We start from the raw sequence: 111,921 nt of genomic DNA, 5'->3' as shown, positions 1-111,921 counted from the left end.
CAGCCGCCAGTTCGGCGTCGGTAGCGTCCGGGCGATGGGGCCAGAGCAGGGCGTGATTGGTTGGCATCGCTTCGCCGTAGACGAAGGCCTGGGCGATATGCCGTCGTTGCGTGAGTTCGGCCTCGACCCATTCGGGATTGACGTTGCGTCCGAAACTGGTGACGAACTGATGCTTCTTGCGCCCGTTGAGGTAGAGGAAACCCTCGGGGTCGAACTCACCGAGATCGCCGCTGGGCCACCATTCATCAACGTGTGGCGCCTCGCCCAGATAGCCGAGCAGGGGCGAGCCTTTAATCAGCACTTCGCCGTCGTCCGCCAGGCGTATTTCCACATGGGGCAGGGGCCGGCCGACACTGCCGGGGCGGCGTGCACCGGGACGATTGAGGCACACCACCGACGCACACTCCGACAACCCGTAGCCTTCGTAGACCGGCAAGCCTGCGCGTTGCGCGCGGTGCAACAGCTCTTCGGACACCCGCGCACCGCCGACCGCTGCAAAGCGCAGGGTGTGCGGGTTGAAGGCTTTTTGCTCGGCGGCGCTGACCAGCATCAGCAGCAGTTGCGGCACCAGAATCACGCTTTCGGGCGCACGGCTGGCCAGGCAACCGAGCAGCTTCGGCACATCAACGCCGCTGGCGCCCTGGATGCCCAGGGTCTTTTGGCTCGGCACACTCAGCGTCGCACCGGCATACAACGCGGCGTAACAGCCGATGTTTTCCAGCAGGATCGCCAGGGGCAAGAGCGCCAGATGGTGCTGCGGGTCGGTCGGTTTACTGGCCTGATCCAGTTCGCGGGCGACCTTAATGATGCTCTCGGCACTGAGGCACACGCCTTTGGGGGTGCCGGTGGTGCCTGATGTGAAGGTCAGCTTGGCGGTGCCTGCGTGCATCGGGCTTGGGCGGCTGAAGGTCCGGCGCCAGAACTCCCCGTTTTGCTCATACCCGGCGGCCTGCAGCTCGGCTTCCAGTTCCGGTTCGGCAATCACCCGTTCGGCCTGGCTTTGCTCCAGGCAATGCTTGCGTTGCGCGGGGCTGAAAAACGGCGGCAGCGTCAGGCAGGTCAAGCCTTCGAACAGCGCGGCCAGGTCCCAGAGCATCGCTTCGGTGCCATTGTCCAGTGCCAGCGCGACGACCTTGACGTGTTGGTCACGCAGGCGCTGCTGGCGGTAGACCACTTCAGCGTAGAGCGTGGCGTAGTCCACTTTCAGTTGATCGCCCCACAAGGCGATGGCGTGTCCCTTGCGTTCGGCATGGCTGCGCAAGGTTTGTTTGAAGCGCTCGACTTCAAGCGACATGGCTGGAATCCTCGATGGACGACGGCAAACCCAGGCGATTGAACATCCCGATGTTGCGCAAATGAATGAACCCGGCGCGGATGTTGCCGACATGGACCCAGGGTTTGCTTTCGTAGTAGCTGCCCCAGTTGTTGCTGTCGTCACCCAGCCGCGCTGGGTCGGCGGCGCAGAGGGTGACCGGTTTCAGCCCGAGGCGATGAAAGCTGTTCACCAGGCCGATATTGCCGGTGAAGGCCACCCATTCCAGGCCACCCATGGCCAGCAGGTAGGTGATGGCGATGATGCTCAGGCGTGCGCTGCCGGTATCGCTGGCGGCCAGGTTGCCCACCTCGACGATGCCGGCGCGGTCCACCGGGCGGTCCGCAGCGGCGCTGATCAATGGATCGATGGACTCGTCCAGGTAACGTTCCAGAAACAGCGGCTCGTCATCTGCCCGTCGCACTCCGGCCACCGCGCAGAGCTCCCCGTCCGCTTTACTCATGCCGAACAGCTCCGGCATGAAATGGCGGATATCGGCCCCGTGGGCCTTGCGAAAACGCTGCTGGATATAGGCCTCGAAAACAGCGCGCTGAGGCTCATCCGGCAACGCTCTGGCCAGACTCATCGGCGGGGTTTCGGCTTGGCCGAAACGCAGTGGCAAAGGGATGTTCCAGTCGAAGTCAGGCATTGAATGGCGCCTCCCGGGATTAGTTTGGGAGGAGTATCAGAGGCATTTCTTAACGAAGTCTGAAGGTGGCGAAAGGATGTCACCCGGGCACCTTCAGATTGCCTTAAGGCTGGGCGGGCAGGGTGACGCCGGTCGAACCAGGCTGCGCGAATGAATCGCCGGCCATTCTGAATTCATGAGGCCCGTTATGACCCGCGATTCAATCGCTCATCGCTATGGAAAACTGTCGATCACCCTGCATTGGCTGATGCTTGCGCTGTTTGTCGGTGTTTACGCCTGCATCGAAATCAAAGGGCTGCTGCCCCGTGGGAGCTTGGGGAAAAGCCTGTTCCTGGGGTTACATGGGCTGTTCGGCGCCAGCATTTTCGTGTTGGTCTGGGTTCGATTGCTCGGGCGCCTGACCCCGCGTCCACCGATTACCCCGGCGTTGCCCATCTGGCAGGCCGGCGTTTCGCACCTGATGCACCTGGCGCTCTATGTCTTGATGATTGTCACGCCAGTGTTGGGCTGGTTGACCCTGGCCGTCGCCGGCAAACCGATGCCGTATTTCGGTTTTGCGTTGTTCTCGCCGGTGGTGATTGATCCGGACCTGGCCAAGCAGATCAAGTATTGGCATGAACTGCTGGGCAGCACCGGGTACTGGTTGATCGGCTTGCACGCGGCGGCGGGGTTGTTTCATCACTATTGGGTGCGGGATAACACCTTGGTGCGCATGTTGCCGGGGCGCGGTACAGAGCGTCAGCGCTGATCGTCCGGCTCCGAGGGTTTCACCTGCCAGATCTGGATCTCTTGTAGGAGCGAAGCTTGCTCGCGAAGGCGTCGTACCTGACACACCGCGTTATCGTTCTTCGCGAGCAAGCCTCGCTCCTACGGGGATCGTGTTTCAGGGGAGGATTTCGAACGAGGTGCTGGCCAGGCGTTCGCCGTTGACCATGATGTGCACGGCGTGTGCGCCCGCGTAGTGCCGGCGCGTGGTGAGTTCCTTGATTTGCTGCCCACGACTGACCAATTCGCTGGCGTGGCCGGGCAGGGTCAGTGCTTTGAGCTTGAACACCTTCGCCGAAGTCCCGCCATTGGCTTTGACGTAATCAATCGCATAATCAATCACCAACCGCTGACTCTCCGCCACTGTGGATTTCACGCTAAACGAAAGCGTGATTTTCTCCCCCAATCGAATCACCGCCGGCTCAACCTTCACATCGATCATCTCAACCTCAGGCTTCCCACCCGCCCCAATCACCGCCAACGCCCGCTGATTCCCCTGTTTGATCAAACTGCGCAACGCATGCTTGGCAATCCACGCCGTGTGCTTGTTCTCCAGCGACCAGCCCTCGATCAAGTCCAGCACCCAGTCGGGGTGGTCCTTGGTGATGTCATTGAGGTGGTTGGCCACGGATTTGCGCACATACAGGCTTTCATCCGCCTTGAGGTTATCGAGTATCGCCGCCGCCAACCTAGGGTCAGCCTGAATCGGTTCCAGGCGAAACGACCACGGCAATCGCGGCCGGCTGCCTTCACTGGCCAGACGCCGCACGTGTTCGTTTTCATCCCGCGACCACACCTGCATCAGCGCCAGCGAGCGCTCAAGATCACTGCGCAGAAAATGCCGGATCGCGAATTCAGAAGAGCCGAATGAGGTGAAAAACTTAAGCGCTTCCATCGACTGTTCAAAGTCATGCGCGCCGTACATCGCGACGTAATGCGGCAGGGAGATGCTGACAAAACCACTGTTCAGCCGAGGGGCGAGGGCGCGCAGCACTTCAAGAGACTCTTCATACCCAAGCGGCAACACCGCATGCAGGCACTCGCTGACCCGTGCCATGCGCTGCATGATCGACAGGTCAGCCAGGCCTTCATTGGCCATTTTCAGGAAGGCTTTGGCGTTGAATGCCGGGTAGACCGCCGTCATTTCGGTCGCGATGTGCTTGAGGCGCTCGGCGTTGAAGATTTCCTTCAGCGCCGGGGCAGGGGTTTCAGCGGCGGTCATGAGCGAATCCGTGGAGAAGGGCGGCTCAGGTTATCGGGGTAGCGATGAACGCCTCAAGCTTTTCCGCCTGCGCGGTGAATTGAGCAATGTGCGGGAAGCGTGTGGCATCGACCTGATCCGGGACTACGAGGTTGGTGAAACTCCAAGCGACCGCGACGGTAATGCCGTCCTGGGCAATCTCGGAACCACCCGGCAGCGGTTGCTTCGACAGCTCCCGCTCCAGCGCCGAATAGGCCGCAGCGAGTTGCCCTTCAACCCGCTCGACCCACGGCTGATACTGAATATCCGCCGGCCGCAGATTACGTTCGTAGTAAAGCTGTACTGACTTCTCGCACGCCGCCAGTGCCAGCCCAATCACCCGCAATGAGCGCAAGCGCTGCTTCAGATCACTCGGCATCAAACTCTTCGAAGGCCCGGCCAGTGCTTCGAGGTAGTCAATGATCAACGTCGAATCCATCAACACTTCGCCATCATCCAGCACCAGCGTCGGCGCCTTGACCACCGGGTTGATCTGCTGGAATTGCTCGAAATGCCGGAACACCGACACCGATTCATGTTCCAGGTCGATGCCCAACAACCGGGCGGAAATAGCCGCCCGACGCACATAGGGCGAATCCAGCATGCCGATCAGTTTCATCTGCGTTCCCCTGTAGGAGCAAAGCTTGCTCGCGATGCGGACAACCTTAGTCAGAGGTTCAGCGACCTGCAAACGCTCTCGCGCTAATCCTCAAACCCCACCTGTTCATGAATCTCATCCACCTTCAATTCCAACCGATACGCCACCGCAATAAACAACGCCTGACACAAGCACAAAGTCGCACTCAACGAACGGAATGCAAACGAACTCCCTTCATTGACCAGCAACACCGTGCTCGCCCGCTTGGCCAGCGGCGAAAGGTTGCTGTCAGTGATGATCAAGGTTTTCGCCTGATGATGCTGTGCGATGCGCAGGCAATGCTGGGTTTCCTTGCCATACGGCGTGAAGCTGATGGCAATCACCAAATCATTGGCGCGCACGCTGCGCATCTGCTCGCGGTAGCTGCCACCGAGCCCGGACACCAAGTGAATACGCTTGTTGGTGTGTTGCAGGTTGTAGACCAGATAGTCGGCCACCGCGAACGAGCGGCGCACGCCGACCACGTAGATGTTGTCGGCATTCACCACCAGATCCACGGCCTTATCGAAGGCCACATCGTCGAGCTCCATGCCCAGGCGTTCGATGCCCGACAGCGTGGCGTCGATGCATTCCCGCGCGAGGTCGCCGCCGCTGGCCTTCTGCGACTTGTTGGCGATCATGCTGCGGATGCGCTGCTGGTAGTTCTGCACCGGCGTGGTTTTGTGCGTATACGCCTCGCGGAACAACGCCTGCATTTCGCTGAAACCGCTGAAACCAAAGCGCTGGGAAAACCGCACGATGGCCGACGGGTGCACTTCGCATTCCCGGGCGATGTCGCTGATGCGGTCGACCATGATCCGGTCGCTCTGCTGGCTCATGTAGCTGGCGATGCGTTTGAGCTGGCGCGGCAGGCTTTCGTATTCGTTGGTGATCAGCTGCAGCAAACGCTCGGCATTGATCGGTGGGCTCTCAAGGTCGCTCTCGGGCGGGCTCTCGGTCGTGGCCGGCTGATCGGTGCGGGACATAAAGGATCCTTCTGGCTTGTTCTTATAGGAATGACGAATCGGTCATCCCCTGACAATAGGTTGGCTGTGCGCAGTCTACAGGGTAGGCCGGAATAAAATCTTGAGCATGCCGTCGGCATACACGCTGCTGAAACGATGCACTGCGCTCTGGAACGCTTGTACCGGAGTTTATTGGAAAAAATATTCCACGTAAAAAATATATAGAATAAATATTGATTATTCGGTCCCGGTCGTTTTAGTCTGCATCCACCAAGAGTGTTCGGCACGGCCATCGTCCCGAACGCAGGCTGATAAAAATAACAGGAGCCAGCATGGGCCAGACTCGTTTTGCCAGTGGGCGTCAATTGGATCTGATTTGCCTGGGGCGCCTTGGCGTCGACCTCTATGCGCAGCAAGTCGGGGCGCGGTTGGAAGATGTTTCAAGCTTCGCCAAATACCTCGGTGGATCCTCCGCCAACATCGCGTTCGGCACCGCACGCCTGGGCCTCAAGTCGGCGATGCTGAGCCGGGTAGGGGACGACCACATGGGCCGTTTCCTGCTCGAATCCCTGGCCCGCGAAGGCTGTGATGTCAGCGGCATCAAGGTCGATGCGGAACGCCTGACCGCCATGGTCCTGCTGGGCCTCAAGGACCGCGAAACCTTTCCCTTGGTCTTCTATCGCGAGAACTGCGCCGACATGGCGCTGCGGGCCGAAGACATCAACGAAGCCTTTATCGCCTCCAGCAAAGCCTTGCTGATCACCGGCACCCATTTCTCCACCGACGGCGTGTACAAGGCGAGCATCCAGGCCCTGGACTATGCCGAGAAGCACAACGTCAAACGCATTCTGGACATCGACTACCGCCCGGTACTGTGGGGCCTGGCGGGTAAGGCGGACGGTGAAACCCGTTTCGTCGCCGACCAGAACGTCAGCCAGCACGTGCAGAAAATCCTCCCGCGTTTTGACCTGATCGTCGGCACTGAAGAAGAGTTTTTGATTGCCGGCGGCTCTGAGGATTTGCTCACTGCACTGCGTAACGTTCGACGTTTGAGTGACGCGACGTTGGTGGTCAAGCTCGGCCCGCAGGGTTGCACGGTGATTCACGGGGTGATTCCGGTACGTCTTGAAGACGGCGCGATTTACCCCGGCGTGCGGGTTGAAGTACTTAACGTCTTGGGCGCTGGCGATGCCTTTATGTCGGGTTTCCTCGCCGGTTGGCTGGAGGACGCCAGCGACGAGCGTTGCTGCCAGTTGGCCAATGCCTGCGGCGGGCTGGTGGTGTCGCGCCACGCCTGCGCCCCGGCCATGCCGACCCGCGCCGAACTCGACTATCTGTTCAACAGCCCGGTGCCGATCACCCGGCCGGATCAGGACGTCACGCTGCAACGCCTGCATCAAGTCAGCGTGCCGCGCAAACAGTGGAAGCAACTGTTCATCTTCGCCTTCGACCATCGCGGGCAACTGGTGGAACTGGCGCACAAGGGCGCGCGTGACCTGAGCGCGATCTGCGAACTCAAGCAACTCTTTATAAAGGCAGTGGAACGGGTCGAAGCGGATTTGCGCACTCAAGGCATTGAGGCGGATGTCGGGCTGCTGGCCGATCAACGCTTCGGCCAGGACTCGCTGAACGCCGCCACCGGTCGTGGCTGGTGGGTGGCGCGGCCAGTGGAAGTGCAGGGTTCGCGGCCATTGGCCTTCGAACACGGACGCTCCATCGGCAGCAACCTGATTGCCTGGCCGCAAGAACAAATCATCAAGTGCCTGGTGCAATTCCACCCCGACGACGAGCCGTTACTGCGTCTGGAGCAGGAAGCGCAGATCAAGGGTTTGTACCAGGCATCTCAGGTCAGCGGCCACGAATTGCTGCTGGAAATCATCCCGCCCAAAGATCACCCGTCGGCGCACCCGGACGTGCTGTATCGGGCGCTGAAACGCCTCTACAACCTGGGCATCTACCCGGCGTGGTGGAAGATCGAAGCGCAGAGTGCCGAGGAATGGAAGCAGCTGGATGAGTTGATTCAGGCGCGTGATCCGTACTGCCGTGGCGTCGTTCTGTTGGGCCTGAATGCCCCGGCGGCGGCGTTGGCCGAAGGCTTTCAACAGGCCAGCCAGAGCCAGACCTGCCGCGGGTTTGCCGTAGGCCGGACGATCTTCCAGGAACCGAGCCGGGCGTGGATGGCCGGGGAGATTGACGATGAAACGCTGATCCGCCAGGTGCAGGGCACGTTTGTCGAGTTGATTGACGCCTGGCGCACGGCCCGGGCCTGAACACAATCATGAGGCCGACCGGGCCCGTTGTGGCGAGGGGGCTTGCCCCCGTTGGAGCGCGAAGCGGTCCCAAAATAGCGAGTGCTCCGCACTCGAACGGGGGCAAGCCCCCTCGCCACAAAAGCTCAGCCAGTCACAATTAATCGGTTGAACATTTTAGAAAAAACAATAAAAGGTGCAGCCATGCCCGCTATTCGAATTGGCATCAACCCGATCTCCTGGAGCAACGATGACCTGCCGTCCCTCGGTGGCGAGACGCCGCTGAGCACCGCGTTGAGCGAAGGCAAGGAAATCGGCTACGAAGGTTTCGAACTCAACGGTAAATTCCCCAAGGATGCCAAAGGCGTCGGTGACGTGCTGCGGCCTTACGACCTGGCGCTGGTCTCCGGCTGGTACTCCAGCCGTCTGGCCCGCCGCTCCGTGGCCGAGGAAATCGACGCCATCGGCAGCCATGTCGAGCTGCTGGCGAAGAACGGCGCCAAAGTGCTGGTGTACGGCGAAGTCGCTGACTCGATTCAAGGCCAGCGCATTCCACTGGTGGAACGCCCGCGTTTCCACACCGAGCAAGCGTGGCAGGAATACGCCGACAAACTCACCGAACTGGCGCGTTTTACCCTGTCCCAAGGCGTACGCCTGGCGTATCACCACCACATGGGCGCCTACGTCGAATCCCCGGCGGACATCGACAAGTTGATGGCGCTGACCGGCAGCGAAGTCGGCCTGTTGTTCGATTCGGGCCACTGCTACATGGGTGGCGGCGAACCGTTGCAGGTGCTGCGCAAACACATCGAGCGCATCTGCCACGTACATTTCAAGGACGTGCGCAAACCGGTGGTGCAACTGGCGCGCAACAACCTGTGGAGCTTCCCGGACTGCATCATCAACGGCACCTTCACCGTGCCGGGGGATGGCGATATCGATTTTGGCGCCATGCTCGACGTGCTGTTGGCCGCCGATTACCACGGCTGGTTGGTGGTTGAAGCCGAGCAGGACCCGGCGGTCGCACCGAGCTACATCTACGCCAAGAAAGGCTTCGACACCTTGCGTACGTTGCTCGATGAGAGGATTGGATTATGAGCCTGCTGGTCAAAAGCAATGCCCGTGGCCGGACCATGGTCGAGCTGCGCAAAGGGGAGTTGGAATACGTCGGTTTCGCCGCGTATCGCTTGAGCCTCGGCGAAACCTTGCCGGTGGCTGCGGGCGATAAGGAACTGTGCCTGGTGCTGCTCAGCGGTCGCGTCAGCCTCAAGGGCGAAGCGCCGGGGCAGGGCGCGTTCGATTGGGACAACATTGGCGAGCGCCAATCGGTGTTCGAAGACAAATCTCCGTTCGCCGCGTACCTGCCGCCCGGCAGCCAGGCCCAAGTCACCGCCCTCAGCGACGTGCAAATCGCCGTGTGCGCTGCGCCCGGTTCGGCCGCCAACAACCTCGGCCCACGCCTGATCAAACCCGAGTCAATGAAGCGCAGTGTGCGCGGCAAGGGCGCCAACACGCGCTACGTCTGCGACATCCTGCCGGACACCGAGCCCGCCCATTCGCTATTGGTGGTGGAAGTGCGCACGCCGTCCGGGCATTCGTCGAGCTACCCGCCGCACAAGCACGACACCGACGACCTGCCGCACCAAAGCTTTCTCGAAGAAACCTATTACCACCAGATCAACCCGCCCCAGGGCTTCGTGTTCCAGCGGGTCTACACCGATGACCGCAGCATCGATCAGGCCATGGCCGTGGAAAACAGCGACTTGGTGGTGGTGCCCAAGGGGTACCACCCGGTCAGCGTGCCGTACGGCTACGAGTCGTATTACCTGAACGTGATGGCCGGGCCGAAACGCGTCTGGCAGTTCCACAACGATCCGCAGCATAGCTGGCTCCTGGATCTCTAATTCCAACACTTGCACGGAGAACAAGAACAATGAGCAACGCCCCGGTCATCGGCCATTACATCAGCGGCCAAGTGCAGGACAGCGGCAGCGAACGCTTCAGCAACGTGTTCAACCCAGCCACCGGTGCGGTGCAGGCGCGGGTCGGATTGGCCAGCGAGAAGACCGTCGACGAAGCCGTGGCCTCGGCCCTGAAAGCCTTCCCGGCGTGGTCCGAGCAATCCTCCCTGCGTCGCTCCCGGGTGATGTTCAAGTTCAAGGAACTGCTCGACCGCCACCACGATGAGCTGGCCGAAATCATCAGTCGCGAACACGGCAAAGTGTTCTCCGACGCCAAGGGTGAAGTGACTCGCGGCATCGAGATCGTCGAGTACGCCTGCGGTGCGCCGAACCTGCTAAAAACCGAATTCAGCGACAACATCGGCGGCGGCATCGACAACTGGAACCTGCGTCAGCCTCTGGGCGTGTGTGCCGGGGTCACGCCGTTCAACTTCCCGGTGATGGTGCCGCTGTGGATGATCCCGCTGGCACTGGTCACCGGTAACTGCTTCATCCTCAAGCCCTCCGAGCGCGATCCATCGGCCAGTTTGCTCATGGCCCGTTTGCTCACCGAAGCCGGGTTGCCGGACGGTGTGTTCAACGTGGTCCAGGGCGACAAAGTGGCGGTGGACGCGTTGCTGCAACACCCGGACATCGAGGCGATTTCTTTTGTCGGTTCGACGCCGATTGCCGAGTACATCCACCAGCAAGGCACCGCTCGCGGCAAGCGAGTGCAGGCGCTGGGCGGGGCGAAGAACCACATGATCGTCATGCCTGATGCCGATCTGGATCAAGCCGCCGACGCGCTGATCGGCGCCGCTTACGGCTCGGCCGGCGAGCGCTGCATGGCGATTTCGATTGCCGTGGCGGTGGGGGATGTCGGCGATCAGTTGATTGCCAAGTTGCTGCCGCGTATCGACCAACTGAAAGTCGGTAACGGCCTGCAGGGCGACAGCGACATGGGGCCGCTGGTCACTGCCGAGCACAAGGCCAAGGTCGAAGGCTTTATCGGCGAAGGCGTGGCCCAGGGCGCGCAACTGATCGTTGATGGCCGCAACTTCAAGGTGCCGGGGGCCGAGAACGGTTTCTTCGTCGGCGCGACGCTGTTCGATAACGTCACGACCGAGATGAGCATCTACCAGCAAGAAATCTTCGGGCCGGTGCTGGGCATCGTTCGCGTCCCGGATTTCGCCAGCGCCGTGGCCTTGATCAACGCCCACGAGTTCGGCAACGGCGTGTCGTGCTTCACCAGTGACGGCGGCATCGCCCGCGCATTTGCCCGCACCATCAAGGTCGGCATGGTCGGCATCAACGTGCCGATCCCGGTGCCGATGGCCTGGCACTCGTTCGGCGGCTGGAAGCGCTCGCTGTTTGGCGACCACCATGCCTACGGCGAAGAAGGCATTCGTTTCTACAGCCGCTACAAAAGCGTGATGCAGCGCTGGCCCGACAGCATCGCCAAGGGTCCTGAATTCAGCATGCCAACCGCCAAATAATTCACCTGCGGAGAACAACAATAATGAGCAAGCCCCTGCGTTTCGCCCTGAACCGTATGGTCGCCCCCCGTTTGTCCCTGCCGGCGTTCATTGAGCTGGCGGTGACCCTCAAGGCCGACGCCATCGAGATCCGCAACGACCTCAAAGGCGTCGAAATCGAAGACGACACCGCGCCTGAAACGGTGCGTGAGTTGTGCGCGGCCAAAGGCATCACCGTGCTGTCGATCAACGCGTTGTATCCGTTTGATGTGTGGAATGACGAGCGCCGTGTGCAGGCCTTGAAGCTTGCCGCGTATGCCCGGGATTGCGGTGCCCAAGGGCTGGTGATGTGCCCGTTGAATGATCGCGCCGATCCGCGCAATGAAGCCGAACGGGTTTCGGGTTTGCGTACGGCGTTGACTGAACTGGCGCCGATCCTGCGCGATCACGGCATTCTCGGGTTCATTGAACCGCTGGGGTTTGAAGAGTGCTCGCTGCGACGTAAACGTCCGGCGGTGGACGCGATCAAGGCCATCGGTGGGCTGGATGTGTTCCGGCTGGTGCACGACACCTTTCACCATCACCTCGCCAGCGAGCAGGCGTTTTTCCCTGAACTGACCGGGCTGGTGCATATCTCCGGGGTCGAGGATGCCGAAGCGCCGCTCAACAGCATCCGCGACGGCCATCGGGTACTGGTGGGCGAGGGCGACATTCTCGGCAATGCGGCGCAGATCGAGACGTTGCTCGCCAGCGGTTACGAGGGCTACCTGTCGTTCGAACCCTTTGCTGACAGCGTGCATGGCCTGGCGGATATCGAACAGGCGATCGGCGCGAGCATGAGCCACCTGCAAAAATCTTTGGCCTGAAAGGGGCGCACATGACCACTACAAGACTGACCATGGCCCAGGCCCTGGTGAAATTCCTCGATAACCAGTACATCGAGGTCGATGGGGTCCAGAGCAAATTCGTCGCCGGGATCTTCACCATTTTCGGCCACGGCAACGTGCTCGGTCTGGGCCAGGCCCTGGAGCAGGACAGCGGCGACCTGATCGTGCATCAGGGCCGCAACGAACAAGGCATGGCCCACGCCGCCATCGGGTTCGCCAAGCAACACCTGCGGCGCAAGATCTACGCCTGCTCCTCATCGGTCGGCCCCGGCGCCGCGAACATGATCACCGCTGCGGCCACCGCCACCGCCAACCGCATTCCATTGCTCCTGCTGCCCGGCGATGTCTACGCCTGCCGCCAACCGGACCCGGTGCTGCAGCAGATCGAGCAGTTCCACGACCTGAGCATCAGCACCAACGATGCCTTCAAGGCCGTGAGCAAATACTGGGACCGCATCAACCGTCCCGAGCAACTGATGACCGCGGCGATCCACGCCATGCGCGTGCTCACCGACCCCGCCGAAACCGGCGCGGTGACCCTGGCCTTGCCGCAAGACGTGCAAGCCGAGGCCTACGACTACCCGGATTATTTCCTGCAAAAACGCGTGCACCGCATCGAGCGGCGTCCGGCTACTGAAGCGATGATTGGCGATGCGCTGGCGCTGTTCAAAGGCAAGCGCAAGCCGCTGATTATTTGTGGCGGCGGGGTGCGTTACTCCGGAGCCAATGCGGCGTTGCAGGCGTTTGCCGAACGCTTCGACATTCCCTTCGCGGAAACCCAGGCCGGCAAGAGTGCGGTGGTGTCCAGCCATCCGCTGAACGTCGGCGGCATTGGCGAAACCGGTTGCCTGGCGGCGAATCTGCTGGCCAAGGACGCTGATTTGATCATTGGCATCGGCACCCGCTACAGCGACTTCACCACCGCGTCGAAATCCTTGTTCCAGCATCCGGACGTGCAATTTCTCAACCTCAATATCAGCCCCTGCGATGCGCTGAAACTCGACGGCGTGCAACTGCTGGCCGACGCAAAAACCGGTCTGCTGGCCCTGGCCGATGCATTGGGCGACTACCGCTCGAGCTGGGGCGATCAACCGCGCCAGGCCAAGGCGCAACTGGACGAAGAAGTCGACCGTATCTATCAGGTCGACTACCAGGCCAAGGATTTCGTCCCGGAAATCAACGACCACATGGACCCGGCCGTGCTGCGCGAATTCATCGAACTGACCGGTTCCTGCCTGACCCAGAGCCGCGTGCTCGGGGTGCTCAACGAAACCCTGGCCGACGACGCGGTGATCGTCGCCGCCGCCGGCAGCCTGCCCGGCGACTTGCAACGCAGTTGGCGCAGCAAGGGCGTGAACACTTACCACGTCGAGTACGGCTATTCCTGCATGGGCTACGAAGTGAACGCTGCACTGGGTGTGAAACTCGCCGAGCCGGATCGCGAGGTCTATGCGCTGGTCGGCGATGGCTCCTACATGATGCTGCACTCGGAACTGGCGACCTCGATTCAGGAGCGGCGCAAGATCAACGTGGTGCTGCTGGACAACATGACCTTCGGCTGCATCAACAACCTGCAAATGGAACACGGCATGGACAGCTTCGGCACCGAGTTCCGCTTCCGTAATCCGGAAACCGGCAAGCTCGATGGCGGCTTCGTGCCGGTGGATTTCGCCATGAGCGCGGCGGCTTATGGCTGCAAGACTTACAAAGTGAACACCGTTGCAGAGCTGCAAGCAGCGTTGGCGGATGCGCGGTTGCAGACGGTCTCGACGCTGATCGATATCAAGGTTTTGCCCAAGACCATGATTCACAAATACCTGTCGTGGTGGCGAGTCGGCGTGGCGCAGGTTTCCACCAGTGCGCGTACCGATGCCGTGGCCAAGACCCTGAATGAACGACTGGCGAAGGCTCGTCAGTACTGATTGCCCCTGAAACCAACAACAATTTTTCGCAGGAGTTTTTTATGTCTTTGAAGCTTGGAGTGATTGGCACCGGGGCCATCGGCCAGGACCATATCCGTCGTTGTAGCCAGACCTTGCTCAATAGTCAGGTGGTTGCCGTCACCGACATCAACTTGCAGCAAGCGGCGAAAGTCGTGTCCGACCTGAAGCTGACCGCCGAGGTCTACCCCGATGGTCACGCGCTGATCAAAGCGCCGGAAGTCGAGGCGATCCTCGTCACCTCCTGGGGCCCGAGCCACGAAGAGTTTGTGCTGGCGGCCATTGCCGCGGGCAAACCGGTGTTCTGCGAAAAGCCCCTGGCGGTCACTGCTGAAGGCTGCCGCAAGATCGTCGAGGCCGAAGTGGCCCACGGCAAACGCCTGGTGCAGGTCGGTTTCATGCGCCCGTACGACGAAGGTTATCGCGCCCTCAAAGCAGTGATCGACAGCGGCCAGATCGGCGAACCGCTGATGCTGCACTGCGCCCACCGCAACCCGACCGTGGGCGAAAACTACAAGACCGACATGGCCATCACCGACACCCTGATCCATGAACTGGACGTGCTGCGCTGGTTGCTCGACGACGACTACGTTTCGGTGCAAGTGGTGTTTCCACGCAAATCCAGCAAAGCCCTCGCGCATTTGAAAGACCCGCAAATCGTCCTGCTGGAAACGGCCAAGGGCACGCGGATCGACGTGGAGGTTTTCGTCAATTGCCAGTACGGCTACGACATCCAGTGCGAAGTGGTGGGGGAGACCGGCATTGCCAAGTTGCCGGAGCCGCAACAGGTGCAATTGCGCAGTGGCGCGAAATTGTCGAATGCGATTCTGATGGACTGGAAGGATCGGTTTATTGCCGCGTATGACGTTGAACTTCAGGCCTTCATTGATGGTGTTCGCGCAGGCCAGGTGGGCGGTCCATCAGCATGGGACGGCTTCGCCGCCGCCGTCGCGGCAGACGCGTGCATCGAAGCCCAGAACAACGGCCAGATCGTCAAAGTCAGCCTGCCAGACCGCCCACACTTCTACGGCTAACCGCTGATCGTTCCCACGCTCTGCGTGGGAATGAATCCCGGGACGCTCCGCGTCCCAAGAGCGGACGCAGAGCGTCCATGGCGGCATTCCCACGCAGAGCGTGGGAACGATCAAGAAGGAGTTGAATCATGCGTATCGGACTTGTCGGTTACGGCCATGGCGGCCGGTTTTTCCATGCTCCGCTGCTCAGCAGCCTGCCGGGCGCCACGTTCGTGGGCGTGGTCACCCGTTCCCCGGAGCGCCGCCAGTTGCTGGCCACCGAACACCCCAACGTGCCGGCCTTCGACAGCATCGGCCAACTGGTGGAAGCCGGGATCGACGTGCTGGTGGTGTCCACGCCGCTCAAGGGTCGCCCGGCGCTGGTGCTCGATGGCATCGAGCACGGCGTGGCGGTGGTCAGCGACAAACCGTTCGCCGCCGATGCGCAACAGGCGCAGACCCTGATCACCATGGCCGAGCGCCAGGGCGTGCGGCTCAGCGTCTACCAGAACCGGCGTTGGGATTCGGACTTCCTCACGGTGCGCAAACTCATCGAGTCCGGCGCGCTGGGGCAGGTCACTCGCTTCGAATCGCGGATCGAACGCTACTCGCCGCACGCGGTGAACAACGGCAGCGGCGGCGGTTTCCTGCGCGACCTCGGCAGCCACTTGGTGGATCAGGCGTTGTTGCTGTTCGGCCCGGTCACCAAGGTCTACGCCGAATTGGAGTACCTGGAAAAAGGCCAGGCCTTCGACAACGGCTTCTTTATGTCCCTGACCCACGCCAGCGGTGTGATTTCACACTTGGGCGGCAGTTGCCTGCAAAACACCCCCGGCCCCCGCTTTCGAGTCACCGGCACCCAGGGCTGCTACAGCGTCGATGGGCTGGACGGGCAGGAGGCCCTGGCGCTTGCCGGGCTCTCACCAAAATCCGAAGGTGAACGCTGGGGCGTCGAGGAACACCGGAACTGGGGCTGGTTCGAACAAGGCGAGGTGCGCGAGCGCGTTCCCTCCGAACGTGGCTGCTGGAACCAGTTCTATTTACAGCTACAAACCGCGTTACAGAGCGGTGGCCCACTGCCGGTCGAGGCCCGTGATGCACTGGCGACCACCCGTGTTCTGGACGCTGCACGCTTGAGTGCCGAGCGCCGGCAAGTGGTGGATTTGGGCCTGTTCGACCACCGTGGAATAAAATCAGAATAAAATTCTAAAATGAGTTGATATAGAAATTATATTCCAATAGAGTCATTTCCAGCGACCTGCCTCGCGCCACGTTTCACTGTTATCTGCTCACTGAAATCGTCACGCCATATCCATAAAACCAACAAGAATGTGGAGAAAGACTTTTCATGAAGACCCAGATCCGTTTCACCGCCCTTGCTCTCTCCCTGATGTTCACCAGCGGCGCTGCTTTGGCCGATATGAAGATCGGCGTGAGCATGTCCCAGTTCGACGACACCTGGCTGACCTACCTGCGCGAATCCATGGACAAGAAAGCCAAGTCCTACCCCGACGGCGTGCAGCTGCAATTCGAAGATGCCCGCAGCGACGTGGTCAAGCAGCTCAGCCAGGTCGAAAGCTTCATCAGCCAGAAAGTCGATGCCATCGTGGTCAACCCGGTGGACACCGCCGCCACCCGAAAAATCACCGAAGCCGCCGTCAAGGCTGGCATTCCGCTGGTCTACGTCAACCGCCGCCCGGATGACCTGAAACTGCCTAAAGGCGTGGTCACCGTGGCGTCCAATGACATGGAGGCCGGCGAGATGCAGATGCAATACCTGGCCGACAAAATGGGCGGCAAGGGTGACATCGTGATTCTGCTCGGCGACCTGGCCAACAATTCCACCACCAACCGCACCAAAGGCGTCAAAGAGGTGCTGGCCAAGTACCCGAACATCAAGGTCGAGCAAGAGCAAACCGGTATCTGGCTGCGTGACAAGGGCATGACCCTGGTCAACGACTGGCTGACCCAGGGCCGCAAGTTTGACGCGGTGGTGGCCAACAACGACGAAATGGCGATTGGCGCCGCGATGGCCCTGAATCAGGCCGGGGTCGACAAAGGCACGGTGCTGATCGCCGGGGTCGACGGTACGCCGGATGGCTTGAACGCGATCAAGAAAGGCAACATGACGGTCTCGGTGTTCCAGGACGCGAAAGGTCAGGCCGACGGTTCCATCGACACCGCCGTGAAAATGGCCAAGAACGAACCCGTGGAACAGAACGTCTGGGTGCCGTACCGCCTGATCACCCCGCAAAACGTCGACACCTTCAAATAGCTCGTCCGCTCAATAACAACAATAAGCACGCAAGGTGGCCACCGCGACCTTGCTGATGGAGTACCTGATCATGTTCGCTTCAGCGACTGCTTCGAGCGCCACCCCGTTGGCGGGGATCCAGCCAACCGCAACACCTGTCGATGAGCCGTACCTGCTGGAGATCATCAACGTCAGCAAGGGTTTTCCCGGTGTGATTGCCTTGTCCGATGTGCAGCTGCGGGTGCGCCCCGGCTCGGTACTGGCCCTGATGGGCGAGAACGGCGCGGGCAAATCGACCCTGATGAAAATCATCGCCGGCATCTACCAGCCGGACGCCGGCGAACTGCGCCTTCGCGGGCAGAAAGTGGTGTTCGAAACACCTCTGGCGGCACTCCAGGCCGGGATCGCGATGATCCACCAGGAACTCAACCTGATGCCGCACATGAGCATCGCCGAGAACATCTGGATCGGCCGCGAGCAGCTCAATGGCCTGCACATGGTCGATCACCGGGAAATGCACCGCTGCACCGCCGCGCTGCTGGAACGTCTGCGCATCAACCTCGATCCGGAAGAGCAGGTCGGCAACCTGAGCATCGCCGAACGGCAGATGGTCGAGATCGCCAAAGCCGTGTCCTACGACTCCGACATCCTGATCATGGACGAACCGACCTCGGCCATCACCGACAAGGAAGTCGCGCACCTGTTCTCGATCATTGCCGACCTGAAAAGCCAGGGCAAAGGCATCATCTACATCACCCATAAAATGAACGAAGTGTTCGCCATCGCCGATGAAGTGGCGGTGTTCCGCGACGGCGCCTACATCGGCCTGCAACGGGCCGACAGCATGGACGGCGACAGCCTGATTTCGATGATGGTCGGGCGCGAGTTGAGCCAGTTGTTCCCGGTGCGCGAGAAGCCGATTGGCGATCTGCTGCTGTCGGTGCGCGACCTGAAACTGGACGGCATTTTCAAAGGCGTGTCCTTCGACCTGCATGCCGGGGAGATCCTTGGGCTCGCCGGGTTGATGGGCTCCGGGCGGACCAACGTTGCCGAAGCGATTTTCGGCATCACGCCCAGCGACGGCGGCGAGATTCGCCTCGATGGCCAGGTGGTGCGCATCACCGATCCGCACATGGCCATCGAGAAGGGCTTTGCGCTATTGACCGAGGATCGCAAGCTCAGCGGCCTGTTCCCGTGCCTGTCGGTGCTGGAAAACATGGAAATGGCCGTGCTGCCGCATTACGCCGGCCACGGTTTCATCCAGCAAAAAGCCCTGCGGGTGCTGTGCGAAGACATGTGCAAGAAGCTGCGGGTCAAGACCCCGTCGCTTGAGCAGTGCATCGACACCTTGTCCGGCGGCAACCAGCAGAAAGCCCTGCTCGCGCGCTGGCTGATGACCAATCCACGGATCCTGATTCTCGACGAGCCGACCCGTGGCATCGATGTCGGCGCCAAGGCCGAAATCTATCGGCTGATCTCCTACCTCGCCAGCGAAGGCATGGCGGTGATCATGATTTCCTCGGAGCTGCCGGAAGTGCTCGGCATGAGCGACCGGGTGATGGTCATGCACGAGGGCGACCTGATGGGCACCCTCGACCGCAGCGAAGCGACCCAGGAACGGGTGATGCAATTGGCCTCGGGTATGTCCGCGGTTCACTAATTGATGCCGGCGCTGGCTGCGGTCAGCGCGGGCGACGCGATAGAAGGGTGATGGGTTATGAACGCGATACTGGAAAACAAGCCAGCAACGGCACCGACCAAGAGTCGTCGGCGCTTTCCGACCGAGTTGAGCATCTTCCTGGTGCTGATCGGGATCGGCCTGGTGTTTGAGGTGTTTGGCTGGATCGTGCGCGACCAGAGCTTCCTGATGAACTCCCAGCGCCTGGTGCTGATGATCCTGCAAGTGTCGATCATTGGTCTGCTGGCCATCGGCGTGACCCAGGTGATCATCACCACCGGTATCGACCTGTCCTCGGGTTCAGTGCTGGCGCTGTCGGCGATGATTGCCGCCAGCCTGGCCCAGACCTCGGATTTCGCCCGGGCGGTGTTTCCATCCCTGACTGACTTGCCTGTGTGGATCCCGGTGATTGCCGGGCTCGGGGTCGGGCTGCTGGCGGGGGCGATCAACGGCAGCATCATTGCGGTTACCGGGATCCCCCCGTTCATTGCCACCCTCGGCATGATGGTCTCGGCCCGTGGTCTGGCGCGCTACTACACCGAAGGCCAACCGGTGAGCATGCTGTCCGATTCCTACACCGCCATCGGCCACGGCGCGATGCCGGTGATCATCTTCCTGGTGGTGGCGGTGATCTTCCACATCGCCCTGCGCTACACCAAGTACGGCAAATACACCTACGCCATCGGCGGCAACATGCAGGCGGCGCGCACCTCCGGGATCAACGTCAAACGGCATCTGGTGATCGTCTACAGCATCGCCGGGTTGCTCGCAGGCCTGGCCGGCGTGGTGGCCTCGGCCCGTGCCGCGACCGGGCAGGCCGGGATGGGCATGTCCTATGAACTGGATGCGATTGCCGCCGCCGTGATCGGCGGCACCAGCCTGGCGGGTGGCGTCGGGCGCATTACCGGCACTGTGATCGGCGCGCTGATCCTCGGCGTCATGGCCAGCGGCTTTACCTTTGTCGGGGTCGATGCGTATATCCAGGACATCATCAAGGGCTTGATTATTGTGGTGGCGGTGGTCATCGACCAGTACCGCAACAAGCGCAAACTCAAGCGCTGAAGTCGAAACAACTCGCAAAATGCGCCACGCCTGACCCGCGTGGCGCTGCCGTTTGTCTTCTATATACAGCCGCTGGACTGAATTTCTTGCTATAAACGCACTCCGATAACCACCACAACGACTGCCATAGAGCACTTTCCGGGTGTTGTCGGACAAATTCGCTGTCTTTTCAGTTGCTGAGGCCTCAAGTCGGCCTTAGACTGCCGCCCCTCGTAAATTGAGTGCCGGGTGGCGCTTGGAATAAATGGCGCCTTTGCGACGGACGAACGAGGTTCGGCGCAACGCTCCCTAATTCGCCTTAATGCACGTTTTTTTATAGAGATATCAATGACAAAGGACAAGTTGCTGGCCATGCCGGCGGATGACTACATGAATGCCGAGCAACATGCTTTTTTCTCCGAGCTGTTGCAGAACATGAAAGTCGAAACCCACGAGCGCATCGAACAGAACCGCATCGCCATCGAAAGCCTGGACACCCCGGCTGACCCGGCCGACGCGGCTTCCGTTGAAGAAGAGCGCACCTGGCTGGTCAATGCGATCGATCGCGACCAGCGCATGCTGCCTCAGTTGGAACAAGCTCTGGAACGCATCAAAGAAGACAGCTTCGGCTGGTGCGATGACAGCGGCGAGGCCATCGGCCTCAAACGCCTGCTGATCAGCCCGACCACCAAGTACTGCATCGAAGCTCAAGAGCGTCACGAACAGATCGACAAGCACCAGCGTCAGGCCTGATTCCGTAGCGCCCCCATCGCGGGCAAGCCTCGCTCCTGTAGGAGCAAGGCTTGCCCGCGATGCTTTTTGCCGTCCGCAAAACCCCTGCACTTCTATTGACCTGCTGCAAGATCCACGACTAACGGACCATAGATAATGGCTCATTAGTGGCGTTTAATGCAGTCACAACAAATAGAAGACGCATGGGGTGACGAAGATGACGAGAGACGGATCTCTGGTTGGGGCAATACCTGCGCCCGTGCCAGCGGCGAAGAACCTTTGGCTGACGCCGACCTTGCAAAGCATCGCCCTGGTGCTGTTGCTCTGCGGCATGTCCCTGGGCGGCGCCTCGCTTTATATCGGCCTGCCCGTGGCCGTGCTGATTGTCTGGTTGCCGCGCTTGCGCTCGCGCGCGATTCCCGATTCAACCCCTGCGGACAACGCCAGCGCCATCGCCGAGCTGACCCGCGACCTTTCCTACACCACCAGTCACAACGCGCTGTCCGCCGCTGGCGTGGCCTTTTCGGTCAAGCAACTGGCGGAGAAGGTGCAATCGCAACTCGACGCGGCCAAGCGGATCGTCAGCAACGCCCAAGTGATGATCAGCACCGAGCAGGCAACGTCGACCCTCAGCCGCGAAGCCTTGAGCGCGGCCAGCGAGGCCCATCAAAGCAGTGCCGCCGGGCGCACCGAACTGATCGAGTCGATTGCGCGCATGCACCAGCTCAGTCAGCGCGCCAGTAACAGCCGTGAGCTGATCGAAGCCTTGAGCTTGCGCAGTGACGATATTCAGCGGGTCACGATGGTGATTCAATCCATCGCCAGCCAGACCAACCTGTTGGCACTCAATGCCGCCATCGAAGCCGCCCGGGCCGGGGAACACGGTCGCGGGTTTGCGGTGGTGGCCGATGAAGTTCGTGGCCTGGCCGCGCGCACGGCGACGGCAACGGGTGAAGTCGGGGAGATGGTCGCCGACATCCACCAGCGCACCGCGCAAGTGGTGGAACAGATCCGCCAGCTTTCCAGTGATCTGGACATTGGCGTCGCACAGGTGGAACACACCGGCCAGCATCTGGAAAACATCGCCCGCCTGGCGGCCGGCGTGGAAAATCAGGTCGGAGAAATCGCCCGGGGCGCGGAAACCAACCGCGAGCAACTGGACAGTCTGTTCCATGCCATCGAACAGATGCGCAGCGACCTGGCGATCAGTGACCAGCAAACCCAACGTCTGGCCCAGGCTGCCGTGCAGATGGAAGGCCAGGCCGAAACCATCAGCGAACGCCTGGCCGAAGTCGGGCTGGACGACTACCACCAACGGATTTATGACCTGGCCCGTGAAGGGGCGAGCCAGATTGCTGCGCGCTTCGAAGCGGATATCGATCAGGGCCGCGTCAGCCTCGACGACCTGTTCGATCGCAATTACCAGGCGATTCCCAACACCAGCCCGGCCAAGTTCCAGACCCGTTTCGACCGTTACACCGATCAGGTGCTGCCGCCGATCCAGGAGCCATTGCTACCGCGGCATGAGGGCTTGGTGTTTGCCATCGCTTGTACGCAGCAGGGCTATGTGCCGACTCATAACACCGTGTTCAGTCAGCCATTGACCGGGGATGCGCAGGTTGACGCCATGCAGAACCGCACCAAGCGCAAGTTTGCCGATCGCACGGGTATTCGTTGCGGTAGCCATCAGCAACCGGTGTTGTTGCAGACCTACACCCGCGACACCGGCGAGTTGATGCACGATTTGTCGGTGCCGATCACGGTCAAGGGCCGGCATTGGGGTGGATTGCGGTTGGGCTATAAACCGGAACAACCGCGCTAACTCATAGTGGTGGCCTGGAGGACTTTTGTGGCGAGGGGGGCTTGTCGGAATGCCGCATTACCCCGTTCGGCTGCGAAGCAGTCGTTGATCCAGGCAACTCGGTTTACCCGACAGATTGCAGGGGGGCGCTTCGCGACCCAACGGGGGCGAGCCCCCTCGCCACAGGCAAGCCCTCTTGCCACAAGCAAGCCTCCTCGCCACAGGAAAGGAACTCGAGACTTGCGGGCTAGTGAACCTGGTGCATGCGCAAGTTCAAGTCATCCACCACCCGCGCCCAATCCGCGTCTTCACGCAGTTGTTCTTTCAGGAACCCGGCTTGTTGCGGGGTCCAGAACTCGGCGTCAATCAGTTTCTTGTCGTCGGGAAGCGGTGAGTGGCTGGCGATGAAGTCGTCGATGGCCTTTTCGCTGGAGTCCAGGCCGAGCTGGTCGAACAAACCTTTCAAGTCGTGGGTCGGTGAATCCATGTTCATCTCCTTGCGGGTCGCGTCGAGTGCGAGATCTGAGGGGCGGCTTCACTGCATCTGAGGGGGCCGCGCGTCAGGAGTTCGATTGCGATGGTTCAAAGCAGGGGAGAGCATAGACGGCAATGCGGGATCAGGCTTTCAGGGCGCCGTCATCGACCGCCAGCTTCAGGGCCTTGGCGGCGTCCTGGGCGGCGATGGCCGCGACATCGGAGGTTTTGAACCAGCGATCCTTCTCGACCTGGTGGTAGGTCACGGTGGTCAAGGGTGGTTTGGCGCGCATGACAATGACAGCCTGGAATTCGCCTTCGACCTCTCTGGCTTCGCCCCGGATAAAAAATTCGCCGATATCAAATTCCGTCACGTAGCTGCCTTCCCTTGGAAATGTTCTGGTGTATTGAACGCCGTCCGCCGAGGGGCCGGAATTCATGGGGCGTGCAGTATGGCAGTAGTTGTCGGCCGACGGCTGAGTTAAGTCGTCGGCGTGACGAAACGTCATTGGCGATAAATACAATGATCGACGTCAGGTGTGCGCCGCCAGTGCGCGGGCGAGGGCGCAGGCGTCGTTATGGTCAGTGCGGAAACCTCTTACACGACCGGTGGAAGTTTCCTTGATATGGAAGAAAGACTTGCCGGCCGGTACAACCTGAAAGCGCGGCAGGGCAAGCGCCTGATCGGGCAGGGCATAGGCTTGAAACACCGTCGAATGCAGGGAGGCAGGGCTGTTTGCGTGAAGTGTGGAGTGATTTGTAAAGTGGGTCATCGTGCACATAAGAAGTCCTTTTCGTGTGTTAACCGACGTGTGTCCGTTGTTTTGAGTAGTCTCGACGAGCATCGCTGCTCTAGAATCGCCATCACTGGTTGGCGATTGGCATCCATCTAAAGCAATTTTTTACCGGCGATATGTCGGAAAAGTGCTTTTCTTAGTGAGAATTTTCCCTAAAGTCAGTAGTCCGCTTTTTCTGGCCGCGAGAAGGGCTTTTTCCTTCAACGTTTGGCGAACGTCTGGGGGGACGGCGCGGGTGACAATCCAGTAATCTCACTTACCTCGCGATGGATGAGCGCTCAGCTCAGCTCAGGATTTCAACCCGGCTCATTCGGCAACCCTTCGCCATGGCCATTTTTTCTGCTGTGCGTTTTTCCTGCGTACAGCATCATTTTCAGATGTGGGGATGTTTCCTTGGCAGTAAGTAATCTTGATATGCACGCATTGTTCGTTCTGGGTGATTTGCGGGCAAAGTTGGTTAAGCAGTTTCAGTCCCGTTTTGTCTATGTCACCGAACAGAATGCCGAAGGCATCTACATTGCCGAAATCGATACCGAAGCCTCGCTTGTTGTGGACGACAAGCCCGGCCTGAAACTCAAGGTCGGCGATCATTTCAGCGCGTCAGTATTGCCCAGTCGCGAAGGCGGCAAGCTGGACATCAAGTTCCGCGAAATCAAACTGACGGTCTACGGCCTGGGCGATTACGCGTTTGTCACCACCGCCGACGGCCACGGCATCGTGTTCAAGGAAGGGCATAGCGTGGTGATGGTGTTCGCCGCCCACCAGCAGTTGCAGGAAGGCCTGACCAAAACCCTCAAGGCAGTCACCGCCAAGGCCGCGAAGTGGCGCAAAGGTGAACTGATCACCTTCAAGGCCAGCGAGTAATGCCCCTGACCCGCGCCGATTTCCATGTGCAGAACCTCGCCAGTGCACAGGTCGAGGCCCAGCGCCTGTTCGACCAGAAGGCGATTCTGCAAGGCGGTTGGCTGACCTGGGTGGCGTCACAGATCTACACCTTGCGCCCGGCGGAGTACGCCAGCATGGTGCGAAGGGAGCTTGCGCGCTTGCAGCAACCTTCTGAAAAGTAATCCCTGTACCTTGCAGCCTCTAAAAAGCAGGAACCTCTACTACAGTCAGTGGACTGAGTATTCAGAGGCTTGCGGTCTTGTCTGTCAGGCCATCCTGCTATTGCTGTGAAAGCACGAGGTGCAAAAGCATGAAAGGACTTCGACGGTTGTTGGCCGCTACCCTGGCCACGTTTGGCTTGTTGGCCGGGCCGACCCCGGTATTCGCCGCCCAGGCGCCGATTCACTTTGCCGACCTGAACTGGGAAAGCGGCAGTCTGATCACCGATATCCTGCGGATCATTGTCGAGAAAGGCTATGGCCTGCCGACCGACACGTTGCCAGGGACTACCATCACCCTGGAGACCGCGCTGGCCAACAATGACATCCAGGTCATTGGCGAAGAGTGGGCCGGGCGCAGTCCGGTGTGGGTCAAGGCCGAGGCCGAAGGCAAGGTCGTGAGCCTGGGCGATACGGTCAAGGGCGCCACCGAAGGCTGGTGGGTGCCGGAATACGTGATCAAGGGCGACCCCGCCAAAGGCATCAAGCCCCTGGCGCCGGACTTGCGCAGTGTCAGCGACCTGCCGCGCTACAAGGACGTCTTCAGAGACCCGGAAAGTCCGGGTAAAGGCCGCTTCCTCAACAGCCCCATCGGCTGGACTTCGGAAGTGGTCAACAAGCAGAAACTCACGGCCTATGGCTTGAGCGACAGTTATGTGAACTTCCGTAGCGGCTCCGGCGCGGCGCTGGATGCGGAGATTGCTTCGTCGATCCGCCGTGGCAAACCGGTGCTGTTCTACTACTGGTCACCGACACCGTTGCTCGGGAAGTTCAAGCTGATCCAGCTGGAAGAGCCGCCGTTCGACGCCGAGGCCTGGAAAACCCTGACCGACGCCGACAACCCGAATCCGAAACCGACCCGCTCCCTGGCGTCCAAGCTGTCGATTGGCGTGTCCACGCCGTTCCAGAAGCAATATCCGCAGATCGCGGCGTTCTTCACCAAGGTCGATTTGCCGATCGAGCCGTTGAACAAGGCCCTGGCGGAAATGAGTGAGAAGCACACGGCGCCGCGCCAGGCGGCCGAGGCTTTCATGAAGGCGCACCCGGACGTGTGGCAGGCGTGGGTGCCGAAGGATGTGGCGGATAAGGTCAGCGCCTCGCTGAATTGAGCGCATACCCTGTAGGCGCATGGCTTGCCCGCGATGGCGATCTCACGGACGTCATCGCGGGCAAGCCTTGCTCCTACAGCAGATGTGTTTAGAACCTTGTTTGTACAGCCAATTCGAAAGTACGCGGCGTGCCCAGGTAATACGCCGGCGAAACATGCGCAAACTCGGCATACACCTCGTTGGTCAGGTTGCGCACCCGGCCGGTGACGGTGGTGTGTTGGTCAACCTTGTAGCTCAAGAAACTGCCAAACAACGTGTATGACGGCACCGTCATGGTGTTGGCGTTGTCGGCAAACACCGACGCCACATACCGCGCATCGACGCCTCCCTGCCATTGCGGCGCAAAGTCATAGGTCAGCCACAGGTTGCCGACCCGGTCCGGCACGTTGGTCGGCGTGTTGCCCTTGCGCGAAACCACCACGCCCGCCGCATTCTTCTCGGTGAACTCGTCGTATTGTGCATCGACCCAGGCGAAGTTGCCTTCGGCCAGTAACTTGTCGGTGATCCTGAAAGACGTCGCCAGTTCGATGCCTTTCGACGTCTGTTGACCCACCGGAATGCTCAACGTCGGATCCAGCGGATCGGTCACCGCGAAATCCTTGCGCTCGATGGTGTACGCCGCCAGCGTCGCCGAGCCGCGACCGTCCAGGTAATCGAACTTGCTGCCGACTTCCCATTGCTTGCCGGTGGACACATCAAAGTCCTGGGTGCCATTGGGTTGTTCGGCGGCGGTGCTGTATTGCACGTAGACGTTGGCTGAAGGTATGAACTGGTAGGTCAGGCCAACCCGCCCGGTGACCGGCTCCCACCTTTGCTTGAGGTGCCGAGGATTGGCGGCGGTTACCGCCCGGTGGTTGGTCACGTCGAGGTCGATGTCGTCGTAACGCAGGCCGGTCAGCAGCGCCAGTTTGTCCGTCAGCGCCAAACGGTTCTCGACGAACAGCGCCTTGGTGGTGACCTCGTTGGTCTTATCGCTGATCAACTTCGGATTGGTGCCAGGGATGTCGTAGAAATGCCCCGGCTGGAAGTTGTTCGGATCGACGCTGCTGGGGCCTTTGACGTTCAGCGGCGAGTTGGTGGTCTGGTTGACCTTGTACTCGAAACCGCCAGACCAGGTGGTGTCCAGCCCCAGCAATGTGTTGTCGTGGCGCAACTCGAACTGGTTGCCGTTCTGCTCGCCCTGATGCCGCACCTGATAGGCCGTGGAGCGGTTCACCGCGCTGTTGTCGGCGTTGTACTGGTAGGTTTCCAGGTTGCGGTAGTCGCGCTGGCTGTCGAGGTGGTACAGGGTGTTGCGCAGGGTGGTGCTGTCGTTGATCCGGTAGTCGATGATTGAGCGCACCCAGATTGTGCGTTGCTCATAGCGGCCATCCTCGACGTTGTAGTTATTGAAGCGGTTGTGTTTGTCGATCTTCAACTCGCCAGCCTTGGGGTTGAGCACAGGCGTGCCCCAATAAGGACTGTCCTCGTGTTCGTCCTGGTACTCCAGGGCCAAGGTGTGGGACAGATTGGGCGTCAAATCGCTGAGCAACGAGAACGCCACGCTCCAGGCATCGCGCTCCTGACGGTCGATGTAGCCGTTGCTGGTGTTGTGGCTGACGTCGAGTCGCGCATAGTGCTGCACGTCCGCCCCAGCCTCGCTGAGGGCGTGGTTGAGGCCGAATGCGGTCTCGGTGGTGTCGTAACTGCCGTAGCTGACCCGGCCTTCGACGGCTTGCTCCTCGCGAGTCGCCAGTTTGGTCACGTAGTTCAGCGAACCGCCCACGGAGCCGGCGCCATTGATCAATGACGATGGGCCGCCGATCAGTTCGACCCGATCATAAATCCACGCGTCCACCGGGCGCGCCAGGCCGCCCGATACGTTGATGCCATTGAACATCTGGGTGATCTGGCTGCTGGTGAAACCGCGATAGGACACGAAACCGCCGAACCCCGGCGGTGCGCTGGCGTTGACACCGGGCAAGGTGTTGGCGGCGTCCTGGAAGTTCTGCGCGCCGTGGCGCTCGATGTCATTGCGGTTGGCGATGGCCACCGAGGCCGGCGTGTCCCGCACACTCAAGCCCAGGCGTGAGGCCATGCCGCTGGATTGATCGAGGCTCAGGCCCGGTTCGTTGCCGGCTTCACCGTCAATGGTGATCGGCGCCAGGTCGATGGTGGATTGCGCCCAGGTGTTAGCGGACAGGCAGCCGAACAGGCTCGCCAAAAGAGGAAGATGTTTCATCGATGAATCCCGAATGCTTGACTAGGAAACAGCGCACAGGCAAACGCCACGCGTTAGCGCAGTGGGCTGATCGGTAAAGGCAAAAAACTCAGGCGAAAGGCGGGGCGCGGGGATTGGCCGAAGGCCAGGTGTAGCGGGCGGGGAGGTCAAGGCTGGCAACCACGGCCAGCGGCGGACTGTGCTGTTGCGGCAGGATCGCCAGGGTCAGGCTGGAATTGAGCGCCGGGCCCATGCCGCCGGTGGAACACAGAGGGCAGCCAAACGCCTTGGACAGGGTCGGCAGCTTGTCTTCGGAGGTGTTCGATGAGACCGGGGCCCGGGTGGCCGGATCGACGGCGCAGAACTGGCCGCCGAGGCCATTGAGCTGCATCCCGACCATCTGCCCGTGACCGATACTGCAGGCGAACACGTTGAACAGGACGCAGCAATAAAGCATCCAGGCTATCAACGTGCGATCGGTTCGGGCGAATTTCATGGAGCGGCACTTTACCACCACCGATGAAATTTACCCTTACAAAAATGCTCGATGAAGTTCATCCTGCTGCGACATTTCACGCTGGATGTCTGAATATGAGCCTAATGGTCGCGCAATGGATTGCTGCAATCTTCCTGTTGATCAGTCTGATTCATCTGTACTGGGCGGCAGGTGGCAAGTTGGGAAGCGAGGCGGCGGTGCCGCGCGTGCCCGGGGAGGGCGGAGGGGAATCAACGCCCGCGTTCAAGCCTTCGGGCTTTACCACGTTGCTGGTGGCGGTAGGTTTGCTGCTGATTGCGATGCTGGTGTGTTTGCGGGTCGGCCTGTATTTGCCGACGGTGCAGCATTGGTCGCTGCAATGGGTGATCAGCGCGGTTGCGATGCTGATGTTTGCCCGGGCGATTGGTGATTCGAACCTGATGGGGTTCTTCAAGCAGGTCAAGGGTTCCACGTTTGCCCGGCTCGATACCTGGGCGTATTCGCCGTTGTGTGTGGTGTTGGGGGCGGGGTTGCTCGCCGTGGCCTGGATTTAAAGGCTTCGCGGGCAAGCCGAGCTCCTACGGGTCATGTGTTGAATCACCGACCCCAACCTGTAGGAGCGAGGCTTGCCCGCGAAGAGGCCCGCCCAACCACCAAAAATAGTTGACCTAACCCTGACTTTCGGTCCGCCGACTACTCACCTCCGCCGGCACATCATCCCCGGCCATGCGCTTGCGAAACAACGCCGCCCGCGCCAGCAGCAGCGTGGTCACCGGCACCGTGATCGCCAACAGAATCGGTATCAGCCAGGCATGCAACACCGGCGCGGACTTGAGCGCCGAAAAGTAGATGATCGACGCCAACGCCACGCACCACGCGCCCAGCGTGGAGGCCAGGGCCGGCGGGTGCATGCGCTGGAAGTAATCCTTCATGCGCATCAACCCGACCGCACCGATCAGCGCAAACAGACTGCTGAGCAGCAACAGGATCGCCACCGGAATCTCGATCCACAATGACAGTTCGCCGGTCATTCGATCACCTCGCCACGCAGCAGGAATTTGGCCAGGGCAAACGAGCCGACGAAGCCGAACAGGGCGATCAGCAGCGCTGCCTCAAAGTAAGTGTCACTGGCATAGCGAATGCCCAGGGTCAGCATCATCAGCATGGCGATGATGTACAGATAATCCAGCGCGAGCACCCGATCCTGGGCCGATGGGCCTTTGAACAGGCGGATCAGGGTCAGCACCATCGCCAGGGAAAAGATGAACAGGCTCAGCAGGATCGCGTTCGACAGCAGGGCGCTCATTCGAAGATCTCCATCAAGGGTCGCTCGTAGGTCGTCTTGAAGTGCTCGATAAACGACGCTTCGTCGTCCAGATCGAACACGTGCAGCAACAAAATGCTGCGGTCCAACGCCAGTTCCGACCAGACCGTGCCCGGCACCACCGTGCAGATCATCGACAGCGCGGCCAGGCCATTGGCGTCACGCAAGTCCATCGGCACCTTGATGAACGCCGAGCGCGGTGACCGACGACCAGCGTTGAGCACACCCCAGGCCACCGCAAGATTGGACACCACCACATCGCGGCCGACCACGAAGAACAGCCGCACAATCACCCCAGGCCGCCGAATACGAATCGGTAATGGTCGAAGCTTGCGCATCATCAACGGCGCACAGAACCCGAGCATCGCGCCCAACAGCAGGTTGCCGGGGCTCAGCGACAGGTTCAGCAGCAGCCACAACAGCCACAGTGCCAGGGACAACCACGGTGCCGGAAACAGGCGCTTCATGGTTGGACCTCCGCCATCGCAGCCTTGGCTTCAGGGCTGGGGACCGCGCGGGTGGCGAGCACCGCCATCACGTACTGCTGCGGGTTGTTCAAGGCGTCCGCCGCCGCCTGGGTGTAGCGCAGCAGCGGTTCGGCCTTGAAGGTCAGGGCAATGCTCAGCCCCAGCAGGGCGATGATCGGCACGCATTCAAAATGTCGCAGCAGCGGCGATGGCCGTTCTTCCGGGGTCCAGAAACGCTGGATGCCCAGGCGCGAGAAGGCAATCAGCGAGGCCAGCCCGGACAGGATCAGCAGCGCCAGCAAGCCCCACGCCGCGTTTGAGATCGGCACGTCGCCGCTGTGGCCGATGCCCAACGGATTGAGCAGCGCGCTGAGCAAGCCCAGCTTGCCGATAAACCCGGAGAGCGGCGGCATGCCGATGATCAGCAGCGAGCAGGCGATGAAACTCAAACCGAGGAAGGCCATGGTCCAGGGGATCACCTGGCCGACCACGGCTTTCTGTTCGTCGTCGAGGTTGATGCCTTTGGGTGGTTGCAGGGATTCCATTGGCCGTGGCAGCAGGTCGCCGTCGTCGTACAGCGGCATCTCATTGACCGAACGGGATCGCTCGATCAACTCGGCCAACAGGAACAGCGCACTCAGCGCCAGCGTCGAGCTGACCAGATAGAACAACGCCGCGCCAATCAGGTTCGGCTGGGCGAAACCGATGGCCGACAGCAGAATCCCCGCCGACACCAGAATGCTCAGGCTGGCCATGCGCTCCAGGCGTTGCGCCGCCAGGATCGCCACGGCTGCGCAGACGATGGTCGCCATGCCGCCGTAGATCAGCCAGTCACCGCCAAAGTACGCGGACGCCCCGGCCTGGCCGGAGAACAGCAGCGTCCATAGCCGCAGCAAGGTGTAGACGCCGACCTTGGTCATGATCGCGAACATCGCCGCCACCGGCGCACTGGCCGCGGAATAGGCCGGTACCAGCCAGAAGTTCAGCGGCCACATCCCGGCCTTCGCCAGGAACGCCACCGCCAGAATCGCCGCGCCGGCATGCAACAGGCCGCGATCGGCTTCCGGTACCAGCGGGATTTTCAGCGCCAGGTCGGCCATGTTCAGGGTGCCAGTGACGCCATAAATCAGCGCCGCGCCAATCAGGAACAGCGACGAGGCCAGCAGGTTGATCGAGATGTAATGCAAACCCGAAGACACCCGCGCCCGACCCGAGCCGTGCAACATCAGGCCGTAAGACGCGGCCAGCAGCACTTCGAAGAACACGAACAGGTTGAACAGGTCTGCGGTGAGGAAGGCGCCGTAGAGGCCCATCATCTGAATCTGGAACAACGCGTGGAAGCTTGAACCGGCGCCGTCCCAACGGGCCATGGCAAACAGCAGAGCGCTGACACCGATGATGCCGGTCAGCACCAGCATCATGGCCGACAGGCGATCCACCACCAGCACGATGCCGAACGGCGCCTGCCAGTTGCCCGGCAAGTACACGCCAATGGAACCGGGCACGCCGGTGCTTTGCGTCCATTGCAGCAGCATCACGGAAATGCCCAGCCCGATCAGGCTGGAGCACAGGTTGATCTTGGCTTTCAGCGGGCGGTGTTTCTCGCCAAGCATCAACATGATCGCGGCGGTCAGCAGCGGCAGCAGAATCGGCGCGGCGATCAGGTGCGTCATCGCATTCATTCTTTAGGCTCCCGGCCATCCACATGGTCGGTGCCGGTCAGGCCCCGGGAGGCCAGCAGCACCACCAGGAACAACGCGGTCATGGCGAAGCTGATGACGATGGCGGTCAACACCAGGGCTTGGGGCAGCGGGTCGGTGTAGTGCAGCAAATCCTGGGGCACGCCGTCCTTGATGATCGGCTCCTTGCCGATAAACAGGCTGCCCATGCTGAAGATGAACAGGTTGACGCCGTAGGACAGCAGGCACAGGCCCATGACCACCTGGAACGTCCGTGGCCGCAGGATCAGCCAGACGCCGGATGCCGCGAGGACGCCGATGGCGATTGCGATGACTTCTTCCATCAGACGGCTCCTTTGGCGGCAACGGATCTCGGCAGGCCAGCGGCTTTTGGCTGCGCTGCAGTCTTGTGGCCCCGTACCGATTGGTGGGCGATGGCGGTGAGCATCAACAGGGTCGAACCGACCACCACGGCGTAGACGCCGATGTCGAAGAACAGCGCACTGGCGATGTGAATGTCGCCCAGCACTGGCAGTGCAAAATGCCAGGTGTGCGTGGTCAGGAACGGATACCCGGCTGCCATCGCTCCCAGCCCGGTGACCGTGGCGAACAGCAGCCCGGTGCCCATCCAGCGCAGCGGTCGCAGGCTCATTTGCGCCTCGACCCACTGCGTGCCGGCGACCATGTATTGCAGGATGAACGCCACCGACATCACCAGCCCGGCGACAAACCCGCCGCCCGGCTGGTTGTGGCCGCGCATGAACAGGTAGAACGACACCACCACGGCAATCGGCAGCAACAGGCGCACCAGCACCGCCGGCACCATCATGAAACCGAGGGCGGTGTCGCTGGCCTGGCGCGGGTTGACCAGATCGGTGACCACGTCCGGCGCGAGCAAACGCTGCTGGGCCGGCAATTGCAGGCTTTCTTTCGGTGGACGGAAACGCCGGAGCAGGGCGAACACGGTCAGCGCCACCGCCACCAGCACGGTGATTTCACCGAGGGTGTCGAAGCCACGGAAGTCCACGAGCATGACATTGACCACGTTGCTGCCGCCGCCCTCGGGCAGGGCCCGACTGAGGTAGAACGAGGAAATGTCGTTCGGCGTCTGGCGCGTGAGCATCGCGTAGGCCAGCAACGCCATGCCGCCGCCGACCACGCTCGACAGCAGCAAGTCACGGATACGCCGGATGCGTGCCTTGCGTAGCGTACTCGGCAACGGCGAGACCTCTTCGATCCGCCGTGGCAACCAGCGCAGGCCCAGCAGGATCAGGACCGTGGTCACCACTTCGACCACCAGTTGCGTCAGCGCCAGGTCCGGCGCGGAGAACCAGACGAAGGTCACGCAGGTCATCAGCCCGCACACGCTGACCATGGTCAGGGCGGCGAGACGGTGATACTTGGCCTGCCACGCGGCGCCGAGGGCACAGGCGATCGCCAGCAGCCAGAGGAGCACGAACACGATCGACCCCGGAATCTTCGGCCGGTCGCCCCAGCTCAGGCTGCTGTGGAGCATCGGGATCAGCCCGGCCAGCACGGCGGCGAGCACCATCAGGAACAACTGGGTTTGCAGGCGCTGGGTGCTGATCCGCCGTTCCAGGCGTCGGGCCAGGCGCATCATCACCACCAGGCAGCGCTCGAACAGGCGCTTGCCGTTGAAGCGACCAATCAGCGGCGGGTATTTGAAGCGGCCGCGCTTGAGCTGATTGCGCAGCAGCAGGTAGAGCACGATGCCGCCGGACATGGCGATCAGGCTCATGATCATCGGTGCGTTCCAGCCGTGCCAGATCGCCAGGCTGTATTCCGGCAGCGTACCGCCGACCACGGGCAGAGCCGCCGCCGCGAGCAGCGGACCGACCACTTGTGCCGGGAAAATCCCGACGATCAGGCAGGTGAACACCAGCAGTTCCACTGGCGCGCGCATCCAGCGTGGCGGTTCGTGCGGGGTGTGCGGCAGGTCGGTGGCGGGCGGGCCGAAGAACACGTCGACGGTGAAACGCAGGGAGTAGGCAACGCTGAACGTACCGGCGATGGTCGCCACGATCGGCAAGGCCATCTCGACCCAGGCCGTAGCGTTGATGAAGACAGTTTCGGCGAAGAACATCTCTTTGGAAAGGAAGCCGTTGAGCAACGGCACACCGGCCATCGAGGCGCTGGCGACCATCGCCAGGGTGGCGGTGAACGGGATCAGCTTGATCAGGCCGCTGAGTTTGCGGATGTCCCGGGTGCCACTTTCGTGGTCGATGATCCCGGCGGCCATGAACAGCGAGGCCTTGAAGGTGGCGTGGTTGAGAATGTGGAACACCGCGGCCACGGCGGCCAGCGGACTGTTCAGGCCCAGCAGCAAGGTGATCAGGCCCAGATGGCTGATGGTCGAGTAGGCCAGCAGGCCCTTGAGGTCGTTCTGGAACATCGCGCAATACGCGCCGAGCAGCAAGGTGCAAGCCCCAGCCCCGCCGACGATGTAGAACCATTCTTCACTGCCGGACAGCGACGGCCACAGCCGTGCCAGCAGAAACACCCCGGCCTTGACCATGGTCGCCGAGTGCAAGTAAGCCGAAACCGGAGTCGGCGCCGCCATCGCGTGGGGCAGCCAGAAGTGGAAGGGGAATTGCGCGCTTTTGCTCAAGGCGCCGATCAGGATCAGGGGCAGCAGGATAGGGTAGAGGGCATGTGCGCGAATCAGATCGCCGGCGGCCAGGACCTTATCCAGGTCATAGCTGCCGACCACATGGCCAAGCAGCATGACCCCCGCCAGCAGGCACAACCCCCCGGCACCGGTGACCATCAGCGCCATATAGGCGCCGCGTCGGGCATCGGCGCGGTGGTGCCAATAGCCAATCAACAGGAACGAAAAGAGGCTGGTCAGCTCCCAGAAAAATACGATCTGGATCAGGTTGCCGGAGATCACCAGCCCGAGCATGGCGCCCATGAACGCCAGGAAAAACGCGAAGAACCGCGGCACCGGATCGTCCGGCGACATGTAGTAGCGGGCGTACAGCGACACCAGCGTGCCGATGCCCAGCACCAGCAGCGAGAACAGCCAGGCAAACCCGTCCATGCGCAGGACGAAGTTCAAGCCCAGGCTCGGCAGCCAGAAAAACTCCTCGCGGATCACGCCGCCATGGGCGATTTGCGGGTAAAGGAGGGCGACCTGGATGGTGCCGACCAAGGCAACCAAACCAGCCAACAGCGATTCGGTGTTACGCGCGTTATGTGGCAGCAAAGCCGCGACACAGCTGCCGATAAAAGGCAGAAGCAGTAGAACTATCAGGGACATAGGCTTCTAATCTGCGGAAGTTTGTGATGCATCATACGTGCCGGAAACCGGATCACCAAACGGCAACCTGTGGCAGGATCCTACAAGGTAGGCCGGAACGGCCGGTTTTACAGCATTCAGGAACCAGGTTCGATTCCCCGCTCAGGTTCACTGCAAACCTTTTGGCTACGAATTTATGAGCCCTGACCTGTCAAGTCTGACAGTAGACAGGCTGTGGCTTGCGCTAGTTGAATGGGTTGACTGCCTGTGTATCCAGACGGGCTTATGACAGGAGAATCAACATGTCGAATGAGGAAAAATTCAGAGAATCGTCGGTAGAACCGGTAGAACCATTAGAGGTGATACCTATCGATGAAAAACTTATCCCTCCGTCTATTGATGATAGTTATCTAGAGAAGGGCAATCTTCCGATCAAGTACGTCAAAGAGGGTTATGTATATTCTATTAAGCCTTCAGAACGCGCCGTCGGGCAGGAAGTGCGCCCTTATGTCCACTATGTGACGCATGGTACTTTTTTTGGTTTAAGCGCAGTCATTACCGAGGTAAACCTGGAGGCTACACTGCAATTCAGACGGGGCGGTTTTCTGGCCCCAATCCCAAATGAAAGAGTCGAGCTTTACTTCGTTGTCAAACATCCGGATGGCTCGAAAACTCAGTCGAAAAGTCACGTCTACACCATTGTCGCCTGACAGTTGACAAGTTCCAGCGACGGGCAGGTTTTCAGCCCTGGCTTTCCCGTTGCAATACCTCCTCGGTGTCCGGTTTGCCCCGCGTCTTCAATTCACTGACGATCACCGCCGCCACAATCAACCCCGCCCCCAGCAACGCAATCGCCGGCAACCGCTCTCCGGCAATCCGCCCGACAATCCCGGCCCATACCGGCTCACCGGCATAGATCAACGTCGCCCGGGTCGGCGAAACGCTTTTCTGCGCCCAGTTCATCGCCACCTGGATCGCCGCACTGGCCGCGCCCAAGCCCAGGGCACTGCCCAACAGCAGCCAGGAGAAATGCGGGATCACTTCCTGCGTAGGCACCACCATCAAAAACGCCAGCATCGACGTGACCGCCAGTTGCACCACCGTGACCCGGCGCACATCGACCTGGCCGGCATAGGTGCTGATCAAGATGATTTCAGCCGCAATCGCAACGGTGCTGATCAGCGTGGCAATTTCGCCAGGACTGAAATCCAGCGAAGCTCCCGATGGCCCGGACAACATCATCAACCCGGTAAAGGCCAGCATGATGCCAATGCTCGGCATCAACCCCGGCCGCTTGCCGAAGACCATCCATTGCAGCAACGGCACAAACGGAACATACAACGCCGTAATAAACGCCGACTGGCTGCTGGGAATCGTCTGCAAACCCACGGTCTGCAAGCCGTAACCGAGCATGATCGCCACGCCGATAAAGGACCCGGCCTTGAGTTCCAGCAGGGTCAGCGCCCGCAGGCTGCGCCAGGAAAACAGCAAGACAATGCACGCCGCTGCGGCAAAACGCAGGCCGACGAAGAACATCGGTCCACTGACCGTCATTGCATGCTGCACCAGCAAAAAGGTGCCGCCCCAGACCATGGTAATCAGCACCAGCACGCACTCAGCCTTGCTGAATCGCGAGAAACGGGAGGAGGTGTGGGGAGTGTTCGCCGACGTCATGACCTTGCGCGCTACCTGAGGCGGACGCACAATGCGCCCGAATGTTGCGCAGTATACTGCCCAACCCCACCGAGTGAGCAATATAGTGCACAAAGATTCTCCCCCACGGGCTTCGGTCCTCCAGCACGTCAGCCAGAACGTCAAACGCCTGCGCCACGCCGCCGACATGAGCCAGACCACCCTGGCCGAAAAGTCCGGGGTCAGCCGTCGCATGCTGGTGGCCATCGAGGCCGGCGAGAAAAACGTCAGCCTGACCACCCTCGACCGTGTGGCCGAAGCGCTGGAAGTGGCGTTCAGCGACTTGATCCAGGCGCCGGATGCGCGGGACCCGAGCCGCATCAACGAACTGGCCTGGGCCGGCACGATCCCTGGCAGTAAAGCCGTCCTGCTGTCCAAAGCCACCGCCACCCGCGAAGTGGAACAGTGGGAATGGTGCCTGCAACCGGGGGAAATCTACCCCTCGCAACCGGATGCCGATGGCTGGAGCGAACAGATCTACGTGTTCGAAGGCTGCCTGACCCTGATGCTCGGCGATATGCCCCATGCCATCGCTGCCGGCGAGTTCTATATGTTTGCCAGCAACCAGCCCCATACCTATCGCAATGATGGGGAAGTGGCGGCGCGGTTTGTGCGTAATGTGGTGATCTGACTGTTTACAGGCCAACAGTGGATGAACACTTTGCTGTTTTTAAGCTGCGACTGTTTCTTGGAAAACTCAGCAAGCCTTTGAAATAAAAGGTTTTTAGTTTCAGGCACGACTCCTGCAAAAGGTCTTGGGTATTCACCCGGAACCACGGAGTCGGCCCCATGACAACTTCCCCCAGCACCGCCCATCTCATCCGCTCGGACGCCGAGGCCATCGCCGTCGCGCACAAACTTGCGGCGCGTTTTGCCGTCGAGGCCAGCGTCCGTGACCGCGAGCGACGCCTGCCGGTGGCTGAGCTGGACGAATTCTCCGCCAGCGGCCTGTGGGGCATCACCGTTCCCAAGGCATACGGTGGCGCCGGTGTGTCCTACGTGACTGTCGCCGAAGTGATCAAGATCATTTCCGCCGCCGACTCTTCCCTCGGCCAGATCCCGCAAAACCACCTTGGCGTGCTCGACATCCTGCTGCAAACCGCCACCGAGGAGCAGAAACGCTATTACTTCGGCAAAGTCCTGCAGGGCGTCCGTTTCGGCAACGCCTTCTCCGAATCCAAAAGCAAAAACGCCGGGGCCTTTGAGACCCGCATTCGCTTTGACGAGGACACTGCGCAGATCGACGGCGAGAAGTTCTACTGCACCGGCGCGTTGTTTGCGCACATCGTGCCGGCGGTGGCGGTGGATAAGGACAACAAGGCGTTCATCGCCTTCATCGAGCGCGACAACCCGGGCCTGACCGTGATCGACAGCTGGGACGGTTTCGGCCAGCGCACCACCGCCAGTGGTGGCGTCACCTTGAACGCGGTGAAAGTCCCGCGCAGCGCGGTCATCCCCGCGCACAAAGCCTTCGACGAACCCACTGCCGACGGCCCGATCTCGCAAATCATCCAGGCTGCCGTGGATACCGGCATCGCTGTCGGCGCGCTGGAAGAAACCAAGCGTTACGCCCGCGAATCCCGCCCGTGGATCGACAGCGGTCACGATCACGGCTGGCAAGACCCGTTCAGCATTGCCGCGATTGGCGATCTGGAATGGCGCGTCCACGGCACCGAAGCGATCCTGAAAAAGGCCGGCCAAGCCATCGACGCCGCATTGCTCAACCCCAACGAAGACACGGTCGCCCACGCCTCGGTGGTGGTGGCCCAGGCCAAAGTCCTGTCGGCGGAAATCGCCTTGCTCGCCAGCAGCAAGCTCTTCGAACTGGCCGGCACCCGCTCAGTGCTCGGCAAGTACAACCTCGACCGCCACTGGCGCAACGCCCGGACTCACACCCTGCACGACCCGGCGCGCTGGAAATACCACCTGATCGGCAACTACCTGCTCAACGGCGTGAAGCCCGCGCGCCACGCCTGGAACTGAGGAGCCTCCCATGAATGCCTTGACCCAACCGATTGCTGCCACCGAGCCCCTGGCCAAAAGTCAGCACGACTTGCACAACGCCCGCAGCCTGCTTGATGCAACCCTGCGTTTCGTGCGCCAGCAGACCGAGGCCACGGATGATCCCTACGTCATCAGCCGCTTCGGCGATTTGCACATCCGCATCGAAGTCGCCGCCGCGCTGCTGGAACGCGCCGAAGACTTTTTGAGCAGCGCCGAGGACGACACGGAAATCAGCGTCGCCATCGCCGAGTCGCACCTGGCCAGCGCCGATGCTCTGAATGCCGTGAGCAACGCCGAATTCGAACTCACCGGCCAACGCACCGCGCTGCATGGCTCGCTGCATGATCCGCTGCGCTGGAAACTCCATCTCATCGGCAATTTCCGCCTTAACGGCATCCATCCTCCAAGCTTCAGGAGCGTCGTTTGATGGCCCGTGAAATTCGTCTCAACGCTTTTGACATGAACTGCGTCGGCCATCAGTCGCCGGGATTGTGGGCGCATCCCCGGGATCGTTCCTGGCAGTACAAGGACCTCGAATACTGGACCGATCTGGCGAAGATCCTGGAGCGCGGCAAGTTCGACGGCTTGTTCATCGCCGACGTGCTCGGCATCTACGACGTCTATAACGGCAACGGCGACGCGGCGATCCGCCAGGCGGCGCAGGTGCCGGTCAATGATCCGCTGCAACTGATTCCGCCGATGGCGCTGGTCACCGAACATTTGGGCTTCGGACTCACCGCGTCGCTGTCCTTCGAGCATCCGTATCCATTCGCCCGCCGCCTCTCGACCCTCGATCACCTGACCAAGGGCCGCGCCGGCTGGAACATCGTCACCTCGTATCTGGAGAGTGGCGCAAAGAACCTCGGGCAGAAAAACCAGACCGAGCACGACGCCCGTTACGACTTCGCCGAGGAGTACCTGGAGGTTTGCTACAAGCTCTGGGAAGGCAGCTGGGAGGAGGGCGCGATCCTGCGCGATCGTGAGCGGCGGATCTTCAGTGACCCGAGCAAGATTCATGAGATCCAGCACGTCGGCAAACACTTCCAGGTGCCGGGGATTCACCTGTGTGAGCCGTCGCCCCAGCGCACGCCGGTGCTGTATCAGGCCGGGGCGTCGAGTCGTGGCAAGCAGTTCGCGGCGGAGCATGCCGAGTGCGTGTTTGTTGCGGCACCGTCGAAAGTACTGCTGAAGAAAACCGTGGCCGATATCCGTCGGCGTGCGGCGCAGGCCGGGCGCGATCCGAAGAAGATCCTGATCTTCAACCTGCAAACGGTGATCCTCGGCGAGACCGATGCCAAGGCCAAAGCCAAGTTCGAGGAATACAAAACCTGGGTCAGCTACGAAGGCGCGATGGCGCTGATTTCCGGCTGGACCGGGATTGATTTCAGCCAGTTCAAGCCGGACGAACCGCTCAAGCACGTGCACACCAATGCGATTCAGTCGGCGGTGGAAGCGTTCTCCACGGCGGACCCGAACAAGGTCTGGACCCCGAATGAGTTGGCCGATTGGGTGGGAATCGGCGGGTTTGGCCCGTTGTTTGTCGGCAGCCCCGAGACGGTCGCCGATCTGTTGCAGGAGTGGGTCGAGGAAACCGACGTGGACGGCTTCAACCTGGCTTACGCGCTGACCCACGAAACCTTCATCGACGCCGTGGAATTACTGGTGCCGGAGTTGCAGAAGCGCGGGGTGTACAAGACCGAATACGCGCCGGGGACCTTGCGCGAGAAGTTGTTTGGCGAAGGGCCGCGCTTGCCGGACATCCATCCGGGGGCGGGGTATCGGGATTTGGCGGGGTTGCGGCAGCAGGGGAAGAAAGTGGTGTCGGCGTGATGATCGTTCCCACGCGACCCGTGGGAATGCATCCCGGGACGCTCCGCGTCCCCAGCTCCAACAACGGACGCAGAGCGTCCATGGCGGCATTCCCACGCAGAGCGTGGGAACGATCAAATGAAGAGCCAGCCCAGCGGATCACCGCACGCTTTTGCCCATGAACAGGAGGTCACCCCATGAGCGTGCACGAACTCAAGCGTCCGCCCACCGCGGACAGCGCCGAATGGCAGGTCAAGGCGCCCCAGGCCCTGGAGCAGTTGCGCCACTGGGGCCAGGTCAGTCCGTTGCAAACCGCGTTGCGCCACAAGCGCCACGGCCAGTGGTTTGTCTGGCGCTGGATCGATGCGTTGCGCGATGTCGAGCGCCTGGCCGATGGCTTGCGCCAGCAAGGCTTTACCGAGGACTCGCGACTGGCCCTGAGCGGTGCTTTCGAGCCGGATCTGTTGCTGCTGGCGCTGGCTGCCCGGCATGTCGGCGGCGAAGTGCTGACGCTGCCCGACACCCTCGACCCCGAGTCACTGCACAAAGCGCTGTGGCGCAGCCGTCCCACCCACGCCTTTATTCAAGGACGACAAACCCGACAACTGTGGCTCAACCACGGCCAATCCCTGTTGAATTTCGCCGAACTGCTCGGCCCGGTGGAACCGCCGCAACGCCTGCGCCTCAGCCTCTCCGGCGCCCAGCTCTGGAGTGAAGAGGGCACCGAATGGCAAGACGGCCTGACGGTGGTGCTGGATCAATGGCTGGCCAGCGGCCAAGCCCTGGCCTTCCCGGAAAGCCCCGGCAGCGCCAGCCGCGATCGAAGGGAAGTGGCGCCGTCCGGGTTGCTGCTGTCCGCCGAACGCCTGCAACGCCTGGCCGATGAAATCGAAAGCCGTCTGGCCCCACCAAACACCTGGCGCCGACGCCTCTGCGACTGGGCCATCGCCCACCCGGAAAAACCGCTGCAACACCTGATCAAAAACCGCGTTCGCCGGCTGCTGGGCTTTCACAACCTGCATTTCATCTGGCAAGCCACCCGCAGCCCCGACGCCCCATCCGCGCCGACCTGGCTCGCCGAATTCAAACGGGATATCGCATGAGCTCGACCGATTCCATCCTGCAAGTCAGCGGTATTTCCCTGTCGTTCAAAGGCGTGAAGGCGATCAACGAGTTGTCCTTCGACGTACGCCGGGGCGAGATCTGCGCGCTGATCGGCCCCAACGGCGCCGGCAAGAGCTCGTTGCTGAACGTATTGAACGGCGTGTACCCGTTCGATGCCGGTTCGATTGTTTTCGAGCAACAGTCCTTCAAACGCATCGACCCGCTGACCGCCGCCCGCCGGGGCATCGGGCGCACGTTCCAGAACAACGCGCTGTTCAAGAAAATGAGCGTGATCGACAACATCCTCACCGGCCTGTCCCGGCACCTGCGCAGCAGCTTCATCGAACAAGCCCTGAACTTGCCCCGCGCCCGGCGAGAGGCGCAGGACTTCCGCCATCAAGCCCAGGGCATTCTCGAATTTCTGGAACTGCAGGCCCACCGCGATGTGCCGGTGGGCAATCTGTCCTATGGCCTGCAAAAGCGTGTGGAACTGGGCCGCGCCTTGATCGCCGGCCCGCGCCTGTTGCTGCTCGACGAACCCATGGCCGGTATGAACGCCGAAGAGAAGCAGGAAATGTCCCGTTTCATCGCCGACATCAACCGCGACCTCGGCACCACGGTGGTGTTGATCGAGCACGACATGAGTGTGGTCATGGGCCTGTCCGACCATGTCGTGGTGCTGGATTACGGACGCAAGGTCGGCGACGGCACGCCCGCGCAAGTGCAGGCCGATCCCGACGTGATCGCGGCGTATCTGGGAGTGGTGCACTGATGACGTTCTTCTTCGAAACCCTGCTCGGCGGCTTGCTCGCCGGCACCATGTATTCCCTGGTCGCCATTGGTTTTGTGCTGATCTACAAGGCCAGCGGCGTGTTCAATTTTGCCCAGGGCTCGATGCTGCTGTTCGCCGCGCTGACCTTTGTCAGCCTGCATGACCAAGGGGTGCCATTTGCGTTGGCGCTGTTGTTGACGGTGCTGGTGATGATCATCGGCGCGCTGTTGATCGAACGGCTGGTGCTGCGGCCCTTGGTCAACCGTTCTCAAATCACCTTGTTCATGGCCACGCTGGGGCTGTCGTTCATCATCGAAGGCCTGGCCCAGGGCTTGATGGGCTCGCAGGTGCGGGCGCTGGACCTGGGCATCGACGACGTACCGATTTTCATCGGCGGGATGATGGTCAGCCAGTTCGACCTGATCGCCGCCGCAGCCGCCATCGTGCTGGTGACGGTGCTGGCGCTGCTGTTCAACAAGACCCGGATCGGCGTGTCCCTGCGCGCCGTGGCGGATGACACCACTGCGGCGTTGTCGATCGGCATCAACCTCAACCGTATCTGGCAGATCGTCTGGGCCGTGGCCGGGGTGGTCGGGCTCGTCGCCGGGCTGCTCTGGGGCGCGCGGCAAGGGGTGCAGTTTTCCCTGTCGCTGGTGGTGCTCAAGGCCTTGCCGGTGTTGATCATCGGCGGCTTCACCTCGATTGGCGGGGCGATTGTCGGCGGGTTGATCGTCGGTGCGGCGGAGAACCTCGCCGAGGTCTACATCGGCCCCTTGATCGGCGGCGGCATCACCCCGTGGTTCGCTTACGTCCTGGCCCTGGCCTTCCTCTACATCCGTCCCGCCGGCCTGTTCGGCGAGCGCGCCATCGAGCGAGTCTGAACCCATGTCGATATCCCTTGCCCGTGAAACCGCGCCGTCGGTGCTGGTCCAGCGTCGTGTGCCATTCGGCTTGCTCGGCCTGTTATTGATCGCGTTTGTCATCGTGCCGCTGACCGGTAACGACTATTGGCTGAACGCAATCCTGATCCCGTTCCTGGTGCTGTCCCTGGCCGGGCTCGGCCTCAATTTGCTCACCGGTTATACCGGCCAGACCTCGGTCGGCGCGGCCGGGTTTATGGCGGTCGGCGCGTTTGCCACTTATGGTTTTCTGCTGCGCTTGCCTGAATTGGGTTTGCCGGTGGCGCTGCTCGGCGGCGGCTTGATCAGCGCTGTGGTGGGTTTCGTGTTTGGTTTGCCGAGTTCGCGGATCAAAGGTTTTTACCTGATGGTCACCACGTTGGCCGCGCAGTTCTTCCTCGAATGGCTGTTCGTCAAATTCCCCTGGTTCTACAACTACGGCTCATCCGGGACGATTTCCGCGCCGAAACTGGCGCTGTTCGGCCATGACCTGAACACGCCGGTCGGCCGTTACTGGCTGACCCTGACCACCGTGCTGCTGTTGACCTGGGTCGCGGTGAACCTGGTGAAAAGCCAGATCGGCCGCAACTGGATGGCGATCCGCGACATGGACACCGCCGCTGCGGTAATCGGCATCCCGGTGGTGCGCTACAAACACCTGGCGTTCGCCGTCAGCTCGTTCTACCTCGGCATCGCCGGGGCGCTGTGGGCCTTCGCGTATCTGGGCACCGCCAGCGCCAGCAGCTTCGATATCAATCGCTCGTTCCAGATCCTGTTCATCATCATTATCGGCGGCATGGGGGCAGCATCGCCGGCAACTTCGTCGGCGCGGCGTTTATCAGCCTGCTGCCGATCCTGCTCAGTCACGCCGGGCAAGCGTTGTTCGGTGGTTCGGTGGATGCCGGGCAACTGCAAAACCTGCAAAAAATCATCTTCGGCGTGCTGATCATTCTGTTCCTGATCAAGGAACCGGAGGGCTTGATCCGCCTGCTGGGTAACCTTCGTGAACGGCTGCGCCACTGGCCGCTGCGCTTCTGAATTCCTGACTGATTAGAGAGACAACATGCGTACATCCTTGAAACGTTCCTTGCTCGGCGCGGCCCTGACACTGGCAGTGTTCAGCAGTACGGTGCCGCTGGCCCAAGCCTCGCCGGACCAGCAATTCTTCCCTTTGGCCACCTACCGCGTCGGCGCCTACGCCTCCAGCGGCGTGCAGGTGTGGGCCGGGATGCTCGATTACCTGAACTACATCAACGAGGTGGAAGGCGGGATCAATGGCGTGAAACTGGTCTGGCAGGAATGCGAGACCGAGTGGACGGCGGAGAAGGGCATCGAGTGCTACGAGCGCTTCAAGAACGGCCTGGACGGCGCGCCGGTGGCGATCTATTCCCCCAACGGCGCCCCGGCGGCGTATGCCCTGAGCGAGCGGGCCGAGGTCGACAAGATCCCGCTGATCACCCTCGGCTACGGTCGCACCGAAGCCACCGACGGCACGGTGTTCCCCTACAACTTCCCGGTGATGCTGACCTTCTACAGCGAGGCCTCCAGCCTGATCAACTACATCGCCCAGCGCGAGGGCGGCTTCGACAAACTCAAGGGCAAGAAGATTGCCACGGTCTACCACGACTCGGCTTACGGGCGCGAAACCCTGGGGCCGCTGAAACTGTTGGCTGAGAAGTACGGCTTCGAGAACATCCAGATTCCGGTCGCGGACCCGGGCAACGAACAGTCGTCGCAATGGCGGCAGATTCGCCAGGTCAACCCGGATTGGGTGTTCCTGCGCACCTGGGGCGTTTCCACGCCAGTGGCGGTCAAGACCGCTGCCCGTTTCGGCTTCCCGGTGGACCATATCGTCGGCGACATCTGGGCCAGTTCCAGCGAAGACGTATTGCCCGCAGGCGCCGCCGCCAAAGGTTATCTGGCGCTGACGCCATACCCGGCCGGCACCGATTTCGAGATCCACAAACGGCTCAAGCAATACATCCTCGACAAGGGCAAGAGCGACCTCAAGGATCTGAAGAATTTCGGCAGCGTCTACTACAACTCCGGGCTGGTGAACGCGGCGGTGATGGTCGAAGCGATCCGCACCGCCCAAGGCAAATTCGGCAAGCGCCCGCTGAATGGCGAGGAAGGGCGCTGGGGCCTCGAGCACTTGAACATCGACGATGCGCGGCTCAAGGACATGGGCTACTTCGGGCTGATGCAGAACCTCAAGTTGTCCTGCAAGGATCACGAGGGCGGCGGTTCGGCGCGGGTGCAGCAGTGGGATGGCGCCAACTGGACGCTGATCAGCGACTGGATCCCCGGCGGATCGCGCCTTGCTGCGGCCGTTGATCGATGAAAAATCCGCAGCGTTCGCCAAGGAAAAAGGCCTGACGCCACGCACCTGCACCGGGGATGAATAAGCCATGAGCCACGCCGCCAGCGACATCGCCGCCCATGACCTGTTGCAGGTCAAGGACATCGAAGTGATCTACGACGGCGCGATCCTGGCGGTGGCCGGGGTCTCGCTGTCAGTGCCCAAGGGTGGCATCGTTGCGTTGCTCGGGGCTAACGGCGCCGGTAAAAGCACCACGCTCAAGGCTATTTCCGGGCTGGTGCGGGCCGAGCGGGCAGAGGTCAGTCGCGGCAGCATCGCGTTTTTCGGGCGCGATCTGGACGGGGTTGATCCGAGCGTGCGGGTGAGCCTGGGCATGGTGCATGTGCTGGAGGGGCGGCACGTATTCCCGCAACTGACGGTGGAGGACAACCTGCGCAGCGGAGGGTTTGTCCGGCGTTTGAGCCGCCAGGACATGGCCCGGGACCTGGAGCGCATCTACGCCTGGTTCCCAAGGCTGAAAACCAAGCGCAAGACCCAGGCCGGGTTGACCTCCGGTGGCGAGCAGCAGATGGTCGCCATCGGTCGGGCGCTGATGACGCGTCCTACTTTGGTACTGCTTGATGAACCTTCCATGGGTTTGGCGCCTATTATCGTCCAGGAGATTTTCGAGATCGTCGCCCAGCTCAATCGCGACGAGCAGGTGAGCTTCCTGATTGCCGAGCAAAACATTAATGTGGCGCTCAAGTACGCGTCCCAGGCTTATGTGCTCGACACGGGGCGGGTGGTGTTGTCCGGCAGCGCTGAAGAGCTGCTGGCTCGGGGCGATTTGCACGATTTCTATTTAGGCAAACACTGACCGTGAGAATGCGATGAACCAAACCCCCAGCGGACAGGCGACCGACGCCATCCGCCATGCAGACATCCTGATCATTGGCGGCGGGCTCAGCGGCGCGATGCTGGCGGCGCAGTTATTGCGTTTGCCCGGCCAGCGGTCGTTGCTGGTGATCGAACCCCGCGCGGAACTGGGCCGGGGCGAGGCGTACAGCGCGGTCGAGTTGGGCCACACGCTGAACGGCAACGCGGCGCGGATGAGCGTCGACCCGGACAACGCCGATGACCTGACCCAATGGCTGACGGATTACATCGCGGCCGGTGGCTGGCCGGAGTCGGACCAGCAGCATGTGCCGATCAGCGAGTTGTTCCCGCCTCGGGGGATTTTCGGCTTGTACGTGCAGCAGCGGTTGGCGGAAGCACAAGCGGTGGGGGCGGTGAACGGTTCTTCGGTTGAGCATGTACGGGCGGAGGTGGTGGATCTGCAAACCATCGACGATTCCGTGCGACTGACCTTGAGCGACGGTCAACGCTTGCAGGGCGCGTTTGCGGTGCTGGCCACGGGGATGTTCCCTGCCGCACGCACGCCGCAGACCGAGTCCAGCGGTTTGAACGCGGCAGCGCTGGACCCATGGGATGTGGCGGCCATGCGGCAACTCGATCCGCAATCCACGGTGCTGATCATCGGCTCGGGCCTGACCATGGTCGACGCGGTGGTGTCCCTGGAACAGGCCGGGCATCGCGGGCCGATCGAAGTGTTTTCCCGGCATGGGCTGCTGCCGCATGTCCGGCGTCAGCCACCGGCGTGGGTGGATTTTCTGGCCGAGGATCACAGCATTCGAACCCCGCGCCAGTTGGTGCGCGAGTTGCGCCGGCATTGCCGGGACGCTATCGCCCAAGGCATCGACTGGCAATCGCCGCTCGACACGGTGCGGGCGCATATCGGCCGGTTATGGAATCAGGCGACGGACGCGCAACGTCGGCAGTTTGTGCGGCATGTGCGGCCGTGGTGGGAAAGTCATCACCATCGCTCGCCGCCGTTGAGCGCGGAACTGGTGGAACGGCTGCACGGGGAAGGGCGGTTGCGGATTCAGGCGGCCTCGTTCAAGGGGCTGGAACCTTCGCTGAACACTGAAGTGAGGATTCGCATTCGGCGCCGTGGCGAAGCGGAAACCGTGGTGGTCAGCGGCGCGGCGCTGATCAACTCCAGTGGCATCGAATACGACTGGCGGCGAGTCGCGCGTCCGTTACCGCAGCAGTTGCTGGCGCGTGGGCTGATCAAACCGGGACCGTTGGCGCTGGGGATTGCGGCGGCGGTGGATGGTGCGGTGCTGGACGCCGACGGGCAGGTCGCCCAACGGCTGTTCGCCATGGGCCCGCCGTTGCGGGGCATGTGGTGGGAGAGCACGGCGGTGACGGATGTGGCGAGCCAGGCGAAGGCGTTGGCAATGCGGCTGGCGGAAGACACAAAAAAACTCTCATAAGAGAGTTCTGAAATAAATGAGTACTTGTGGCGAGGGGGTTTACCCCCGTTCGGCTGCGAAGCAGTCGCAGAACCACGCAACTCGGTGTCACATGAAAAAAAGCAGGGGGCCGCTGCGCGACCCAACGGGGGCAAGCCCCCTCGCCACAAAAGCCCCCTGTTATACGAGACTCAAGCATCAATCCGCTGATACTTCGAACCGAACTCAGGACGGTTTTCCGCGACGTAGAGTTTGGCTTGCTCGGCGTTCTGTTGCAGGTTGACGCTGCCTTTGCGTTCAGTGTCGATGCCGACGGTGTTGACGTTCTGGCTGGCTGGATGGCCGACTTTCACGGCGGCAACGGCTTGTGGTGCTGCGTAAGCCGACGTGGCGCCAAGGACGGTAAGGGCGAAGGTAAGACCGATGAGGCTTTTCATGATGTTGCTCCAGAGAGTGGGAAGAAGTTGTCGCCACTCTAGTGCTGGAGCGTGGCGATGAAAAAACACCATTAGGCATAGTCGATATCGAGAGCGTTGATCCCGCGTGTCACCCCCGTGGGAGCAGGCCTGGTCCCACCGATCAATAGCGCTGATATTTCGAACCGAACTCCGGACGGTTTTCCGCCACCACCAAACCGCCGCACACTGCGTTGCTCGGGCTGATCAGCGCAACCCTTTCGCGCAGTTCCTGCAAACGATCGGCACCACCTTCGGCCACGCGATTCTGTTGCAGCCGATCCGAACCGCCTTGGGCCAGCAGTGGCTGAGTCGGGGTTTGGGACACGGTTGGGGTGTTGGCCGAAGCCAGGTTCGACAGACCGAGGCCGCCAACCAGTGCCAGACCGAGTGCCAGGGACGAGACTTTCGAGAAATTGAGCATGGGTGATTCTCCGTGGGTTTAAGTTGAGTGAGTCAGTAGCGCCGAGTGGGTCAGTGCTATCGGGTGGTCACAGTTAAACGCCAGGGTGTATCGCTGATGTGTGCTGCAACGCCGCGAAATCGGTGGATTCGTATCTGGCGCGGGTGCTTATACAGACGGATACAAAACGCCCTTCATGACGGCTCGCCGAGCAATTCCACCGGATAGGAGAACACGTAGCCTTCGCTGCGCACGGTCTTGATGTAGGTCGGTTCCCGGGAGTCATCCAGCAGCCGCTGGCGCAGCCGGCTCACCAGCAAATCGATGGAGCGGTCGAACAGGTCGGCATCGCGGCCCTGGGTCAGGTTGAGCAACTGGTCACGGCTGAGCACCCGTTGCGGGTGGTCGAGGAACACACGCAGCAGGCGGTATTCGGCGCCGCTGAGGGCGACCATGGTGTCGTCTTCGTCGAGCAAGTGGCGGGCGCTGGTGTCCAGGCGCCAGCGGCCAAAACCCAGGAGGCGGCCGGTTTCGGTGATCAGCAGGTTCGGTGGCAACATGCGGGTGCGGCGCAGCACGGCGTTGATCCGCGCCAGCAGTTCGCGGGCAGCGAAGGGTTTGGTCAGGTAATCGTCGGCGCCCATTTCCAGGCCGAGGATGCGGTCGGTTTCATCGTTGCGGGCGGTGAGCATCAGGATCGGCGTGGCTTTGTGCTTGCCCGAGCGCAATTCGCGGCACAGCACCAGGCCGTCGTCGCCGGGCATCATGAGGTCGAGCACGATCAGGTCGACCTGATTGGTTTCCAGGAAATGCCGCATCTGCCGGCCGTCGGCGACCACGGTGGTGCGCAGGCCGTTTTTCTTCAGGTAATTGCCGACCAGTTCACGGATCTCGCGATCGTCGTCGACAATCAGGATGTGGTTCACATGTTCCATTGCCCAACCCTCTTGTTATTCGCACGTTGGCATTCTAGGGAGCGACGGTCGGCTTGCCCATGGGCTTTGTATCGCACTGTATCCAGAGCCCTGTTTGACACCTTGCGCCTTAATAAACGGGCTTTTACGACACATGGCAGATACCTCGGGGCGGTTCAATGGGATCCATCGAGCCAAGGCGACTGACCTCGCAACGCTCTTCACTGGCAACCCTGAGGAAATCACCATGACCTGGAACACACTCGCTACAGCCAGTCTCTTCGCGGTCCTGAACGTTGCAGCCTTTTCGGCCCATGCCGATGTTAAAACCACTGAGCCCGTGGCGGCCAGCGCCAGCACCCTCAAAGCCGACCCGTTCGGCGCGTTGAAGCACGTCAATGCCGGGTTGCTGAACGTGGCGTACGCCGAGGTTGGCCCGGCGGACGGTCCGGTGGTGATTCTGCTGCACGGCTGGCCCTACGACATTCACAGCTACAGCGCCGTGGCGCCGTTGCTGGCGGCCAAGGGTTACCGGGTGTTGATCCCCTATGCGCGCGGCTACGGCGATACGCATTTCCTGTCGGACAAGACCCCGCGCAACGGCCAGCCCGCTGCGTTGGCCAGTGATGTCATCGACTTCATGGATGCGCTGAAGATCAAGAAAGCCGTGCTGGGTGGCTACGACTGGGGTGCGCGCTCGGCGGACATCGTCGCGGCGCTGTGGCCGGAGCGGGTTGAGGCGTTGGTGGCGGTGAGTGGCTACCTGATCGGTAACCAGGCCGCAGGCAAGAATCCATTGCCGCCCAAGGCCGAATTGCAATGGTGGTATCAGTTCTACTTCGCCACCGAGCGCGGCGAGGCCGGTTACGCGAAGAACCGCCACGACTTCGCCAAGCTGATCTGGCAAACCGCCTCGCCAAAATGGTCCTTCGACGACGCCACCTTCGACCGCAGCGCGTCGGCGCTGGACAACCCGGATCATGTGGCGATCACGGTATTCAATTACCGCTGGCGCCTGGGTATCGTCCAGGGCGAACCGCAATATGAAGCGCTGGAACAGCGACTGGCCAAGGCGCCCAACATCAGCGTGCCGACCATCACCCTGGAGGGCGACGCCAACGGCGCACCGCACCCGGCAGCCGAAGATTACGCCAAGCGTTTTACCGGCAAGTATGAGTACCGGTTGATCAATGGCGGTATCGGCCACAATTTGCCGCAGGAAGATCCGCAGGCCTTTGCCAAAGCGGTGATTGATGCGGATCACCTGTGACGCATTAATCGTTCCCACGCTCTGCGTGGGAATGCCTCGACGGACGCTCTGCGTCCGTATATGGACTCCTCCTCGTTGGGAAGCTTCCTTCGCTTTGGCGCCCGTGCCGACTGCACACGTATATTCGGCCTCTGGATACAGCATCGTTTCGATGCAGGGCCATGATGGGCTATTCGCGCGCCGGCTCCCAATCGCTTCTACGTGCTTCGCGCACTTGGACGCTTGAGGGGTTTGCCGACGCCGGTTCGACCGGTTTGCCATCGTTAGGGTTGCTTCGCAATCGTGGTAGGCAGTTTTTACTCGTTGGCGTTTAAGTCTGTGGGTCAGGCTGCGGCCCTGTCCGGTTGGTAATCAGTGTCATTGCGCAGCATTGCCCAAGCCATGCGTGCAGTTTTGTTGGCCAGCGCGATAGCGGCCACATTGGGATGTGATCGCTCGGCCAAACGGACGGCCCACTGGCTGAGCCGGTCGTCTTTGGATTTGGCCGTGCGCAGTGCTGATCGAGCACCATGGACCATCAACGTTCGCAAATAGGCATCTCCTCGTTTGCTTATGCCAAGTAATCGGTCCTTTCCGCCAGAACTGTGTTGTCTGGGTGTCAGCCCTAGTGAGGCCGCCAATTGTCGGCCATTGGCAAACTGGCGGGCATCACCGATAGCGGCGATGAGCGCGGTAGCGATCATTGGGCCTACACCGCGTAACTGCTGCAAGCGGACGGCCGTTGGTTCACTTGCCGCGATTGCAGATATCTCGCCATTGAGTTCGCTCACGCGCTCGTCAAGTGCGCGTAGGTCGTCCCACAAGCCATTCAGCAGACGACGAAAGCGTGCCGTCAAACCGTTATCTGCATCTTCCAGCCAGCAAGGTATTGCGCGACGCAGCATCAGTAATTCCTTCGGCGCAACGAGGCCGTACTCGGCGATCAGCCCACGAATCTGATTGGCTTTGGCCGTGCGCTGTTCGATTAAGCCGGCCCGGATGCGATGCGTCGCCTGAATATCCTGTTGTTCGATGGTCTTGACGGCGACGAAGCGCATGCTGGGGCGGCTCATGGCTTCGCAGATCGCCTCGGCATCGTTGGCGTCGTTCTTGTTGCTCTTGACGTACGGTTTGACGAACTGCGGCGCGATCAGCTTCACCCGAAATCCGCGTGCTTGTAGTTGCCGCGCCCAATGGTGCGCACCACCGCAACTTTCCATGCCGATCTCACAGCCGGGTTCGATCTTTTCCAGCACCGTTTGCAGCCAGCGATCGCGCGATAAACGCTGCCGCCAGACGGGTAGCTCATGACAATCCACGCCGTGGATCTGAAACACGTTCTTGGCCAGGTCGACCCCAATTCGCATAAGCTTCATGTGTGGACTCCTTCTCACCGTTGACTGTGGTTCGCACTTTCAGTCTGGCACTCAAGATGCCGAAGTGAGGAGGAGTCCATCCCATTGCTTCTGGGACGCGGAGCGTCCCGGGCTGCATTCCCACGCAGAGCGTGGGAACGATCAACGTTACGGTTTACATCAGGTTAATCACGCAACTACTTGATAACACGGCACATAGGCCGCGCCGCCCGGCAGTTTCATCCGGTGCTGGGCGACGAAGGCCTTGAGCAGTTGATCCAGCGGTTGCATCACCGCTGCGTCGCCACGGATCTGGTATGGCCCGTGTTCTTCGATCAGGCGGATGCCCTTGTCCTTGACGTTGCCGGCGACGATGCCGGAGAACGCGCGGCGCAGGTTGGCCGCCAGTTCGTGGGCCGGCAGGCTGCGGCTCAGTTGCAGGCTGGCCATGTTTTCATGGGTCGGGTCGAATGGGCGCTGGAAGCCTTCGTCGATCTTCAACAGCCAGTTGAAGTGGAACGCGTCGTTGCGCTCGCGGCGGAACTGCTTGACCTCTTTGAGCCCGGCCGTCATGTGCCGCGCCACTTCCGCCGGGTCGTCGATGATGATGGTGTAGTGCTGTTTCGCGGCGTCACCCAGGGTGGCGCCGACGAAGGCGTCCAGTTGTTCCAGGTACGGCGCCGCATGTTTCGGCCCGGTCAGGACCACCGGGAACGGCAGGCCTTTGTTGTCCGGGTGCATCAGAATGCCCAGCAGGTACAGGAACTCTTCGGCGGTACCGGCGCCGCCCGGGAAGATGATGATGCCGTGGCCGACGCGGACGAAGGCTTCCAGGCGTTTTTCGATGTCCGGCAGGATCACCAATTCATTGACGATCGGGTTCGGCGCTTCGGCCGCGATGATCCCCGGCTCGGTCAGGCCCAGGTAACGGCCGCCGTGGATGCGCTGCTTGGCGTGGGCAATGGTCGCGCCTTTCATCGGGCCTTTCATCACGCCGGGGCCGCAACCGGTGCAGATGTCCAGGCTACGCAGGCCCAGTTCGTGGCCGACTTTCTTGGTGTATTTGTATTCTTCGGTGTTGATCGAGTGGCCACCCCAGCACACCACGATCTTCGGCTCCACGCCAGGGCGCAGGGTGCGGGCGTTGCGCAGCAGGTGGAAGACGTAGTCGCTGATGCCTTGCGAGGTGCTCAGGTCGATGCGCTGGGCGTCGAGTTCGTTTTCGGTGTAGACGATGTCGCGCAGGGCGCTGAACAGCATTTCCCGGGTGCTGGCGATCATTTCGCCGTCGACGAAGGCGTCGGCCGGGGCGTTCAGCAGTTCCAGGCGTACGCCACGGTCCTGTTGGTGAATGCGGATTTCGAAGTCCTTGTAGGCTTCGAGGATGGTCTTGGCGTTATCAACGTGGGCGCCGGTGTTGAGGATGGCCAGGGCGCATTGGCGGAACAGGGTGTAGGTGCTGCCGGAACCGGCTTCGCTCAATTGCTGAACTTCACGTTGGGACAGGGTTTCCAGGCTGCCTTTAGGGCTGACCGAGGCATTGATTACTTGACGTTGGGACATTCAATGATCCTTAAAACGATGCCATTCATACAGGAGGAGCGATTGGCATCCGAATAATATGTATCCATGAAAGAAGATGGCACGAACTGCGCAGTCTCGCCATGTTCCCCGTTTGACGATGGAAAGATGAAAAGGAGCCCCAGCATAGCTAAATCCCCCGCAGAGGCGATAATGCCCCGCACTCTTTTCGCTCACTGATTCAAGGACGCTAGCCACTATGTTCGAAATCCAGCCGATGAATGCCGAAACCTTTCGTCGTCAGACCCGGCGCAGCACGGTGATCATCGCCCTGATTTTCCTGGCGCTGGCGATGGTGCTGTCGACGGCGGCGGTGGCGCTGTTCGGTGAGCCGGGCGGCGACAACCTGCGCTTTAACGTCGGCGGCGTGTTTGTCGCGGTGCTGCTGATGGCGGCGCTGATGCGTGGCCGGTTCTGGCACGAGGCGTGGATGGCACCGGCCGTATACGGCTGGCGGCTCAAGCGCAGCCTGATGAGCGTGACCAATGTCATGCATCAGGTGACGGCGGCGGTTGAGAAGGATGATCCGGACGCCATGAAGCTGCTGCGTTTCTATCACCTGGGGCTGCACCAGATGCATGAACTGGACGCCAACTCCAGCGACCACAGCCAGTTGGTTCGCGAGATGGACCGGCACAAGGAGCGAATGGAAGCCCTGGGCCTCGACACTGACCAGACCCGACTGGATCCGGCCTGGCTGGAGGCGCTGAAGCAGACCCGGCGGTAATGGCTATAGTGTCGTCAGCGATCAGGAAGCATCGCCTTTTTATAAGAATGCAGGGAATGTCATGGGACAACCGTCCGTAAAAGTTCGTATCGAAGCCCTTCAGTCCACGCCGTCGATATCGGCCGAGCAGGTCGAGGCGAAGCTCAAGGTGCGTTATGCCGTGGTGCTGCTGGTGGCGGTGTGCCTGTCCATGGCGGCGATTGCGATCTGGGAGGCCTGGAACTCGCGGCAGTACCACTTGCATGACAAGGAAGTGGCGATGTCCAACCTGGCGCAGACCCTGGCGGCCGAGGCGCAGTCGACGGTCAAGCAGGCCGACACGTTGCTCTTTTCCCTGGTGGACCGTCTCGAAAATGACGGTGTGGGGCCGGCGCAACTGCCGCGACTGCAACGTTTGCTCAGTGCCCAGCGCCAGGAATTGACGCAACTGCATGGCTTGTTCATCTTCGATGAAAACGGCCACTGGCTGGCCAACTCCAATGGCGCCAATGTGCCGGACGCCAATAACTCTGACCGCGAATACTTCATCTTCCATCGCGACCATCCCGACCGTGGCCCGCATATCGGCCCGTCGATCAAGAGCCGCTCGACCGATGAATGGATCATGACCGTGTCGCGCAGGCTCAATCATCCCGACGGCCGTTTCGCCGGCGTGGCGGTGGCGACGATTTATCTCACGCACTTCCTGTCGCTGTACGACAGCATCGACATGGGCCAAAACGGTGCCATCAACCTGATGGCCGACAACGGCACGATCATCGTGCGTCGCCCCTTCCGGGAAACCGACATCGGCACCAGTGTCGCCAATGGGCCGTTGTTTACCCAACTGCTGCCCCATGCCAGTTTCGGCACGGCGACCATCAAGTCGGTGGTCGATGGTGTCGAACGGGTCTTGGGTTTCCGCCGGGTCAGCGGCTATCCGATGGTGGTGTCCGCCGCCCTGAACAAGCAAGAGGTGCTGGGCGCCTGGCGCCAGGAGTCGTTGAACACGGCGGCAATTGTCACGTTGCTGTTGAGCTTTCTCGGCGCGCTCGGTTACCGGCTGATTCGCGTGATGCGCCAGCAGAATCACATTCAAAGCGAGTTGCTCGGCGCCCAGGAAAAACTCCTGGAGGTCAATCGCAGCCTGGAGCTGCTGGCCCTGGAAGATGCGCTGACCGGGCTGGCCAATCGACGTCAGTTCGATATTTTCATGGTGGCGGAGATGGGCCGCGCCCGGCGCAGCCAGAACGGGTTGGCGTTGCTGATGATCGATGTCGATCACTTCAAACTGTTCAATGATCACTACGGGCATGTGGCGGGCGATGTGTGCTTGCGCAAGATCAGCGCGATCATCACCGAAAACATCAACCGCCCCGGCGACCTCGCGGTGCGTTATGGCGGCGAAGAGTTTGCCGTGGTGTTGCCCGGCACTGACTATGTCGGTGCCTTCCTGGTGGCGGAGAAAATCCGCCGTGCGGTACAGCTGGCGGGCATCGAGCACAGTGAAAGTGCCGAAGGCATGGTGACGGTCAGCCTGGGTGTCTGCGCCTACGACCCGGCCTCGCAAGCCACGCCTGACGACCTGGTCGGTGCGGCGGACAAGGCGTTATACGTGGCCAAGGCCAGTGGTCGGAATATGAGCGTGATTGCCAACTGAGATCGGGCAAAGCAGTGACGGCAGAACCGTAGGAGCAAAGCTTGCTCGCGATGCGGCCACTGCGGTCTGCCTGGGGATCCATGTTGACCGTGCCAGCGCCATCGCGGGCAAGCCTTGCTCCTACAAGGACGGTGTCGTTCGACGCAATCTCCACAAGCGTATCAACCGCACATACACCACCACGTTAATCGCCAGAACCACGCTGCCCAGCGCCAGTTGAATCGTCGGGGTCAGCCCGGCCGGATAGATGACCGGCAACACGTAATGTTCGATGAAACCGCCACCATAAACCGTTTGCCCAGCCGCCTCGCGCATCAGGTTTTCCCAATAGGTCAGCGGGCAGGTCAGGTGAAAGACTTCCACGATCACGCCCCACGTAGCGGCGGGTACGTGCCACCAGATCAGCGGGCGCCATTTGAGCACCAGCAGCCCGCCGAACAGCACGAACAGAATGAACAACAAGTGAAACAGCACCAGCCCGTCGGCGGCGATTCGGTAAAGCATGTCGACTCCCTGACTCTTCAAGTGAATGGCGCCATGTTACTCGGGCCGGTGGCCTGCGCTCCATCAATTCAGAGTGGGCGCCACAAGTGCGCAAGATTGTTCAAGCCTTCGGCCGCGTCTGCTGGCACAGTCGGCGGTCTTTCCCCAGGTTGTAGAGCGTTATGTCGAACTCACTCATGCCGCGCAGCGCCTTTTTGCGTGGCGCGGCGGCGATCATGCCGTTGTCCCTGGCCACCGCGCCGTGGGGGCTGTTGGCCGGCTCCATGGCCATCGAGGCCAACCTCACGCCGCTGCAAGGCCAGGGCTTGTCGAGCATCGTGTTTGCCGGTGCCGCGCAACTGGTGGCCATCGGCATGCTCAAGGGCGGTGCCGGGGTCTTTTCGATTCTGCTGACCACGTTGCTGCTGACCTCCCAGCACTTGCTGTACGGGATGAGCATGCGTTCGGTGATTTCACCGTTGCCGGGTCGCTGGCGGGTGGGCTTGGGCTTTCTGCTCACCGATGAGCTGTTCGCCCTGACCAGCCAGCACGACAAGCAACAGTTCAATCGCTGGTACGCCCTGGGCGTGGGGTTGACGTTCTACATCGCCTGGAACCTGTTCACCCTGGCCGGCATCGTCCTGGGCAGCAGCATTCCGGGGCTGGAGCATCTGGGCCTGGACTTCTCCATCGCCGCGACCTTCATCGCCCTGATCACCCCGGTGGTGCGCAATGTGCCGACGGTGGTGTGCGTGGCGGTGTCGCTGTTCTGTTCGGTGCTGTTCAGCTATTGGCAATGGGGCTCGGCCCTGGTGCTGTCGGGGCTGGCGGGCATGACCGCCGGGTTTATCTGCAACAAGCTGTATCGGGAGCACACATGATCGTTTGGGCAGTGATTATCGGCATGGGCGTGTTGGTGTTTTTGAACCGCTATGTGTTCCTCGAACCGCGCTTGCCGGTGCGGTTGAGCAGCAATGCGCGGCAATTTCTCGGGTTCGCGGTGCCGGGCATGCTCACGGCGATCTGCGGGCCGATTGTGTTCATGCCCGACAAACAATTGAACCTGCAATGGGACAACCCGTACCTGCTCAGCTCGCTAGTGGCGGTGGGGCTGGTGATCTACACGCGCAGTACGTTGCTCAGCATGCTGTTGAGCATGGGCTTCTTCTTTTTGCTGCGCTGGTGGCTGTGAGCCGGGCGGGCGGAATTGTTCTACGCTTGAAGTTGATTTCCCTTCAGGAAGAGAGGTGGACATGACAACCGAACCCAAGCAGCCGGACATGGATGAAGACGCGGACGAACCGAGCGAAGAAGAGATCAAGCGGCAACGGCGTTCAACGCCGGACTGGAAGCATCCGGATGATGGCAAGGAATTGTCTGATCGGGATGTGGAGAGGCCGCTAAAACCTTAAGAAAGCTCAAAAGATCGCAGCCTTCGGCAGCCCCTACGCAATGGTGGGGGCCGACGAAGGCTGCGATCTTTTTTGCACCGATGCTTTAAATCGCCTCATTCCAGCGAATCTGCGTAATACCTAATTGCTGAGCTTTATCGCGCGCCGTTTCGAGGCTCGCGTGGGAGGCAATCTTGCGTTCTGATTCGGGATAAGCATGAGCAGAAGCCGAATGGATGGCTTCCACATCGGAAAACCCCACCGCCAATTTGAAAAAGTGTTGTCGCACACCGTCAAGCAGGTAATGCACGGCATAAGGGACAAGTTCGCTCATGTATTCCTTTTTGGAGCCAGCCAGGCCATCGGCTTAGTCGTTGAGCGGGAATTCAGAGAGATCTGCGGTGCCAGCGTCATGCAGAAATAGGGGCGCCTGAAAAACAAGAGGCCAGGTCGGCCTCATTGTTCAGAGTGTTTGCAGGGCGGGTTCGTTCAGTTCTTCTGCCGTATGACCCGCCAGCGAGGCTTCAGGCGTCTTCCAAATGAGGGAAGTCGGGGTGGGCGGCGCGATAACCGAGGGTCTTGTCGATCCAGGCGTTGACTTCATTGACCATCACCGGCGGCTTGCCCGGATAGCTTTGCAGCGTGGCGCGCAGAATGCGTTCGATATTGACGACCGCGTGCAGGTTTCGAGTCTTTATGTAATTGCCGATAAAGCAGTTGAGTTGCAAGTGTTCTGTCATTGACAGATAGACACAGTCCAGCCCATCGACTTGTTTGATTGCAAAATCGTCGCGCAACTTATTTCTCTGCAAAGTGTGTAAAAGTTGTAGGGATTTCCTGAGGTTGTTGACTCTTCGGTCAACCGGGCATGCTTATGGAAATGCGGCGCGCATGCTATCTGTAGTCCTGTTAAATGTATGTATGACGGTTGGAATGTCAGACCGGCGGTTGTGCGTCAATTGGCCGCGAATATATAAGTGTCTCGCGCTTGAAACACTGAATGTAACGTTTGAGCGTCTGGGTTATATAGGCAACTTTTTAGTAAGGGAATTAAAAGACGCTGGATAACCCTCAAGGCACCTCGTCAATCAACGTTGCGCCCTGGTTTCGAACATTACCCACCGCTTTGCCGACCCTGTGCCACTGAAAACGGTCGCTGGTTTCACCTTGCCACAACACCATCTGTTCGGCGCGCTCCCTGGGCGTCGCCGGGTCGAGCCATTCCCGCGCCAGCTCCGCCGACAACACGACCGGTCGCCGGTCGTGGACGTCAAGCAGGCCGCCCTCAGCGTCGGCGGTAATGATCACAAAACCGTCGTCGCCCCGAGGCTCGGCACCGGCGGCCGGGAACTGGCCGATCGCCGCGCAGTAAATCGGCGTGTGGTCGCGGTGGCGAATCAGCCACGGCTGGCGCGTCGAATCCCCGGCATCGACCCATTCAAACCAGTTGTCGATCGGGCAAATGGAGCGGTGCGGCCAGATCGCCCGGAAGAACGGGCCGTGGGCGACTTTCTCGACCCGGGCGTTAATCGGCGCCGCGCGATCCTTCGCCCAGTGCGGCCGCCAACCCCAGCGCACGTTGTCGGCATGCAACCCGTCGTTTTGCAGGTGAAACAGCGCCAGTTGGGTGGTCGGCGCGGCGTTATAACGGGCCAGCGGTTCATCGCCGACGTGGTTGATCAACGCGTCGGGGATGCTCAACACCGCCACGAAATCGTGAATGCCCCGGTACTGCGACAGGCGTCCGCACATCGACTGAACCTCCCAGTGGAGATTTCAGCTTAGATGACATGGGCGCGCTGCAACTCGGTCAGCGACAAGGCTTTGAGCTGCGCCAGCAGCGGATCGCGACGATCGCGGGGATGGGCCAGGTCCACGGCCAATTCCTGACGAATGCTGCTGGGCCGATTGTCCATCACCAACACCCGGTCGCTCAGGTACAACGCTTCGTCGACATCGTGGGTCACCAGCAGCAGGGCGATGGCGTGGCGCTCGGCCAGTTGCAACAGCAGGTCCTGGAGTTTCATCCGGGTGAAGGCGTCCACCGCGCTGAACGGTTCGTCCAGCAACAACACGTGCGGGCGCGAATACAGCCCGCGCGCGATGGCCACCCGTTGCGCCATGCCACCAGACAAGGCCTTGGGCAGCGCCTGGGCGAAACCGCCGAGGCCGACTTCTTCGATCAGTTGCGCGACCCAGGCCTTGTCGTAATGGCTGTCGGCGCTGAAACCGATGTTCTGCTCCACCGTCAGCCACGGCATCAGGCGCGGTTCCTGAAACACGAACGCCACTTCACCGGTGTTGTTTTTCAACTCGCCCTGAAAGTCCTTTTCCAGCCCGGCGACGATCCGCAGCAAGGTGCTTTTGCCGCAACCGCTGGGGCCGAGCAGGCTGACGGTTTCCCGGGCTTTCAATTGCAGGTGGATGTTCTTCAGCACGGTGGTGCTGGCGAAGGTTTTACGCTCCACGCGGATGTCCAGCAGGTGTTCGGTCATGCCTCAATCCTCCGCGCTTTGGCCGTTGAAGGTGTCGCGCCAGGCCAGGAAACGTGTCTCCAGGCTGGCGAGGATGCCGTCGCTGAGTTTGCCCAGCACCGCCAACACGATGATCGCGGCGAGCACGATGTCCGGGCGCGAGGTTTCGCGGCCGTCGCTGAGCAAATAACCGAGGCCTTTGGTCGCGGCGATCAGTTCGGCGGCCACCAGGAACATCCAGGCCAGGCTCATGCCGCTGCGCAACCCGGTGAACAGGCCGGGCAGGGCGGCGGGCAGCAAAATCCGCCGTACCAGCCGCGCCCGGCTGAAGCCGTACATTTGCCCGACTTCCACCAGTTTGCGGTCGATGTCGCGGATCGCGGCGACGCCGTTGAGGTACACCGGGAAGAAGGCGCCGATGGCGATCAGGACAATCTTCGAGGTCTCGTCGATGCCCAGCCATAGCAGCAACAACGGCACCCAGGCCAGGCTCGGAATTGAACGCAGGCCGGCGAAGGTCGGCTCCAGATAAGCTTCGGCTTCGCGGCTCAAACCGACCCACGCGGCAAACACCAGGGCCAGGCTGGCGCCGATGGCGAAACCCAGCAGCACCCGCAACAGACTGGCGCTGATGTGTTTCCACAGCGCGCCTTCAGCCAAGTCGCGCAGGGTCAGGGCGACTTCGCTGGGGGCGGGCATTTGGTAGGAGGGGAGCCAGCCGATGCGCACGACCAGTTCCAGGATGAGGATGATCGCAATCGGTAGGGCCAGACCTTTGAGGCGCAGTTTCCAGGCGTTGTTCAGGCGTCGTGGTTCAGGTAGCGCCAAGTGCGCGGGGAGGTCTTTGCTTTTGCTGGTCATGGGGTTCTCCAGACAGATCACAGCCCCTTGTAGGAGCGAGGCTTGCCCGCGAAGGGGCCTTTGAAATCGCCAAAAGCTTCGCGGGCAAGCCTCGCTCCTACAGGGGGGCAGCGTTCTTTATTGACGGGCCACGGTCTCTTTGAAACCGGTGTCGATCAGTTGATCAATGACTTGATCGACGTTAACCCCTTTGCGCACCAACTCTTCCGACACCAGAATCGGCGCCGCAGCCTTGGACGCAATTACATCCTTGGCCGTCAATTGCGGACTGCTCAAATCAGTACGCGACAATTGCAGCTTCGCCACTTCCAGCGGCAAGCCCGATTCAGTGGCAAGCAACTTCGCCAGTTCTTCCGGGTTTTTAACCGCCCATTCCCGTGCCTGTTCATAGGCGTTGAGCACGCTTTCGATGGTTTTCGGGTGTTCCTTGGCGTAGCGGTCGGTGACGCTGACCACCCCGTAACTGTTGAAGTTGGTGTTGCGATAGAGCAACCGAGAACCGGCCTGGACCTGGCTCGCCGCCATGTGCGGATCGAGCCCGGCCCAAGCGTCGACATCACCTTTTTCCAACGCGGTGCGACCGTCCGGGTGCTGCAAATGCACCAGCTCCACATCGTCCTTGCTCAGCCCGGCCTGTTGCAGACTGCGCAGGGTGAACAGGTACGGGTCAGTGCCTTTGGTGGCGGCGATTTTCTTGCCTCTCAGGTCGGCCACGGTCTTGTAGGGCGAATCCTTGCGCACCACCAGCGCGGTCCATTCGGCGCGGCTGTAAACGTACACCGACTTGATCGGGCTGCCGTTGGCGCGACTCAACACCGCCGCGAGGCTGGCGGAGGAGGCGAAATCGACGCCGCCGCTGTTGAGGTATTCCAGCGAGCGGTTACTGCCCTGACTCAGCACCCAGCCGACCTTGGTCTGGGGCAGGGCTTTTTCCACGAAGCCGAAGTGCTTGAGCACCAGGCTGACCGGTGAGTAATAGGCGTAATCCAGATGCACTTCGGCCGGGGTGGTTTCGGCGGCCTGGGCCAGGGGTTGCAAACTCAGGGCGATGGCGACGGCGCTGATCAAGTGCCTGGCGTTGGGGAAACGGAAGAGAGAACTCATGGATGAAACTCCGGCAAGGCAACGGGATTCTTATGTCCTGATTAATGGTTTTTATGAATGCTTCCTGCATAAAAGGAATATTGCAGGCTCTGTGCCATGTGGCGGATTTCCACGGTTTCCGGGGCTTTGCGGGGCTTGGAGGGATCAATCGATGTACCCGACGAAACACTCTGTTGCGCCACTGTTGCTGGGCAAACACTGCGCTGTACCGGGCACGCGCCATTGGTTGCGCCAGACGCACATGACGGTCGGCCCGGGGGATCAGCAAGCTGCCGCGGATGTGCAGAGCACCGTGGACTTCCTGTTCAAGGTCAAGCATTGCCGACAGCCTTGGCCACGGCGCCGATCATCGATCACTCCTTTCAGCAGGCACTGACGCACTAATCCGTAAGCGCGTGAACCAAACAGTGTGTAACCTTATCCAACCTGAGCCCGCGGCCACCTGCGGGCCCATTGGAGGATCACCTGGCGAGGGGTTTTTGCCATTAACGTGATGACCGCAACGGTCTGGCCCAAGGCAAAACATGACGCAACTGTTCAAGGTTCTCTCGACGCTGGCCCTGGTTATCGGGTTGGCGGGCTGCATTGCGGCGCCTATCGAGATGACGCCGCAGACGCAACAACGCCTGCAAACCCAGGCACCGATCCGTTTCCTGCTGACCTTCGATGACGGCCCCAGCGCGTCGAGCTTCTGGAACCCGACCGACACCGTGCTCGACAGCCTCGCGCACAACGACATACAGCCGAATATCAAAGCGGTGTTCTTCGTCCAGACCGGCGCGCCACGGGCCGGCCACAGCGACATCGGGCGCCGGGTCATGCAGCGCGAGCACGCCGAAGGGCAGATCCTGGGCTTTCACACCGCCACCCACTCGCACACCAATCATCGTTCGCTGGACCCTGAAGAGTTGGAGCAGTCCCTGAGCAAAGGCAGTGCCGACATCGCCGCGATCACCGGCGCGCCGCCGACCCTGGTGCGTCCGCCGTTCTGGAATTACGACAAACGCACCTTCGCCGCCTATCAGCGCCACGGCATGCACGTGCTGCTGACCGACCTGAGCGCCAATGACGGCAAGATCTGGGGCTTCAACGCCAGCCCCCGACGCCGCGCGAACATGCTGCGCCAGTTGTCGGAAGTGCGCGAGCGCATCGCCAACGGTGAATTGCCTACGGTCGATGGGGTGATTCCGGTGGTGGTGACCTTCCACGACCTCAATCGCTACTCCGCCCGGCACGCCCGCGAATACCTGCAAATCCTGCTCGACAGCGCCCAGGCCACCGGGGTGAACACCGCGCCGAAGCCGTTTTACGACGATCAAGGGCAATTGCAGCGCGCGGCCATGGCCCGCACCGTCAGTGAAAGCGCGGAACCGGTGCAATTACCGGGGATCTGGAACTGGCTCTGGGACGGAGATTCCCACTGAATGCTCGCCAGAATGCGAAGCTGATCGCATTAATTGTGGGGGTTTGCGGGCGCAGATTGGTGAAAGCAGATCTATGCTGATCGGGTTGAATCCGATCAATCGCCATGGAGGCCCCCGTCATGGTTTCGATTCTTGATATTTGCCGCATTGTCGAGTCAGGTTTTGATCCGCTCTCGTGCAACTGCACGGTGAACCCCGACGGCTCATTGCGGATCAAGGTCTTCGACCCCGCGACCGGTCGGATCGACCTGTTGTTGCCCTATGTCTCGCCATCGCGCCTGACCTCGATTCGCGATATTTCCAACTTGATTGGCGAACTTCGCACCGAAATGCTCGCGGGGCGGCGGGCGTTTGCTGGCTGAAACCTGTAAACGCGTACAACACGACATTTGCAGACGTACACAACCCCTACAGTTGTGTTGCGGCACTAATCTCTCGGCAACAATTCATCAATCATCTGCAAACAATGATTCAACCCCGGTGACACATCGCCCACCCGTCGGCTCAAGATGATCGGCGAAGTGGCGTTGTCTTCCAGCAGTGGGGTGAAGCCGATGTCGTCGCGGTGCAGCAACTGCACCGAGGCCGGCACCAGGGTAACGCCGATGCCAGCACCGACCAGTCCAATTGCCGTTTGCAACTCGTTGGTCCATTGCGCCACATGGATGCTCACGCCATAGGACTCGAACAGTGCGATCACGTGGTCGGCGTAGCTCGGTCGCGGGTTGCCGGGGTAGAGCACGAACGGTTCCTTCGCCAGATCGCGCAGGCTGATCGGACCGGCCAGCAGCGGGTGGCCGGCGGGCAGGGCGGCGACCAGGCGATCTTCGGTCAACACGGTCTGGATGATCGCCGGGTCGTCGATGCGAATACGGCCGAAGCCCACGTCAATGCGCCCGGCCTTGAGCGCCTGCACCTGTTGCAGGGTGGTCATCTCCGACAGCCCCAGTTCCAGTTCCAGACGCTCGTGGTTGCGCAAGCGACGAATCAGTTCCGGCAACACGCCATAGAGCGTCGACGGCGCAAACCCGATGCCCAGCCAGGTCTTTTCGCCGAGGCCGATCCGCCGTGTGTTGTCGCAGACCTTGCCCAGTTGCTCCAGTAACGCGCTCGAATGCTCATGGAAAAACCGTCCGGCGTCGGTGAGCTTCAGCGGCCGACCGCGTTCCAGCAGTTGCACCCCAAGCTCATCTTCCAGTTGCTGGATCTGCCGGCTCAGGGGCGGCTGGGCGATGTGCAACTGCTCGGCGGCGCGGGTGAAGTTGAGCGTGCGAGCCACGACCTGAAAGTAACGCAGGTGACGCAGTTCCATGGAGCCTCCAGATGCGCATGGGTTGAATACCTTTAAGGTATCAAGCCAGACCAATTCTATATTGGCCGTCACTTTAAAGCCGTATGAGAATTCAGCCCAGAATTTAAAGAACCTGACGGGTATCGACATGCGTGCAACAGCCATTGAATCGATCGAGACGATCATCGTCGATCTGCCGACCATCCGCCCGCACAAGCTCGCCATGCACACCATGCAGAACCAGACGCTGGTGATCATCCGCGTGCGCTGCGCCGATGGCATCGAAGGTGTCGGCGAATCCACCACCATCGGTGGCCTGGCGTATGGCAATGAAAGCCCCGACAGCATCAAGACCAACATCGATCAACACTTCGCACCGTTGCTGCTGGGCCAGGACGGCGCCAACGTGAATGCGGCGATGTTGCGCCTGGAGCGCAGTATTCGCGGCAATACGTTTGCCAAATCAGGTATCGAAACCGCGTTGCTTGACGCCCAGGGCAAACGCCTCGGCCTGCCGGTCAGCGAGTTGTTGGGCGGCCGGGTTCGCGATGCGCTGCCGGTGGCCTGGACGTTGGCCAGTGGTGACACCGAGCAAGACATCGCCGAAGCGCAGAAAATGCTCGACCTGCGCCGCCACCGGATCTTCAAACTGAAAATCGGTGCCGGTGAGGTCAACCGCGACCTGGCCCATGTCATCGCGATCAAGAAAGCCCTGGGCGATCGCGCCAGTGTGCGGGTCGATGTCAATCAGGCCTGGGATGAAGCGGTTGCGCTGCGCGCTTGCCGGATTCTCGGCAGCAACGGCATCGACCTGATCGAACAGCCGATCTCGCGCAACAACCGCGCCGGCATGGCACGTCTGAATGCGATAAGCCCGGCGCCGATCATGGCCGACGAATCCATCGAATGCGTGGAAGACGCCTTCAACCTGGCGCGGGAGGGCGCCGCTTCGGTGTTCGCCCTGAAGATCGCCAAGAACGGCGGCCCCCGCGCCGTGCTGAGAACCGCCGCGATTGCCGAAGCGGCCGGCATCGGCCTCTACGGCGGCACCATGCTCGAAGGCGCCATTGGCACGCTGGCTTCGGCCCATGCCTTTATCACCCTGAACAAACTGGCCTGGGACACCGAGTTGTTCGGCCCGCTGCTGCTGACCGAAGACATTCTCAGCGAACCGCTGGTCTATCGCGATTTTGAACTGCACGTGCCGAATACACCGGGCCTGGGCTTGTGCCTGGATGAAGAACGCCTGGCGTTCTTCCGTCGCGACAAGACGTCCACCGCCATTTATCAAGCCTGAGGAGCGCATCATGCTGTTCCACGTAAAAATGACCGTGAACCTGCCACTCGACATGACCCCCGAACTCGCCACTCGACTCAAGGCCGACGAAAAAGCCCTGGCCCAGCGCCTGCAAGAGCAGGGCAAATGGCGCCACCTGTGGCGAATCGCCGGGCACTACGCCAACTACAGCGTGTTCGATGTCGACAGCGTTCAGGAACTGCACGACCTGCTGATGCAACTGCCGCTGTTTCCCTACATGGCCATCGAGATAGACCCGATGTGCCGGCATCCTTCTTCGATTCGCGAGGATGACCGCTGAGCCCCGCCAGCTCAGTTCGCTACGCTAATAACTACAAGATGAGGAACCCCCATGAACGTCAAGATTTCCCACACGGCCAGCGCCCAGAAGTTTCTCGAAGAGGCCAGCGGTCTGCTCAGCGAGGCTGGTGATCCGCGGGTCAAGGCGCTGGTGTATCGCATCCTGCGCGATTCGGTGAACATCATTGAAGACCTGTCCGTAACCCCGGAAGAGTTCTGGAAAGCGGTCAATTATCTGAACGTGCTGGGTGCGCGTCAGGAGGCGGGTTTGCTGGTGGCCGGGCTCGGTCTGGAGCATTACCTCGACCTGTTGATGGATGCCGAAGACGAGCAGGCCGGCAAGGCCGGTGGCACGCCACGGACCATCGAAGGGCCGCTGTATGTGGCCGGCGCGCCGCTGTCTGAAGGCGAGGCGCGACTTGATGACGGTGTCGATCCGGGCGTGGTGCTGTTCATGCAGGGCCAGGTGCGCAATACCGCTGGCGAACCGCTCTCCGGGGCCGTGGTGGATGTCTGGCACGCCAATACCGGCGGCACGTATTCGTATTTCGATACCGCGCAATCGGAGTTCAACCTGCGTCGGCGCATCGTCACTGACGCCGAGGGTCGTTATCGTTTTCGCAGCATCGTGCCGTCGGGTTATGGCTGCCCGCCGGACGGTCCGACCCAGCACCTGCTCGATCAACTGGGCCGCCATGGCCAGCGCCCGGCGCATATCCACTTCTTCATCTCGGCGCCGGATCATCGTCACCTGACGACCCAGATCAACCTGGATGGCGACCAATACCTGCACGACGACTTCGCCTACGCCACTCGCGATGAATTGATCGCCCACATCACCTTCAGCGACGATCAAAAAAGGGCGGCGGCCCACGGTGTCAGCGGCCGGTTTGCCGAAATCGACTTCGATTTCACCTTGCAGTCGTCCGCCCAGCCCGAGGAGCAACAGCGCCATGAGCGAGTTCGCGCACTTGAAGACTGAGTGCATCACTTAGCCGGCCCGGGCCACGAGATAACCGACCGTTTATCTCGTGGCCTTCTGCGTTGCGACCGGTGCCTTAGAATCGCCCGACGCAACCGATAACAACAATGAGAGTGACCCGATGATGCACGCGCAACTGTTGAGTCAGCGCAGCAGAATTTTCGACCACGCCGACCCTTACGCGGTGTCGGGCTACGTCAATCAGCACGTTGGCAACCATTGCATCTTGATGCCCCGTGTCGGCCGACCGCTGGCCAGCCTCGATCACCGCAAGTTCGCCAGCCTCGACCTGTGTCGCATCAGCTACGGCGCCAGCGTGCGGGTCACCTCCGGCGCGCTGGAAAGCATTTATCACCTGCAAGTGCTGCTGCGCGGCCACTGCCTGTGGCGCGGCCATGGCCAGGAACACTACTTCGAACCCGGCGAGTTGCTGCTGATCAATCCGGACGATCCGGTGGACCTGACCTATTCCGCCGATTGCGAAAAATTCATCCTCAAAGTCCCGACCCGTTTGCTGGAATCGGTGTGCGATGAGCAACGCTGGCGTTATCCGGGGCAGGGCGTGCGGTTTCTGGAGAACCGCTATCAGCTCGATCAACTGGAAGGTTTCGTCAACCTGCTGGCGATGATTTGCCAGGAGGCCGAAGCCACCGAGCAGATACCCAAGGTGCAGGAGCACTATGCGCAGATCATCGTCAGCAAGATGCTCAGCCTGATGAGCACCAACGTCAGTCGGGTCAGTCCTGGTTCGCCGTCGGCCACGTTCGAGGTGATCGCCGATTACATCGCGCGCAATCTCAAGCAGGAGATCGACAGCGAACAACTGGCGCGTCAGGCGCGGATGAGTGTGCGTTCGCTCTATGGTTTGTTCGAACGCAACGCCGGGGCCACGCCGAAAAACTACATCCGCCAGAAACGCCTGGAGCGCATCAACGCCTGCCTGAGCGACCCGACCTGCAACGTGCGTAACATCACCGAAGTGGCGATGGATTATGGCTTCCTGCACTTGGGACGGTTCTCCGACAGCTACCGCAAACAGTTCGGTGAACTGCCGTCCGACACCCTCAAGCGCCGGCACTAAACCGAGCGCCGAATGATCGTTCCCACGCTCTGCGTGGGAATGCAGCCCGGTACGCTCCGCGTCCCAAAAGGCCGAACGCGGAGCGTCCGTTGAGGCATTCCCACGCAGAGCGTGGGAACGATCAGGGTCAGGGGCTGCGCTAAACGGACAAAGGTCTGCACCCATCGGATAGTCCGCTTCACCCCCCCGTCCTAGCATGGCCCTGCCTGAATAAAAACAATGGAGGCGGCGGCCATGTCCCTGCGACCCGAATACCTTCACTCCCTGCTGGAAGACGACAAAGAACAGGGCATCTATCGCTGCAAGCGCGAGATGTTCACCGATCCGCGGTTGTTTGATCTGGAGATGAAACACATCTTCGAAGGCAACTGGCTGTATCTGGCCCACGAAAGCCAGATCCCCAACCTCAACGATTTCTACACCACCACCATGGGCCGCCAGTCGATCTTTATTGCGCGCAACAAGGCCGGTGAACTCAACGCCTTCATCAATGCCTGCAGCCATCGCGGCGCCATGCTCTGCCGGCACAAGACCGGCAACAAAAGCTCTTACACCTGTCCGTTCCACGGCTGGACCTTCAACAACTCCGGCAAGCTGCTCAAGGTCAAGGACCCGGCCGAAGCGGGTTATCCGGCGAGTTTCAACTGCGACGGCTCCCACGACCTGACCAAAGTCGCGCGGTTCGAGTCCTATCGCGGCTTCCTGTTCGGCAGCCTCAAGGCCGATGTGGTGCCACTGGTGGAACACCTGGGCGAGTCGGCAAAGATCATCGACATGATCGTCGACCAGTCCGCTGATGGCCTGCAAGTGCTGCGTGGTTCTTCCAGCTACATCTACGAAGGCAACTGGAAACTCACCGCCGAAAACGGTGCCGACGGCTACCACGTCAGTTCGGTGCACTGGAACTACGCGGCGACCCAGAACCAACGCAAACAGCGCGAGGCCGGTGACAGCAATCCGACCATGAGCGCGGGTACCTGGGCCAAGCAGGGCGGTGGTTTTTACTCGTTCGACAAGGGCCACATGCTGCTCTGGACCCGCTGGTCCAACCCCGAGGACCGTCCGCTGTACGAACGCCGCGACGAGTTGGCCCAGGACTTCGGCCAGGCCCGTGCAGACTGGATGATCGAGAACTCGCGCAACCTGTGCCTGTACCCGAACGTGTACCTGATGGATCAGTTCAGCTCGCAAATCCGCATCGCCCGGCCAATCTCGGTCAACCGCACAGAAATCACCATTTACTGCATCGCCCCCAAAGGTGAAAGCGATAGCGCGCGGTCGAGCCGGATTCGCCAATACGAGGATTTCTTCAACGTCAGCGGCATGGCGACGCCGGACGATCTGGAGGAGTTTCGCTCCTGCCAGACCGGTTATCAGGGCAGTGTCACCACCTGGAACGACATGTCCCGCGGCGCCGAACACTGGATCGAAGGCGCCGATGACGCGGCTCGGGAAATCGATCTGCACCCGTTGCTCAGCGGCGTGCGCACCGAGGACGAAGGCCTGTTCGTGCTGCAACACAAGTACTGGCAGCAAACCATGCTCAAGGCCCTGGCCGCTGAACAGTCCGAATTGATTGCAGTGGAGTCCGTGCAATGACCATCACCTACGAAGCCGTGCGCGATTTTCTCTACCGCGAAGCCCGTTACCTCGATGACAAGCAATGGGACGACTGGCTGGAACTGTACGCCGCCGACGCTTCCTTCTGGATGCCATCCTGGGATGACAACGACGAACTGACCGAAGACCCGCAGCGGGAGATCTCGCTGATCTGGTACGGCAGCCGTACCGGCCTGGAGGACCGCATATTCCGCATCAAGACCGAGCGCTCCAGCGCCAGCATTCCGGACACCCGCACCTCCCACAACCTCAGCAACATCGAGCTGCTGGAACACGCCGACGGCCTGTGCAAGGTGCGTTTCAACTGGCACACCCTGAGCTTTCGCTACAAGACCGTCGACAGCTATTTCGGCAGCAGTTTCTACACCTTGGACGTGCGCGGTGAAAACCCCCTGATCAAGGCCAAGAAAGTGATCCTGAAGAACGACTACGTTCGTCAGGTCATTGATATCTATCACTTGTGAGGCGGCCGTCATGACGCATTCCATTGCATTCAATTTCGAAGACGGCGTCACCCGTTTCATCGACGCCAACCCCGGTGAAACCGTGGCCGATGCCGCGTACCGCCAGGGCATCAATATTCCGCTGGACTGCCGCGACGGCGCCTGCGGCACCTGCAAATGTTTTGCCGAGGCCGGGCGTTACGACCTGGGCGAGGAGTACATCGAAGACGCCCTCAGCGCGGACGAAGCCGCACAAGGTTTTGTCCTGACCTGCCAGATGCGCGCCCAGAGCGATTGCGTGGTGCGGGTCCCGGTTTCCTCGGACGTCTGCCGTACCCGCCAGGCCAGTTTTGAAGCGACCATCAGCGCTGTTCGGCAGTTGTCCGACAGCACCATTGCGCTGTCGATCAAAGGTGAGGCCCTCAGCAAACTCGCTTTCCTGCCAGGGCAATACGTGAACCTTGGGGTTCCCGGCAGCGAGCAGACCCGTGCGTATTCCTTCAGCTCGTTGCAGCGCGATGGCGAGGTCAGTTTCCTGATTCGCAACGTGCCCGGCGGCCTGATGAGCAGCTTCCTCACCGGCATGGCCAAGGCCGGCGACAGCATGACCCTGGCTGGACCGTTGGGCAGTTTCTACCTAAGGGATATCCGCCGTCCGCTGTTGTTGCTGGCCGGTGGCACCGGTTTGGCACCGTTCACCGCGATGCTGGAAAAAATCGCCGAGCAGGGTAGCGAGCAACCGCTGCATCTGATCTACGGCGTGACCAACGACTTCGACCTGGTGGAGCTCGATCGGCTGGAAGCCTTCGCCGCGCGCATCCCGAATTTCAGCTTCAGCGCCTGCGTGGCCAACCCCGACAGCCAACATCCGCTCAAGGGCTATGTGACCCAGCACATCGAGCCGCGGCATCTGAACGACGGCGATGTCGACGTTTACCTGTGCGGCCCGCCGCCGATGGTCGAGGCGGTCAGCCACTACATTCGCGAACGAGGGATCGCCCCGGCGAATTTCTACTACGAGAAGTTTGCTGCCAGCGCGGCATAAAATTTTCTGCGGCGCCGCCCCCCGTAGGAGTCGCCGAAGTCTGCGATCTTTTGATCCTGATCTTAAAAAGCAACGTCAAAAGATCGCAGCCTTCGGCAGCTCCTGCGGGAGAGGGGGTTGTCATGAGGTGTGTATGAACAGATTTCACGAAAAAATCGTGTTGATTACCGGGGCTGCCCAAGGCATTGGACGGCGTGTCGCTGAGCGTATGGCGGCGGAGGGCGCGCGGTTGATTCTGGTTGATCGCTCCGAGCTGGTTTTCGAGTTACAACTGCAACTGGGGCAAGGCAGCCAGGTACTTGCGCTGACCGCCGACCTTGAGGATTACAGCGAATGCAGCCGAGTGATGAAAACCGCCGTCGAGCGCTTTGGCCGTCTGGATGTGCTGGTCAATAACGTCGGCGGGACGATCTGGACCAAGCCCTTCGAGCATTACGAAGTGCAACAGATCGAAGCTGAAGTGCGTCGCTCGCTGTTCCCGACGCTGTGGTGTTGCCATGCCGCGCTGCCGTTCATGCTGGAGCAAGGCAGTGGGGCCATCGTCAATGTTTCGTCCATTGCTACCCGCAGCGTCAATCGAGTGCCGTATGGCGCAGCGAAAGGCGGGGTCAATGCGCTGACTGCGTGCCTGGCATTCGAAACCGCCGGTCGCGGGGTCCGGGTCAATGCCACGGCACCGGGCGGCACTGAGGCACCGCCACGGGTGATCCCGCGTAACAATGTCGGGCAAAGCGCGCAGGAAAAGGTCTGGTATCAGCAGATTGTCGAGCAAACCCTCGACAGCAGTTGGATGAAACGCTACGGCACGCTGGATGAGCAGGCCAGCGCTATCCTGTTCCTGGCCAGCGACGAGGCTTCCTATATCACCGGCATGATCATGCCGGTGGGCGGTGGCGATCAGGGCTGAGGCCGGCCTTATAAGCGCCGCTGAAACGCCTTGACGATCCGCAGCGTGGCGTCGCTGATTTTCAGGTTGTGGATGGCGTCCAGCGGATGCCACATGCAATCGATGATCTCGTTTTGTGGCCGGGCGTTGTCGAGGTTGACCACTGATGCTTCATAGACGTGGTGTCGGGTGCCGCCATCTTCCACCTCCATCAGGTACAGCATGCCGTCGACCCTCAGCCCGGTTTCTTCCGCCAGTTCGCGGATGGCCGCGTCGACTCTGGTTTCGCCCGGCTCGACCTTGCCGCCGGGCAAACTCCAGCGACACCGGGGCTTGCGCACCAGGAGGACGTGTCGGTCTTGTTCGCAAATTACGGTGGCGCGTACTTTCATGTGTTACCTGATTGCCCGTTTGTCATAAAACAGTCACAAAAATGCAATATTCGAGCCGAGGGCCGGTATTCCGGCGGCTTGAAGGGTTGGAGTGGTCATGCAAGGGGAAAGTGCCACCAAACGTCGCGACGTCTGGTCGGCACCTGGGCAGGGAGCGGGTGTAGGGTAGGCACGTCAATCGTGGATGTTCACTGCCCAATAAGGAGGTGACTATGAGCATTGAGATGCTGACCAAGATGCACATGAACGGTTACGACGTCCTCAGCGTCAATCATGGCCCATGGCGGGTCTGCACCAAAGGTGACCGTTTGGCCGCCTTCGCCAGCCGTGAAGAGGCACTGGCTTTCGCGGCGTCTCTGCCAACCTATAAGGCGCGGACGAGACGGCCGGCGCCTGACCAGTAGTCGACGTGTGTGTAGCCCCGGCCTGCCCCCGGGGCTTTTTATTGGCGCTCGGCTAGTAGCCGCTGCCGCCCATGCCCCCCATTCCGCTTGAGGAGTGAGAGGGTTCCCGGGCTCTGCGTTGGGCGTTACTCCATTCCGCGCAGCTCATGAAACTGGTGTGATCCACCTTGCCCGCGCCATTGAAACTGACATTGTAGGGTTGCTGGCGGCCTTCCTGAACCAGCTTGTAGTCATAACAGCTGCCGGGCTCCACCGTGCGATCGGTGACGGCCAGGGGCTTGCCGCCGATCTGCTCGACTTGATCCTTGCTCATGCCGCTTTCGACTTTGGCCACCAGCGGCTGATTGCGATAGACGTGTGAATCGGTGCTGCAACCGCCCGATGCCGCCAGTACGGCGACCAAGGCGAACAGGGGCTTGTTCATGGCAGTGCTCCGGTGAGTGAGCTTACGGTCGGCGGATATGCCGCGCCTTCACTTCCTCGGCGTAGCTCTTCAGCCGTTCTTCATCCCCCTGGAGCACCTCCCGCAGCCTCAGGGCTACCTGGGCATCCACTTCATTGCCAGCCTGGCGAAACTGTTCAGCCAGGCGCAAAAGTTCGACCGCCGACCAGCGCAGATTCGACTCCACACTTTGCAAGTCGCGATGCAATGCTTTCTCGAGTTCGTTTAGCAAAATGATGACCTCCTGCAAAATCCCACTCCGAAAGATTAGTCGCGTTTACCCGGTGGGGCGTTCCGTTCGTAAGGGCGTACGTCGGTTCTGTCGCTTTCGCCAATCGTTCGCTGGAAGTCTGGGCGGCTACGCGCTACATTCGCCGTTTTTCGGGATGAGGAAGCGGTATGCGGATGTTGATGGCGGGGGTCGCGGTGGCGATGTTGGCGGGCTGTTCATTACCCGCATCCCTGGTGCCGGGCGAGCCCAATGTCAGCAAATACAGCGCCAAGCCGCCGAAAGACTACGTCGCGTGCGTGCTGCCGTTGTGGCAAGTGCAGATTCCCAAGACCAAACAAATGGCCATTTCCAACGGCTATCGCCTGACCGCGCCAAGCATCATCACGGCGGACGAGATTCTGGATATCGTGAAATCGAAGGACGGCAGCCGGGTGTCGCTGTACCAAGGGCCGCCGTGGGCGAAATCGGCGGCGATGCGCCAAGCGGTGCGTGACTGTCTGTAAGACTGGGTATCGATTTTGAAGAAAGCCGAAGCCGGATTATTCCGGCTTCGGCTTTTTTGTGGTGCTGGCTAGTCGGTGATGTCGGTCACCGCAATACTTTGCTCTGAGCCTGCACCGCTTTTCTTCTCGCGACGATCTGTCAGCCATTCATCCACCTGACCAGAAAACTCCGGCGGGGCCTTGCGTCCGACCTTTCTCGCCAAATCAATCAGGGCGGTCTGGGCGAGGGCGTCTTCCATGCGTTTCTGCGCGGTCATCATCGCCCCATGCACCGCACAGCCGCCGTCCAGCGCCCAGGCCGGCGGCGCGCCTTCGAACAAAGCGCAACGGCCACGAATCTCACGGCAATCGAAGATCAGCTTCTGGCCGTCGATGGCGTTGACGATGTCCAACAGGGTGATTTCATCGGAAGGCCGGGCCAGTTTGAAACCACCGCGCACGCCTTCAGTGGCCACCACCAGTTTGGCTTTGGCCAGTTTGGTGAAGATTTTCGCCAGATAATCCAGCGGCACGCCTTGCAGCTCCGCGAGGTCGCGCACGCTCGCCTCGCGGGAGTCGCCGCCATTACCCACCAGAAAAAGCAGGCAATGAATGCCGTACTCAACGCCTGCGCTGTAAAGAGACATAGTGATCTCCGACTAATATTGTCGCAAATATTAGCAGCGGTTCAGGAGGGCGGCAACGCGCGTCGCGGCTTCTTTATTTATTGGGTTAGGGATGGGCTGATCGGTAAGGCTCGGCCCAGACGGGTTTTTAAAACCAATCTGATAAACCGATTGGAATGATCAGTAATGTTGACTTGTTTGGATTAAAGGCGACCAATAGAGTCGTAGTTATTCGGTCGGGCAGCCGTCATGACCCCTGAAAACATTCATCATCTGGTTTTCCACTCGGAGCTAAAAAATGAAACAACAGATTCTGGTCATCGGCGCAGGTTTTGGCGGGATGTGGACGGCATTGAGCGCCACGCGATTGTTCGATATCCATGGGCACGACCGCGTTGAAGTCACTGTCCTGGCGCCTCAGGCCGAGCTGCGGGTGCGTCCGCGCTTCTACGAACCGAATGCCCATCAACTGGCCGCGCCGATTGGCGAGCTGTTCGATGCGGTGGGTGTGAAGTTCGTCCAGGGCGCTGCTGACACCATCGATGTCGAGCAAAAACGTGTCGGTTATCTCGATGCGTCGGGTGCCAGACAGGTAATCAGCTACGACAAACTCGTTCTGGCCACTGGCAGCCGTCTCGCTTCGCCGAACACCCCCGGTGTGATCGAGTACGCGTTCGACGTGGACCAGATCGAACAAGCCGTACGCCTGGAAAACCACCTCAAATCCCTGGCCAATCAGCCAGAAAACAATGCCCGCAACACCGTCGTTGTCGCCGGCGGCGGCTTCACCGGAATTGAAACTGCGACCGAAATGCCCGCTCGCCTGAGAGCCATCCTGGGCGATAACGCCAACATCAACGTGATCATCGTTGATCGCGGTGAGAAGGTCGGCGCGTCCATGGGCGCTGAAATCAGCCAGTCCATCGCCGAGGCGAGCACTGAGTTGGGCGTTAAATGGCAGCTGAAGTCGTCGGTGGTATCAGTCGATCAAAACGGTGTGACCCTGGCCGACGGTCAACGCATCGAAGCCAACACCGTGATCTGGACCACCGGCGTGCGCGCCAGCTCCCTGACCGAGCAAATCCCGGCTGAACGCGATCACCTTGGCCGCCTGCACGTGGACGCCCACCTGCAAGTCATTGGTCAGGACGATATCTTCGCCACGGGCGACGTGGCCTACGCCGCAAGCGACGACATCGGCAACCACGCGCTGATGACCTGCCAGCACGCGATCGTCCTCGGCCGTCATGCCGGTAACAACGTGGCCGCGCAGATGTTGGGTGTGGACCCGACGCCCTACAGCCAGCCCAAGTACGTGACGTGCCTGGACCTGGGCGCCTGGGGCGCGGTCTATACCGAAGGTTGGGATCGCCAGGTCAAACTGGTGAAACAGGAAGGCAAGGCACTCAAAACCCAGATCAACACCGTGTGGATTTACCCGCCAGCCGCCAATCGCGAGTCCGCTTGGGCTGCCGCCGATCCGTTGATTCCAATTGCGTGAAGTACGCAAGTCCGCACAAATAGTGTTGATATATAAGGGCTTACGACGTTAATTAACCGAACAGTGCGCAGAATTATATTGTTTCAAAGTGTTTTAGTAGGTTAATATCGCCCCGCGTTCACCACCACGGTTTATGCATTTTTAAGTCCCAGGCGTCCATCAGCTGCCTGGGATTTTTTTTGCCCGCGATTTGACATCAGAACGCGTACTGCAATCGGGTGTAGTAGTAACCCCCGGTGAAACCGAACGGTGAATAGCTGCCCCAGTTGTCGCCGAACGACGAGTTGGGCACACCGATATGGTCGGGGTATTTGTCGAACAGGTTCTGCGCGCCCACGGCCACGGTCAGTTGTTTGCTCAGCGCATAGGCCACATCCAGGTCGGTAATCCATTTGGCCGAGTACTCGCGATCCAGGCTCGGATCGCTCGAACTGTTGACCTCGGTGTACGTGCCATAACGGGTCAGCCGCAGGTTGACGTCGAAGTCGCTGATGCCCCAGTCGGCGGCGAAAATCATCTTGCTGCTCGGCGAGGTCTTGGTGATCAGCGCCCGGGACTGGCGACCCATCAGCTGGAAATTGCCGCCCAGTGCGGTCAGTTGTTCCGGGGTGTCGTTCACGCTGAGGATCTGGGTGTGGTTGTAGTTCAGCGCTGCGGTCCATTTCACCGTGCCGTAGCGATTGAGGTTCTGCCGGTAGTTGCCCACCACATCGACCCCGGACGTGCGGGTGCTGGCGCCGTTGGTGAAGTACTGCGCGCCCGCCGTGGCCGGTACGCCGATGCCGTCGAGCAGGGCGGCGATGCCCGGGCCCTGGAAGCGTTCGCTGAGCACCAGGCGATCACGCAGGTTGATCACGTAACCGTCGACCGTCAGGCTCAAATCCTCGCTTGGAGTCAGGGCGAAGCCGAGGCTGAAGTTGGTCGAGCGTTCAGGTTTCAACGCCTCGGCGCCGAGGGCCTGGGCGCCTGCCGAGTCCACCGGCAGGATCACGTAGTTGTAAGACTGGTAGACACCATTGATGGTGTCGAACCCGGTCGAGCGCGCGGTAAAAATCTGGTTGGCCAAAGAAGGCGCGCGAAAGCCATTGCTGACGCTGCCGCGCACCGAGAACACCGGGTTGAACTCATAGCGGGTGCTGAGCTTGCCGCTGCGGGTGCCGCCGATGCCTTCGTTGTAATGCTCGTAACGGCCGGCGACGCCGACGTACCACTGCTCGACCGGGTAGAAGCCCAGATCGATGTAGCTGGCGACGCTGTTGCGGCTGACTTTCTGCGCATCTTCCGGGGTAATCCCATTGGTGACTTGCGCCCCCGGATCCGGACGTTGCCCGGCCCGTGGATGGCCGACCGGGAACACGTAGCCGCCATCGATATACGAAGCTTCGGACCCGGCGCGCGTCTCGTAGCTTTCCCGCCGATGCTCGAAACCAAAGGCCACATCCATCGGCTTGGCCAGGCCGATTTCGTAGCTTTTTTTCAGGTCCAGGTTGCTGGTTAACTGGTCGGCGATGTAAATGCCGGAGGTGAATGTGTTCGGGGTGTTTTCGCCCAGGGACGGGTTCTGATTGTCGTAGGTCCGCTGCTTGGCGTAGTTGCGCCCGTAGGTGCTGCTCAGGTCCCAGGCCCAGCCGCTGAGGTTGTCGCCCTTGGCACCGAAGGCCGACTGGAAATCGGTTTCGTTGACCAGCCAATAAGGGCTGTAGCCATCGGGATAGCCATTGGGTCCGGTGGTGATGGTGTTGCGCCCGCTGGGCAGGCGGAAGTTCTGGCCGTCGTTGTTCTCGCGGGTGGCCACGGTCGAGAACGAATACAACGTCAGCGCATCATTGAGTGGCAAATCGAGGTTGTAGCCGGCATCGGCCAACTGACTGCGGGGCAAGCCATAGCCTTTGTAGGTGTGATGGCTGGCATCGGCTTCGCGCGGATCGGGCGAGCCATCGGCCTGCGGGTAGTAATGAGCGCTGTAGCCGTTGCTGCCGGCCTTGTTGTCGCGCTCCTGATACCGGGTGTCGAGGGACACGTTAAGTACTCCGGCCTCACCGACCTGAAACCCATAATTGAGCGCTTCCTGCCCGGTGCCGCGCTTGCCGTCGTAACCCTGGCCCAGCGTCGTATCAGAACTGCCGCCCGTGGTCTGCTTGAGGATGATGTTGATCACCCCGGAAATCGCATCCGAACCATATTGCGCCGCCGCCCCGTCGCGCAGCACTTCGATATGGTCGATGGACGCCACCGGGATCAGGTCCAGATCGCTCGGTGCCGCACCGCTGTTGATCCCATTGATGTTCAGCGTGGCGCTGGTGTGGCGGCGTTTGCCGTTGACCAGCACCAACACATGGGACGCGGTCAACCCGCGCAGGGTCGCCGAGCGCACCACGCCGCTGGCATCCCACCCGGCGCGGTCCGGCAGGTTAAACGAGGGAATGAATTTGCTCAGGGCTTCCAGCAGGCTCGGTTTGCCGACCGAGCGCAGTTGTTCGCCGGTCACCACATCAATCGGCGTCGGGCTGGTAGTGACGGTGCGTTGCTCGGCACCACGGTTGCCGGTGACCACCACGGTGTCGAGGGTTGGCGCGCCGGTTTCAGCGGCTTCAAGGCTGAACGAGGTCAGGCTGCACGCGAAGGACAGCGGCAATAACAAAGGACGATAAGCAGGGACTGGGCAGTTGCGCATAAGGGTGAAGCTCCTGAATTTCTAGTGTTATGCGTGTCATTTCTTGCGCGCGGCGACGGCTTCGATTTCCACCAGGCCGCCGGGCAGCGGCAGTGCGACGACCTGAATCGCCGTGCGCGCCGGTTTGTTCGGCTGCGCGGTGCTGCCAAAGAACGGCGTGTAGCCTTCCTGCAACCCGGCGAAATCAAGCGTGTTGCCCTTGGCCGGATCGCCCACCAGGAACACCCGCAGCTGCACCACATCGCCGAGGTCCAGGCCCTGGCTTTGCAGCACGCCTTTGAGCTTGTTCAGGATCGAGGTGGTCTGGGTTGCGGTATCGCCATACGCGGCGAAGGAATCCTTGGGCGCTTTCGGATCATGCAGATCGGCGAGCAATCCGCTGACAAACAGCAGATCGGTTTGCGCCGGCACCGACACCGCCAACGAGATCGGGAAATTCGAGTTGGGCAGGGCGATGCGTTTGATGTCGTCGGCCTGGCTGGTGAGGGCGGTGGCGGTCATGAGCAATCCTGTGAGCAAGGTAATGGCTTTCATCGTTCAGTCCTTTAAGCGAAAAGAGTCAGGCGGCAACGCCCGATTGAGTGCGTTCGGCATGTCGGCCAATCAGCGCGACGATGCGTCGGGCCGAGTCGGCGGCGCTGTTCTGCCAGATGCCGACGCCGCCGTGGGCGAGGGCGTCGCTGGCCAGATAGGTGCGGCCCTGGGGTTGGTTGAGAATCGCGTAAGCGCTCTCGCCAACCTCGTCGTTGACGATCCACGGGCCTTTGCTGAAGGGCACCTTGGCCCAGTTGATCGCCACCGGTTTTTGCAGCTTGGCGCTGTGGCCGGGGTGCAGCAGTTCGACGGCTTGCCGCGAGGAGGCGAACTGTTCGGCGAGGGATTTCTTGCTGAAGGCCTGGGCCGGTTCGCTGGTGTTGTAGGCGGCGACCAGAATCCCCTGGGCGCTGTTGAGCCGGTCGCTTGGATACCACAGGCCTTTGACTTCATGGTCCAGGTAAGAGAGGCCGCCATAGATGTTGAAGTCGGTTTCCCAGAAACGCGGCGACTGCCAGGCCACTTTGTTCGCTTGATCGCTTTGCGCGCTGAGGATCGCTTGCTTGAACGGCTGGCTGAAGTTGCTCGGCAGCTTCGCCAGCAATGGCAGCGGCACGGTGACCACCGCGTAATCGGCGTTCAGGGTCTGGGTCTTGCCAGTCTTGCGATCACGATAGGTGATGCGGCTGCCGCTTTCGGACGTCTGGATATCGCTGACTTCGGCGTTGAAACGCACGGCGTCCTTGAGCTTGTCGTAGAACGCGTAGGGAATCCGGTCCATGCCGCGCACCGGTTGGAACATGGTCGAAGAAAACTCGGGGATTTCATCGAACACCAACGCGCCCCAGAGCTTGGGATTGAGCAGGGTTTGCAGTTCCAGCGGGGCCCGGGTCACCCCGGTTTGATCGCCGGCACCGGGCACGCGGGTGTAGCCGGAGCGCACCGAGCCTTTGTATTGGAAGTCGGCATTCAGGTCGCCATAGACCTTGAGGAAATTCAGCAAGGCCTTGCGGTCGTCGACGCTCAGATCCTGGTCCAGGGCTTGGCGGCTGACGGTGCGCGCCAGCAGTTCGGAGAGCTGGCCACGGGTGTCGTTGACCGCCTGGCGCAACTGGAACGCCGGTTTGCTCGGGTCCGGCAGAGCCAGGGCGTTGCGGCTGCTGTTGACCAGCACTTGCAGCTCGACGCCCAACTCGCGGCAGTAGCCGAGGATGGTCTGGTGATGGCTGGGAATTCGCGCCGGCCCGGCGTTGAAAAACTGCCCGTCATCGAAGTCGACGGTCTGGCTGACGCCGTCGTCGAAATCGACTTTGGTGCCACGACGCAGGGTCCAGTTGCGTCCGCCGACGCGCTCCCGAGCCTCCAGAATCGTCACCGTGAAACCGGCCTTGCGCAGCTCATAGGCACTGACCAGCCCGGAGATCCCGGCACCGACCACCACCACGTTTTTGCCTTTGCCGCTGCTGCCCAGTTGCAGCGGGGTGAACGTCGCCGCCACGGCTTGTGGCGTCAGCCCCAAAGCGCCGAGGGCGCTCACGGCGGCACCATAGCCGCCGACGGCGGCGATGCGGGTAATCATTTCTCTGCGGGTAAAAGCCATCGTGTTGCTCCTTGGCATTGAAGAGCGGCTGGATCCCCCGTAGGCGCAGCCTTCGTCAGCGCCTACAGGGGGATCACGTGAGGGTTAAAGGTCGTAACGCAGCGACAACAACAGGGTTCGCGGGTCGTTGATCGAGTAGTAGCGAGCGCCACTGGACGGCACGTAGCCGACCGATTGCGGGTAGGCGCGGTCGAGCAGATTTTTCACCGCCAGGGTGGTGGTCCAGTGGCCGTCGCTGGAGAGGTAGCGGGTGTTGGCGTTCCAGAAGGTCTGCTGGGGGATTTCCTGCACGTCGTCGTTCAACGCGTTGGCGTAGGACTTGGTCTGGAACTGCGCATCGGTGCCCGCCAGCCAGGTGCCGGGCAGGCCCGCCGGGATCGTGTAATTCAGGCCAACGCTGGCGTTCCAGCGGGGCGAGAACACCAGTTGTTTGCCGTTGGCATCGACCCCGGCGCCGCTGGCGTTTTCGAAATCGTCGTACTGGCTTTGCAGGTAGCCGACGTTGGAGGTCAGTTGCAGGTCGCGGGTCAGGGCGGTGAGGGTTTCCAGCTCGACGCCATAGGTGTGGGCCTGGCCGACGTTGGTCCGCAGGCTCACGCCCAGCGCCGGGTCGTAGGCGTTGGTTTGCAGGTCCTTGTAGTCGTTGTAGAACACCGCGACGTTGGCCCGCAGGCGCTGGTCGAAGAAATCACCTTTGAAGCCGGTTTCCCAGGTGGTCACGTCTTCCGGCGAGAACGCTTGTTCGGCCGCCGCGCGGGTCGGCGCGCGGTTATCGTAGCCACCGGCCTTGAAGCCTTTGGCGACGTAGGCGTACTGGTTCAGATGCGTGGTCCAGGCGTATTCGAAACCGATTTTCGGGCTGGTGGACTGCCACGATTTGCTCGAATCAGCCGTGAAATTAGTCCCGGTAATCTGCCGGTTGGTGTTGATCGCGTAGTTGGTGTAATCGAAATTCTTGTGCTCGCGGGTAAAGCGCAGCCCGGCGATGAGCGACAGTTGAGGGGTGATCTTGTAGCTGCCCTGGCCATACAACGCGTAGCTTTCGGTGTTGGTCGTGCTGTATTGGCCCTGGCCAATCACCCGGTTGCGTGCCACGGAATAGGTCAGGTTGTCGCGGTCGGCTTCGAACTTCTCGCGGTACAGGTACAGGCCGGTGCTGAAGCTGAATTTGTCGTAGTCGCCGTTGAGCTGCCATTCCTGGGTGGCGTAGTCCTGCTTGTAGGTGATCAGGTTTTGCTGGATCAGCGCTGCTTGCCCCGAGTTGTCGTAGTCCACCGGTTGGTTGAACCCGGAATAGGCGGTCACCGACTTGACGTTCAGGTTGTCGTTGATCGTGTAGATCGCGCGCAACACCGCGCTGCCCTGGTCGAGGCGGTTTTTCGGGTCGAGGCTGCTGTAGCTCTTGAATTTGTCGAAGTGGCCGTTGGCATCGAATGGCGTGTAGCTGGTGGTGTCGCCCCGGTCGAAGGTGCCGGCCAGGGTCAACTGCACATCCCACGGCGAATCGATGGGGTTCAAGCGCAGCTTGCCGCGATAGGACTGGATGTCGACGTTGTTCACATCCTTGCCGCGCGTCGGATCGGAAACGGTACCGTCGCGGGTCAGGCGAATCGCCGAAAAACTGCCGAACAGCGCGTTGTCCACGAGCGGGCCGCTGATCAGGAAACGGCCGTTCTGCGCGTTGTAATTACCGGCGCCCAGCTCAAAGAAACCTCGGGTTTCCTGGGTCGGATCGCGGGTGATCACGCGGATCGCACCGGCGCTGCTGTTGCGTCCGTACAGCGTGCCTTGCGGGCCGCGCAGCACTTCGACGCGCTCGACGTCGTTGAAGTCGAGCATCGACGAAATGGCCCGTGGGATGTACAGGTCATCGGCGTACACCGCCACGGCGGATTCCTGGATCGGGTCGGTCTCGCCGATGCCGCGAATGCCGTAGGTCTGGGCACTGTAGGAGATCGACTGACGGCTGAGGGTCAGGTTCGGCACTTGCCCGGAGAGGTCGCGGATGCTTTTGATCTGCTTGTCTTCGAGGGCTTTTTCGTCGAACGCCGAGATCGCCAGCGGGGTTTTTTGCAGGTCTTCGCTGTGGTGCTCGGCGGTGACGGTGACGACGGGGAGGGCACCCGACTGGGTGTTTTCGTCGGCGTGGGCCGACAAGCCGAACAGGGCGAGCGACACGGCCAGCGTCAGTCGGTTTGCAGCGAAGGTGTTGTGCATGGTGAGCCCCAGGTGTGTCGTTGGCGTTGTCTGTTTTTTTTGGGCAAAGCGTTGCCGGGGCCATGGTTTGAAAGCCATGGCGGCGGGGGCTTTTGCCGGTTTCAGGTTTTGGTGTGGCAGTTGACCGTGGAGTGGTGTCGGCCGGAAAAACATGCAGTTCCGAGAGCCTCCACCTGGTCAGGGGTCGGTGATGGTTGTAACAGTATTTGTATAATACGGCGCTGTAAAAGTCCGATTAGTTATAAGTTAATTATAAAAAACAGTCATTAAGTCCGAGGTTGAAATGCGTATTGCTGATGTTGTGTGGCAGGCAGAACTCGGCCCCACTAGACGCCCGCGACCGACCGGGGCAGCATGAGCCCCTCGAAATCGGGGCTCTCCTCATGCGACGTCTACCTTCCCTGGCAGCACTCAAAACCTTCGAATGCGCCGCCCGCCACGCGCATTTCGGCCGGGCGGCGGCGGAGTTGTGCGTGACCGACAGCGCCGTCAGCCATCAAATCCGCCAGCTCGAAGAGCAACTGGGTGTGTCGCTGTTTATCCGCGAAGGTCGGCAGATTCGCCCGACCATGGCCGCCGGGCGCCTGATGCAGAGTTTGCAGCAAGCCTTCGAACTGATCGGCGAGGCCTGCGATGAACTGCGTGATCCGTCGTCGCTGGCCGTGCTGCGTTTGGCGGTCACCGCCGAGCTGGCGCAAAAGTGGTTGATGAGTCGCCTCACGGATTTTTACGCGCGCTACCCGCACATCACCTTGCACCTCTACGAACAACCGATCGACGCCACCGCGCCGGGGGAAGACATCGACCTGGCAATCACCTACGGCACCGGTCCGGTGGACAGCAGTGCGTTCTTCGTGCGGCCATTGCCGGCGTTGCAGTTTTTCCCGGTGTGCAGCCCCGGGCTGTTCAACCAGGGCCTGCTGAAAACCCCGAAGGACCTGGCGCGCCATTGCCTGTTGCACGACGATCAGGACGGCAAGACCTGGACCGCCTGGCTCACCAGCCATGCCGGCGACCAGCGCCCGGAACGACAGCTGTATTTCGCCCACGCCGGGTTGGCGCTGGAAGCCGCCGCCCAGGGGCAGGGCGTGGCCATGGGCGATAACCTGACGGCGCAGGAAGATTTGCAGAGCGGTCGGCTGGTACGGCCGTTCGCGGCCAACATCACCGCGTTGGGCCAATACGCGCTGGTGTGCGAGCGGGTGCGCCTGGAGCGTCCGGCCGTGGCGCAGATGCTCGAATGGTTCAACGATCAACTGGTTGATTGATGAGTTGAATTCAACTGTTCCGAAATAATCATCGTTGGCGAGGCGTCTGCCGGCGACCTTAGTCTGGGGTCATTCCAACCCCGCTGATGAGGTTTGCCCATGGCACGTTTGCTCGATTCGACTCCAAAACAAGACGGCTTCCGCCTGCCCGGCGAGTTTGAAACCAAGTCCGGCTGCTGGCTCGGCTGGCCGGAGCGTACCGACGTGTGGCGCAACGGCGCCAAGCCCGCGCAGAAAGTCTGGGTGCAAATCGTCACCGCGATCTCCCAGAGCGAACCGGTGACCGTGTGTGCCTCTGCCACGCAGTTCGCCACCGCACGCCGTCAGTTGCCGCCACAGGTGCGAGTCGTCGAGATGACCTGCAACGACACCTGGTTTCGCGACAGCGGCCCGTGCTTTGTGGTCAACGATGCCAGCGGCGAAGTGCGCGGCGTGGATTTCGAATTCAACGCCTATGGCGGCCTCGACGGCGGCTTGTACTACCCGTGGGACAAGGACGATCAGATCGCCAGCAAGATTCTCGAAATAGAACGCTTCGACCGCTACCGCGCGCCGCTGATTGCCGAACTGGGCGGCATCCAGAGCGACGGTCAGGGCAGCATTCTCACCACCGAGCAGTGCCTGCTCAACCGCAATCGCAACCAGCATTTGGGTAAAGATGAAGTCACCCGCCGACTGACCGAATACCTCGGCGCCGAGCAAGTCATCTGGCTGCCACGGGGCTGCAAGTTCGACGAAACCGATGGCCACGTCGATGACCTCGCGTGCTTCGTGCGCCCCGGCGAAGTGGTGCTGCAATGGACCGACAACCGCGAAGACCCGCAATGGGAAATCTACCAGGAGGCCTACGACATCCTGCGCAGCACCCGCGACAGTCGTGGCCGCGAGTTGATCGTGCACAAGTTGCCGCAACCGGATGTGCTGGAATGGACCGCTGAAGAAGCCGAAGGACTGGATCAGCAGGACAGCACCCATACCCGTCAGGCCGGGACGAAGATCTGTGCGTCGTACATCAACTATTACGCCGGCAACACCTCGATCGTGGTGCCGTTGTTCGGCGACCGTCAGGATCAAGTGGCGTTGGCGACCCTCGCCGAACTGTTCCCCCGGCACAGGATTGTCGGCATCGAAAACTCTCGGGAAATCCTTCTCGGCGGCGGCAACGTCGCCTGCATCACCATGCCGCAGTACGCCGGCAAAGGAGTGTAATCGTGGGCCTGCACAAACTGACTCAAGCGTTATTGCTGGTGCTTGCACCCCTGTGTGTGCAGGCCGCCGATACCGCCCAACCGGTGGTCAACCTGTACATCTGGGGCGAGTACCTGGCGCCGGACACCCTGAGCAATTTCGAGAAACAGACCGGCATTCATGTGGTGGCCGATCACTTCGACTCCCTGGAAACCGTCGAGACCAAACTGCTTACCGGCCGCAGTGGCTACGACCTGGTGCTGACGGCGGGGCAGCACTTGTCCCGGGCGATCCAGAGCGGGGCGATCCAGACCGTGGACAAGCAGCAACTGCCGCACTTTGCCGGCGTCGGCGAGGAGTTTCGCCAGCACATGGCGGTGTTCGATCCGGGCAATCGCTACGCCGGGATCTATGCCTGGGGCACTACCGGCGTCGGCTATCAGGAGGAGGCAGTCAAGCAGCGTCTGCCCGACGCGCCACGGGACAGTTGGGCGATGCTGTTCGACCCGGCGGTGGTGGCAAAATTCGCCGATTGCGGGGTCAGCCTGCTCAACGATCCCAACGAAGTGTTTGCGGCGGTGATGAAGTACATGGGCCTGGACATCAACCGCCAGAACCTCGATGACCTGAAACTCGCCGAACAACAACTGGCGAAGATCCGGCCCTACATCCGCTACTTCGACAACGATCTGAACATCAGCGATCTGGCCAACGGCAACACCTGCGTGGCGATGTCCTGGAACGGCAACGTCGCCATCGCCGCCGGCCAGGCCGAGGCGGCCAACAAACCGTTCAAGTTGAGTTACCGGATACCCAAAGAGGGGACGTTGATCTGGTTCGACGCCATGGTCATCCCCAAGGACGCGCCGCATCCGCAAGCAGGGCTGGCGTTGATGGACTACCTGATGACGCCGCAGGTAATTGCGCCGATCACCGACACCATTCACTACGCCAATGCGATCACGGCGGCGGATGGGTTGATCGATCCGGCGATTCGTAATGATCCGGGGACCTATCCGTCGGAACAGGTGCGGGCTTCGCTGTACAGCAAGAATGACAATGGCAAGGCGTTCAACCGCGCGTTGATTCGGGCGTTCAGTCGGTTGAAGTCGGGGTTGTGATGGGCTTTTGAAGGTGTATCGAATGGGCGGGCGTCACGTCCTGTAGGAGCAAGGCTGCCCGCGAAGAACGATAACGCGGTCTACCTGCCCGGCACCCGCCACAAATACCACGCCGCCACCGTCCGAAACGGACTCCACGCACGGCCAATCTCAATCATCTGCCTGCGAGTGGGCTGCACCTCCAGCCCCTTCATCCGCCGATACCCTTCACGTACACCAAAGTCATCCGCCGGCAAAATATCCGGCCGCTCCAGGCTGTAGATCAGCAGCATTTCCACGGTCCAGCGGCCAACCCCGCGCAAGGTGATCAAGCGCTCGATCAACGCTTCATCGTCCATGGCCAGCGCCGTGGCGTAATCCGGCACCACACCGTCCAGCGTTGCCTGGGCGATGCCTTGAATAGTCGCGATCTTGCTCGCGGAAAACCCGCAACTGCGCATCTGCTCGAAGCTTGCCGCCAGAATCTGCTCCGGCCTGGGGAATGCCCCCGAACCGAACAAACCCAATAGCCGCCCGACAATCGCGTCCCCGGCCTTGGCATGCAGTTGCTGATAGGCAATCGCCCGCACCAGCGACTCATAGGGATCCCGCGCCGGATGCGGTTGATGCAGGCAGGGGCCGACAGCGGCGATATGGCGCTGCCAGTCCTCGTCGATGGACGCTAGAAAGGTACTGGCAGGCTGGTAGAGGTCGGGCATGCAAGTCAGGATTTTTTCAGCAATGCGTTGACTTCACCGTAGGTGAGCGCCTTCAAATCGTGGGTGTTGAGCTTGCCGGTTTCCAGGAAACTTTTCGCCAGCGAACCCATGGCGCCATAGAGGAATTCGGCAATCCCGGAACCGGCGCTCAACCGCCGCACCCCGAGGGTTTTCAGCTCCTCGGGCGACGGCAGGCTGGCATTGCCCAGCACGTTAACCGGCAGGGGCGTGCCTTGGCAGATCGCTGCAATTTCATACTCCGCCGTGACGCCAGCGGCGAACAACCCATCGGCCCCGGCCGCCTGATACAGCGCCGCGCGTTTGAGGGTTTCGGCGACGCGATCTTCGGCAGGCACCAGGCTCTTGAGGTACACATCGGTGCGGGCATTGATAAACAGCTTTACGCCCCGGCGCTCGGCGACTTGCCGGGCGACTTCGATCTTGCGCGCCAGCAGCTCCGGAGGCGATGCGCCGTCCTCGATGTTGATCCCGACCGCACCGGCGGCGATCACTGCATCAATCACTTCAGCGACCCGTGCCAGGTCATCGGAATAACCGGCCTCGATGTCCACGGTCAGCGGCACATTGATCACCCGGATGATGGATTCGACTGTCGCCACCAAACGTTCGAGGGGCAGGGTGTTGCCGTCCGGGTAACCATGGGCCCAGGCCACCGCCGCGCTGCTGGTGGCCACGGCTTGGCTGCCCAGTTGTTCCACCAGTCGCGCGCCGGTGGCATCGGCGACGTTAGTGAGGATCAGCAGGCCGTCCTGATGCAGCCTGTGGAACTGTTGGTCGAGCGTTTCCATCGTATTTCCTTCCCTATGAAATGATCAGAATGCCAATTGTTGAGTGATCTGCACCGCTGCCTTTTCCAGCCGCAGCAGAAACGCCTTGCGCGGTTGCCCGCCACCATAGCCGGTCAGCGAGCCGTCCGCGCCGATCACCCGATGACACGGCAGCACAATCGCCAGGCGATTATGCCCATTGGCCAGGCCCACGGCGCGGCTGGCCCCGGGTTTGCCCAGCAGCGCGGCGATGGCGCCATAGGTGCTGGTGTGGCCGTAGGGAATCTGCGCCAGTTCAGCCCAGACTTGCCGGGCGAACTCGCTGCCCGGCAGGTGCAGTGGCACCGTGAACTCGGTCAGTTGCCCGGCGAAATACTGCGCCAGTTCGCTCTCGATTTGCTTCAGGTGCCCGTTGTGCCCCGGGGCCACGACGTAGCCGTAACGGTTTTGCAATGCTTCGACTTCCCTGGTCAGTGCCGGGCGATCCAGGAACTCCAGCAACACCAAGCCGCGGCGCTCGGCCATGGCAATCATCGGCCCCAGCGGCGTGGTCAGCCGGGTGAACAGCAGCGGCTCGCTGTTGGCGGCGCGGCCCGGGGTGATGTGGAAGGATTTTTGAAAGGCATCGCGAAAACCGCTCAGGGATTCGTAGCCGGAATCGAGTGCCACATCGTCGATGGACTCGCCTTGCTTGATCCCGCCCAGCGCCATGCCCAGGCGCCGGGTGCGCAGCCACGCATGGAAGGTCATGCCGAAATGCTGCTTGAACCAGCGCCGCAGTTTCAACGGCTCGATGCCCTCGGCTTGCAGCTGCGTGTCGGTCCAGCGCTGGTCCGGGTTGGCGTCCACCGATGTGAGCAACCGCTGCACCCAATCCGGCGCAATGGCCGCCGCATCCAGCGGTTTGCAGCGCAGGCAAGCGCGATAACCGGCGGACATGCATTCATCGGCGTGGGCGAAGAACTCGACATTCTCGGGTTTGGGTTTGCGCGCCGTGCAACTGGGGCGGCAGAAAATCCCGGTGGTCTTGACCGCAGTAAAGAACACCCCCTCGTAGGCGGTGTCTCGTTCGAGCATGGCGCGAACCATCTCGGCGTGGGGGGGCAGCACAGCGTTTTGTAGGTTCATGGGGTGAGCATAAGGCGGGCTGTGAGTGGCCTCCACCGGAAAATCGACAGGGAATTAAACAGGCGCAGGCGCGCACTCCCGAGGGGCATCGCAGCACGCCTCGGGCGACCTGCCGGTAACGAGTTTTGGAGCTGCGTTTGCGGGCACCGGAACGCTATGCAAACCCGAGGAACGACAGGACAACCACGACAATCACAACGACCCCGACGATGTAGATGATGTTGTTCATGAATGTCACCTCTGAACCAGAACAGGATGGCGATACGAAGGTGCTACACCTACAAAGTAGTGCACGTTGATTCGCAATTCCATTCATGACCCACATGCATCGCGGGGGTTCAGGCCCTGCGCGCCATCAACAACACCGAAGCCGCCGCCGACAACAACCCCGCGCAGCAACGATTGAAGATCCGCTTGCCCCGGGGTTCCGCGAACCAGCGGCGCATGTGCAGGCCCATGTAGGCGTAGGCGCTGATGGCGATCCATTCCAGCATCAGGAACAGCACGCCCAGTACCGCGAATTGCGGTGTGATCGCCCGGGTCGGGTCGACGAATTGCGGGAGAAACGCGGTGAAGATCAGGATCGCCTTCGGATTACCCGCCGCCACCAGAAACTCCTGGCGCGCCAACGCCAGCATCCCCACCGGCGCGCCGGCTACCGCGTTTTGCACGCCGGGATCGGCCCGCCACAATTGCCAGGCGAGGTAGAACAAATACGCCGCGCCCAGAATCTTGATCCCGTAGAACAACAGCTCCGACGTTTGCAGCACCACCGCCAGCCCGGCCGAGGCGAGGGCGATCATCCCGGCAAACGCCAGCAAACGCCCGATCCCCGCCATACAGGCGCGACGATAGCCATAGCGGGTGGCGTTGCTGACCGACAGCAGATTGTTCGGGCCGGGGGCCATGTTCAGGGCAAAACAGGCCGGGACAAACAGGGTGAGGGTGGCGAGGTCCATGGTGGGGGCTCCTGATCCGGGAACCGCTTTTTTATCACGGATAACCGATGGTTTTGCCCATACAGTGGCGCACGCAAGTCGCCGTACACTTGGCCACACGTCAAAATCCGATCCATGACCTACGTTTGCCGACGGCCCCAGCCGATCTCGGCCGCGTTCCTGGTCATGACCCTGCTGGTGCTGGTGGCATGAAATTGCACGAGGACGATTAGGCAGTTTTCTTCAATACGTGGGGCAGGGCGCTCTTTACCGTGAGCGCTGTTCCCACTGAATTGAAGAAGGTCTGTGATGAGTCTGATGATGTCCATGGCGGCGTTTGCGCTGGTCGCTTCGATCACGCCGGGGCCGGTGAATATTGTGGCGTTGGGTTCCGGGGCGCGGTACGGGTTTCGTGCCAGTCAACGGCATGTGGCCGGAGCGACCCTGGGGTTTGTGTTGCTGCTGGTGCTGATGGGCCTTGGGCTGCATGAACTGTTGCAGCAGTGGCCGTGGATGACGCGGGTCGTGCAACTGGCCGGGGTCGGGTTTCTGTTGTTCATGGCCTGGAAACTGGCCATAGACGACGGGTCGCTGCATATCGGCGAGTCGGGGCAGGCGCCGTCGATGCTCTATGGCGCGGTGATGCAGTGGCTCAATCCAAAAGCCTGGCTGGCCTGTGTCGCAGGGATGGGGGCGTTTGTCGCGGATGGCGAGGCGCGGCTGGTCTGGCAGTTTGCGGCGGTGTATCTGGTGATCTGTTACCTGTCCGTCGGCTGCTGGGTGTATGCCGGGACGTTCATGCGCGGCTATCTGAATAACCCGACGGGGATGCGTCTGTTCAATCGGAGCATGGCGTTGCTGCTGGCGGGGAGTGCTGCGTATTTGTTGTACCCCTAGCGGCATACAACCCATCCGTGCCCCGTAAATGGGGCACGGATGATTGAATCAGGGTGTCAACGTATACCGCTCAGAGCGTCGACCGCCTGTCTTGTCAGTGGCGTAAATTGACCAGAGCGCAATTGGGTGATGGCGTACAACGCACTGGCGGTTCGACCGTTACCATCGGCAAAGCTCTGGAAACCGATGACGGACGCAAGCAGGTGTTTGTCAATATGCTGGTGGGCGGTATCCAGCGTTTTCAAATGCTGTTCCAACAAGGCAAACCCGGTAATGCTGCCGCCATATTTCCCGTCTTGGCCAGCTTGACGTACTTGGCCAGCGGGGGAAGGGGCAAGACGGCTGTTCAACTCCGTGATAACGGTCGGGTCGGTCAGCAATTTGTTGTTGCCCGCATACTCGCGCAGTATCGCGGTGAATTGGTCGACGTCGTTGACTTGGAAAAAAGCCCCGTTCGCCATCCAGGCCGCGGCTCTTTGAGCAGGGTCGGTGAAACCGTTGGGATTGAAGACTGACTCCGGTAGTACCGCGTGATAAGGCGCTTGGCCCAAGTCCAGTTTCAGCAGGTTCTGTTGATGGGTCGTCAGGTAGACGACTTTTTTGGCTTCCAACTCAGCGACGATTGCCAGGGTTTCTGCAAGCCGTTGTGCGGTTTGACGTTCATCGGTGAACCTGATTGATTTATTGGCCGAGTACGAGGCGAGTACATCATGTACCGCTGTCTCGCCGATCAGTGCCCTTAGCATTTGTGCTTCTTTGCTTTGGAGTGCCGCGTCCTTGATGGAGTTATCGAACAGGTGCTGCAATTCTTCGGCGGATGCACCCTTAGGGATTTTCCTGTCATTCAGACGGGTCATTACCTGTTCGATGCTGGTAATGCTGTCATCCTTGAACAGCGCGCGAGCGTGAGACACGGTATCCAGCGACATGCGAATCCGGGTAGCCGAACCCGTATGGTCGACGGCCCGAAGCAGGTCATAGGAATTCGCGCCGGTCAGGTGCAACAGTTGAGATTTGGCGACGTGGGCTGCAGAGGCGGCTTGGGAACCCAGTTTCGTTGCACTTCTGCCAATCAGCTTCGCCCCGCCCTTGAGCAAGGTCGGCACACCATCCAGCGGGTTCAGAAACGAAATGGCGGAGCGACCGACGATTCGGGAGGCGGACAGCAGTTTTGTGCCGAGGGTCGCCGTCTTGGCTACCGAGGCTGCAATTTTTCCAGGTACTGCGACAAACGCCCCGGCAAACGCCAACGCATCCACGAGACAACCGGGTACCGCTCGGGCTTGTCTGCCTGCATCTCCAGAAGCGAGTGCTTCAACGCATTCCTTGAAGGGAATGATGATATTGAGAATGGTGTTGAAAATGGCGCTGGATTTTTCAATGGCCTTTTCCCGTTCTGTTTGTTGACGACCCACCGCCATTATTTCTTCCTGGGTGATCACCGGAATTTCTTTTGCGATCAGTGCGCTGATCGCTTCCTTGCGACTGGAACGGAAGTAGCGGTTCGGTGTGCCGCTGTCGTCTGTCTGAAGCGACGATGGTTCGAAATCGCCGATTTTCTTGATGAAGAAACGGCCCGTCTTGCCCTCTTCAGGCGCTTCGTTTGCCGAGTACGCTTTTAGATCGATAGGGGCATTCTGGGTGCTAGCCGTTTCGACATATCTCACGCCGTCAGGCAGTACCAAGGGACTAAGAATGGTCGTGAGTCTTTCGTTGAAACGACACTGCGCTCTTAGTGGAAACAGTTCGTAGCAACGAACCGTCGAGTTAAGACTTGCGCCTATCACCATGCCGAAACGATAGGTCTCTCCCGCATGGACGCCGATCGTGGAATTAACACCTGGATAACCGGATGGGCGTGTTGTTTCGCGGTTATAAACCTGGACAGCGTAAAGGGCCAGGTGACCGTTCTCGATAAATTCCCGATCCTTGATTGTTAGTTGTGACAGCGCAATATTGATATTGGAAGCCGTCGCCTCGACCATGCCGGTGTAATGATCGTGGGTCGCTTCGTCGAACAAGTTTGGCACCGGGTACAGGCGACGTAATTGCGGAATGGATTCGTGAATGCTGGCGCGGTGGGTTCGGCCCCAGTGCTCGGTATGAAGTTCGTCGCCCAAATAAAGATCTATGATCGAGACTTTAGTCGAGGGGGTAAAACGATTGACCAGCAATTCTTCCGGATTGCAATCCGGAGCTACTTTTTTCAGTTCCTTGAGCGCCAGCGTCCGGCGATCGGGGAATGGTTTTACAAGTTTGTTGGCCGCGTTGGTTATCTGGTCGACGTAGCGTTGGTATTCATCGATACCTCGGGTTATTACATCCTGGCTCAAACTGCCGTCGGAATCCCTGTTGATCAGTTTATTCATGAGTGCCCATGTGACCACCGGATCGAATGCATTTTGCGCGCGCAGGCGCTTTAGATCGGGGGTTAATTCGGCCACTTGGCTAAACCGGAGTACATGTTGGTAACTCATGTTTCGAGATGCACCGGGTGCGAGGGTCTCTACAAATTGCACCGCCTGGCAGAAGACCACCCAGCCCGGCGTGGCGAGCTTCAGATCGGCAGGCAGATCGCGAACCAGATACTCCGGTGCCATGCCGCCCAGTGCCATCTCTGCCACCAAGGGGGCAATGATGTCGCTGACGTTGGCGTTTTTCTGAAGATGTTTTTCAAAGTCCTGGCGTACATCGGCAGGTCGACGCAGCACATGATCTGCCGAATAGAGGTCAAAGCCCGCAAACTTCGTACCGTCGATGTCCACATCCGCGTCAAGGTCGATCAGCATCGCCGCAATCATCAACTGCGCCTGGAATGCCTTGGTGGGCACGGGGTCTGTTTCTGCGCTGAACCAATCAAGCGCCTCAAGATACAAGCTGGTATCAATCGTGGCGCTGCTGATCAGTGTCTCTAACCGATAACCCGTGCTGGCGGGCAGTTTGTCCGCCGAGCCGCTTAAAAGACGAACGCCATTGCCAAAAAGTTCGACCAGCGGCATTTCATCGCCGGTAAATCGGGTCCTTGTAACCTCCCGGATGGTTTCACGGCGTTGCGGGGTGAGTTTGTAGGGGGAATCCTCAGGGGCGTCCAGCAGTTGCCAGAAGTTTCCAAACGGGAGGGGGACGGGCAGGAAGGCAGCGTTGATCAGGTCAATCAGCGCTTTGGTATCCTCTTCATTGGTCGGTGTCGGCAATTCGTGGAACCGCAACCATTGACCAGCCGCTATATTTTCACCGGAGGTCACAAGGCCGCCAGTCAGTTTGGCGATGTTTGCTATCAGGCGCAGATCATTATTGATGTCTGCAATGCCGGTGACATGAGAAGTGATGTCCTTGGGGGAGAAGTACTGATTGCTAATGGAGTCGCCTACACTGGAAATGTTGGTGTAGGTGTAATAGATTCGGGCGTTTTCATCTACTTGAAACACCTGGTGCCTGGAGATGTTTCGGGAGGAAAGCATCTTCAAGAACTCGGGGCGGTTGATAAGTTGCGAAAGATAAGTGGCCGCCGAGCGGTGTGCCGTGTCGAAGCGCGTGCCTTTTTCATACTTGACTGCCAGTTTGCTCCAGTCCCAGTTGATGGACTCTCTGGCGAATGTGTTGCGAATAAAATTCAGGAGTGCAGCCGCTACGGCTTCTCTTTGAAGTTTGTCAGGGGTGGTTTCAATGTGGCTGTTTTCTTGCTGCATAGTTAAAGATCCCTCTTTTATAACTAAATGCCAAGCAGGCGGCGTAATGCTGTTTGAAAGCGTTCGGCACTCAGTGTGCGAAGCGGAAAGAATATGAGGCAGAAAGGGATTTGTCAGTATGGATGTGGATTCAAAGTGTGTCGGTATTTGGTCGCTTGTGAGGCGCTTACTTGGAAGGTTGTAATTTTTAAGAGTAAGAAGAGTTAGTTTGGCTGGGTTTATGTCGTTGTTTATTTATCCGCGATACTGCCCCGGCGTCGCCGCCAGATGTTGTTTGAACACCCGTTGAAAGTGCGCCTGATCGGCAAATCCTGCCTCCAGCGCTACATCGGCAATCAACTGGCCACTGCGCAAGCGATCACGGGCAAACTGGATGCGTCGGTTGAGTAAAAATGCATGGGGCGTCATACCGTAATGCTGCTTGAACGCGCGGATCAGGTAGGAAGGCGACAACTGCGCCGCTGCGCAGATATCTTCCAGCTTGAGCATCTGTGTGCAGTTGTCACGGATGTAGTCGGCGGCCCGTTCCAGTTTGAAATTGGGTTCGCGCAACGGTTGATCAGCCGGATTGAGGCGTTGTTGCACGTCGGTGAAAAACTCCACGGCCGCGCTGTGTTTGTGCAATACGTCCTGCTGATCATCGACCAACACCTCATACAAACCCTTGAGCCCCGCAAACAGGCTGGCGTCGTGCAGGTGGGTGACGGTAAACCGCCGGTACGCCTGGTCCTGAGCAAACCCCAGTTGATGCTGCAAGTCGGTGAGCCACGGCGTCTCGACGTACAGCATCAGGTACGACCAGGGCTGGTCGTCGATGGGGTTGCAGGCGTGGACATCGCCGGGGTTCATCAGCACTACGGTGCCGGCACTGACCTCGAATGCCGATTGCTCATGCACATACGTACTGCGCCCGGCGGTGATCGCGCCGATGGAAAAATGTTCGTGGGAATGCCGGGCGTAGCAGACCTCGCGGCCATCGGCGATGGCCCGGGCCTCGATGAAGGGCAGGGCGTCGTCACGCCAGAAGCGCGGGGACTTGTCGGCATCTTTGGCAACGGTGCGTTTCATCGTCGGCGTCCTCGGCAGGTCAGTGCTCGAGTGTATTAGCTCTCGTCATTAAAGGCCCGTTGCCGTTCGGCGATGGCGACCTTTTTAACAGATGTCTGTCCGCACCGTTTGTCGCTAGACTGGCCGCCCCGATTTGCCGCAAGGACGCTCAGCATCATGGTTGCCCCTCGTTTAGTGGCCGTCGCCTGCCTGCTCGCCAGCGCTGGTGCGAGTGCCGCGCCGCTGACTTACCACCTCACCGATCCGGCGCAGAAATACGCCATCGAGGTGCTGTTCCCGCAGCCTCCCGCCCAGAGCTACGAGGGCGCGCCGGCGCAGATCACCTTGCGCGACAAGTCCAGTGGCCAGGTGTTGCAGCGCATCGACTCACCGGCGGCGTTTGCCGTCTACAAACCCGGCAGCCAGGAGTTGGAAATCAACCAGGCCCCGGCCTACGGCGATCAGAGCCTGTTGTTTTTCGATGATTTCAATTTCGACGGGCAGCAGGATCTGGCCGTACGCAACGGTAGCGAGGGCGGTTATGGCGGCCCTTCCTATGACATCTACCTGTCTGATCCAGCGAGCCCGACGCTGGTCTTCAGCTCCGGGTTCTCCTCCCTGACCCGCGATGAGCAATTGGGCATGTTCGGCGTTGATCCGGTGGCCAAGCGCTTGGACACCCGTTCGAAACAAGGCTGCTGCTGGCATCAAAGCGCGACGTGGAAGATCGAGAACAATGAGCCGGTGATGGTCAGCGAAAAGATCGAAGCGATGCAGATGCCGACGCCAGCAAAGCCCTACATGCCTATGGGCTACCTGGACGTGACTGAACGCGAACTCAAGGATGGCCAGTGGATCGAACACCGCTCAGTCGAGGGTCCTTACGCCGAGCCGCCACTGAAGTTTCGCGGCACCCTTAACGACAAGATCGCGTTCGAACTCTGGTGGCAAATCCAGGGCGAGGTATACATCGGTGAAGTGCGTTACGGCAAAACCGGCAGCGGCAAACCGATCCGGCTGGTTGGCGAATCCGTCGAGGGGCACGGTGTGTTGCTGCATGAATTGGACGATGACGGGCAGAGCACCGGCGACTGGTCCCTGAAAGACGAACCGGACGAACAGGGCAACTACACCGGCACCTGGCGCAGCCCCAAGCGCACGTTCAACGCCAACATGCGTCTCGCCGAATTCAAGATTGCGCCTCAGAAACTTGAAGGGGTGGCCAGCAATCAGCGTGAAGGTGACTACCGGCTGACCCATTTCGTAGAGCGAATAATCAGCCAGCTGTCGGTGAAGATACTGCCGGGCATCGATGATGGGCCGGAGACTGTCGATATCACTATCGACTACGCCCAGCTCAAGGATCCACCGAGCGAAATCCATTACCAGTCGGCGTTGCTGGCGGGCAATCTGGCCATCGTGCTGGACGCCCAGGGTGGGCCGGTCTTGCGCCTGCAGTTGCTCAATGGAGCAGCGGTCGTGACGGGTTACGGCGAGTTCCGGAAATACGGCGGCAGCTACGTAAAAAAACGCTGAGGCGCGGCGTTAGAAATCCCATTTGGTCGGCAGTTGGAATCGGTGACCGTCATCGTAAGCGCATGTCCATGGGCGACGTGCGCCTTCGGTGCAAATAAGAAGTGGTCGCGAATAAGCTAGATATTCCCGTGCTGCGCAACTGATATTGGATTGCTTCTAGGCGGGTGAGCGGACGATGTAGTCACTAAGACTCGGTTATGAGTCAATAAGACCATTTCAGAGTTGAGTCATATTGACTGCGTTGTGGCCAACATATTGATTTACAAGCCTTTAAAACATGGCGCGCATCTTGGATTAATCCACGTACAACTGGTCTGTTTCAGGAGTACGAAAAATGTTCAATTTCTTCAGTAATCCTCACAACGTTCTGCACCTATCGAGCAGAGTGTTGGGCCTGGGCCTGACACTGCTTTTGATCGGCATCTATGGCGCTTACCTTTACAACGGTCATCTGCCCATTGTGGCGCTGGTATCGATGCACGCCATGACTATCATTGGCCCGACGTTGCTCAAAATTGGCTATGTGATGCGTCTACTGGCCCAGCATCGGTTGGCGACCCATCACTTCTGCGCGGTGGCCTGATGCGCAAGCCTGCTCTCACAAAGTTTGCTATCGCTGCGGCACCGGTTTTCAGCCTCGGTTTTCGAGCGTTCTTCCTCGCCGGCGCCGGGTTTGCCGTGTTGGCCGTGGCGATCTGGGCATTGTGGTTATACGGCCGATTACCCGGCGCGCAGCCAATTGGCGGGATGCTGGCCTGGCATCGGCACGAAATGCCCTTCGGTTTCGCCATGGCGATCATCGCCGGATTTCTGCTGACGGCGGTACCAAACTGGACCGGACGCCCTGGCCTCAGCGGCTGGCCGCTGATCGGCCTGGTGCTGGTGTGGCTGCTGGCTCGACTGGCGTGGTTGCTACCGATTAATCCGACGCTGCTGATCGCTCTGCAACTCCCGTTTCTGCCCTTGCTGGCCTGGTGCCTGGGCCGGGATCTGGTGGAAGCGGGTAAACGCGACAACTATCCGATCCTGCTGATGATCACGCTGCTGGCGGGCTGCCAGATGATGACGCTGTGGGGCATCGCGACCGACGACACCGCATTGCAACGACATTGCGTATTGGCGGCGTTGTGGCTGGTGGCTGCGATGATGAGCATGATTGGCGGACGGGTGATTCCATTCTTCATTCAGCGCGGTCTGAATCGCCCCGCTGTTACACCGGCTAGCCCACTGCCCACCAAAGTGTTGCTGATGGGCGGCTTGCTCGCCGCGTTGTCTTTTACTGTCGGTTTGAATGACACGCCCAAACGGTGGCTGGCGCTGTTGTACCTGGTGCTCGGCGCGGTGCATCTGCTGCGGTTGTGGCGCTGGCACGACCGGGGTATTTGGCGAGTGCCGCTGTTGTGGTCGCTGTACCTGGCTTACGCCTGGCTGGTGGTTGCAACGCTGGCCATGGCGCTTTGGCATGCCGGGTGGATGCCGCAACAGAGCCTGGCCACCCATGCGCTGGCGGTCGGCGGGATTGGCGGACTGATCCTCGCGATGATTGCCCGGGTCAGCCTGGGGCATACCGGGCGATTGCTGCAGCCCTCGAAAGCGGTGGTGCTGGGTTTTGTCTTGATGGTGTTCGCCGGTCTGTGTCGGGTGTTGCTCGTCCCGTTCTCGGGAGCAGGGCTCGGGCTGTCGGCGCTACTCTGGTGTACGGCGTTCGGGCTGTTTTTGACGCGCTACACCGGCATCCTGCTCAAACCGAGGGTTTAGCGCCAAGGCTCATGCGTGCCGCCCGCAGCGGGCAGGTGATCAATCTCTCGTCGGTGGGCGGTTTTCAGTCGGCGCCGGGCCATGGCGTGTATTGCTCGACCAAATTTGCCGTCGAAGCCCTGAGCGAAGCCTTGCACGGCGAACTGACCTCACTGGGCGTCAAGGTCACGGTGGTCGAGCCGGTAAAGCTTGCCTGTGGCAAGCTTCGCTCCTACAGGGTGCTTCAGCGGCCAGGGATATGTGACCGGCGGTCGCAGAAGCTGGCCCGCCGGTCAATCTGCGCTTAGCTGTATGGATAACCCGAGGCGCGCGTAGATCCGCCGCTCCGTAGGAGCACAGCTTGCTCGCGATGGCGTCGTGTCAATCAGCACATCACTGCCTGACACGACGCCATCGCGAGCAAGCTGTGCTCCTACGGGTGTGTGGTCTCAGTAATGCGCCCCCTTCAGAACACCGTGAGTCTGAGGAAGATCCGCCATGCTGACCCTGAATATCAATGGCAAGGACCAGGCGCTGGATGTCCCCGCGGACATGCCGCTGCTGTGGGTCCTGCGCGATGTCGCGCACCTGACCGGGACCAAGTTTGGTTGCGGCATGGCGCAGTGCGGTGCTTGCACCGTGCACGTCGATGGCGCGCCGCTGCGTGCCTGCATCACCCCGGCCACCGCCGTGGCCCATGGGCAAAAAATCCTCACCATCGAAGGCCTGTCCACCGACGGCACACACCCGGTGCAACAAGCCTGGGCTGAACTGGACGTGGTGCAATGCGGTTATTGCCAGTCGGGGCAGATCATGTCCGCCGCCGCGCTGTTGGCGAAGATCCCCAAACCCACCGACGACGATATCGACCAGGCGCTGTCCGGCAATATCTGCCGCTGCGGCACCTACCCAAGGATTCGCGCGGCGGTCAAACGCGCCGCCGAAATCGGTTGATGCGCCATCGATGGGAGTCAGTTCAATGAACAGCCTCAATCCTGTGTCACGTCGCGGTTTTCTCAAGGGCAGCGCCGTGCTCGGCGGTGGGCTGGTGGTGGCATTCGTCATCCCCGGCGGCCATCGCTTCGCCCTGGGCGCCGAGAACCAGGGCAATGCCTTCGCGCCCAACGCCTTCTTGCGCATCAGCAACGACAACAGCGTCACCATGCTGCTTGGCCATTCGGAAATGGGCCAGGGCATCTGGACCGGCCTGACCATGTTGATCGCCGAGGAGCTGGACGCCGATTGGTCGAAAATCCGCGTCGAACATTCCCCTGCGTCCGCCAAGGACTATGGCCTGGCCGGGTTTGGCGGCATGCAGATCACCGGCGGCTCGACCTCGACCTGGATGGAGTTCGACCGCTATCGCCAGGCCGGCGCCGCCGCGCGCCTGATGCTGATCGACGCCGCGGCCAAGCGCTTCAACGTCGCGCCGTCCGAGATTCGCACTGAGCCGGGCGTGGTCATCGCCGGCGACAAACGCGCCACCTACGGCGAACTGGCGGATGACGCCGGCAAGCTGCCGGTGCCGGATCCGGCGTCGATCAAGTTCAAGGAGGCCAAGGACTGGAAAATCATCGGCAAACCGACCCCGCGCCTCGACACCCCGGAGAAAATCACCGGCCGCGCCAAGTTCGGCATGGACGTGCAGTTCGAGGGCCTGATGACCGCCATGGTCGCCCGGCCGCCGGTATTCGGCGGCAGCGTCAAATCCTTCGAAGGCGCCGAGGCGCTGGCGGTGCCGGGCGTACACAAAGTAGTGCAAGTGCCCACGGGCGTGGCGGTGATTGCCGATCATTACTGGGCGGCGAAGCTGGGGCGCGATGCGCTGAAAATCGACTGGGACCTGGGGCCGAACACCGGGCTCGACAGCGTCAAGTTGCTGGAGAGCTTCCGCCAACTCGCCGCCACCCCGGGCATGCCGGCCAGCCAGGCCGGGGACACCGCCGCCACGCTGAAGAAAGCCGCGAAAACCATCGACGTCGAATACAGCGTGCCGTACCTGGCCCATGCGCCGATGGAACCGCTCAATTGCACGGTGAAAATCACCACGGACAAGTGCGAAATCTGGACCGGCACCCAGTTCCAGACCCTCGATCAAATGGTCGCGGGCAAGATCACCGGGCTCAAACCCGAACAGGTGGAAATCCACACCGAATTCCTCGGCGGCGGCTTCGGTCGGCGGGCCAACCCGACTTCGGACTTTGTCGCCGAAGCGGTGCAAGTGGCCAAGGCGGCGGGTATGCCGGTGAAAACCGTGTGGTCCCGGGAGGACGATATTCGTGGCGGTTACTACCGCTCGATGTTCCTGCATCAGGCGAATATTGGCCTGGACGCCGACGGCATGCCCCTGGCCTGGAAGCACGTGATGGTCGGCCAGTCGATCATGGATGGCACCGCGTTCGCCGCGACCATGGTCAAGGACGGTATCGACAAGACCTCGGTCGAAGGCGTGGCCGACAGTCCCTACATCGAGAAACTCGCCAATCATCAGGTCGAGCTGCATTCACCGAAGACTGGCATCAGTGTGCTGTGGCTGCGTTCGGTGGGGCACAGCCACAACGCGTTTGTCATGGAATCGTTGATCGACGAGCTGGCCGAGGCGGCGGGCAAGGACCCGGTGGAATACCGACGAACCCTGCTCAAGGAGCATCCGCGACACTTGGGTGTGCTGAACCTGGCGGTGGAAAAAGCCAACTGGACCGCGCCGCTGCCGGATGGCCACGCCTTGGGTGTGGCGGTGCATGAGTCGTTTGGCAGTTACGTCGCGCATGTCGCCGAAGTGTCCCAAGACAACCTGAAGATTCGCGTGCACCGGGTGGTGTGCGCGGTGGACTGCGGCATTGCGGTCAACCCGCAAAGCATCGCGGCGCAGATGGAGTCTTGCGTCACCTTCGGCCTCGGTTTTGCCCTGCGCAGCAAACTGACGTTCAAGGACGGCCAGGTGGTGCAGTCCAACTATCACGACTATCAGGTGCTGCGGCTCAACGAAATGCCGGTGGTGGAGGTGCACATCGTGCCCAGCACCGACAAACCCGGCGGGATCGGCGAGGCCGGTGTGCCGCCCGTGGCGCCGGCGGTGGCCAACGCGGTGTACGCCCTGACTGGGCAACGCCTGCGCGAACTGCCGCTGCAACTGTCGGGGGTGTGAGATGAGACGACATTTGATATTGGGCGCAGTGGTGTTGGTCGGTCTGACCGGCTACGCCTCGGACCTGTTCGCGGCGGACAATCAGGCTGCACTGGAAGCCTTCGGCACCGTGCAGAAGGTGTTCCAGAGCCCGCGCTGCCAGAACTGCCATATCCCCGGCGATTCGCCGTTGCAGTTCGACGCCGGTACGCCGCACATGATGAACGTAGTGCGCGGCATGGACGGCAAGGGCGCCGCCGGTTTGCCCTGCGCCACCTGCCATGGGGAAAGCAACCCGCCGGCCAGCTACGGCCCCCACGCACCACCGGGCGCGCCCCATTGGAGCCTGCCACCGGCGGCGCACAAAATGGCCTGGATCGGCCTGCCGCCGGACAAACTCTGCGCGTTGATCAAGGACCGCTCCAGCAACGGCGACCGGGATTTCGCCGCGCTGATCAAGCACGTCAGCGACGACAAACTGGTGCTCTGGGGCTGGAATCCGGGCGGCAATCGGGCGCCGGTGCCGGTGCCCCACGACATCTTTGTCACGCAATTCAAACTCTGGGCCGATGCCGGAGGACCGTGCCCGGTGGCGGGCATCTGACCAACGGCGAGTTAATTAGGAGTCAAACCGGGTAAGTGCGGCTCTAACGGACATACCCCCACAGGAGTGAACCATGCTGGTTCCAGGCAAACCGATCAAACCGGGCACTTGCGCAGACACCTTGCACGGCCCGGACACTGCACTGCAGGAGCGCGAATTGTTGCGCGACCTGGCGCGTCAGGCCGAGCAGGAGCTGACGGCCGTGCAGGTGGCGAGCATGGACGAACTGACGCTGCTGCCCAATCGCCATGGCTTTGAAGCCTTGGCCCAAAGGGGCCTGGATGCCTGTTTGCAGATGGGCAAACCAGCGACCTTGCTGTTTTTCGACCTCGATAACTTCAAACACATCAACTACCTGTACGGCCGCGCCGAAGGCGACGATGCCTTGAAAACCTTTGCCGATGTGCTGCGGATCGCCTTTCGCGAAAGCGACGTGATCGGGCGCATGGGCAGCGATGAATTCGCCGCGTTGCTGACCGGCGCCAATGGCGTGGAAATCCCGGCGATCCGGGCGCGGCTCGAAGAAATGCTCGACGAGCGCAACGCCACGGTGCATCGCGGGTATGACATTCGTTTCAGTGTCACCCAACTCGAATTTCACCCCGCGCAGCACCAAACCGCTGAGGGCTTATTGGCCGCGATCGGCGAGCAGTTCGGCGGCCACCCGTTCGGCCAATCGTAGTAGCGAGCCGTCATTGCGGAACCGGCCGATCAACTGCAAACCAATCGGCAACAATCCTTCGGCCCGAGGCAGCGGGATATTCACCTGCGGCCAGCCAAACGCACCCCAGAACTTGATGAAGTCCGATGGCCCGGTGTTTTCGGCGCTGTCTACGGCCAGGGGCGCGAGCATGCCGCAGTTGGGTGAGAGGAGGGCGTCGAAGGGTTGGCACAGCTCGTTCAGGCGCGGTGCGAGTGCTGCCAATCGGGCCTTGGCGGCGGTTTCCTGATCCCAGGTGGTGGCGGCGGCGCGGGCGAACATCGCCAGTATCGAAGGGCTCAACAGCTTGCGGTGTTGCTCAAACTCCTTCGCCAGCGAGCGGGCGCCTTCGCAATCGTTGATGGTCAGGTGATCGTCGAACACCCCGGCGAATTCATCCGGCAGTTTGAGTTCACTGACCTGATGTCCGGCCCGGCGCAGGTGCCGGACGGCTTGCTCCAGCGCTTCGGCCACCTCGGGTTGTACCTGATCCCAGCGCGGCGTACGGCAGAAGCCCAGGTGCAGTGGGCGTTGTGGTGCTTCAGGCAGTTCGAAACCCGGAATCAACACCCGCGCCACGAGGGTCAAATCCCGTACCGAGCGGCCATACCAACCCACGGTGTCGAAACTCGGCGCCAGCGGCTTCACGCCTTCCAGCGACACCAGTCCGAACGATGGCTTGAACGCCAACAAGCCGCAGTAAGCCGCGGGTTTGAGCAGCGAGCCAGCGGTTTGTGTGCCCAACGCCACCGCAAAGAAATCCGCCGCCATGCCCGCCGCTGAACCGGCGCTGGAACTGCCCGGCGTGCGTGTCAGGTCATGGGGGTTGCGGGTCGGACCAGTGCGCATGTAGGCAAATTCGGTGGTGTGGGTCTTGCCCATGATCAGCGCGCCGGCCTGGCGCAGCAGGGTTACCACGTGGGCATCCCGGGATGGCTGATGGTCGGCGTAGATCGGCGAAAAGAATTCGGTGGGATGGTCGGCGGAATCGAACATGTCCTTGATGCCCACCGGCACGCCGGCCAACAGGCCCCGACCCTCGTTCAGCGCGGCGTGCAGGCGCACTTGCAGCGGTTTGAACGAGGCAAAGGCGTGGACTTTCGGTTCCAGCGCTTCAATGCGCTCAAGAAAACCTTCGGCGATCTCCGCGACCGTTGTCTCGCCGTTGCGCACCGCCTCGCTGAGGGCGGTGGCGTCCAGAACAGCGCGGCTCACTTGGCAAACAACTGGCTGATGTCCTTGAATGCCTTGAACTCCAGGGCATTGCCGCACGGGTCGAAGAGAAACATCGTCGCTTGCTCGCCCACCAATCCCTGGAAACGAATCCCCGGTTCAATCACGAATTGCGTACCAAGGCTTTGCAGACGCTCGGCCAGGGCTTCCCATTCCGTCATCCCCAGCACCACACCGAAATGCGGCACCGGCACGTTGTGGCCGTCCACGGCGTTGGTGTGGGCGGCTTCCTGGGAAGCATTTTTCGGTGCCAGGTGAATCACCAATTGATGGCCAAAAAAATTGAAATCCACCCAATGCTCGCTGGAGCGACCTTCTTCCAGACCAAACACTTCGCCATAAAAGCTGCGCGCAGCGGCCAGGTCGTACACCGGAATCGCCAGGTGGAAAGGGGAGAGCTGCATGGGGTTAATCCTCAACGGTTGGAAGTTGAGGCTGAGTTTAGTCCTGTGCTTTTTGATTAAAAGACGATAATTTTTGCGTCGAGCACAAATTATTTCGATCAATGGTGACGCTGATGCTGCGGGAACTGAAAACCTTTATCGCGGTGACTCGCTACGGCACTTTCGCGGCAGCGGGCATGCACATCGGCCTCACGCAGTCGGCAGTCAGTGCGCAGATGCGTAATCTGGAACAGGCCTTGGGCATTCGCCTGTTCGACCGCACCGGACGCCAGGCGCTGCTAAATGCGGCGGGGCAACGGGCATTGCCGATGGCCCGGGAGATGCTCGAAACCTTTGCGCGGATGGCGGTCAGTGATGACGTCAGTGAGTATCGTGGTGAGCTGAAGATCGGCGCCGTGGCCACGGTGCAAACCGGTTTGTTGCCCCAGGCGTTGTTGCGGCTCAGGCAACAAGCGCCCTTGCTGGAGCCGAAACTGGTGCCGGGTGTGTCGCTGAACCTGCTGAGTCAGGTGGACACCGGCGAAGTGGATTTGGCGATCCTGATCAAGCCGCCCTTCGAACTGCCCAAGGAATTGTCGGCGCAGGTCATCCGCAAGGAGCCGTTTGTGCTGATCGTGCCGGCGCAGCTTGAGGGGGATGATCCGTTGCAGTTGCTCGCCGAGCATCCCCATGTGCGCTACGACCGTAATTCGTTCGGTGGGCGTTTGGTGACGCGGTTCCTGCGGGAGCAGCAGATTGAGGTCAAGGTCGGGTTGGAACTGGATGAGCTGGAAGCCATTGTGAAAATGGTGGAGTGCGGGTTGGGGGTTTCGTTGCTGCCGGAGGCGGGGTTGTGGGTGGAGCATGGGGCGAAGGTGCGGGTGATTCGGTTGGGTGAATTGACGTTTTATCGCGAGATCGTCTTGCTACAGCGTTATAGCCAGCGGATGCAGCCGATTCAGCAGTTGTTTGCGCGGTGTTTGGTTTGAAGAAACCCATAAAAAACCCGCCATAACCGGCGGGTTTTTTATGCGCTAACCGAAAATCACTCTTCGATATTGCCCATGGCGGTAGTGTTGAAACCACCGTCTACGTACATGATTTCGCCGCTGATGCCGGACGCCAGGTCCGAGCACAGGAAGGCGCCGGCGTTGCCGACTTCGTCGATGGTGACGTTACGACGCAGCGGGGTTTGCGCTTCGTTGGCGGCCAGCATTTTGCGGAAGTTCTTGATGCCGGAAGCGGCGAGGGTGCGGATCGGGCCAGCCGATACGGCGTTGACGCGGGTGCCTTCCGGGCCCAGGGAGCCGGCCAGGTAACGAACGCCAGCTTCCAGGGAAGCCTTGGCCATGCCCATCACGTTGTAGTTCGGCATGGTGCGCTCGGCGCCCAGGTACGACAGGGTCAGCAGGCTGCCATTGCGGCCTTTCATCATTTCGCGGCCAGCCTTGGCCAGGGCCACGAAGCTGTAGGCGCTGATGTCGTGAGCGATGCGGAAACCTTCACGGGTGGTGGCTTCGGTGAAGTCGCCGTCCAGTTGGTCGCCCGGGGCGAAGCCGACGGAGTGAACGATCACGTCCAGGCCATCCCACTTCTTGCTCAGCGCTTCGAAGACCTTGGCGATTTCTTCATCGCTGGCCACGTCGCATGGGAAGCACAGCTCAGGGCTCGAGCCCCAGCCTTGTGCGAATTCTTCAACACGACCTTTCAGTTTGTCGTTCTGATAAGTGAAGGCAAGCTCAGCGCCCTCGCGATGCATGGCGGCAGCGATGCCGGATGCGATGGACAGCTTGCTGGCGACACCGACGATCAGTACGCGCTTACCGGCGAGAAAACCCATGTGTTGCTCCTCTCTTTCAGGTTATTGCGCAGTGGCTGGCGCCAGGAAAGCGGCTTCCAGCAACTGCTGTGTATACGGATGTTGGGGGGCGGCAAAGATACTTTGCGCGTCTCCCTGTTCGACCACTTGGCCATGCTTGACCACCATCAACTGGTGGCTCAGCGCTTTGACGACAGCCAGGTCATGGCTGATAAACAGATACGTCAGGTTGTACTTGGTTTGCAGTGACCGCAAAAGCTCCACCACTTGGCGCTGCACTGTCCGGTCGAGGGCCGAAGTCGGCTCGTCCAGCAGGATCAGCGCCGGTTTTAGCACTAATGCCCGGGCAATGGCGATTCTCTGCCGTTGCCCGCCGGAAAATTCGTGGGGGTAGCGGTTCCGGGTTTCCGGGTCCAGGCCTACCTCCTTCAATGCCGCAATAATCGCTTGTTCCTGTTCCGCTTCGGTGCCCATCTTGTGGATCCGCAGGCCTTCGCCGACGATCTGGCTCACGCACATCCGCGGGCTCAGGCTGCCGAACGGGTCCTGGAACACCACCTGCATCTCCCGGCGCAACGGTCGAACCTCGCCCTGCGTCAGGCAGTCTAGCTGCTTGCCTTCAAAACGGATGCCGCCTTTGCTGCCGATCAGCCGCAAAATCGCCAAGCCCAGTGTCGACTTGCCGGAACCGCTTTCTCCCACAATCCCCAAAGTCTGTCCCTGGGGCAGGCTGAAATTGATGCCGTCCACCGCTTTGATGTGGTCAACGGTCTTTTTCAGAAAGCCTTTCTTGATCGGGAACCAGACTTTCAGGTCCTCGACTTGCAGCAATGGCGGGCCAATAACGTTGGTCGCCGGCGTCCCGCTGGGCTCCGCTGCCAGCAGTTCCCGAGTGTACGGATGCTGCGGCGCGCGGAACAACTCTTCGCACGATGCCTGTTCGACGATGCAACCGCGCTGCATGACACATACGCGATGCGCAATTCTTCGAACAAGGTTCAAATCGTGACTGATCAGTAACAACGCCATGCCCAGTCGGGCCTGTAATTCCTTGAGCAATTCGAGGATTTTCAGCTGAACGGTCACGTCCAGCGCAGTGGTCGGTTCATCGGCAATCAACAGCTCCGGCTCGTTGGCCAGGGCCATGGCGATCATTACCCGCTGGCGCTGGCCGCCGGACAGTTCATGAGGCAGCGCTTTCAGGCGCTTGTGCGGCTCGGGAATGCCGACCATCTCCAGCAGCTCCAGGGTGCGCTTGGTCGCCACTTTGCCGCTCAGGCCCTTGTGGATGCCCAGCACCTCGTTGATCTGCTTCTCGATCGAGTGCAGCGGATTGAGCGAGGTCATCGGCTCCTGGAAGATCATCGCGATCCGGTTGCCCCGAATGTGGCGGATGGTTTTCTCTTTCAGGCTCAGCAGGTCTTGCCCGGAATATTCGATGGTGCCGGACGGGTGTCGGGCCAGCGGGTAGGGCAGCAGGCGCAGGATCGAGTGGGCGGTCACCGATTTACCGGAGCCACTTTCACCCACCAGGGCCAGGGTTTCGCCGCGCTTGATATCGAAGCTCACGCCCTCGACTACCCGCTGCACGCGCTCGCCGACGACAAATTCGACGGCGAGGTCGCGCACTTCGATCAGATTGTCCTGATTCATTTCACTTCCTCGGGTCGAAGGCATCGCGAGCGGACTCGCCGATAAACACCAGCAAACTCAACATCAACGCCAGCACCGCAAACGCGCTCATGCCCAGCCACGGTGCCTGCAAGTTGGACTTGCCCTGGGCCACCAGCTCTCCCAGGGACGGACTGCCCGCCGGCAGGCCAAACCCCAGGAAATCCAGCGCCGTCAGCGTACCGATGGCGCCAGTGAGGATGAACGGCATAAAGGTCATGGTCGAGACCATGGCGTTGGGCAAAATGTGGCGGAACATGATCGCGCCATTCTGCATTCCCAGCGCCCGCGCCGCGCGTACATATTCAAGGTTACGCCCACGCAGGAACTCGGCGCGTACCACGTCCACAAGACTCATCCACGAAAACAGCAGCATGATCCCCAGCAGCCACCAGAAGTTCGGCTGCACGAAACTGGCGAGGATGATCAGCAGGTACAGCACCGGCAGCCCGGACCAGATTTCGAGGAAACGCTGCCCGGCCAGGTCGACCCAGCCGCCATAGAACCCCTGCAACGCCCCGGCGATCACGCCGATGATCGAGCTGAGAATGGTCAACGTCAGGGCGAACAATACCGAAATCCGGAAACCGTAGATCACCCGGGCCAACACGTCGCGGCCCTGATCATCGGTGCCCAGCAGGTTGTCCGCCGAGGGCGGGGCGGGGGCCGGGACTTTCAGGTCGTAGTTGATGCTCTGGTAGCTGTAGGGGATTGGCGCCCACAGAATCCACGCATCCTTGGCCTTGAGCAGTTCGCGGATGTACGGGCTCTTGTAGTTGGCTTCCAGCGGGAATTCGCCGCCGAAGGTGGTTTCCGGGTAGCGCTTGAGCGCCGGGAAATACCAGCCATCGTCGTAATGCACGGCCAGCGGTTTGTCGTTGGCGATCAGCTCGGCGCCGAGGCTCAGGCCGAACAGGATCAAAAACAGCCACAGCGACCACCAGCCACGCTTGTTGGCCTTGAACAGTTCGAATCGTCGGAGATTGAGGGGGGACAGGCTCATCTCAATGCTCCCGGTGTTCGAAGTCGATGCGCGGATCGACCAGGGTGTAGGTGAGGTCGCCGATCAGTTTCACCACCAACCCCAATAACGTGAAGATAAACAGCGTGCCGAACACCACCGGATAATCGCGGTTGATCGCCGCTTCGAAACTCATCAGGCCCAGGCCATCGAGGGAGAAAATCACTTCCACCAGCAATGAGCCGGTAAAGAAGATCCCGATAAATGCCGAGGGGAACCCGGCAATCACCAGCAGCATCGCGTTACGGAACACATGGCCGTAGAGCACTTTGTGGTTGGTCAGGCCTTTGGCTTTGGCGGTGACCACGTACTGCTTGTTGATTTCGTCGAGGAAGCTGTTTTTGGTCAGCAGGGTCATGGTCGCGAAGTTGCCGATCACCAGCGCCGTGACGGGCAAGGCCAGGTGCCAGAAATAATCGAGAACCTTGCCGCCCATGCTCAGCTCGGCGAAGTTGTTCGAGGTCAGGCCCCGTAGCGGGAACCAGTCGAAATAGCTACCGCCGGCAAACAGCACGATCAGCAAAATAGCGAACAGGAACGCCGGGATCGCGTAGCCGACGATGATCAGCGAACTGGTCCAGACGTCGAAATGGCTGCCGTGGCGCGTGGCCTTGGCGATCCCCAGCGGGATCGACACCAGGTACATGATCAGCGTGCTCCACAGCCCGAGGGAGATCGACACCGGCATCTTTTCCTTGATCAGGTCGATGACCTTGGCGTCGCGAAAGAAGCTGTCGCCGAAATCCAGGGTCGCGTAGTTCTTGACCATGATCCACAAGCGTTCCGGCGCCGATTTGTCGAAGCCGTACATGTGCTCGATTTCCTTGACCAGCGCCGGGTCCAGGCCCTGGGCGCCGCGA

Annotated in this window: 109 protein-coding genes and 4 pseudogenes (2 of these 113 only partly in view); 63 read left to right on the top strand and 50 right to left on the bottom strand. The window is 60.8% G+C overall.

The genetic code is table 11. The features are described 5' to 3' along the window. Both ACZ89E_RS09345 and ACZ89E_RS09340 read right to left on the bottom strand, forming a co-directional pair. A protein-coding gene (locus ACZ89E_RS09345) for an AMP-binding protein (protein WP_476255445.1) crosses the window boundary here: on the bottom strand, nt 1-1,294 show its 5' portion. 188 nt of this gene lie to the left of the window's left edge; 1,294 of the gene's 1,482 nt are visible here — the first part of the coding sequence; the start codon lies at nt 1,292-1,294; the stop codon falls past the left edge of the window. Then, entirely contained in the window at nt 1,284-1,961 is a 678-nt protein-coding gene (locus ACZ89E_RS09340) for a thermostable hemolysin (RefSeq protein ID WP_149658396.1), read from the bottom strand. The genes ACZ89E_RS09345 and ACZ89E_RS09340 overlap by 11 nt, the downstream gene beginning before the upstream one ends. Before the next feature lie 187 nt (nt 1,962-2,148). On the opposite strand from ACZ89E_RS09340, the gene ACZ89E_RS09335 reads away from it, so the two are divergent. Next, nucleotides 2,149-2,709: a cytochrome b gene (locus ACZ89E_RS09335; protein WP_476255444.1), complete on the top strand. Its 561-nt coding sequence runs from the start codon at nt 2,149-2,151 to the stop codon at nt 2,707-2,709. A 135-nt stretch (nt 2,710-2,844) separates the two neighbouring features. Here the strand turns inward: ACZ89E_RS09335 and ACZ89E_RS09330 are convergent, their stop codons facing one another. The 3 genes from ACZ89E_RS09330 to ACZ89E_RS09320 form a co-directional block, all read right to left on the bottom strand. Continuing rightward, on the bottom strand, nt 2,845-3,948 hold the full coding sequence (locus tag ACZ89E_RS09330) for a DNA alkylation repair protein (protein ID WP_476255443.1): 1,104 nt from the start codon (nt 3,946-3,948) through the stop codon (nt 2,845-2,847). Nucleotides 3,949-3,973: 25 nt separating this feature from the next. Further along, complete coding sequence (locus tag ACZ89E_RS09325; protein ID WP_476255442.1) at nt 3,974-4,585, bottom strand: glutathione S-transferase; 612 nt, start codon at nt 4,583-4,585, stop codon at nt 3,974-3,976. Nucleotides 4,586-4,668: 83 nt separating this feature from the next. Next, nucleotides 4,669-5,589 carry a MurR/RpiR family transcriptional regulator gene (locus tag ACZ89E_RS09320; protein WP_463260388.1) on the bottom strand — a complete coding sequence of 307 codons (921 nt, stop codon included), beginning with the start codon at nt 5,587-5,589 and terminating at the stop codon, nt 4,669-4,671. A 311-nt stretch (nt 5,590-5,900) separates the two neighbouring features. Between ACZ89E_RS09320 and ACZ89E_RS09315 the strand changes: the two genes are divergently transcribed. The 13 genes from ACZ89E_RS09315 (at nt 5,901) to ACZ89E_RS09255 (ending at nt 22,599) form a co-directional block, all read left to right on the top strand. Next, nucleotides 5,901-7,838, top strand: coding sequence for a bifunctional 5-dehydro-2-deoxygluconokinase/5-dehydro-2-deoxyphosphogluconate aldolase (locus ACZ89E_RS09315; protein WP_149658391.1), 1,938 nt, complete (start codon nt 5,901-5,903; stop codon nt 7,836-7,838). Nucleotides 7,839-8,021: 183 nt separating this feature from the next. Then, nucleotides 8,022-8,915 (top strand): myo-inosose-2 dehydratase, encoded by an 894-nt coding sequence (gene iolE / locus ACZ89E_RS09310; RefSeq protein WP_476255441.1) that lies wholly within the window; start codon nt 8,022-8,024, stop codon nt 8,913-8,915. Then, nucleotides 8,912-9,721, top strand: coding sequence for a 5-deoxy-glucuronate isomerase (gene iolB / locus ACZ89E_RS09305; protein ID WP_149658389.1), 810 nt, complete (start codon nt 8,912-8,914; stop codon nt 9,719-9,721). The genes iolE and iolB overlap by 4 nt, the downstream gene beginning before the upstream one ends. Nucleotides 9,722-9,750: 29 nt before the next feature. After that, a complete protein-coding gene (locus ACZ89E_RS09300; protein WP_476255440.1) occupies nt 9,751-11,253 on the top strand; it encodes a CoA-acylating methylmalonate-semialdehyde dehydrogenase in 1,503 nt (500 codons plus the stop codon). Nucleotides 11,254-11,276: 23 nt separating this feature from the next. Beyond that, the gene (locus ACZ89E_RS09295; RefSeq protein WP_476255439.1) at nt 11,277-12,098 is read left to right on the top strand and encodes a TIM barrel protein; all 822 of its coding nucleotides are present in this window, start codon (nt 11,277-11,279) and stop codon (nt 12,096-12,098) included. 11 nt (nt 12,099-12,109) lie between these two features. After that, nucleotides 12,110-14,041: a 3D-(3,5/4)-trihydroxycyclohexane-1,2-dione acylhydrolase (decyclizing) gene (gene iolD / locus ACZ89E_RS09290; protein WP_476255438.1), complete on the top strand. Its 1,932-nt coding sequence runs from the start codon at nt 12,110-12,112 to the stop codon at nt 14,039-14,041. A gap of 41 nt (nt 14,042-14,082) precedes the next feature. Next, on the top strand, nt 14,083-15,093 hold the full coding sequence (gene iolG / locus ACZ89E_RS09285; protein ID WP_348132388.1) for a bifunctional inositol 2-dehydrogenase/D-chiro-inositol 1-dehydrogenase: 1,011 nt from the start codon (nt 14,083-14,085) through the stop codon (nt 15,091-15,093). A gap of 128 nt (nt 15,094-15,221) precedes the next feature. Continuing rightward, nucleotides 15,222-16,274: a Gfo/Idh/MocA family protein gene (locus ACZ89E_RS09280; RefSeq protein ID WP_476255437.1), complete on the top strand. Its 1,053-nt coding sequence runs from the start codon at nt 15,222-15,224 to the stop codon at nt 16,272-16,274. Nucleotides 16,275-16,420: 146 nt separating this feature from the next. Then, nucleotides 16,421-17,347 carry a sugar ABC transporter substrate-binding protein gene (locus ACZ89E_RS09275; protein WP_149658384.1) on the top strand — a complete coding sequence of 309 codons (927 nt, stop codon included), beginning with the start codon at nt 16,421-16,423 and terminating at the stop codon, nt 17,345-17,347. Between the two features lie 70 nt (nt 17,348-17,417). Continuing rightward, the gene (locus tag ACZ89E_RS09270; protein WP_463260397.1) at nt 17,418-18,986 is read left to right on the top strand and encodes a sugar ABC transporter ATP-binding protein; all 1,569 of its coding nucleotides are present in this window, start codon (nt 17,418-17,420) and stop codon (nt 18,984-18,986) included. A 57-nt stretch (nt 18,987-19,043) separates the two neighbouring features. Continuing rightward, nucleotides 19,044-20,066, top strand: a complete 1,023-nt coding sequence (locus ACZ89E_RS09265) for an ABC transporter permease (RefSeq protein ID WP_054052830.1) — start codon at nt 19,044-19,046, stop codon at nt 20,064-20,066. A gap of 327 nt (nt 20,067-20,393) precedes the next feature. Further along, a complete protein-coding gene (locus tag ACZ89E_RS09260; RefSeq protein WP_007907888.1) occupies nt 20,394-20,798 on the top strand; it encodes a TraR/DksA family transcriptional regulator in 405 nt (134 codons plus the stop codon). Between the two features lie 196 nt (nt 20,799-20,994). Further along, nucleotides 20,995-22,599 carry a methyl-accepting chemotaxis protein gene (locus ACZ89E_RS09255; protein ID WP_476255436.1) on the top strand — a complete coding sequence of 535 codons (1,605 nt, stop codon included), beginning with the start codon at nt 20,995-20,997 and terminating at the stop codon, nt 22,597-22,599. Nucleotides 22,600-22,825: 226 nt separating this feature from the next. On the opposite strand, the gene ACZ89E_RS09250 is transcribed toward ACZ89E_RS09255, so the two are convergent. The 3 genes from ACZ89E_RS09250 to ACZ89E_RS09240 form a co-directional block, all read right to left on the bottom strand. Continuing rightward, entirely contained in the window at nt 22,826-23,065 is a 240-nt protein-coding gene (locus ACZ89E_RS09250; RefSeq protein WP_054052826.1) for a DUF2789 domain-containing protein, read from the bottom strand. A 130-nt stretch (nt 23,066-23,195) separates the two neighbouring features. Then, nucleotides 23,196-23,426, bottom strand: coding sequence for a hypothetical protein (locus ACZ89E_RS09245; protein WP_149658380.1), 231 nt, complete (start codon nt 23,424-23,426; stop codon nt 23,196-23,198). Between the two features lie 159 nt (nt 23,427-23,585). Beyond that, nucleotides 23,586-23,834 (bottom strand): hypothetical protein, encoded by a 249-nt coding sequence (locus tag ACZ89E_RS09240; protein WP_463260398.1) that lies wholly within the window; start codon nt 23,832-23,834, stop codon nt 23,586-23,588. 408 nt (nt 23,835-24,242) lie between these two features. Between ACZ89E_RS09240 and ACZ89E_RS09235 the strand changes: the two genes are divergently transcribed. The 3 genes from ACZ89E_RS09235 (at nt 24,243) to ACZ89E_RS09225 (ending at nt 26,061) form a co-directional block, all read left to right on the top strand. Then, entirely contained in the window at nt 24,243-24,713 is a 471-nt protein-coding gene (locus ACZ89E_RS09235; RefSeq protein WP_149658378.1) for a hypothetical protein, read from the top strand. Continuing rightward, nucleotides 24,713-24,916: a hypothetical protein gene (locus ACZ89E_RS09230; RefSeq protein ID WP_149658377.1), complete on the top strand. Its 204-nt coding sequence runs from the start codon at nt 24,713-24,715 to the stop codon at nt 24,914-24,916. The genes ACZ89E_RS09235 and ACZ89E_RS09230 overlap by 1 nt, the downstream gene beginning before the upstream one ends. Nucleotides 24,917-25,044: 128 nt before the next feature. After that, nucleotides 25,045-26,061: an ABC transporter substrate-binding protein gene (locus ACZ89E_RS09225; protein ID WP_463260399.1), complete on the top strand. Its 1,017-nt coding sequence runs from the start codon at nt 25,045-25,047 to the stop codon at nt 26,059-26,061. 88 nt (nt 26,062-26,149) lie between these two features. Here ACZ89E_RS09225 and ACZ89E_RS09220 read toward each other — a convergent pair whose 3' ends face one another. Both ACZ89E_RS09220 and ACZ89E_RS09215 read right to left on the bottom strand, forming a co-directional pair. After that, on the bottom strand, nt 26,150-28,282 hold the full coding sequence (locus tag ACZ89E_RS09220) for a TonB-dependent receptor (protein ID WP_463260400.1): 2,133 nt from the start codon (nt 28,280-28,282) through the stop codon (nt 26,150-26,152). Between the two features lie 88 nt (nt 28,283-28,370). Further along, nucleotides 28,371-28,757 carry a DUF2946 domain-containing protein gene (locus ACZ89E_RS09215; RefSeq protein ID WP_149658374.1) on the bottom strand — a complete coding sequence of 129 codons (387 nt, stop codon included), beginning with the start codon at nt 28,755-28,757 and terminating at the stop codon, nt 28,371-28,373. Nucleotides 28,758-28,852: 95 nt separating this feature from the next. Here ACZ89E_RS09215 and ACZ89E_RS09210 point away from each other — a divergent pair, with 95 nt between their 5' ends. Further along, the gene (locus ACZ89E_RS09210) at nt 28,853-29,290 is read left to right on the top strand and encodes a DUF3995 domain-containing protein (RefSeq protein WP_149658373.1); all 438 of its coding nucleotides are present in this window, start codon (nt 28,853-28,855) and stop codon (nt 29,288-29,290) included. A 114-nt stretch (nt 29,291-29,404) separates the two neighbouring features. Here ACZ89E_RS09210 and ACZ89E_RS09205 read toward each other — a convergent pair whose 3' ends face one another. Genes ACZ89E_RS09205 through ACZ89E_RS09180 form a run of 6 tightly spaced genes read right to left on the bottom strand, consistent with a single transcriptional unit; the run spans nt 29,405 to nt 35,486 of the window. Continuing rightward, complete coding sequence (locus ACZ89E_RS09205; RefSeq protein ID WP_149658372.1) at nt 29,405-29,767, bottom strand: Na+/H+ antiporter subunit G; 363 nt, start codon at nt 29,765-29,767, stop codon at nt 29,405-29,407. Beyond that, nucleotides 29,764-30,042, bottom strand: a complete 279-nt coding sequence (locus ACZ89E_RS09200; protein WP_133836076.1) for a K+/H+ antiporter subunit F — start codon at nt 30,040-30,042, stop codon at nt 29,764-29,766. The genes ACZ89E_RS09205 and ACZ89E_RS09200 overlap by 4 nt, the downstream gene beginning before the upstream one ends. Beyond that, nucleotides 30,039-30,527, bottom strand: coding sequence for a Na+/H+ antiporter subunit E (locus ACZ89E_RS09195; protein ID WP_476255435.1), 489 nt, complete (start codon nt 30,525-30,527; stop codon nt 30,039-30,041). Before ACZ89E_RS09195 ends, ACZ89E_RS09200 begins: the two co-directional genes overlap by 4 nt. Further along, on the bottom strand, nt 30,524-32,209 hold the full coding sequence (locus ACZ89E_RS09190) for a monovalent cation/H+ antiporter subunit D (protein ID WP_476255434.1): 1,686 nt from the start codon (nt 32,207-32,209) through the stop codon (nt 30,524-30,526). Before ACZ89E_RS09190 ends, ACZ89E_RS09195 begins: the two co-directional genes overlap by 4 nt. Beyond that, entirely contained in the window at nt 32,206-32,550 is a 345-nt protein-coding gene (locus ACZ89E_RS09185; protein WP_007986256.1) for a Na+/H+ antiporter subunit C, read from the bottom strand. The genes ACZ89E_RS09190 and ACZ89E_RS09185 overlap by 4 nt, the downstream gene beginning before the upstream one ends. Then, the gene (locus ACZ89E_RS09180) at nt 32,550-35,486 is read right to left on the bottom strand and encodes a monovalent cation/H+ antiporter subunit A (RefSeq protein ID WP_476255433.1); all 2,937 of its coding nucleotides are present in this window, start codon (nt 35,484-35,486) and stop codon (nt 32,550-32,552) included. Before ACZ89E_RS09180 ends, ACZ89E_RS09185 begins: the two co-directional genes overlap by 1 nt. 281 nt (nt 35,487-35,767) lie before the next feature. Here ACZ89E_RS09180 and ACZ89E_RS09175 point away from each other — a divergent pair, with 281 nt between their 5' ends. Next, on the top strand, nt 35,768-36,175 hold the full coding sequence (locus ACZ89E_RS09175) for a hypothetical protein (protein WP_476255432.1): 408 nt from the start codon (nt 35,768-35,770) through the stop codon (nt 36,173-36,175). A 31-nt stretch (nt 36,176-36,206) separates the two neighbouring features. Here the strand turns inward: ACZ89E_RS09175 and ACZ89E_RS09170 are convergent. Continuing rightward, nucleotides 36,207-37,230: pseudogene (locus tag ACZ89E_RS09170) on the bottom strand (DMT family transporter). On the opposite strand from ACZ89E_RS09170, the gene ACZ89E_RS09165 reads away from it, so the two are divergent. The 11 genes and pseudogenes from ACZ89E_RS09165 (at nt 37,225) to ACZ89E_RS09115 (ending at nt 48,380) form a co-directional block, all read left to right on the top strand. After that, nucleotides 37,225-37,788 (top strand): helix-turn-helix domain-containing protein, encoded by a 564-nt coding sequence (locus ACZ89E_RS09165; protein ID WP_476255431.1) that lies wholly within the window; start codon nt 37,225-37,227, stop codon nt 37,786-37,788. The pseudogene ACZ89E_RS09170 and the gene ACZ89E_RS09165 overlap by 6 nt on opposite strands. 158 nt (nt 37,789-37,946) lie before the next feature. Beyond that, nucleotides 37,947-39,140: an SfnB family sulfur acquisition oxidoreductase gene (locus tag ACZ89E_RS09160; protein WP_476255430.1), complete on the top strand. Its 1,194-nt coding sequence runs from the start codon at nt 37,947-37,949 to the stop codon at nt 39,138-39,140. A 10-nt stretch (nt 39,141-39,150) separates the two neighbouring features. Then, nucleotides 39,151-39,588, top strand: coding sequence for an acyl-CoA dehydrogenase (locus ACZ89E_RS09155; RefSeq protein WP_476255429.1), 438 nt, complete (start codon nt 39,151-39,153; stop codon nt 39,586-39,588). Further along, nucleotides 39,588-40,991, top strand: coding sequence for an LLM class flavin-dependent oxidoreductase (locus ACZ89E_RS09150; RefSeq protein ID WP_476255428.1), 1,404 nt, complete (start codon nt 39,588-39,590; stop codon nt 40,989-40,991). Before ACZ89E_RS09155 ends, ACZ89E_RS09150 begins: the two co-directional genes overlap by 1 nt. Before the next feature lie 176 nt (nt 40,992-41,167). Further along, entirely contained in the window at nt 41,168-42,073 is a 906-nt protein-coding gene (locus tag ACZ89E_RS09145; RefSeq protein WP_476255427.1) for an AMP-binding protein, read from the top strand. Continuing rightward, the gene (locus ACZ89E_RS09140) at nt 42,070-42,846 is read left to right on the top strand and encodes an ABC transporter ATP-binding protein (protein ID WP_476255426.1); all 777 of its coding nucleotides are present in this window, start codon (nt 42,070-42,072) and stop codon (nt 42,844-42,846) included. Before ACZ89E_RS09145 ends, ACZ89E_RS09140 begins: the two co-directional genes overlap by 4 nt. Then, nucleotides 42,846-43,727: a branched-chain amino acid ABC transporter permease gene (locus tag ACZ89E_RS09135; RefSeq protein ID WP_123598352.1), complete on the top strand. Its 882-nt coding sequence runs from the start codon at nt 42,846-42,848 to the stop codon at nt 43,725-43,727. The genes ACZ89E_RS09140 and ACZ89E_RS09135 overlap by 1 nt, the downstream gene beginning before the upstream one ends. A 4-nt stretch (nt 43,728-43,731) precedes the next feature. Further along, a pseudogene (locus ACZ89E_RS09130) lies at nt 43,732-44,783 on the top strand (branched-chain amino acid ABC transporter permease). Nucleotides 44,784-44,808: 25 nt separating this feature from the next. After that, a pseudogene (locus ACZ89E_RS09125) lies at nt 44,809-46,150 on the top strand (ABC transporter substrate-binding protein). Nucleotides 46,151-46,153: 3 nt separating this feature from the next. Continuing rightward, nucleotides 46,154-46,921, top strand: coding sequence for an ABC transporter ATP-binding protein (locus ACZ89E_RS09120; RefSeq protein ID WP_476255425.1), 768 nt, complete (start codon nt 46,154-46,156; stop codon nt 46,919-46,921). Nucleotides 46,922-46,934: 13 nt separating this feature from the next. After that, the gene (locus ACZ89E_RS09115) at nt 46,935-48,380 is read left to right on the top strand and encodes an FAD/NAD(P)-binding protein (protein WP_476255424.1); all 1,446 of its coding nucleotides are present in this window, start codon (nt 46,935-46,937) and stop codon (nt 48,378-48,380) included. Nucleotides 48,381-48,550: 170 nt separating this feature from the next. Here the strand turns inward: ACZ89E_RS09115 and ACZ89E_RS09110 are convergent, their stop codons facing one another. From ACZ89E_RS09110 to ACZ89E_RS09100, 3 genes are all read right to left on the bottom strand, one after another. Continuing rightward, nucleotides 48,551-48,796, bottom strand: coding sequence for a hypothetical protein (locus ACZ89E_RS09110; protein ID WP_149658357.1), 246 nt, complete (start codon nt 48,794-48,796; stop codon nt 48,551-48,553). A 142-nt stretch (nt 48,797-48,938) separates the two neighbouring features. After that, nucleotides 48,939-49,238: a phage infection protein gene (locus ACZ89E_RS09105; protein ID WP_476255423.1), complete on the bottom strand. Its 300-nt coding sequence runs from the start codon at nt 49,236-49,238 to the stop codon at nt 48,939-48,941. A 173-nt stretch (nt 49,239-49,411) separates the two neighbouring features. Continuing rightward, nucleotides 49,412-50,152 (bottom strand): response regulator, encoded by a 741-nt coding sequence (locus tag ACZ89E_RS09100; protein WP_463260417.1) that lies wholly within the window; start codon nt 50,150-50,152, stop codon nt 49,412-49,414. Between the two features lie 226 nt (nt 50,153-50,378). Here ACZ89E_RS09100 and ACZ89E_RS09095 point away from each other — a divergent pair, with 226 nt between their 5' ends. Continuing rightward, complete coding sequence (locus tag ACZ89E_RS09095; RefSeq protein ID WP_476255422.1) at nt 50,379-51,401, top strand: alpha/beta fold hydrolase; 1,023 nt, start codon at nt 50,379-50,381, stop codon at nt 51,399-51,401. Nucleotides 51,402-51,724: 323 nt separating this feature from the next. Here the strand turns inward: ACZ89E_RS09095 and ACZ89E_RS09090 are convergent, their stop codons facing one another. Both ACZ89E_RS09090 and ppnN read right to left on the bottom strand, forming a co-directional pair. Beyond that, nucleotides 51,725-52,756, bottom strand: coding sequence for an IS110 family RNA-guided transposase (locus ACZ89E_RS09090; RefSeq protein ID WP_463259842.1), 1,032 nt, complete (start codon nt 52,754-52,756; stop codon nt 51,725-51,727). A gap of 168 nt (nt 52,757-52,924) precedes the next feature. Then, nucleotides 52,925-54,298: a nucleotide 5'-monophosphate nucleosidase PpnN gene (gene ppnN / locus ACZ89E_RS09085; RefSeq protein WP_169370119.1), complete on the bottom strand. Its 1,374-nt coding sequence runs from the start codon at nt 54,296-54,298 to the stop codon at nt 52,925-52,927. A gap of 217 nt (nt 54,299-54,515) precedes the next feature. Between ppnN and ACZ89E_RS09080 the strand changes: the two genes are divergently transcribed. Together ACZ89E_RS09080 and ACZ89E_RS09075 are read left to right on the top strand one after the other, a co-directional pair. Next, a complete protein-coding gene (locus tag ACZ89E_RS09080; protein ID WP_149658352.1) occupies nt 54,516-55,043 on the top strand; it encodes a DUF3087 domain-containing protein in 528 nt (175 codons plus the stop codon). A 61-nt stretch (nt 55,044-55,104) separates the two neighbouring features. Then, on the top strand, nt 55,105-56,682 hold the full coding sequence (locus ACZ89E_RS09075) for a GGDEF domain-containing protein (RefSeq protein ID WP_476255421.1): 1,578 nt from the start codon (nt 55,105-55,107) through the stop codon (nt 56,680-56,682). Nucleotides 56,683-56,802: 120 nt separating this feature from the next. On the opposite strand, the gene ACZ89E_RS09070 is transcribed toward ACZ89E_RS09075, so the two are convergent. Continuing rightward, nucleotides 56,803-57,186, bottom strand: a complete 384-nt coding sequence (locus ACZ89E_RS09070) for a DUF2784 domain-containing protein (protein WP_476255420.1) — start codon at nt 57,184-57,186, stop codon at nt 56,803-56,805. A 161-nt stretch (nt 57,187-57,347) separates the two neighbouring features. On the opposite strand from ACZ89E_RS09070, the gene ACZ89E_RS09065 reads away from it, so the two are divergent. From ACZ89E_RS09065 to ACZ89E_RS09055, 3 genes are all read left to right on the top strand, one after another. Beyond that, a complete protein-coding gene (locus ACZ89E_RS09065) occupies nt 57,348-58,046 on the top strand; it encodes an AzlC family ABC transporter permease (RefSeq protein WP_149658349.1) in 699 nt (232 codons plus the stop codon). Continuing rightward, a complete protein-coding gene (locus ACZ89E_RS09060; protein ID WP_149658348.1) occupies nt 58,043-58,357 on the top strand; it encodes an AzlD domain-containing protein in 315 nt (104 codons plus the stop codon). Before ACZ89E_RS09065 ends, ACZ89E_RS09060 begins: the two co-directional genes overlap by 4 nt. Nucleotides 58,358-58,418: 61 nt before the next feature. Then, nucleotides 58,419-58,577, top strand: coding sequence for a hypothetical protein (locus tag ACZ89E_RS09055; protein WP_178129064.1), 159 nt, complete (start codon nt 58,419-58,421; stop codon nt 58,575-58,577). Nucleotides 58,578-58,662: 85 nt separating this feature from the next. Here the strand turns inward: ACZ89E_RS09055 and ACZ89E_RS09050 are convergent, their stop codons facing one another. The 6 genes from ACZ89E_RS09050 to ACZ89E_RS09025 all read right to left on the bottom strand — a co-directional run bounded on the left by ACZ89E_RS09050 (nt 58,663) and on the right by ACZ89E_RS09025 (nt 62,995). Continuing rightward, entirely contained in the window at nt 58,663-58,890 is a 228-nt protein-coding gene (locus tag ACZ89E_RS09050; RefSeq protein ID WP_149658347.1) for a DUF6555 family protein, read from the bottom strand. A 190-nt stretch (nt 58,891-59,080) separates the two neighbouring features. Next, nucleotides 59,081-59,353, bottom strand: coding sequence for a hypothetical protein (locus tag ACZ89E_RS09045; protein ID WP_149658346.1), 273 nt, complete (start codon nt 59,351-59,353; stop codon nt 59,081-59,083). A gap of 274 nt (nt 59,354-59,627) precedes the next feature. Further along, nucleotides 59,628-60,308: an SOS response-associated peptidase family protein gene (locus tag ACZ89E_RS09040; RefSeq protein ID WP_476255419.1), complete on the bottom strand. Its 681-nt coding sequence runs from the start codon at nt 60,306-60,308 to the stop codon at nt 59,628-59,630. A gap of 29 nt (nt 60,309-60,337) precedes the next feature. Further along, nucleotides 60,338-61,051 (bottom strand): ABC transporter ATP-binding protein, encoded by a 714-nt coding sequence (locus ACZ89E_RS09035; protein ID WP_476255418.1) that lies wholly within the window; start codon nt 61,049-61,051, stop codon nt 60,338-60,340. Nucleotides 61,052-61,054: 3 nt separating this feature from the next. Next, nucleotides 61,055-61,891 carry an ABC transporter permease gene (locus ACZ89E_RS09030; RefSeq protein WP_463260422.1) on the bottom strand — a complete coding sequence of 279 codons (837 nt, stop codon included), beginning with the start codon at nt 61,889-61,891 and terminating at the stop codon, nt 61,055-61,057. A 117-nt stretch (nt 61,892-62,008) separates the two neighbouring features. Next, complete coding sequence (locus ACZ89E_RS09025; RefSeq protein ID WP_476255417.1) at nt 62,009-62,995, bottom strand: aliphatic sulfonate ABC transporter substrate-binding protein; 987 nt, start codon at nt 62,993-62,995, stop codon at nt 62,009-62,011. A gap of 214 nt (nt 62,996-63,209) precedes the next feature. On the opposite strand from ACZ89E_RS09025, the pseudogene ACZ89E_RS09020 reads away from it, so the two are divergent. The 3 genes and pseudogenes from ACZ89E_RS09020 to ACZ89E_RS09010 form a co-directional block, all read left to right on the top strand. After that, a pseudogene (locus tag ACZ89E_RS09020) lies at nt 63,210-63,379 on the top strand (ABC transporter substrate-binding protein); the annotation flags it as partial. A 140-nt stretch (nt 63,380-63,519) separates the two neighbouring features. Beyond that, complete coding sequence (locus tag ACZ89E_RS09015) at nt 63,520-64,419, top strand: polysaccharide deacetylase family protein (RefSeq protein ID WP_476255416.1); 900 nt, start codon at nt 63,520-63,522, stop codon at nt 64,417-64,419. 119 nt (nt 64,420-64,538) lie between these two features. After that, nucleotides 64,539-64,781, top strand: a complete 243-nt coding sequence (locus ACZ89E_RS09010; RefSeq protein WP_149658340.1) for a DUF1652 domain-containing protein — start codon at nt 64,539-64,541, stop codon at nt 64,779-64,781. A 65-nt stretch (nt 64,782-64,846) separates the two neighbouring features. Here the strand turns inward: ACZ89E_RS09010 and ACZ89E_RS09005 are convergent, their stop codons facing one another. After that, on the bottom strand, nt 64,847-65,731 hold the full coding sequence (locus ACZ89E_RS09005; RefSeq protein ID WP_149658339.1) for a LysR family transcriptional regulator: 885 nt from the start codon (nt 65,729-65,731) through the stop codon (nt 64,847-64,849). A gap of 127 nt (nt 65,732-65,858) precedes the next feature. On the opposite strand from ACZ89E_RS09005, the gene ACZ89E_RS09000 reads away from it, so the two are divergent. The 8 genes from ACZ89E_RS09000 (at nt 65,859) to ACZ89E_RS08965 (ending at nt 73,385) form a co-directional block, all read left to right on the top strand. Further along, nucleotides 65,859-67,007 (top strand): muconate cycloisomerase family protein, encoded by a 1,149-nt coding sequence (locus ACZ89E_RS09000; RefSeq protein ID WP_476255415.1) that lies wholly within the window; start codon nt 65,859-65,861, stop codon nt 67,005-67,007. Nucleotides 67,008-67,017: 10 nt separating this feature from the next. After that, nucleotides 67,018-67,308, top strand: coding sequence for a muconolactone Delta-isomerase (catC, locus tag ACZ89E_RS08995; RefSeq protein WP_149658337.1), 291 nt, complete (start codon nt 67,018-67,020; stop codon nt 67,306-67,308). A 51-nt stretch (nt 67,309-67,359) separates the two neighbouring features. After that, nucleotides 67,360-68,289, top strand: a complete 930-nt coding sequence (gene catA, locus ACZ89E_RS08990; protein WP_476255414.1) for a catechol 1,2-dioxygenase — start codon at nt 67,360-67,362, stop codon at nt 68,287-68,289. Nucleotides 68,290-68,410: 121 nt separating this feature from the next. Next, nucleotides 68,411-69,370 (top strand): AraC family transcriptional regulator, encoded by a 960-nt coding sequence (locus tag ACZ89E_RS08985; protein WP_476255413.1) that lies wholly within the window; start codon nt 68,411-68,413, stop codon nt 69,368-69,370. 234 nt (nt 69,371-69,604) lie between these two features. Next, nucleotides 69,605-70,969: a benzoate 1,2-dioxygenase large subunit gene (gene benA / locus ACZ89E_RS08980; RefSeq protein WP_149658334.1), complete on the top strand. Its 1,365-nt coding sequence runs from the start codon at nt 69,605-69,607 to the stop codon at nt 70,967-70,969. After that, nucleotides 70,966-71,454, top strand: a complete 489-nt coding sequence (gene benB / locus ACZ89E_RS08975) for a benzoate 1,2-dioxygenase small subunit (protein WP_149658333.1) — start codon at nt 70,966-70,968, stop codon at nt 71,452-71,454. Before benA ends, benB begins: the two co-directional genes overlap by 4 nt. A 10-nt stretch (nt 71,455-71,464) precedes the next feature. After that, the gene (gene benC, locus ACZ89E_RS08970) at nt 71,465-72,478 is read left to right on the top strand and encodes a benzoate 1,2-dioxygenase electron transfer component BenC (RefSeq protein ID WP_463260428.1); all 1,014 of its coding nucleotides are present in this window, start codon (nt 71,465-71,467) and stop codon (nt 72,476-72,478) included. 133 nt (nt 72,479-72,611) lie between these two features. Next, on the top strand, nt 72,612-73,385 hold the full coding sequence (locus ACZ89E_RS08965; RefSeq protein ID WP_463260429.1) for a 1,6-dihydroxycyclohexa-2,4-diene-1-carboxylate dehydrogenase: 774 nt from the start codon (nt 72,612-72,614) through the stop codon (nt 73,383-73,385). Nucleotides 73,386-73,393: 8 nt separating this feature from the next. On the opposite strand, the gene ACZ89E_RS08960 is transcribed toward ACZ89E_RS08965, so the two are convergent. Continuing rightward, nucleotides 73,394-73,756, bottom strand: a complete 363-nt coding sequence (locus tag ACZ89E_RS08960) for an NUDIX hydrolase (protein WP_463260430.1) — start codon at nt 73,754-73,756, stop codon at nt 73,394-73,396. A gap of 212 nt (nt 73,757-73,968) precedes the next feature. Here ACZ89E_RS08960 and ACZ89E_RS08955 point away from each other — a divergent pair, with 212 nt between their 5' ends. After that, complete coding sequence (locus ACZ89E_RS08955; RefSeq protein ID WP_149658329.1) at nt 73,969-74,160, top strand: DUF2188 domain-containing protein; 192 nt, start codon at nt 73,969-73,971, stop codon at nt 74,158-74,160. A 52-nt stretch (nt 74,161-74,212) separates the two neighbouring features. On the opposite strand, the gene osmE is transcribed toward ACZ89E_RS08955, so the two are convergent. Then, a complete protein-coding gene (gene osmE, locus ACZ89E_RS08950) occupies nt 74,213-74,584 on the bottom strand; it encodes an osmotically-inducible lipoprotein OsmE (RefSeq protein WP_149658328.1) in 372 nt (123 codons plus the stop codon). A 22-nt stretch (nt 74,585-74,606) separates the two neighbouring features. Continuing rightward, nucleotides 74,607-74,837: a hypothetical protein gene (locus ACZ89E_RS08945; protein WP_149658599.1), complete on the bottom strand. Its 231-nt coding sequence runs from the start codon at nt 74,835-74,837 to the stop codon at nt 74,607-74,609. Between the two features lie 164 nt (nt 74,838-75,001). Between ACZ89E_RS08945 and ACZ89E_RS08940 the strand changes: the two genes are divergently transcribed. After that, nucleotides 75,002-75,337 (top strand): hypothetical protein, encoded by a 336-nt coding sequence (locus tag ACZ89E_RS08940; RefSeq protein ID WP_149658327.1) that lies wholly within the window; start codon nt 75,002-75,004, stop codon nt 75,335-75,337. Nucleotides 75,338-75,405: 68 nt separating this feature from the next. Here ACZ89E_RS08940 and ACZ89E_RS08935 read toward each other — a convergent pair whose 3' ends face one another. Then, nucleotides 75,406-75,963: an RrF2 family transcriptional regulator gene (locus ACZ89E_RS08935; RefSeq protein WP_149658326.1), complete on the bottom strand. Its 558-nt coding sequence runs from the start codon at nt 75,961-75,963 to the stop codon at nt 75,406-75,408. Nucleotides 75,964-76,240: 277 nt separating this feature from the next. On the opposite strand from ACZ89E_RS08935, the gene ACZ89E_RS08930 reads away from it, so the two are divergent. Next, on the top strand, nt 76,241-77,443 hold the full coding sequence (locus ACZ89E_RS08930; RefSeq protein WP_476255412.1) for an NAD(P)/FAD-dependent oxidoreductase: 1,203 nt from the start codon (nt 76,241-76,243) through the stop codon (nt 77,441-77,443). A 196-nt stretch (nt 77,444-77,639) separates the two neighbouring features. On the opposite strand, the gene ACZ89E_RS08925 is transcribed toward ACZ89E_RS08930, so the two are convergent. The 4 genes from ACZ89E_RS08925 to ACZ89E_RS08910 form a co-directional block, all read right to left on the bottom strand. Next, nucleotides 77,640-80,117 carry a TonB-dependent receptor plug domain-containing protein gene (locus ACZ89E_RS08925; RefSeq protein ID WP_476255411.1) on the bottom strand — a complete coding sequence of 826 codons (2,478 nt, stop codon included), beginning with the start codon at nt 80,115-80,117 and terminating at the stop codon, nt 77,640-77,642. 36 nt (nt 80,118-80,153) lie between these two features. Then, nucleotides 80,154-80,651: a RidA family protein gene (locus tag ACZ89E_RS08920; RefSeq protein ID WP_476255410.1), complete on the bottom strand. Its 498-nt coding sequence runs from the start codon at nt 80,649-80,651 to the stop codon at nt 80,154-80,156. Nucleotides 80,652-80,676: 25 nt separating this feature from the next. Beyond that, nucleotides 80,677-82,251 carry a flavin monoamine oxidase family protein gene (locus ACZ89E_RS08915; RefSeq protein WP_476255409.1) on the bottom strand — a complete coding sequence of 525 codons (1,575 nt, stop codon included), beginning with the start codon at nt 82,249-82,251 and terminating at the stop codon, nt 80,677-80,679. Between the two features lie 84 nt (nt 82,252-82,335). After that, a complete protein-coding gene (locus tag ACZ89E_RS08910) occupies nt 82,336-84,468 on the bottom strand; it encodes a TonB-dependent receptor (protein WP_476255408.1) in 2,133 nt (710 codons plus the stop codon). A gap of 383 nt (nt 84,469-84,851) precedes the next feature. Here ACZ89E_RS08910 and ACZ89E_RS08905 point away from each other — a divergent pair, with 383 nt between their 5' ends. From ACZ89E_RS08905 to ACZ89E_RS08895, 3 genes are all read left to right on the top strand, one after another. Continuing rightward, entirely contained in the window at nt 84,852-85,736 is an 885-nt protein-coding gene (locus ACZ89E_RS08905; RefSeq protein ID WP_476255407.1) for a LysR substrate-binding domain-containing protein, read from the top strand. Nucleotides 85,737-85,835: 99 nt separating this feature from the next. Further along, on the top strand, nt 85,836-86,945 hold the full coding sequence (gene aguA, locus ACZ89E_RS08900; protein ID WP_476255406.1) for an agmatine deiminase: 1,110 nt from the start codon (nt 85,836-85,838) through the stop codon (nt 86,943-86,945). A 2-nt stretch (nt 86,946-86,947) separates the two neighbouring features. Then, nucleotides 86,948-88,045 carry an extracellular solute-binding protein gene (locus ACZ89E_RS08895; protein WP_463260437.1) on the top strand — a complete coding sequence of 366 codons (1,098 nt, stop codon included), beginning with the start codon at nt 86,948-86,950 and terminating at the stop codon, nt 88,043-88,045. A gap of 80 nt (nt 88,046-88,125) precedes the next feature. Here ACZ89E_RS08895 and ACZ89E_RS08890 read toward each other — a convergent pair whose 3' ends face one another. The 4 genes from ACZ89E_RS08890 to ACZ89E_RS08875 form a co-directional block, all read right to left on the bottom strand. After that, entirely contained in the window at nt 88,126-88,743 is a 618-nt protein-coding gene (locus ACZ89E_RS08890) for a DNA-3-methyladenine glycosylase family protein (RefSeq protein WP_463260438.1), read from the bottom strand. A gap of 5 nt (nt 88,744-88,748) precedes the next feature. Beyond that, nucleotides 88,749-89,552 carry an isocitrate lyase/PEP mutase family protein gene (locus tag ACZ89E_RS08885; RefSeq protein ID WP_463260439.1) on the bottom strand — a complete coding sequence of 268 codons (804 nt, stop codon included), beginning with the start codon at nt 89,550-89,552 and terminating at the stop codon, nt 88,749-88,751. A 24-nt stretch (nt 89,553-89,576) separates the two neighbouring features. Further along, complete coding sequence (locus tag ACZ89E_RS08880) at nt 89,577-90,659, bottom strand: bifunctional transcriptional activator/DNA repair enzyme AdaA (RefSeq protein WP_476255405.1); 1,083 nt, start codon at nt 90,657-90,659, stop codon at nt 89,577-89,579. A gap of 338 nt (nt 90,660-90,997) precedes the next feature. Beyond that, nucleotides 90,998-91,618 carry a LysE family translocator gene (locus tag ACZ89E_RS08875; RefSeq protein WP_149658314.1) on the bottom strand — a complete coding sequence of 207 codons (621 nt, stop codon included), beginning with the start codon at nt 91,616-91,618 and terminating at the stop codon, nt 90,998-91,000. A gap of 288 nt (nt 91,619-91,906) precedes the next feature. On the opposite strand from ACZ89E_RS08875, the gene ACZ89E_RS08870 reads away from it, so the two are divergent. Then, complete coding sequence (locus ACZ89E_RS08870; protein WP_476255404.1) at nt 91,907-92,494, top strand: LysE family translocator; 588 nt, start codon at nt 91,907-91,909, stop codon at nt 92,492-92,494. A 56-nt stretch (nt 92,495-92,550) separates the two neighbouring features. Here ACZ89E_RS08870 and ACZ89E_RS08865 read toward each other — a convergent pair whose 3' ends face one another. Continuing rightward, nucleotides 92,551-96,183 carry a hypothetical protein gene (locus tag ACZ89E_RS08865; protein WP_476255403.1) on the bottom strand — a complete coding sequence of 1,211 codons (3,633 nt, stop codon included), beginning with the start codon at nt 96,181-96,183 and terminating at the stop codon, nt 92,551-92,553. A gap of 234 nt (nt 96,184-96,417) precedes the next feature. After that, nucleotides 96,418-97,251, bottom strand: coding sequence for a helix-turn-helix transcriptional regulator (locus ACZ89E_RS08860; RefSeq protein ID WP_476255402.1), 834 nt, complete (start codon nt 97,249-97,251; stop codon nt 96,418-96,420). Between the two features lie 156 nt (nt 97,252-97,407). Between ACZ89E_RS08860 and ACZ89E_RS08855 the strand changes: the two genes are divergently transcribed. The 8 genes from ACZ89E_RS08855 (at nt 97,408) to ACZ89E_RS08820 (ending at nt 104,916) form a co-directional block, all read left to right on the top strand. Next, nucleotides 97,408-98,766 carry an XAC2610-related protein gene (locus ACZ89E_RS08855; RefSeq protein WP_476255401.1) on the top strand — a complete coding sequence of 453 codons (1,359 nt, stop codon included), beginning with the start codon at nt 97,408-97,410 and terminating at the stop codon, nt 98,764-98,766. Nucleotides 98,767-99,100: 334 nt separating this feature from the next. Further along, nucleotides 99,101-99,349 (top strand): transmembrane sensor/regulator PpyR, encoded by a 249-nt coding sequence (locus tag ACZ89E_RS08850; RefSeq protein ID WP_149658309.1) that lies wholly within the window; start codon nt 99,101-99,103, stop codon nt 99,347-99,349. After that, entirely contained in the window at nt 99,349-100,524 is a 1,176-nt protein-coding gene (locus tag ACZ89E_RS08845) for an NnrS family protein (RefSeq protein WP_476255400.1), read from the top strand. Before ACZ89E_RS08850 ends, ACZ89E_RS08845 begins: the two co-directional genes overlap by 1 nt. A gap of 11 nt (nt 100,525-100,535) precedes the next feature. Continuing rightward, entirely contained in the window at nt 100,536-100,811 is a 276-nt protein-coding gene (locus ACZ89E_RS08840; protein WP_476255399.1) for an SDR family NAD(P)-dependent oxidoreductase, read from the top strand. Between the two features lie 190 nt (nt 100,812-101,001). Beyond that, nucleotides 101,002-101,457, top strand: a complete 456-nt coding sequence (locus tag ACZ89E_RS08835) for a (2Fe-2S)-binding protein (protein WP_133836151.1) — start codon at nt 101,002-101,004, stop codon at nt 101,455-101,457. A 25-nt stretch (nt 101,458-101,482) separates the two neighbouring features. Further along, complete coding sequence (locus tag ACZ89E_RS08830) at nt 101,483-103,651, top strand: xanthine dehydrogenase family protein molybdopterin-binding subunit (RefSeq protein ID WP_476255398.1); 2,169 nt, start codon at nt 101,483-101,485, stop codon at nt 103,649-103,651. A 1-nt stretch (nt 103,652) separates the two neighbouring features. Further along, complete coding sequence (locus ACZ89E_RS08825; RefSeq protein WP_149658305.1) at nt 103,653-104,234, top strand: hypothetical protein; 582 nt, start codon at nt 103,653-103,655, stop codon at nt 104,232-104,234. A 73-nt stretch (nt 104,235-104,307) separates the two neighbouring features. Continuing rightward, a complete protein-coding gene (locus ACZ89E_RS08820; RefSeq protein ID WP_476255397.1) occupies nt 104,308-104,916 on the top strand; it encodes a GGDEF domain-containing protein in 609 nt (202 codons plus the stop codon). On the opposite strand, the gene ACZ89E_RS08815 is transcribed toward ACZ89E_RS08820, so the two are convergent. Together ACZ89E_RS08815 and ACZ89E_RS08810 are read right to left on the bottom strand one after the other, a co-directional pair. Then, nucleotides 104,863-106,149: an amidase gene (locus tag ACZ89E_RS08815; protein ID WP_476255396.1), complete on the bottom strand. Its 1,287-nt coding sequence runs from the start codon at nt 106,147-106,149 to the stop codon at nt 104,863-104,865. The two genes, ACZ89E_RS08820 and ACZ89E_RS08815, sit on opposite strands and share 54 nt — an antisense overlap. Beyond that, nucleotides 106,146-106,571: a VOC family protein gene (locus ACZ89E_RS08810; protein WP_476255395.1), complete on the bottom strand. Its 426-nt coding sequence runs from the start codon at nt 106,569-106,571 to the stop codon at nt 106,146-106,148. Before ACZ89E_RS08810 ends, ACZ89E_RS08815 begins: the two co-directional genes overlap by 4 nt. A gap of 113 nt (nt 106,572-106,684) precedes the next feature. Between ACZ89E_RS08810 and ACZ89E_RS08805 the strand changes: the two genes are divergently transcribed. Beyond that, nucleotides 106,685-107,539, top strand: coding sequence for a LysR family transcriptional regulator (locus tag ACZ89E_RS08805; RefSeq protein ID WP_463260448.1), 855 nt, complete (start codon nt 106,685-106,687; stop codon nt 107,537-107,539). Between the two features lie 56 nt (nt 107,540-107,595). Here the strand turns inward: ACZ89E_RS08805 and fabI are convergent, their stop codons facing one another. The 4 genes in view from fabI to ACZ89E_RS08785 are tightly spaced (at most 21 nt apart) and all read right to left on the bottom strand, a layout consistent with a single transcriptional unit that may run on beyond the window. Beyond that, on the bottom strand, nt 107,596-108,390 hold the full coding sequence (fabI, locus tag ACZ89E_RS08800; protein ID WP_133836158.1) for an enoyl-ACP reductase FabI: 795 nt from the start codon (nt 108,388-108,390) through the stop codon (nt 107,596-107,598). Between the two features lie 21 nt (nt 108,391-108,411). Beyond that, a complete protein-coding gene (locus tag ACZ89E_RS08795) occupies nt 108,412-110,022 on the bottom strand; it encodes an ABC transporter ATP-binding protein (protein ID WP_476255394.1) in 1,611 nt (536 codons plus the stop codon). Nucleotide 110,023: 1 nt separating this feature from the next. Next, nucleotides 110,024-111,043 carry an ABC transporter permease gene (locus ACZ89E_RS08790; RefSeq protein WP_476255393.1) on the bottom strand — a complete coding sequence of 340 codons (1,020 nt, stop codon included), beginning with the start codon at nt 111,041-111,043 and terminating at the stop codon, nt 110,024-110,026. Between the two features lies 1 nt (nt 111,044). Beyond that, nucleotides 111,045-111,921: the 3' portion of a microcin C ABC transporter permease YejB gene (locus ACZ89E_RS08785; RefSeq protein WP_149658298.1), read on the bottom strand. Its footprint extends 197 nt past the window's final position; the window shows 877 of its 1,074 coding nt (coding positions 198-1,074); its start codon lies off the right edge, out of view — the gene reads right to left on this strand; the stop codon is at nt 111,045-111,047.

The sequence above is a fragment of the Pseudomonas sp. TE3899 genome, assembly GCF_056279105.1.
The sequence above is the reverse complement of the archived record's forward strand: the minus strand, read 5'-3'. Positions and strand labels throughout refer to the sequence as shown.

Coding starts and splice junctions, on each gene's coding strand:
- iolB (WP_149658389.1), top strand. CDS start 8,912: ATGAGCCTGCTGGTCAAAAGCAATGCCCGTGGCCGGACCATGGTCGAG.
- ACZ89E_RS08920 (WP_476255410.1), bottom strand. CDS start 80,651: ATGAAAGCCATTACCTTGCTCACAGGATTGCTCATGACCGCCACCGCC.
- ACZ89E_RS09195 (WP_476255435.1), bottom strand. CDS start 30,527: ATGAAGCGCCTGTTTCCGGCACCGTGGTTGTCCCTGGCACTGTGGCTG.
- ppnN (WP_169370119.1), bottom strand. CDS start 54,298: ATGTCCCAACGTCAAGTAATCAATGCCTCGGTCAGCCCTAAAGGCAGC.
- ACZ89E_RS08955 (WP_149658329.1), top strand. CDS start 73,969: ATGAGCATTGAGATGCTGACCAAGATGCACATGAACGGTTACGACGTC.
- ACZ89E_RS09215 (WP_149658374.1), bottom strand. CDS start 28,757: ATGAAATTCGCCCGAACCGATCGCACGTTGATAGCCTGGATGCTTTAT.
- ACZ89E_RS08960 (WP_463260430.1), bottom strand. CDS start 73,756: ATGAAAGTACGCGCCACCGTAATTTGCGAACAAGACCGACACGTCCTC.
- ACZ89E_RS09025 (WP_476255417.1), bottom strand. CDS start 62,995: ATGAGTTCTCTCTTCCGTTTCCCCAACGCCAGGCACTTGATCAGCGCC.
- benB (WP_149658333.1), top strand. CDS start 70,966: ATGACCATCACCTACGAAGCCGTGCGCGATTTTCTCTACCGCGAAGCC.
- ACZ89E_RS09040 (WP_476255419.1), bottom strand. CDS start 60,308: ATGTGCGGACGCCTGTCGCAGTACCGGGGCATTCACGATTTCGTGGCG.
- ACZ89E_RS09175 (WP_476255432.1), top strand. CDS start 35,768: ATGTCGAATGAGGAAAAATTCAGAGAATCGTCGGTAGAACCGGTAGAA.
- ACZ89E_RS09065 (WP_149658349.1), top strand. CDS start 57,348: ATGTCGAACTCACTCATGCCGCGCAGCGCCTTTTTGCGTGGCGCGGCG.
- ACZ89E_RS09075 (WP_476255421.1), top strand. CDS start 55,105: ATGGGACAACCGTCCGTAAAAGTTCGTATCGAAGCCCTTCAGTCCACG.
- ACZ89E_RS09150 (WP_476255428.1), top strand. CDS start 39,588: ATGGCCCGTGAAATTCGTCTCAACGCTTTTGACATGAACTGCGTCGGC.
- ACZ89E_RS08905 (WP_476255407.1), top strand. CDS start 84,852: ATGCGACGTCTACCTTCCCTGGCAGCACTCAAAACCTTCGAATGCGCC.
- ACZ89E_RS08870 (WP_476255404.1), top strand. CDS start 91,907: ATGAGTCTGATGATGTCCATGGCGGCGTTTGCGCTGGTCGCTTCGATC.
- ACZ89E_RS09030 (WP_463260422.1), bottom strand. CDS start 61,891: ATGACCAGCAAAAGCAAAGACCTCCCCGCGCACTTGGCGCTACCTGAA.
- ACZ89E_RS08885 (WP_463260439.1), bottom strand. CDS start 89,552: ATGGAAACGCTCGACCAACAGTTCCACAGGCTGCATCAGGACGGCCTG.
- iolG (WP_348132388.1), top strand. CDS start 14,083: ATGTCTTTGAAGCTTGGAGTGATTGGCACCGGGGCCATCGGCCAGGAC.
- ACZ89E_RS09185 (WP_007986256.1), bottom strand. CDS start 32,550: ATGGAAGAAGTCATCGCAATCGCCATCGGCGTCCTCGCGGCATCCGGC.
- ACZ89E_RS08795 (WP_476255394.1), bottom strand. CDS start 110,022: ATGAATCAGGACAATCTGATCGAAGTGCGCGACCTCGCCGTCGAATTT.
- ACZ89E_RS08790 (WP_476255393.1), bottom strand. CDS start 111,043: ATGAGCCTGTCCCCCCTCAATCTCCGACGATTCGAACTGTTCAAGGCC.
- aguA (WP_476255406.1), top strand. CDS start 85,836: ATGGCACGTTTGCTCGATTCGACTCCAAAACAAGACGGCTTCCGCCTG.
- ACZ89E_RS09010 (WP_149658340.1), top strand. CDS start 64,539: ATGGTTTCGATTCTTGATATTTGCCGCATTGTCGAGTCAGGTTTTGAT.
- ACZ89E_RS09060 (WP_149658348.1), top strand. CDS start 58,043: ATGATCGTTTGGGCAGTGATTATCGGCATGGGCGTGTTGGTGTTTTTG.
- ACZ89E_RS09250 (WP_054052826.1), bottom strand. CDS start 23,065: ATGGATTCACCGACCCACGACTTGAAAGGTTTGTTCGACCAGCTCGGC.
- ACZ89E_RS09090 (WP_463259842.1), bottom strand. CDS start 52,756: ATGAAGCTTATGCGAATTGGGGTCGACCTGGCCAAGAACGTGTTTCAG.
- ACZ89E_RS08935 (WP_149658326.1), bottom strand. CDS start 75,963: ATGTCTCTTTACAGCGCAGGCGTTGAGTACGGCATTCATTGCCTGCTT.
- osmE (WP_149658328.1), bottom strand. CDS start 74,584: ATGAACAAGCCCCTGTTCGCCTTGGTCGCCGTACTGGCGGCATCGGGC.
- ACZ89E_RS09005 (WP_149658339.1), bottom strand. CDS start 65,731: ATGGAACTGCGTCACCTGCGTTACTTTCAGGTCGTGGCTCGCACGCTC.
- ACZ89E_RS09220 (WP_463260400.1), bottom strand. CDS start 28,282: ATGAAACATCTTCCTCTTTTGGCGAGCCTGTTCGGCTGCCTGTCCGCT.
- ACZ89E_RS09100 (WP_463260417.1), bottom strand. CDS start 50,152: ATGGAACATGTGAACCACATCCTGATTGTCGACGACGATCGCGAGATC.
- ACZ89E_RS08805 (WP_463260448.1), top strand. CDS start 106,685: ATGCTGCGGGAACTGAAAACCTTTATCGCGGTGACTCGCTACGGCACT.
- ACZ89E_RS09110 (WP_149658357.1), bottom strand. CDS start 48,796: ATGAAAAGCCTCATCGGTCTTACCTTCGCCCTTACCGTCCTTGGCGCC.
- ACZ89E_RS09105 (WP_476255423.1), bottom strand. CDS start 49,238: ATGCTCAATTTCTCGAAAGTCTCGTCCCTGGCACTCGGTCTGGCACTG.
- ACZ89E_RS09015 (WP_476255416.1), top strand. CDS start 63,520: ATGACGCAACTGTTCAAGGTTCTCTCGACGCTGGCCCTGGTTATCGGG.
- ACZ89E_RS09280 (WP_476255437.1), top strand. CDS start 15,222: ATGCGTATCGGACTTGTCGGTTACGGCCATGGCGGCCGGTTTTTCCAT.
- ACZ89E_RS08875 (WP_149658314.1), bottom strand. CDS start 91,618: ATGGACCTCGCCACCCTCACCCTGTTTGTCCCGGCCTGTTTTGCCCTG.
- ACZ89E_RS08965 (WP_463260429.1), top strand. CDS start 72,612: ATGAACAGATTTCACGAAAAAATCGTGTTGATTACCGGGGCTGCCCAA.
- ACZ89E_RS09155 (WP_476255429.1), top strand. CDS start 39,151: ATGAATGCCTTGACCCAACCGATTGCTGCCACCGAGCCCCTGGCCAAA.
- ACZ89E_RS09135 (WP_123598352.1), top strand. CDS start 42,846: ATGACGTTCTTCTTCGAAACCCTGCTCGGCGGCTTGCTCGCCGGCACC.
- ACZ89E_RS09255 (WP_476255436.1), top strand. CDS start 20,995: ATGACGAGAGACGGATCTCTGGTTGGGGCAATACCTGCGCCCGTGCCA.
- ACZ89E_RS09225 (WP_463260399.1), top strand. CDS start 25,045: ATGAAAGGACTTCGACGGTTGTTGGCCGCTACCCTGGCCACGTTTGGC.
- ACZ89E_RS09080 (WP_149658352.1), top strand. CDS start 54,516: ATGTTCGAAATCCAGCCGATGAATGCCGAAACCTTTCGTCGTCAGACC.
- ACZ89E_RS09190 (WP_476255434.1), bottom strand. CDS start 32,209: ATGAATGCGATGACGCACCTGATCGCCGCGCCGATTCTGCTGCCGCTG.
- ACZ89E_RS08890 (WP_463260438.1), bottom strand. CDS start 88,743: ATGCCCGACCTCTACCAGCCTGCCAGTACCTTTCTAGCGTCCATCGAC.
- ACZ89E_RS09120 (WP_476255425.1), top strand. CDS start 46,154: ATGAGCCACGCCGCCAGCGACATCGCCGCCCATGACCTGTTGCAGGTC.
- ACZ89E_RS08860 (WP_476255402.1), bottom strand. CDS start 97,251: ATGAAACGCACCGTTGCCAAAGATGCCGACAAGTCCCCGCGCTTCTGG.
- ACZ89E_RS09330 (WP_476255443.1), bottom strand. CDS start 3,948: ATGACCGCCGCTGAAACCCCTGCCCCGGCGCTGAAGGAAATCTTCAAC.
- ACZ89E_RS09180 (WP_476255433.1), bottom strand. CDS start 35,486: ATGTCCCTGATAGTTCTACTGCTTCTGCCTTTTATCGGCAGCTGTGTC.
- iolE (WP_476255441.1), top strand. CDS start 8,022: ATGCCCGCTATTCGAATTGGCATCAACCCGATCTCCTGGAGCAACGAT.
- ACZ89E_RS08865 (WP_476255403.1), bottom strand. CDS start 96,183: ATGCAGCAAGAAAACAGCCACATTGAAACCACCCCTGACAAACTTCAA.
- ACZ89E_RS09300 (WP_476255440.1), top strand. CDS start 9,751: ATGAGCAACGCCCCGGTCATCGGCCATTACATCAGCGGCCAAGTGCAG.
- ACZ89E_RS09325 (WP_476255442.1), bottom strand. CDS start 4,585: ATGAAACTGATCGGCATGCTGGATTCGCCCTATGTGCGTCGGGCGGCT.
- benC (WP_463260428.1), top strand. CDS start 71,465: ATGACGCATTCCATTGCATTCAATTTCGAAGACGGCGTCACCCGTTTC.
- ACZ89E_RS08825 (WP_149658305.1), top strand. CDS start 103,653: ATGAGACGACATTTGATATTGGGCGCAGTGGTGTTGGTCGGTCTGACC.
- ACZ89E_RS09210 (WP_149658373.1), top strand. CDS start 28,853: ATGAGCCTAATGGTCGCGCAATGGATTGCTGCAATCTTCCTGTTGATC.
- catA (WP_476255414.1), top strand. CDS start 67,360: ATGAACGTCAAGATTTCCCACACGGCCAGCGCCCAGAAGTTTCTCGAA.
- ACZ89E_RS09260 (WP_007907888.1), top strand. CDS start 20,394: ATGACAAAGGACAAGTTGCTGGCCATGCCGGCGGATGACTACATGAAT.
- ACZ89E_RS09115 (WP_476255424.1), top strand. CDS start 46,935: ATGAACCAAACCCCCAGCGGACAGGCGACCGACGCCATCCGCCATGCA.
- ACZ89E_RS08940 (WP_149658327.1), top strand. CDS start 75,002: ATGCGGATGTTGATGGCGGGGGTCGCGGTGGCGATGTTGGCGGGCTGT.
- ACZ89E_RS09295 (WP_476255439.1), top strand. CDS start 11,277: ATGAGCAAGCCCCTGCGTTTCGCCCTGAACCGTATGGTCGCCCCCCGT.
- ACZ89E_RS08830 (WP_476255398.1), top strand. CDS start 101,483: ATGAACAGCCTCAATCCTGTGTCACGTCGCGGTTTTCTCAAGGGCAGC.
- ACZ89E_RS09000 (WP_476255415.1), top strand. CDS start 65,859: ATGCGTGCAACAGCCATTGAATCGATCGAGACGATCATCGTCGATCTG.
- ACZ89E_RS08915 (WP_476255409.1), bottom strand. CDS start 82,251: ATGGCTTTTACCCGCAGAGAAATGATTACCCGCATCGCCGCCGTCGGC.
- ACZ89E_RS09315 (WP_149658391.1), top strand. CDS start 5,901: ATGGGCCAGACTCGTTTTGCCAGTGGGCGTCAATTGGATCTGATTTGC.
- ACZ89E_RS08910 (WP_476255408.1), bottom strand. CDS start 84,468: ATGCACAACACCTTCGCTGCAAACCGACTGACGCTGGCCGTGTCGCTC.
- ACZ89E_RS09240 (WP_463260398.1), bottom strand. CDS start 23,834: ATGTGCACGATGACCCACTTTACAAATCACTCCACACTTCACGCAAAC.
- ACZ89E_RS09270 (WP_463260397.1), top strand. CDS start 17,418: ATGTTCGCTTCAGCGACTGCTTCGAGCGCCACCCCGTTGGCGGGGATC.
- ACZ89E_RS09095 (WP_476255422.1), top strand. CDS start 50,379: ATGACCTGGAACACACTCGCTACAGCCAGTCTCTTCGCGGTCCTGAAC.
- ACZ89E_RS08985 (WP_476255413.1), top strand. CDS start 68,411: ATGATGCACGCGCAACTGTTGAGTCAGCGCAGCAGAATTTTCGACCAC.
- ACZ89E_RS09200 (WP_133836076.1), bottom strand. CDS start 30,042: ATGAGCGCCCTGCTGTCGAACGCGATCCTGCTGAGCCTGTTCATCTTT.
- ACZ89E_RS09035 (WP_476255418.1), bottom strand. CDS start 61,051: ATGACCGAACACCTGCTGGACATCCGCGTGGAGCGTAAAACCTTCGCC.
- ACZ89E_RS09160 (WP_476255430.1), top strand. CDS start 37,947: ATGACAACTTCCCCCAGCACCGCCCATCTCATCCGCTCGGACGCCGAG.
- ACZ89E_RS08845 (WP_476255400.1), top strand. CDS start 99,349: ATGCGCAAGCCTGCTCTCACAAAGTTTGCTATCGCTGCGGCACCGGTT.
- ACZ89E_RS08810 (WP_476255395.1), bottom strand. CDS start 106,571: ATGCAGCTCTCCCCTTTCCACCTGGCGATTCCGGTGTACGACCTGGCC.
- ACZ89E_RS09340 (WP_149658396.1), bottom strand. CDS start 1,961: ATGCCTGACTTCGACTGGAACATCCCTTTGCCACTGCGTTTCGGCCAA.
- ACZ89E_RS08840 (WP_476255399.1), top strand. CDS start 100,536: ATGCGTGCCGCCCGCAGCGGGCAGGTGATCAATCTCTCGTCGGTGGGC.
- ACZ89E_RS09145 (WP_476255427.1), top strand. CDS start 41,168: ATGAGCGTGCACGAACTCAAGCGTCCGCCCACCGCGGACAGCGCCGAA.
- ACZ89E_RS08850 (WP_149658309.1), top strand. CDS start 99,101: ATGTTCAATTTCTTCAGTAATCCTCACAACGTTCTGCACCTATCGAGC.
- ACZ89E_RS09070 (WP_476255420.1), bottom strand. CDS start 57,186: ATGCTTTACCGAATCGCCGCCGACGGGCTGGTGCTGTTTCACTTGTTG.
- catC (WP_149658337.1), top strand. CDS start 67,018: ATGCTGTTCCACGTAAAAATGACCGTGAACCTGCCACTCGACATGACC.
- benA (WP_149658334.1), top strand. CDS start 69,605: ATGTCCCTGCGACCCGAATACCTTCACTCCCTGCTGGAAGACGACAAA.
- fabI (WP_133836158.1), bottom strand. CDS start 108,390: ATGGGTTTTCTCGCCGGTAAGCGCGTACTGATCGTCGGTGTCGCCAGC.
- ACZ89E_RS08930 (WP_476255412.1), top strand. CDS start 76,241: ATGAAACAACAGATTCTGGTCATCGGCGCAGGTTTTGGCGGGATGTGG.
- ACZ89E_RS08855 (WP_476255401.1), top strand. CDS start 97,408: ATGGTTGCCCCTCGTTTAGTGGCCGTCGCCTGCCTGCTCGCCAGCGCT.
- ACZ89E_RS09335 (WP_476255444.1), top strand. CDS start 2,149: ATGACCCGCGATTCAATCGCTCATCGCTATGGAAAACTGTCGATCACC.
- ACZ89E_RS09265 (WP_054052830.1), top strand. CDS start 19,044: ATGAACGCGATACTGGAAAACAAGCCAGCAACGGCACCGACCAAGAGT.
- ACZ89E_RS09320 (WP_463260388.1), bottom strand. CDS start 5,589: ATGTCCCGCACCGATCAGCCGGCCACGACCGAGAGCCCGCCCGAGAGC.
- ACZ89E_RS08820 (WP_476255397.1), top strand. CDS start 104,308: ATGCTGGTTCCAGGCAAACCGATCAAACCGGGCACTTGCGCAGACACC.
- ACZ89E_RS09055 (WP_178129064.1), top strand. CDS start 58,419: ATGACAACCGAACCCAAGCAGCCGGACATGGATGAAGACGCGGACGAA.
- ACZ89E_RS08835 (WP_133836151.1), top strand. CDS start 101,002: ATGCTGACCCTGAATATCAATGGCAAGGACCAGGCGCTGGATGTCCCC.
- ACZ89E_RS09140 (WP_476255426.1), top strand. CDS start 42,070: ATGAGCTCGACCGATTCCATCCTGCAAGTCAGCGGTATTTCCCTGTCG.
- ACZ89E_RS09205 (WP_149658372.1), bottom strand. CDS start 29,767: ATGACCGGCGAACTGTCATTGTGGATCGAGATTCCGGTGGCGATCCTG.
- ACZ89E_RS09275 (WP_149658384.1), top strand. CDS start 16,421: ATGAAGACCCAGATCCGTTTCACCGCCCTTGCTCTCTCCCTGATGTTC.
- ACZ89E_RS08925 (WP_476255411.1), bottom strand. CDS start 80,117: ATGCGCAACTGCCCAGTCCCTGCTTATCGTCCTTTGTTATTGCCGCTG.
- ACZ89E_RS09230 (WP_149658377.1), top strand. CDS start 24,713: ATGCCCCTGACCCGCGCCGATTTCCATGTGCAGAACCTCGCCAGTGCA.
- ACZ89E_RS09050 (WP_149658347.1), bottom strand. CDS start 58,890: ATGAGCGAACTTGTCCCTTATGCCGTGCATTACCTGCTTGACGGTGTG.
- iolD (WP_476255438.1), top strand. CDS start 12,110: ATGACCACTACAAGACTGACCATGGCCCAGGCCCTGGTGAAATTCCTC.
- ACZ89E_RS08880 (WP_476255405.1), bottom strand. CDS start 90,659: ATGAACCTACAAAACGCTGTGCTGCCCCCCCACGCCGAGATGGTTCGC.